The organism is uncultured Tessaracoccus sp. (assembly GCF_947255005.1).
GTDB lineage: Bacteria > Actinomycetota > Actinomycetes > Propionibacteriales > Propionibacteriaceae > Arachnia.
Genome location: NZ_CAMYFI010000001.1, coordinates 1 through 114,537 on the forward strand (window position 1 = coordinate 1; position 114,537 = coordinate 114,537).

General features: G+C 64.8%; 99 protein-coding genes, 4 tRNA genes and 1 pseudogene (1 of these 104 only partly in view). 72 read left to right on the forward strand and 32 right to left on the reverse strand.

Features of this window, described 5'->3' with window-relative positions; translation table 11 throughout:
- Nucleotides 1-15: 15 nt before the first annotated feature.
- The gene (pcrA, locus tag Q0X61_RS00005) at nt 16-2,424 is read left to right on the forward strand and encodes a DNA helicase PcrA (protein ID WP_297739344.1); all 2,409 of its coding nucleotides are present in this window, start codon (nt 16-18) and stop codon (nt 2,422-2,424) included.
- 481 nt (nt 2,425-2,905) lie between these two features.
- On the opposite strand, the gene Q0X61_RS00010 is transcribed toward pcrA, so the two are convergent.
- The gene (locus tag Q0X61_RS00010; protein WP_297738898.1) at nt 2,906-3,913 is read right to left on the reverse strand and encodes a M23 family metallopeptidase; all 1,008 of its coding nucleotides are present in this window, start codon (nt 3,911-3,913) and stop codon (nt 2,906-2,908) included.
- Between the two features lie 170 nt (nt 3,914-4,083).
- Between Q0X61_RS00010 and sucC the strand changes: the two genes are divergently transcribed.
- The gene (sucC, locus tag Q0X61_RS00015; RefSeq protein ID WP_297738901.1) at nt 4,084-5,259 is read left to right on the forward strand and encodes an ADP-forming succinate--CoA ligase subunit beta; all 1,176 of its coding nucleotides are present in this window, start codon (nt 4,084-4,086) and stop codon (nt 5,257-5,259) included.
- A 5-nt stretch (nt 5,260-5,264) separates the two neighbouring features.
- Complete coding sequence (gene sucD, locus Q0X61_RS00020; protein WP_297738904.1) at nt 5,265-6,155, forward strand: succinate--CoA ligase subunit alpha; 891 nt, start codon at nt 5,265-5,267, stop codon at nt 6,153-6,155.
- Nucleotides 6,156-6,220: 65 nt separating this feature from the next.
- Here sucD and Q0X61_RS00025 read toward each other — a convergent pair whose 3' ends face one another.
- Complete coding sequence (locus tag Q0X61_RS00025; protein ID WP_297738906.1) at nt 6,221-7,849, reverse strand: hypothetical protein; 1,629 nt, start codon at nt 7,847-7,849, stop codon at nt 6,221-6,223.
- An 86-nt stretch (nt 7,850-7,935) separates the two neighbouring features.
- Between Q0X61_RS00025 and Q0X61_RS00030 the strand changes: the two genes are divergently transcribed.
- The 8 genes from Q0X61_RS00030 (at nt 7,936) to Q0X61_RS00065 (ending at nt 15,377) form a co-directional block, all read left to right on the forward strand.
- The gene (locus Q0X61_RS00030) at nt 7,936-9,234 is read left to right on the forward strand and encodes a DUF6350 family protein (protein ID WP_297738909.1); all 1,299 of its coding nucleotides are present in this window, start codon (nt 7,936-7,938) and stop codon (nt 9,232-9,234) included.
- Nucleotides 9,231-9,794: a phosphoribosylglycinamide formyltransferase gene (gene purN / locus Q0X61_RS00035; protein WP_297738912.1), complete on the forward strand. Its 564-nt coding sequence runs from the start codon at nt 9,231-9,233 to the stop codon at nt 9,792-9,794. The genes Q0X61_RS00030 and purN overlap by 4 nt, the downstream gene beginning before the upstream one ends.
- A complete protein-coding gene (gene purH, locus Q0X61_RS00040) occupies nt 9,794-11,338 on the forward strand; it encodes a bifunctional phosphoribosylaminoimidazolecarboxamide formyltransferase/IMP cyclohydrolase (RefSeq protein WP_297738915.1) in 1,545 nt (514 codons plus the stop codon). Before purN ends, purH begins: the two co-directional genes overlap by 1 nt.
- A gap of 10 nt (nt 11,339-11,348) precedes the next feature.
- On the forward strand, nt 11,349-12,200 hold the full coding sequence (locus Q0X61_RS00045; RefSeq protein WP_297738918.1) for a bifunctional methylenetetrahydrofolate dehydrogenase/methenyltetrahydrofolate cyclohydrolase: 852 nt from the start codon (nt 11,349-11,351) through the stop codon (nt 12,198-12,200).
- Complete coding sequence (locus tag Q0X61_RS00050; protein ID WP_297738920.1) at nt 12,193-12,504, forward strand: DUF3017 domain-containing protein; 312 nt, start codon at nt 12,193-12,195, stop codon at nt 12,502-12,504. The genes Q0X61_RS00045 and Q0X61_RS00050 overlap by 8 nt, the downstream gene beginning before the upstream one ends.
- A gap of 39 nt (nt 12,505-12,543) precedes the next feature.
- Nucleotides 12,544-13,188, forward strand: coding sequence for a vitamin K epoxide reductase family protein (locus Q0X61_RS00055; protein ID WP_297738923.1), 645 nt, complete (start codon nt 12,544-12,546; stop codon nt 13,186-13,188).
- 76 nt (nt 13,189-13,264) lie between these two features.
- Complete coding sequence (locus tag Q0X61_RS00060) at nt 13,265-14,254, forward strand: malate dehydrogenase (RefSeq protein WP_297738926.1); 990 nt, start codon at nt 13,265-13,267, stop codon at nt 14,252-14,254.
- A gap of 214 nt (nt 14,255-14,468) precedes the next feature.
- Entirely contained in the window at nt 14,469-15,377 is a 909-nt protein-coding gene (locus Q0X61_RS00065; RefSeq protein WP_297738929.1) for a hypothetical protein, read from the forward strand.
- Between the two features lie 130 nt (nt 15,378-15,507).
- Here Q0X61_RS00065 and Q0X61_RS00070 read toward each other — a convergent pair whose 3' ends face one another.
- On the reverse strand, nt 15,508-17,127 hold the full coding sequence (locus Q0X61_RS00070; RefSeq protein WP_297738932.1) for a cation acetate symporter: 1,620 nt from the start codon (nt 17,125-17,127) through the stop codon (nt 15,508-15,510).
- Nucleotides 17,124-17,483: a DUF485 domain-containing protein gene (locus Q0X61_RS00075; protein ID WP_297738935.1), complete on the reverse strand. Its 360-nt coding sequence runs from the start codon at nt 17,481-17,483 to the stop codon at nt 17,124-17,126. Before Q0X61_RS00075 ends, Q0X61_RS00070 begins: the two co-directional genes overlap by 4 nt.
- A gap of 145 nt (nt 17,484-17,628) precedes the next feature.
- Here Q0X61_RS00075 and Q0X61_RS00080 point away from each other — a divergent pair, with 145 nt between their 5' ends.
- The 14 genes from Q0X61_RS00080 to Q0X61_RS00145 all read left to right on the forward strand — a co-directional run bounded on the left by Q0X61_RS00080 (nt 17,629) and on the right by Q0X61_RS00145 (nt 32,245).
- Nucleotides 17,629-18,468, forward strand: a complete 840-nt coding sequence (locus Q0X61_RS00080) for a formyltetrahydrofolate deformylase (protein WP_297738938.1) — start codon at nt 17,629-17,631, stop codon at nt 18,466-18,468.
- Between the two features lie 7 nt (nt 18,469-18,475).
- On the forward strand, nt 18,476-19,783 hold the full coding sequence (locus tag Q0X61_RS00085) for a hemolysin family protein (RefSeq protein WP_297738941.1): 1,308 nt from the start codon (nt 18,476-18,478) through the stop codon (nt 19,781-19,783).
- Nucleotides 19,776-20,984 carry a phosphotransferase gene (locus Q0X61_RS00090; protein ID WP_297738945.1) on the forward strand — a complete coding sequence of 403 codons (1,209 nt, stop codon included), beginning with the start codon at nt 19,776-19,778 and terminating at the stop codon, nt 20,982-20,984. Before Q0X61_RS00085 ends, Q0X61_RS00090 begins: the two co-directional genes overlap by 8 nt.
- Nucleotides 20,985-21,263: 279 nt before the next feature.
- Nucleotides 21,264-22,400, forward strand: a complete 1,137-nt coding sequence (locus tag Q0X61_RS00095; protein ID WP_297738948.1) for a BMP family protein — start codon at nt 21,264-21,266, stop codon at nt 22,398-22,400.
- Nucleotides 22,401-22,527: 127 nt separating this feature from the next.
- A complete protein-coding gene (locus tag Q0X61_RS00100) occupies nt 22,528-24,108 on the forward strand; it encodes an ABC transporter ATP-binding protein (RefSeq protein ID WP_297738951.1) in 1,581 nt (526 codons plus the stop codon).
- The gene (locus tag Q0X61_RS00105) at nt 24,101-25,312 is read left to right on the forward strand and encodes an ABC transporter permease (RefSeq protein WP_297738954.1); all 1,212 of its coding nucleotides are present in this window, start codon (nt 24,101-24,103) and stop codon (nt 25,310-25,312) included. The genes Q0X61_RS00100 and Q0X61_RS00105 overlap by 8 nt, the downstream gene beginning before the upstream one ends.
- Entirely contained in the window at nt 25,309-26,604 is a 1,296-nt protein-coding gene (locus tag Q0X61_RS00110) for an ABC transporter permease (protein WP_297738957.1), read from the forward strand. Before Q0X61_RS00105 ends, Q0X61_RS00110 begins: the two co-directional genes overlap by 4 nt.
- Nucleotides 26,601-26,999 (forward strand): cytidine deaminase, encoded by a 399-nt coding sequence (locus Q0X61_RS00115; RefSeq protein ID WP_297739347.1) that lies wholly within the window; start codon nt 26,601-26,603, stop codon nt 26,997-26,999. The genes Q0X61_RS00110 and Q0X61_RS00115 overlap by 4 nt, the downstream gene beginning before the upstream one ends.
- Before the next feature lie 56 nt (nt 27,000-27,055).
- Nucleotides 27,056-27,355: a hypothetical protein gene (locus Q0X61_RS00120; RefSeq protein ID WP_297738960.1), complete on the forward strand. Its 300-nt coding sequence runs from the start codon at nt 27,056-27,058 to the stop codon at nt 27,353-27,355.
- Nucleotides 27,355-28,992 (forward strand): putative T7SS-secreted protein, encoded by a 1,638-nt coding sequence (locus Q0X61_RS00125; RefSeq protein WP_297738962.1) that lies wholly within the window; start codon nt 27,355-27,357, stop codon nt 28,990-28,992. The genes Q0X61_RS00120 and Q0X61_RS00125 overlap by 1 nt, the downstream gene beginning before the upstream one ends.
- Nucleotides 28,992-29,774 carry a hypothetical protein gene (locus Q0X61_RS00130; protein ID WP_108870394.1) on the forward strand — a complete coding sequence of 261 codons (783 nt, stop codon included), beginning with the start codon at nt 28,992-28,994 and terminating at the stop codon, nt 29,772-29,774. The genes Q0X61_RS00125 and Q0X61_RS00130 overlap by 1 nt, the downstream gene beginning before the upstream one ends.
- A gap of 53 nt (nt 29,775-29,827) precedes the next feature.
- Nucleotides 29,828-30,223, forward strand: a complete 396-nt coding sequence (locus Q0X61_RS00135; RefSeq protein WP_297738968.1) for a hypothetical protein — start codon at nt 29,828-29,830, stop codon at nt 30,221-30,223.
- 68 nt (nt 30,224-30,291) lie between these two features.
- Nucleotides 30,292-31,353, forward strand: coding sequence for an adenosine deaminase (locus Q0X61_RS00140; RefSeq protein ID WP_297738971.1), 1,062 nt, complete (start codon nt 30,292-30,294; stop codon nt 31,351-31,353).
- Nucleotides 31,343-32,245 carry an RNase H family protein gene (locus Q0X61_RS00145; protein ID WP_297738974.1) on the forward strand — a complete coding sequence of 301 codons (903 nt, stop codon included), beginning with the start codon at nt 31,343-31,345 and terminating at the stop codon, nt 32,243-32,245. The genes Q0X61_RS00140 and Q0X61_RS00145 overlap by 11 nt, the downstream gene beginning before the upstream one ends.
- 7 nt (nt 32,246-32,252) lie before the next feature.
- On the opposite strand, the gene Q0X61_RS00150 is transcribed toward Q0X61_RS00145, so the two are convergent.
- Entirely contained in the window at nt 32,253-32,705 is a 453-nt protein-coding gene (locus tag Q0X61_RS00150; RefSeq protein WP_297738977.1) for a hypothetical protein, read from the reverse strand.
- 116 nt (nt 32,706-32,821) lie between these two features.
- Between Q0X61_RS00150 and Q0X61_RS00155 the strand changes: the two are divergent.
- Nucleotides 32,822-33,673, forward strand: a pseudogene (locus Q0X61_RS00155) (phosphoribosylaminoimidazolesuccinocarboxamide synthase); the annotation flags it as partial.
- Between the two features lie 21 nt (nt 33,674-33,694).
- Here the strand turns inward: Q0X61_RS00155 and Q0X61_RS00160 are convergent.
- From Q0X61_RS00160 to Q0X61_RS00175, 4 genes are read right to left on the reverse strand one after another with little or no spacing between them, the layout of a single operon-like run.
- The gene (locus Q0X61_RS00160; protein WP_297738984.1) at nt 33,695-34,822 is read right to left on the reverse strand and encodes a carbohydrate kinase family protein; all 1,128 of its coding nucleotides are present in this window, start codon (nt 34,820-34,822) and stop codon (nt 33,695-33,697) included.
- A complete protein-coding gene (locus tag Q0X61_RS00165) occupies nt 34,819-35,628 on the reverse strand; it encodes a carbohydrate ABC transporter permease (protein WP_297738987.1) in 810 nt (269 codons plus the stop codon). The genes Q0X61_RS00160 and Q0X61_RS00165 overlap by 4 nt, the downstream gene beginning before the upstream one ends.
- Nucleotides 35,625-36,527 carry a carbohydrate ABC transporter permease gene (locus Q0X61_RS00170; protein ID WP_297738990.1) on the reverse strand — a complete coding sequence of 301 codons (903 nt, stop codon included), beginning with the start codon at nt 36,525-36,527 and terminating at the stop codon, nt 35,625-35,627. Before Q0X61_RS00170 ends, Q0X61_RS00165 begins: the two co-directional genes overlap by 4 nt.
- A gap of 3 nt (nt 36,528-36,530) precedes the next feature.
- The gene (locus tag Q0X61_RS00175; protein ID WP_297738993.1) at nt 36,531-37,892 is read right to left on the reverse strand and encodes an ABC transporter substrate-binding protein; all 1,362 of its coding nucleotides are present in this window, start codon (nt 37,890-37,892) and stop codon (nt 36,531-36,533) included.
- Between the two features lie 159 nt (nt 37,893-38,051).
- On the opposite strand from Q0X61_RS00175, the gene Q0X61_RS00180 reads away from it, so the two are divergent.
- The 8 genes from Q0X61_RS00180 to purL all read left to right on the forward strand — a co-directional run bounded on the left by Q0X61_RS00180 (nt 38,052) and on the right by purL (nt 48,542).
- The gene (locus Q0X61_RS00180) at nt 38,052-38,831 is read left to right on the forward strand and encodes a DeoR/GlpR family DNA-binding transcription regulator (protein WP_297738996.1); all 780 of its coding nucleotides are present in this window, start codon (nt 38,052-38,054) and stop codon (nt 38,829-38,831) included.
- Entirely contained in the window at nt 38,828-40,183 is a 1,356-nt protein-coding gene (locus Q0X61_RS00185) for a 6-phospho-beta-glucosidase (protein WP_297738999.1), read from the forward strand. The genes Q0X61_RS00180 and Q0X61_RS00185 overlap by 4 nt, the downstream gene beginning before the upstream one ends.
- 225 nt (nt 40,184-40,408) lie before the next feature.
- Nucleotides 40,409-43,537 carry a sugar-binding protein gene (locus Q0X61_RS00190; RefSeq protein WP_297739005.1) on the forward strand — a complete coding sequence of 1,043 codons (3,129 nt, stop codon included), beginning with the start codon at nt 40,409-40,411 and terminating at the stop codon, nt 43,535-43,537.
- Between the two features lie 128 nt (nt 43,538-43,665).
- Nucleotides 43,666-43,905: a phosphoribosylformylglycinamidine synthase subunit PurS gene (gene purS / locus Q0X61_RS00195; RefSeq protein ID WP_297739008.1), complete on the forward strand. Its 240-nt coding sequence runs from the start codon at nt 43,666-43,668 to the stop codon at nt 43,903-43,905.
- Nucleotides 43,902-44,570 carry a phosphoribosylformylglycinamidine synthase subunit PurQ gene (gene purQ / locus Q0X61_RS00200; RefSeq protein WP_297739015.1) on the forward strand — a complete coding sequence of 223 codons (669 nt, stop codon included), beginning with the start codon at nt 43,902-43,904 and terminating at the stop codon, nt 44,568-44,570. Before purS ends, purQ begins: the two co-directional genes overlap by 4 nt.
- Nucleotides 44,571-44,632: 62 nt before the next feature.
- Nucleotides 44,633-45,106 (forward strand): SigE family RNA polymerase sigma factor, encoded by a 474-nt coding sequence (locus Q0X61_RS00205; protein ID WP_297739016.1) that lies wholly within the window; start codon nt 44,633-44,635, stop codon nt 45,104-45,106.
- Nucleotides 45,103-46,107 (forward strand): hypothetical protein, encoded by a 1,005-nt coding sequence (locus tag Q0X61_RS00210; RefSeq protein ID WP_297739017.1) that lies wholly within the window; start codon nt 45,103-45,105, stop codon nt 46,105-46,107. Before Q0X61_RS00205 ends, Q0X61_RS00210 begins: the two co-directional genes overlap by 4 nt.
- A gap of 179 nt (nt 46,108-46,286) precedes the next feature.
- The gene (purL, locus tag Q0X61_RS00215; protein WP_297739043.1) at nt 46,287-48,542 is read left to right on the forward strand and encodes a phosphoribosylformylglycinamidine synthase subunit PurL; all 2,256 of its coding nucleotides are present in this window, start codon (nt 46,287-46,289) and stop codon (nt 48,540-48,542) included.
- A gap of 10 nt (nt 48,543-48,552) precedes the next feature.
- Here the strand turns inward: purL and Q0X61_RS00220 are convergent, their stop codons facing one another.
- From Q0X61_RS00220 to phoA, 3 genes are all read right to left on the reverse strand, one after another.
- The gene (locus tag Q0X61_RS00220; RefSeq protein ID WP_297739045.1) at nt 48,553-49,527 is read right to left on the reverse strand and encodes a permease; all 975 of its coding nucleotides are present in this window, start codon (nt 49,525-49,527) and stop codon (nt 48,553-48,555) included.
- Nucleotides 49,524-50,312 (reverse strand): TIGR03943 family putative permease subunit, encoded by a 789-nt coding sequence (locus tag Q0X61_RS00225; RefSeq protein WP_297739047.1) that lies wholly within the window; start codon nt 50,310-50,312, stop codon nt 49,524-49,526. Before Q0X61_RS00225 ends, Q0X61_RS00220 begins: the two co-directional genes overlap by 4 nt.
- 75 nt (nt 50,313-50,387) lie before the next feature.
- Nucleotides 50,388-53,630, reverse strand: a complete 3,243-nt coding sequence (gene phoA, locus Q0X61_RS00230) for an alkaline phosphatase (RefSeq protein ID WP_297739049.1) — start codon at nt 53,628-53,630, stop codon at nt 50,388-50,390.
- Between the two features lie 299 nt (nt 53,631-53,929).
- Between phoA and Q0X61_RS00235 the strand changes: the two genes are divergently transcribed.
- The gene (locus tag Q0X61_RS00235; RefSeq protein WP_297739051.1) at nt 53,930-55,264 is read left to right on the forward strand and encodes a dipeptidase; all 1,335 of its coding nucleotides are present in this window, start codon (nt 53,930-53,932) and stop codon (nt 55,262-55,264) included.
- Nucleotides 55,261-56,742 carry an aspartate ammonia-lyase gene (locus tag Q0X61_RS00240; RefSeq protein WP_297739052.1) on the forward strand — a complete coding sequence of 494 codons (1,482 nt, stop codon included), beginning with the start codon at nt 55,261-55,263 and terminating at the stop codon, nt 56,740-56,742. Before Q0X61_RS00235 ends, Q0X61_RS00240 begins: the two co-directional genes overlap by 4 nt.
- On the opposite strand, the gene Q0X61_RS00245 is transcribed toward Q0X61_RS00240, so the two are convergent.
- Nucleotides 56,736-57,029, reverse strand: coding sequence for an HPr family phosphocarrier protein (locus Q0X61_RS00245; RefSeq protein ID WP_297739054.1), 294 nt, complete (start codon nt 57,027-57,029; stop codon nt 56,736-56,738). The genes Q0X61_RS00240 and Q0X61_RS00245 overlap by 7 nt on opposite strands.
- A gap of 241 nt (nt 57,030-57,270) precedes the next feature.
- Here Q0X61_RS00245 and Q0X61_RS00250 point away from each other — a divergent pair, with 241 nt between their 5' ends.
- The 4 genes from Q0X61_RS00250 (at nt 57,271) to Q0X61_RS00265 (ending at nt 61,877) form a co-directional block, all read left to right on the forward strand.
- Nucleotides 57,271-57,873: a TetR/AcrR family transcriptional regulator gene (locus Q0X61_RS00250; RefSeq protein WP_297739056.1), complete on the forward strand. Its 603-nt coding sequence runs from the start codon at nt 57,271-57,273 to the stop codon at nt 57,871-57,873.
- Nucleotides 57,870-58,700: an ATP-binding cassette domain-containing protein gene (locus Q0X61_RS00255; RefSeq protein WP_297739059.1), complete on the forward strand. Its 831-nt coding sequence runs from the start codon at nt 57,870-57,872 to the stop codon at nt 58,698-58,700. The genes Q0X61_RS00250 and Q0X61_RS00255 overlap by 4 nt, the downstream gene beginning before the upstream one ends.
- Nucleotides 58,697-60,877 (forward strand): YhgE/Pip domain-containing protein, encoded by a 2,181-nt coding sequence (locus Q0X61_RS00260; RefSeq protein WP_297739061.1) that lies wholly within the window; start codon nt 58,697-58,699, stop codon nt 60,875-60,877. Before Q0X61_RS00255 ends, Q0X61_RS00260 begins: the two co-directional genes overlap by 4 nt.
- A gap of 166 nt (nt 60,878-61,043) precedes the next feature.
- Nucleotides 61,044-61,877 (forward strand): endonuclease domain-containing protein, encoded by an 834-nt coding sequence (locus tag Q0X61_RS00265; protein WP_297739064.1) that lies wholly within the window; start codon nt 61,044-61,046, stop codon nt 61,875-61,877.
- Between the two features lie 84 nt (nt 61,878-61,961).
- On the opposite strand, the gene Q0X61_RS00270 is transcribed toward Q0X61_RS00265, so the two are convergent.
- On the reverse strand, nt 61,962-63,578 hold the full coding sequence (locus Q0X61_RS00270; RefSeq protein WP_297739067.1) for a glycoside hydrolase family 13 protein: 1,617 nt from the start codon (nt 63,576-63,578) through the stop codon (nt 61,962-61,964).
- A complete protein-coding gene (locus Q0X61_RS00275) occupies nt 63,575-64,546 on the reverse strand; it encodes a LacI family DNA-binding transcriptional regulator (protein ID WP_297739070.1) in 972 nt (323 codons plus the stop codon). Before Q0X61_RS00275 ends, Q0X61_RS00270 begins: the two co-directional genes overlap by 4 nt.
- A 192-nt stretch (nt 64,547-64,738) precedes the next feature.
- On the opposite strand from Q0X61_RS00275, the gene Q0X61_RS00280 reads away from it, so the two are divergent.
- The 7 genes from Q0X61_RS00280 (at nt 64,739) to Q0X61_RS00310 (ending at nt 73,040) form a co-directional block, all read left to right on the forward strand.
- Nucleotides 64,739-65,962: a maltose ABC transporter substrate-binding protein gene (locus Q0X61_RS00280; protein WP_297739073.1), complete on the forward strand. Its 1,224-nt coding sequence runs from the start codon at nt 64,739-64,741 to the stop codon at nt 65,960-65,962.
- Nucleotides 65,963-66,038: 76 nt separating this feature from the next.
- Entirely contained in the window at nt 66,039-67,604 is a 1,566-nt protein-coding gene (locus Q0X61_RS00285) for an ABC transporter permease subunit (protein WP_297739075.1), read from the forward strand.
- Nucleotides 67,604-68,524 (forward strand): sugar ABC transporter permease, encoded by a 921-nt coding sequence (locus Q0X61_RS00290; protein ID WP_297739078.1) that lies wholly within the window; start codon nt 67,604-67,606, stop codon nt 68,522-68,524. The genes Q0X61_RS00285 and Q0X61_RS00290 overlap by 1 nt, the downstream gene beginning before the upstream one ends.
- Nucleotides 68,525-68,668: 144 nt before the next feature.
- A complete protein-coding gene (gene purF / locus Q0X61_RS00295) occupies nt 68,669-70,147 on the forward strand; it encodes an amidophosphoribosyltransferase (RefSeq protein WP_297739082.1) in 1,479 nt (492 codons plus the stop codon).
- Nucleotides 70,144-71,181, forward strand: coding sequence for a phosphoribosylformylglycinamidine cyclo-ligase (gene purM / locus Q0X61_RS00300; protein WP_297739086.1), 1,038 nt, complete (start codon nt 70,144-70,146; stop codon nt 71,179-71,181). Before purF ends, purM begins: the two co-directional genes overlap by 4 nt.
- Before the next feature lie 143 nt (nt 71,182-71,324).
- Entirely contained in the window at nt 71,325-72,635 is a 1,311-nt protein-coding gene (locus Q0X61_RS00305) for a hypothetical protein (RefSeq protein WP_297739089.1), read from the forward strand.
- 75 nt (nt 72,636-72,710) lie between these two features.
- Nucleotides 72,711-73,040 carry a DUF2568 domain-containing protein gene (locus tag Q0X61_RS00310; RefSeq protein ID WP_297739092.1) on the forward strand — a complete coding sequence of 110 codons (330 nt, stop codon included), beginning with the start codon at nt 72,711-72,713 and terminating at the stop codon, nt 73,038-73,040.
- An 88-nt stretch (nt 73,041-73,128) separates the two neighbouring features.
- On the opposite strand, the gene Q0X61_RS00315 is transcribed toward Q0X61_RS00310, so the two are convergent.
- Entirely contained in the window at nt 73,129-75,684 is a 2,556-nt protein-coding gene (locus Q0X61_RS00315; protein ID WP_297739095.1) for a glycogen/starch/alpha-glucan phosphorylase, read from the reverse strand.
- A gap of 346 nt (nt 75,685-76,030) precedes the next feature.
- On the opposite strand from Q0X61_RS00315, the gene Q0X61_RS13325 reads away from it, so the two are divergent.
- Nucleotides 76,031-76,276, forward strand: a complete 246-nt coding sequence (locus Q0X61_RS13325) for a DUF3800 domain-containing protein (protein WP_367270685.1) — start codon at nt 76,031-76,033, stop codon at nt 76,274-76,276.
- A 198-nt stretch (nt 76,277-76,474) separates the two neighbouring features.
- Here the strand turns inward: Q0X61_RS13325 and Q0X61_RS00320 are convergent, their stop codons facing one another.
- The 3 genes from Q0X61_RS00320 to Q0X61_RS00330 form a co-directional block, all read right to left on the reverse strand.
- The gene (locus Q0X61_RS00320; RefSeq protein WP_297739098.1) at nt 76,475-77,392 is read right to left on the reverse strand and encodes a cation diffusion facilitator family transporter; all 918 of its coding nucleotides are present in this window, start codon (nt 77,390-77,392) and stop codon (nt 76,475-76,477) included.
- A 5-nt stretch (nt 77,393-77,397) separates the two neighbouring features.
- Nucleotides 77,398-77,778, reverse strand: a complete 381-nt coding sequence (locus Q0X61_RS00325; protein WP_297739100.1) for a helix-turn-helix transcriptional regulator — start codon at nt 77,776-77,778, stop codon at nt 77,398-77,400.
- A gap of 116 nt (nt 77,779-77,894) precedes the next feature.
- Nucleotides 77,895-80,084: an NADP-dependent isocitrate dehydrogenase gene (locus Q0X61_RS00330; protein ID WP_297739103.1), complete on the reverse strand. Its 2,190-nt coding sequence runs from the start codon at nt 80,082-80,084 to the stop codon at nt 77,895-77,897.
- Between the two features lie 172 nt (nt 80,085-80,256).
- On the opposite strand from Q0X61_RS00330, the gene Q0X61_RS00335 reads away from it, so the two are divergent.
- From Q0X61_RS00335 to Q0X61_RS00360, 6 genes are all read left to right on the forward strand, one after another.
- Entirely contained in the window at nt 80,257-80,475 is a 219-nt protein-coding gene (locus tag Q0X61_RS00335; protein WP_297739106.1) for a DUF3073 domain-containing protein, read from the forward strand.
- Nucleotides 80,472-81,446: an alpha/beta hydrolase gene (locus Q0X61_RS00340; protein ID WP_297739108.1), complete on the forward strand. Its 975-nt coding sequence runs from the start codon at nt 80,472-80,474 to the stop codon at nt 81,444-81,446. The genes Q0X61_RS00335 and Q0X61_RS00340 overlap by 4 nt, the downstream gene beginning before the upstream one ends.
- Nucleotides 81,443-82,366: an AEC family transporter gene (locus Q0X61_RS00345; RefSeq protein ID WP_297739111.1), complete on the forward strand. Its 924-nt coding sequence runs from the start codon at nt 81,443-81,445 to the stop codon at nt 82,364-82,366. The genes Q0X61_RS00340 and Q0X61_RS00345 overlap by 4 nt, the downstream gene beginning before the upstream one ends.
- 116 nt (nt 82,367-82,482) lie before the next feature.
- A complete protein-coding gene (locus Q0X61_RS00350) occupies nt 82,483-82,965 on the forward strand; it encodes a hypothetical protein (protein WP_297739114.1) in 483 nt (160 codons plus the stop codon).
- Between the two features lie 174 nt (nt 82,966-83,139).
- Nucleotides 83,140-84,492, forward strand: coding sequence for a DUF222 domain-containing protein (locus Q0X61_RS00355; RefSeq protein WP_297739117.1), 1,353 nt, complete (start codon nt 83,140-83,142; stop codon nt 84,490-84,492).
- Nucleotides 84,493-84,911: 419 nt separating this feature from the next.
- Nucleotides 84,912-85,049, forward strand: a complete 138-nt coding sequence (locus Q0X61_RS00360) for a hypothetical protein (protein WP_297739120.1) — start codon at nt 84,912-84,914, stop codon at nt 85,047-85,049.
- Between the two features lie 363 nt (nt 85,050-85,412).
- Here Q0X61_RS00360 and Q0X61_RS00365 read toward each other — a convergent pair.
- From Q0X61_RS00365 to Q0X61_RS00375, 3 genes are all read right to left on the reverse strand, one after another.
- A tRNA-Phe gene (locus Q0X61_RS00365) sits at nt 85,413-85,489 on the reverse strand.
- Between the two features lie 23 nt (nt 85,490-85,512).
- Nucleotides 85,513-85,586, reverse strand: a tRNA-Asp gene (locus tag Q0X61_RS00370).
- Nucleotides 85,587-85,700: 114 nt separating this feature from the next.
- Nucleotides 85,701-85,773: transfer RNA gene (locus Q0X61_RS00375), tRNA-Glu, on the reverse strand.
- 172 nt (nt 85,774-85,945) lie between these two features.
- On the opposite strand from Q0X61_RS00375, the gene Q0X61_RS00380 reads away from it, so the two are divergent.
- Nucleotides 85,946-86,773, forward strand: coding sequence for a hypothetical protein (locus tag Q0X61_RS00380; protein ID WP_297739123.1), 828 nt, complete (start codon nt 85,946-85,948; stop codon nt 86,771-86,773).
- A gap of 56 nt (nt 86,774-86,829) precedes the next feature.
- On the opposite strand, the gene Q0X61_RS00385 is transcribed toward Q0X61_RS00380, so the two are convergent.
- Nucleotides 86,830-88,251 (reverse strand): SH3 domain-containing protein, encoded by a 1,422-nt coding sequence (locus Q0X61_RS00385; protein WP_297739126.1) that lies wholly within the window; start codon nt 88,249-88,251, stop codon nt 86,830-86,832.
- Nucleotides 88,252-88,653: 402 nt separating this feature from the next.
- Nucleotides 88,654-88,729: transfer RNA gene (locus tag Q0X61_RS00390), tRNA-Lys, on the reverse strand.
- A gap of 67 nt (nt 88,730-88,796) precedes the next feature.
- On the opposite strand from Q0X61_RS00390, the gene Q0X61_RS00395 reads away from it, so the two are divergent.
- A complete protein-coding gene (locus Q0X61_RS00395) occupies nt 88,797-89,411 on the forward strand; it encodes a hypothetical protein (protein WP_297739129.1) in 615 nt (204 codons plus the stop codon).
- 4 nt (nt 89,412-89,415) lie between these two features.
- Here the strand turns inward: Q0X61_RS00395 and Q0X61_RS00400 are convergent, their stop codons facing one another.
- Nucleotides 89,416-90,879, reverse strand: coding sequence for a patatin-like phospholipase family protein (locus tag Q0X61_RS00400; RefSeq protein WP_297739132.1), 1,464 nt, complete (start codon nt 90,877-90,879; stop codon nt 89,416-89,418).
- Nucleotides 90,880-90,901: 22 nt separating this feature from the next.
- Between Q0X61_RS00400 and Q0X61_RS00405 the strand changes: the two genes are divergently transcribed.
- Nucleotides 90,902-91,852: a cation diffusion facilitator family transporter gene (locus Q0X61_RS00405; protein WP_297739135.1), complete on the forward strand. Its 951-nt coding sequence runs from the start codon at nt 90,902-90,904 to the stop codon at nt 91,850-91,852.
- 13 nt (nt 91,853-91,865) lie between these two features.
- Here Q0X61_RS00405 and Q0X61_RS00410 read toward each other — a convergent pair whose 3' ends face one another.
- Genes Q0X61_RS00410 through Q0X61_RS00420 form a run of 3 tightly spaced genes read right to left on the reverse strand, consistent with a single transcriptional unit; the run spans nt 91,866 to nt 93,991 of the window.
- Nucleotides 91,866-93,050, reverse strand: a complete 1,185-nt coding sequence (locus Q0X61_RS00410) for a galactokinase family protein (protein ID WP_297739138.1) — start codon at nt 93,048-93,050, stop codon at nt 91,866-91,868.
- Complete coding sequence (gene dhaL / locus Q0X61_RS00415; protein WP_297739141.1) at nt 93,047-93,712, reverse strand: dihydroxyacetone kinase subunit DhaL; 666 nt, start codon at nt 93,710-93,712, stop codon at nt 93,047-93,049. The genes Q0X61_RS00410 and dhaL overlap by 4 nt, the downstream gene beginning before the upstream one ends.
- Before the next feature lie 30 nt (nt 93,713-93,742).
- A complete protein-coding gene (locus Q0X61_RS00420) occupies nt 93,743-93,991 on the reverse strand; it encodes a PLD nuclease N-terminal domain-containing protein (protein WP_297739144.1) in 249 nt (82 codons plus the stop codon).
- Between the two features lie 81 nt (nt 93,992-94,072).
- Here Q0X61_RS00420 and Q0X61_RS00425 point away from each other — a divergent pair, with 81 nt between their 5' ends.
- The 5 genes from Q0X61_RS00425 (at nt 94,073) to Q0X61_RS00445 (ending at nt 99,104) form a co-directional block, all read left to right on the forward strand.
- Nucleotides 94,073-95,032, forward strand: a complete 960-nt coding sequence (locus Q0X61_RS00425; protein ID WP_297739146.1) for an AMP-binding protein — start codon at nt 94,073-94,075, stop codon at nt 95,030-95,032.
- Nucleotides 95,029-95,904, forward strand: coding sequence for a 1,4-dihydroxy-2-naphthoate polyprenyltransferase (locus Q0X61_RS00430; RefSeq protein ID WP_297739149.1), 876 nt, complete (start codon nt 95,029-95,031; stop codon nt 95,902-95,904). Before Q0X61_RS00425 ends, Q0X61_RS00430 begins: the two co-directional genes overlap by 4 nt.
- A complete protein-coding gene (locus tag Q0X61_RS00435; RefSeq protein WP_297739152.1) occupies nt 95,901-96,845 on the forward strand; it encodes an o-succinylbenzoate synthase in 945 nt (314 codons plus the stop codon). The genes Q0X61_RS00430 and Q0X61_RS00435 overlap by 4 nt, the downstream gene beginning before the upstream one ends.
- Nucleotides 96,846-96,870: 25 nt before the next feature.
- Nucleotides 96,871-98,409, forward strand: coding sequence for a 2-succinyl-5-enolpyruvyl-6-hydroxy-3-cyclohexene-1-carboxylic-acid synthase (gene menD, locus Q0X61_RS00440; RefSeq protein WP_297739155.1), 1,539 nt, complete (start codon nt 96,871-96,873; stop codon nt 98,407-98,409).
- Nucleotides 98,410-98,525: 116 nt separating this feature from the next.
- Entirely contained in the window at nt 98,526-99,104 is a 579-nt protein-coding gene (locus tag Q0X61_RS00445; RefSeq protein WP_297739158.1) for a hypothetical protein, read from the forward strand.
- Here Q0X61_RS00445 and Q0X61_RS00450 read toward each other — a convergent pair.
- From Q0X61_RS00450 to Q0X61_RS00460, 3 genes are all read right to left on the reverse strand, one after another.
- Complete coding sequence (locus Q0X61_RS00450; RefSeq protein ID WP_297739161.1) at nt 99,099-99,539, reverse strand: nuclear transport factor 2 family protein; 441 nt, start codon at nt 99,537-99,539, stop codon at nt 99,099-99,101. The two genes, Q0X61_RS00445 and Q0X61_RS00450, sit on opposite strands and share 6 nt — an antisense overlap.
- A 153-nt stretch (nt 99,540-99,692) precedes the next feature.
- The gene (locus Q0X61_RS00455) at nt 99,693-101,348 is read right to left on the reverse strand and encodes a TM0106 family RecB-like putative nuclease (protein WP_297739164.1); all 1,656 of its coding nucleotides are present in this window, start codon (nt 101,346-101,348) and stop codon (nt 99,693-99,695) included.
- The gene (locus tag Q0X61_RS00460; protein WP_297739166.1) at nt 101,345-102,061 is read right to left on the reverse strand and encodes a demethylmenaquinone methyltransferase; all 717 of its coding nucleotides are present in this window, start codon (nt 102,059-102,061) and stop codon (nt 101,345-101,347) included. Before Q0X61_RS00460 ends, Q0X61_RS00455 begins: the two co-directional genes overlap by 4 nt.
- A gap of 37 nt (nt 102,062-102,098) precedes the next feature.
- On the opposite strand from Q0X61_RS00460, the gene Q0X61_RS00465 reads away from it, so the two are divergent.
- Nucleotides 102,099-102,749, forward strand: coding sequence for an ABC transporter ATP-binding protein (locus tag Q0X61_RS00465; protein WP_297739169.1), 651 nt, complete (start codon nt 102,099-102,101; stop codon nt 102,747-102,749).
- The gene (locus Q0X61_RS00470; RefSeq protein WP_297739172.1) at nt 102,746-104,371 is read left to right on the forward strand and encodes a DUF6297 family protein; all 1,626 of its coding nucleotides are present in this window, start codon (nt 102,746-102,748) and stop codon (nt 104,369-104,371) included. Before Q0X61_RS00465 ends, Q0X61_RS00470 begins: the two co-directional genes overlap by 4 nt.
- 6 nt (nt 104,372-104,377) lie before the next feature.
- Here the strand turns inward: Q0X61_RS00470 and Q0X61_RS00475 are convergent, their stop codons facing one another.
- Nucleotides 104,378-105,622, reverse strand: coding sequence for an isochorismate synthase MenF (locus tag Q0X61_RS00475; protein WP_297739174.1), 1,245 nt, complete (start codon nt 105,620-105,622; stop codon nt 104,378-104,380).
- A gap of 305 nt (nt 105,623-105,927) precedes the next feature.
- On the opposite strand from Q0X61_RS00475, the gene Q0X61_RS00480 reads away from it, so the two are divergent.
- The 8 genes in view from Q0X61_RS00480 to Q0X61_RS00515 are tightly spaced (at most 28 nt apart) and all read left to right on the forward strand, a layout consistent with a single transcriptional unit that may run on beyond the window.
- On the forward strand, nt 105,928-107,196 hold the full coding sequence (locus Q0X61_RS00480) for a geranylgeranyl reductase family protein (protein WP_297739176.1): 1,269 nt from the start codon (nt 105,928-105,930) through the stop codon (nt 107,194-107,196).
- A 28-nt stretch (nt 107,197-107,224) separates the two neighbouring features.
- Nucleotides 107,225-107,584 carry an NADH-quinone oxidoreductase subunit A gene (locus Q0X61_RS00485; RefSeq protein WP_108870274.1) on the forward strand — a complete coding sequence of 120 codons (360 nt, stop codon included), beginning with the start codon at nt 107,225-107,227 and terminating at the stop codon, nt 107,582-107,584.
- 21 nt (nt 107,585-107,605) lie between these two features.
- Nucleotides 107,606-108,160: an NADH-quinone oxidoreductase subunit B gene (locus Q0X61_RS00490; RefSeq protein WP_297739182.1), complete on the forward strand. Its 555-nt coding sequence runs from the start codon at nt 107,606-107,608 to the stop codon at nt 108,158-108,160.
- Nucleotides 108,157-108,846 (forward strand): NADH-quinone oxidoreductase subunit C, encoded by a 690-nt coding sequence (locus Q0X61_RS00495; RefSeq protein ID WP_297739185.1) that lies wholly within the window; start codon nt 108,157-108,159, stop codon nt 108,844-108,846. Before Q0X61_RS00490 ends, Q0X61_RS00495 begins: the two co-directional genes overlap by 4 nt.
- Nucleotides 108,843-110,177: an NADH-quinone oxidoreductase subunit D gene (locus Q0X61_RS00500; protein WP_297739188.1), complete on the forward strand. Its 1,335-nt coding sequence runs from the start codon at nt 108,843-108,845 to the stop codon at nt 110,175-110,177. The genes Q0X61_RS00495 and Q0X61_RS00500 overlap by 4 nt, the downstream gene beginning before the upstream one ends.
- The gene (nuoE, locus tag Q0X61_RS00505) at nt 110,174-110,920 is read left to right on the forward strand and encodes an NADH-quinone oxidoreductase subunit NuoE (protein WP_297739190.1); all 747 of its coding nucleotides are present in this window, start codon (nt 110,174-110,176) and stop codon (nt 110,918-110,920) included. The genes Q0X61_RS00500 and nuoE overlap by 4 nt, the downstream gene beginning before the upstream one ends.
- The gene (gene nuoF, locus Q0X61_RS00510) at nt 110,917-112,230 is read left to right on the forward strand and encodes an NADH-quinone oxidoreductase subunit NuoF (RefSeq protein WP_297739193.1); all 1,314 of its coding nucleotides are present in this window, start codon (nt 110,917-110,919) and stop codon (nt 112,228-112,230) included. Before nuoE ends, nuoF begins: the two co-directional genes overlap by 4 nt.
- Nucleotides 112,227-114,537 carry the 5' portion of an NADH-quinone oxidoreductase subunit G gene (locus Q0X61_RS00515; protein ID WP_297739196.1) on the forward strand. 80 nt of this gene lie beyond the right edge of the window, so only the first 2,311 of its 2,391 coding nucleotides appear in the window; its start codon is at nt 112,227-112,229; the stop codon falls past the right edge of the window. Before nuoF ends, Q0X61_RS00515 begins: the two co-directional genes overlap by 4 nt.

Below are 114,537 nucleotides of genomic sequence, written 5' to 3' on the forward strand. Positions count from 1 at the left end.
AGGCTTGGCAACGCCATGTCTGAATCGTTATTTCCCGATCTCGCTGCCGTATTCCAGCCGGAGCCATACTCCGGCGCGGAGCCACCGCGTGAACGCACCGGAAGTGTGCGCCAGGCCTCCGCCGAGGAGCTGCTCGACGGCCTGAACGAGCCCCAGCGTCGCGCGGTCACGCATGCCGGGGGGCCGGTGCTTGTTGTGGCTGGAGCCGGGTCGGGTAAAACGCGGGTACTCACCAGGCGGATCGCCTACCTCGTTGGGCATAACCACGTTCACCCCGGCTCAATTCTGGCCATCACCTTCACCAACAAGGCAGCCGCTGAGATGCGCGAGCGCGTGATCGAGCTCGTCGGCAACCGGGCGAAACTGATGTGGGTGTCCACCTTTCACTCGGCGTGCGTGCGCATTTTGCGCTCTGACATCGACCGCTTTGGCCTGCCCAAGAGCTTTTCGATCTACGACGACGCTGACGCCAAGCGCCTCATGTCGCTCGTGCTTCGTGACTTGGAAGCCGATCCGAAGCGGTTTCCTGTGCGCAGCGTGCTCAACGCGGTGAGCAACTACAAAAACGAACTCGTCGACCACGAAACGGCGCAGGCGCAGGCCGTTACGCCGCAGCAGAGGATGTACGCGGAGGCCTACGCTGCCTATCAGGCGCGGCTGCAGGCAGCCGGCGCGCTGGATTTCGATGACCTCATCATGACGACGGTCAACCTCTTGCAGGCGTTCCCCGACGTGCGAGAGCGGTACCGTCGCCGCTTCCGCCACGTCCTCGTCGATGAGTACCAAGACACCAACCACGCCCAATACGTGCTAGTGCGGGAGCTGTGCGGCGAGCCCACCGTCGGTCTCGCAGATAGCACGCCGACAGTAGAGCCCGCGGAGCTGATGGTGGTGGGCGATTCCGATCAGTCCATCTACGCGTTCCGGGGCGCCACCATCCGGAACATTCTCGATTTCGAGGCCGATTTCCCGGGTGCCGAGACCATTGTGCTGGACCAGAATTACCGCTCGACAGGCAACGTGCTCACTGCTGCCAACGCCGTCATCGCCCGCAACAAGGGGCGGCGCGACAAGCAGCTATGGAGCGATCTCGGCGAGGGTGAGCCCATCGTCGGGTGGGTTGCCGACTCGGAGCACGACGAGGCGCAGTTCATCGCGACGGAGATCGACCGCCTGCGCGACGAGAAGCTCAGTAACTACGGCGACACCGCGGTGTTTTACCGTACGAACGCGCAGTCTCGAGCGTTGGAGGAGGTGTTCATCCGCGTCGGCCTGCCATACAAGGTGGTGGGCGGTGTGCGCTTCTACGAGCGCAAAGAGATCAAGGACGCCATCGCGTACCTGCGGGCTGTGGTGAACCCCGCCGACGACGTGTCGGTGCGGCGCATTCTGAATGTGCCGAAGCGCGGCATCGGCGACCGAGCGGAATCGGCCGTCGCGAATCTGGCGGCGAGGCAACGCATCACGTTTTTCGAGGCGCTCAGGCGAGCCGACGAGGCCCAGCTCGCTACGCGAAGCCTCAACCAGATCAAGGCGTTCGTCGACATCATCGACCAGGCACGCGCCAATGCCGACGCAGGGGAGAGCGCCGACGAGGTGCTGCTTGGGTTGTTGAAAGAGTCGAAGTACGTGCCGGAGCTGCAGGCCTCTACCGATCCCCAAGATGCCACCCGGCTTGAGAACCTGGAAGAGCTTGTGAACGTTGCGGCAGAGTTCGTCGCTGCGGCGAACACCGTCGATCTCGATGAAGAGGAAGGCTCCAGCCTGATCGCGGGCATGCCCGAGCCCGATGATTCGATCGAGGCATTTTTGGAGCGGGTGGCGCTCGTCGCGGATTCCGACCAGGTGCCCGACGACGACTCCGGTGTGGTGACGCTCATGACGCTGCACACCGCGAAGGGGCTCGAGTTCGACACCGTCTTCCTCACTGGCCTGGAAGAGGGAATCTTCCCGCACCAGCGCGCGATGACCTCCAACGACGAGCTCGAGGAAGAGCGACGGCTCGCCTACGTGGGCATCACGCGTGCGCGCAAGCGGCTCTACCTCACGCGGGCTACGGTGCGGATGGTGTTTGGGCAGCCAATGTACAACCCGCCGTCGAGATTCCTCGACGAGATCCCCGCTCCTGTGCTGGATTGGCAGCGCACTGGCGAGTCCTCGACGACGTGGGCGGCGTCGGCGGCGACCCGCACGAAGCAATCGCGATCGCGCATGCAGGAACAGCCCGCGGGGTTTGGGAAGAGCAGCACCTCGCGTCCAGTGCTCGAAGTGCGTTCTGGCGACAAGGTGCTGCACGCCAAGTTCGGCCTCGGCACCGTGCTGGCCGTGATTGGCTTCGGCGCCGACGCCAAGGCCGACATCGACTTCGGCTCCGCAGGTATGAAACGCATGAGCCTCAAACACTCCCCGATGGAGAAGCTCTGAGCCTGGGCGCTCGCTGCCCGTCACCACGTCTCGATACAGCGGCTGTGCCGTCTACTCGTCGGTCAGGGGAGGGCAGTGCCTGCCTGACTCCGCGGTTGAGTAGCCGCCGGAGGCGGCGTATCGAAACCCCGTCTGCTAGGTGGCAGATTGTGGTCCGTGTTTGGGCGCAGATCTGCCACTGAAGGTTTTCTTGGATGATTTCGACTCGCGGGCTGCGCCCGCGGCTCAATCATCGGGGGATGGGGCGAGCCAGGCGGTTGAGTAGCGCCCGTAGGGCGCGTATCGAAACCCGCCGTTCACCGCTCAGCTAACCCGATATCCACATTCGTTTGTCGAAATGGGGCAGAAACGGCTTGCGCAGTAAACGAATGTGGATATCGGGTTAGCTTTCCGTCCGTCTGCGTCTCGATACGGCGCTTCGCGCCTACCCGACGGTCGGAGAGGAGCAGGCAGGCCGGCACCACGGCCGGGCCAGCCAGGCTCAGCGCGCGCCCACGCTGCGCAGGAAGGTCATCGGGTTGGTGGCGGAGTAGACGTCACCCGGGGTGGTGCCGTTGGGGTAGTACTCGAAGTGCAGGTGGGGGCCGAAGGCTCGACCAGTGGCACCCACATACCCGATGATCTGGCCGGGCTTTACCGCGTCTCCGGGAGACACGACTCGGCGTGAGAGGTGCGCGGAGAGCGTGGCACCAGTCTTGTGCTGAATGACCACGTTGGTGCCTGCCCACGAGCCCGCAGTGGAGCTGAGAACCACACCTGAGGCGACGGCGTACACCGGTGTGCCGACCGGAGCCGGGAAGTCCTGGCCAGTGTGGTAGCGCGCCCAGAGGCCGCGCTGACCGAAGCCTGCGCCCACCCGGAAGTTCTGCTTCACCGGCATCGAGCTGCCGCTGGCGGTGAGTGCTGCGACGTCTTCGGTGCTCATGCCCTTCACGCCATTGCCGTTGGCGCTACGCGCCGCCTCGAGTGCCTTCTCGGCCTCTTCGGCTTCCTTCTTCAGCTTGGCGGCCTGCTTGCTGACCAGCTTCAAATCTTCATCCATGAGACGCTCGCGCTCCTGCGCGCTGTCTTTCGTCTCTGTGGCGAGCGCGTCGTTGGCAGCTTCGTCGATCGACGCCGTGCGCTTACGGGCGTGCTCATTCGCGGCCGCACCGCTGATGCTCTCACGCAGTGCGCTGCGCGACGCGTCCTTCGAGCGGTCCGCAAAGCCGACCCGTGCGGCTTCGACTGCAGCCGCGGGCACAGCGGCGTCGGCCTCGAGGGATTCGAGCGATGGATCCTGGCCACCGCGAGAGACGAATGCGAACGTGAAGAGGGATCCAACAGCGAGGGTGCTGGCGACGATGCCGGCAATGGCACCCTTGCCCAGCTTGCGTGCTCGTCGGCCGCGCTTCGCACGAACGGGTGTCGACGTGATGTCCTCGATGTCGTTGTCGAGGACGGTATCGGCGATACCGCGACGCGGTGCGCTTCCGGGAACTGCGCTCACTTTTCTCCTCAAAAATCTCGAACCAAGGGGAACCTTAGCATTTCTCAGGTTGTTCTCAAACATCGGGCCCCGAGGTTGCCACTGGCGTGAAGAATCGGACCTCCTGTCAGCGTATACCCACCACCTAGTAACCTGGTGGCGCAAGAATTCATCCCCCCTGAGGAGTCATAGTGGATCTCCTGGAATACCAGGCGCGTGCCCTGTTTGAACGCTTCGGCGTTCCAGTACTACCAGGTCGCACAGCTACTAACGTTAATGAAGCACTCGAAGCCCATGAAACCCTCGGCGGCGGCACCGTCGTCGTGAAGGCTCAGGTCCGCACTGGCGGACGCGGCAAAGCCGGTGGCGTCAAGCTTGCCAAGTCCAAGGACGATGTCGCGCAGGTCGCTGAGCAGATCCTCGGTTTGGACATCAAGGGCCACACCGTCGAAACCATCATGCTGAGCCCAGGCGCAACGATCGCGGAAGAATTCTACTTCTCGATCCTGCTCGACCGCGCCCAGCGTCGCTTCCTGGCTATGTGCAGCCTCGAAGGCGGCATGGACATCGAGACCCTCGCGAAGGAACGCCCCGAAGCTCTCGCGAAGGTGGAGCTCGACCCCACCGTCGGCATCGACGAAGCCAAGGCCACCGAAATCCTCAAGGAAGCCGGCTTCCCAGAAAGCGACTACGAGCGCATCGGAGGCGTCCTCCAGAAGCTGTGGGTAGTCTTCAAAGAAACCGACGCCACTCTCGTCGAAGTGAACCCCCTCGTGCGCACCGAATCTGGCCTGGTGCTCGCCCTCGACGGCAAGGTTACCCTCGACGACAACGCCGACTTCCGTCATCCCGAACGTGCTGAATACCAGCACTCCTCTGGCGCGACAGACCTCGAAAAGCAGGCCAAGGAATACGGCCTCCAGTACGTGAAGCTCGACGGCACCGTCGGCATCATTGGCAACGGCGCGGGTCTTGTCATGAGCACCCTCGACGTCGTGGCCGGCGCTGGTGAAGATCTCCCCGGCCAGCCGAAGCCCGCCAACTTCCTCGACATCGGCGGCGGTGCGTCGGCTGAGGTGATGGCCAACGGTCTGCGCATCATCATGTCCGACCCCCAGGTGAAGTCGGTGTTCGTCAACGTCTTCGGTGGCATCACCGCCTGTAACGACGTGGCCAACGGCATCGTGAACGCCCTCGACATCCTGGGCGACGAAGCCAAGCTGCCCATCGTCGTGCGTCTCGACGGCAACGCAGTCGACGTCGGCCTCCAGATCCTCGCTGATCGGAACCACCCGCTGATTACCGTCGTCGACACCATGGACGGCGCTGCCCGCAAGGCAGCCGAACTCGCGAGCGAAGGGAACTGAAACCCATGTCCATCTTTATCGACAAGAACAGCCGCGTCATCGTCCAGGGCATGACGGGCAAAGAAGGTCGCAAGCACACGCAGCGCATGATCATGTCCGGCACCCGCATCGTTGGTGGCGTGACCCCGGGCAAGGGCGGCGAGTCGGTGCTCTTCGAAGAAGACCCGGTACCCGTGTTCAACACCGTCGGCGAGGCGAGGGAAGCCACCGGCGCCAATGTTTCCGTCGTGTTCGTGCCGCCGAGGTTCGCCAAGGGCGCGGTGCTCGAGGCCATCGAGGCGGAGATGGAACTCGTCGTCGTGATCACCGAAGGCATCCCGGTGCACGACACCGTCGAGTTCTACACCGCCGCCAAGAGGTCGGGTAAGACGCGTCTCATCGGCCCGAACTGCCCCGGCCTTATCTCTCCCGGGCAGTCGAACGCCGGCATCATCCCCGCCTCGATCACCGGCCCGGGCCGTCTCGGCCTCGTGTCCAAGTCGGGCACGCTCACGTACCAGATGATGTATGAGCTGCGTGACCTCGGCTTCACCACCGCCGTCGGCATCGGCGGCGACCCGGTCGTCGGCACCATGCACATCGACTGCCTCCAGGCTTTCGAGGACGATCCGGAAACGGACGCCATCGTGATGATTGGTGAGATCGGTGGCGACGCGGAGGAGCGCGCAGCTGCCTACATCAAGGAGAACATCACGAAGCCAGTCGTTGGCTACATCGCCGGCTTCACCGCGCCTCCCGGCAAGACGATGGGCCACGCTGGCGCCATCATCACCGGATCGGCAGGCACCGCCCGCGCGAAGAAGGAAGCCCTTGAAGCTGCCGGCGTGCGCGTGGGTGAGACGCCGTCACAGGCCGCCGACCTCGTCCGCGAGGCAGTGGCGAAGCTCGGCAAGTAAGATTCGAGCACCTCAACGAACGCGAGCGGCGGCCCCCTGAGGAGGGGCCGCCGCTTCGTTGTTCATCACTCGCCTTGGCCGACGCGCACGCCCGCGCGCTCGATGACCTTGGCGAAGTTCTCTTCGGTGAACCGGAACTCCTTAGTGACCGTAGTCATCAGATACACCACCTTGTTCTTCCGCTGCGAGATGGCGACCTCGTAGAACACGGCGCCCTTCTCGCTCTCGCGCTCAATCAGCAACGCCTTCGCGCCCGACGGTGCCCTCAGCGGCGTCGTCTTCGTTCCCATGACGCGGGACTTGCACTGGTCGATGCCCTCGCCGAGTTTCTTGGCGAAGTTTGCCGCCCCGTTCTCGTTTGGGAACGTGAACACGAACTCGTCGAGGCCGAACTGCTCAGGCGTGTTGTCGTCTTGCGTGATGAGGTAGGTGGCCTGCTGGCGTTTCGTCGGTCCGGCCTCGGAGGCCAGCGTCATGTTCTCGCAGCCAGTTCCCTTGCTGGTGAGCCCGGTGGGTGGCTGTGTGGTCCACAGCCCGGCGCCTGCCCGGATGCGGGGCAGGTCGGAGGGGATGAGCCATCCTCGTGGCTCCACGGGTGGAACGCTGGCAGGCTCGACGGTGGCCTTGGCCGCGTCACATGTGCCGGCCTTCGCGCACAACAGGGTGGCGGAGCGTTGCATCGCGTCCACCAAGTGCTGGGCCGTGACGCTGCCGTCGGTGGAGACCACGTCGACGATGCTCACGAGGTTGCCGCTTCTCGTCAGCAGCAGGTCGTGGTGTTTGCGCGGTGCAGATTCTTCAACAACGGAAATTTGCATTGCCTCGTCGCTGATCCCGGTGACCTTCGTCGAAGAGAGCAACAGGGTGGGTACCTCGTCGCACTTCGCCAGTGCTGCGGCGCGTTCCTTGAACACTTTCTCCGCGTTGGCTTGCGTCGGGAATGCGTCGAGCTGATGCAGCAAGGCGAGCTGGTTGTCCTGTGTGGTGCCCAGCGTGCGCTGGAGTGAATCGAGGCGCTCCGTGTCAGAAGCCTCCGTGCTGAGGCAAGCAGGCCGCGCCGCATGCGTCTCGATGGAATCCGTCGTGCCGGTGATGGCCCAGTTGGCGTTGGCCGACACTTTCTTCGCATCCGCGACGCTCACGAGATCGTCCTGCATCGCGCGCGGCACCTGAGGTGAGGGGCTGCTCGTCGTGGTTGGGCTGGACGGTGCTGGCGCCGTGGGCTTCGCCTGGTTGAACCCGACGAACCCTGCAGCAACCGTGAGCACCGCGACGGCAACCCCCGCAGCAATCATGCCCAGCAGGTGAGCCCGATACCACGGTACACTCTCGCCAGGTTCCACACGTTCTTCGACGGCGGTGCTGGGCGATTCTGGAACCCATTCGGTAGTTTCGGGTGGGGTGATGGAGCTGATGGCCGAGCGCTTGGGTCGTGGCCCCGGGCCCTTGACGTAGCCCGCGTCGTACTCCGGCAGCACTGGCCCTGGAACGGGGGAAGGCGTGGATGCGGGCTCGTCCAGTGACTCGTTGGGCCCATCGAGCGGCAACGAGCGCCGTGCCCGGGCCGGGGCAGCGCTCGGCTCGCCGCTGGGGCGCGCGAAGGGGTTCTCGTCGAGTCTTTCGGCATCGAAGGGTCGGTCCGCGCTATCGTCAGGTGCGAGCGCCCGGCGCGGACGCACGTTGTCGTCAGACATGTGCTTGACCATCCTTCCTGGATTCCTCCATGAAATCCTAGGTTACCGGGCGTGAAGCAAGTGACCACATCTGCAGGAGGTGACCCGTGGCCGACGTGACGCGCACGGTAGCAGTCGACGTCGACGATCGGGGGGAGCCTCCGGCGCGTGGCTTCTCGTGGCCGTGGCCGGTGCTGGCCGCGGTGGGCGCGGCAGGCGTTGCCTTGATGGGGTGGGTCATCCTCGCCGGGGCAAGCACCATCGCCTGGCTGGGCGACGGGGACGCCGGATTTGTGGAGATGCTTCGCCTCGCCACATCGGTGTTCGCGCTCGCCCACGGGGTGCCGACGGATATCGCCGGCCAGCACGTCTCACTCGTTCCGCTCGGTCTCACCGGCGTGCTGATGTTCCTCTCGCTGCCTGTAGTGAGCGCGTCGGCGCGACGAGCCGCCGTCGTTGAAGGGAAAGAAGGCGCCGATGGAGCGGTGCACGTCGACGTCGAAACCATGCTGTGGAAGGTGGCTGGCCTCCACGCCGTCATCTACGCGGTTACCGTCGCGATACTCGACGGCGCCCTGCTCGGCGGGTCTGTGGGGGCCCGGTCGCTGCTGGGTGGCCTCGTTATCGGACTCATCGCCGGACTGTGGGGCGCGGCAAACGGGCTCAACCACGACCCGACGATGCACTGGCCCGAATGGCTGCAAGCGGTGCCCAGGGCGATGGGCGCAACCCTCATCGTGGTGATGACGGGCGGCCTCGTCGCCGTCGGCATCGCGGTATTTGCTGGACGTGCGCGCATCGTCGACGTGGCCTCCGGGCTCGGCATCGACGCGTCCGGCGTGATCGCGCTGTCGGTGCTGCACCTGCTCTACTTGCCGAACCTGATGTTGTGGGCGTGCTCCTGGATTCTGGGCGCGGGCATCACGTTCGGTGACGGCTCGCTCGTCTCGCTGCACATTACCGACGTCGGGTTGCTCCCGGCGCTCCCCGTGCTCGGAGCCGTTCCTCAGCCGGGGCTGATGCCGAAGGCGATGCTGTGGTGGCTGGTGGTTGGCGTCGTCGCTGGTGCCCTGGCCGGACTGGTGGTCGCGTGGGCGCGGCCACGCGCGCGGTTCGACGAGACCGCGGTCGCCGGGGGGCTCGCGGGCATCGTCGCAGGGTTATTGCTGACGCTGCTCGCGTCGCTGGCCAGCGGAGGAATCGGCGTCGACCGTCTCGCGCACATCGGCGCTCGCGTCGACCAGCTGATCATCTTCGCGCCGGTGCTGCTTGGCCTCTCCGGCCTCGCTGCGGGGCTCATCCTTGGTCTGATCCGCCGTCCGGGCGGCGCCACCGGCGACGTGCGGCCCCGCACGCGGCTCACGCTTGTCGAAGAGACCACCGGCATCGTGAAGGGGGACGCATGATCGAGGTCGTCGTGCTGGCCTCGGGCTCCGGCACGCTCACGCAGGCGCTCATCGACGCCGTCGAAGCAGGCGAGCTGGAGGCGCGCATCGTCGCTGTCATCTCCGATCAGCTGACCGCGGGCGTGCTGGATCGCGCACGCAACCACGGCATTGACGCCATCGCCCACCCTCTGCCCAAAGGCGCCGACCGCGAAGCATGGGATCAAGAGCTCGCGGACATCGTCGCCCACTACGAGCCCGACCTCGTTGCATCCGCCGGCTTCATGAAGCTGCTCGGCCCTCATTTCCTCGCCCGGTTCGAAGGATCAACCATCAACACACACCCGGCGCTGCTGCCGAGCTTCCCGGGCATGCACGGCCCCCGCGACGCGCTGCGTGCCGGGGTGAAGGTAACGGGGGCGACGGTGTTCGTCGTCGACGCCGGAGTGGACACCGGTAGAATCTTGGCACAGGGCGCCGTCGACGTACTCGACGACGACTCGGTCGAGTCGCTCCACGAGCGCATCAAGGTTGTGGAGCGACGGTTGCTGGTCGAAGTCGTTCGCAATTGGAGGAAGTAATGGCTGGACGTACACCCCTGCAGCGCGCTCTCGTGAGCGTCTACAACAAGGATGGGCTCGTCGAGATCGGGCAAGAGCTCGCCGCCGCGGGCGTGGAGATCGTCTCCACTGGATCCACCGCGCGAGTATTGGCGGAGGCAGGTGTGCCGGTGGTGCCCGTCGAAACGGTCACCGGATTCCCGGAGTGTCTGGACGGCCGTGTGAAGACCCTCCACCCGAAGATCCACGCTGGCATCCTCGCAGACCTTCGGCTCGACTCCCATCGCGCCCAACTCGACGAGCTCGACGTGCGCCCGTTCGACGTTGTCATCACCAACTTGTATCCCTTCGTGGAGACGGTGGCCTCTGGCGCATCCTTCGACGAGGTCATCGAGCAGATCGACATCGGCGGCCCGACGATGGTGCGCGCCGCCGCCAAGAACCACGCATCTGTCGCGGTCATCACCGACGCGTCGCAGTACGCCGGGCTTCGCGAGGCGCTCGCGCACGGCGGCTACACCGCCGAAGAGCGACGTCAGCTCGCCGTCGAAGCGTTCCGCCACACCGCCAACTATGACGTTGCTGTCGCCACCTGGCTCGGCGAGCAGTCGGGGAGCGACGAGGCCCCCGCCTGGTACGGCGCCACGTACGTGAAGACCGCCGACCTGCGCTACGGCGAGAACGCGCACCAGCGCGCGGCTCTCTACCGTGACGCGCGCGGCGGTGGCTTGGCCGGTGCGCAACAGCTGCACGGCAAGGCTATGAGCTACAACAACTACGTCGACGCCGATGCCGCCCACCGCGCCGCGTACGACCACGCCAGTCCCTGCGTCGCCATCATCAAGCACGCAAACCCCTGCGGGATTGCCGTCGGGGCTGACGTTGCCGAGGCGCACCGCAAGGCCCACGCCTGCGATTCCGTGTCCGCATTCGGCGGCGTCATCGCCTGCAACCGCCCCGTCTCGCTCGCCATGGCAGAGCAGGTGGCGGAGATCTTCACCGAGGTCATCGTCGCGCCCGGCTACGAGCAGGGGGCCGTGGAGGCGCTCAGCAAGAAGAAGAACATCCGCATCCTAGTGGCCGAGGCTCCCCAGCGCACCGGGCAGGCGTCGCGCGAAATCAGCGGCGGGTTGCTTCGCCAAGACATCGACGCCATCGACGCCGACGGCGACAACCCGGCGAACTGGACGCTGGCCTGCGGGGACGCCGTCGACGACACCACGCTCCGCGACCTCGAGTTCGCTTGGCGTGCCGTGCGCTCGGTGAAGTCGAACGCAATCCTGCTCGCCTCCGACGGTGCCTCCGTCGGCGTGGGCATGGGGCAGGTCAACCGCGTCGACTCCTGCCACCTCGCCGTGAACCGGGCGGGCGAGCGCGCGGCGGGCTCCGTCGCCGCCTCCGATGCCTTCTTCCCGTTCGCGGACGGGCCGCAGGCGCTCATCGACGCCGGCGTGCGCGCTATCGTGCAGCCTGGTGGTTCTGTGCGCGACCAAGAGGTGATCGACGCCGTCACCCAGTCCGGCATCACCATGTACTTCACCGGAACCCGCCACTTCTTCCACTGAGCGAGGAGCTATGACTGCCCAGATTCTCGACGGTAAAGCCACCGCGAAGGCCATCAAAGCCGACCTCATGCAGCGGGTCGACGCGCTGCGCGCCCGCGGCTGCACTCCCGGGCTCGCCACCGTGCTCGTTGGGGACGACCCGGCCAGCCACAACTATGTGCGGATGAAGCACCGCGACTGCGAGCAGGTGGGCATCGAATCTATCCAGGTGCGGCTCCCTGCCGACGCCACCGCAGCACAGCTCCAAGTGGCCATCCAGGAGCTGAACGACAACCCCGCCTGCACGGGCTACATCGTGCAGCTGCCGATTCCGAAGCACCTCGACGAGAACTGGGCGCTCTCGCTCATCGACCCCGACAAGGACGCCGACGGCCTGCACCCGGTGAACCTCGGGCGCCTGGTGCTGGGCGAACCCGCGACGCTGCCCTGCACGCCGCGTGGCATCGTCGAGCTCGTGCGGCACCACGGCATCGACTGGCGCGGTAAGGAGGTGTGCATCGTCGGGCGCGGCATCACCGTCGGGCGTCCGCTCGGACTGATCCTCACCCGCCGCAGCGAGAATGCGACGGTGACGCTCTGCCACACAGCAACACGCGACGTGGCAAGCCACACGCGCCGCGCGGACATCGTCGTTGCAGCCGCAGGCGTGCCGGGCATGGTGAGCGCGGACATGATCAAAGAGGGCGCCATCTGCATCGATGTCGGCGTGAGCCGCGTCGACGGCAAGACCACCGGCGATCTCGCGCCCGACGTGTGGAGCAAAGCGGCATGGGTCACGCCCAACCCCGGCGGCGTGGGGCCGATGACGCGAGCAATGTTGCTCAGCAACGTGGTCGACCGCGCAGAACTGCTCCATGGCTGACAACGACCCGCTCCGCGACAAACCTGACAAGCCGGCGGAAGACGCGCCCAACAACTTCTGGCCGCTCGGCATCTGCCTACTCATCGTTGGGGTGGGCATCGTGTTCGGGTTCCTGGGGCACTGGCGGAAAGCGTCGATGTCGGTTGCGCTGGCCATGGGTGTTGCTGGCGCGCTGCGAAGCGTGCTGCCCCGACGCGTCGCGGGGCTCCTCGTCGTGCGTCGAAGGGTGTTCGACGTTCTGACGTACTTTGGGCTGGCCGCGGCGATCGCCGTCGTAGCGTTCGTCGTTCCGCCCGCCAGGTGAGGCTGAAGGCGCAGGGGTGGCGCCGGTAGCATGTGCGCTATGGCCACAGCGCAGACGGAACTCGACGGAGCAGACATTGAGCTGAACGACGAGCCGACACTGAAAGATCGTTACGTTCTCTTCAGCGAGATGCTGGTGTTCGCGATCATCTCACTGATCGCGAGCGTGGTGCTCTCCTACGACGCCATCGTCTTGGCGGAAAATCCCGACGCGCAGCTCAACTGCTCCATCAACTCCGTGCTCGACTGCGCTGCCGTCGGGAAATCGTGGCAGGCGTCGGTGTTCGGTTTCCCGAACGCGTTTCTCGGCATGATCGCGGAACCCGTCGTGATGACCATCGCCGTCGCATCGCTGTGCAAAGTCAAGTTCCCGCGATGGTTCATGCTCACCGCCAACGGTGTGTACTTCCTCGGCTTGGTGTTCGCCTACTGGCTGCTGTTCCAATCCACCTTCGTGATCGGCGCGCTGTGCCCGTGGTGCCTCACCGTCACCATCTCCACCACCTTCGTGTTCTACTCGATGACGCAGTGGAACATCTTGGAAGGGCGACTATTCCCGACGGGGAAGTGGCACCGTCGTGCGCTCGGCTGGGTGCGCGGCGGTTGGTTCACCATCGCGTTGATTGCTTGGTTGGGGCTCGTCCTTGCCATCGAATTGGTGCACTGGCTGCCCCGCTATCTCTAGTGGGTGATCGGTACACCAAGGGGGCGCGGTAGAGTCGTCGTTGTAGGCCGAACCCAACGTTTGAGAGGACATCGAAGTGAGCACTGCAGCTCCCGTCAAGATTGCCGTGACCGGCGCAGCCGGACAGATTTGTTACAGCCTCCTTTTCCGTATTGCCAGCGGCTCGCTGCTTGGTGATCGCCCCATCGAGCTACGACTGCTCGAAATCACCCCCGCGCTCAAGGCGCTCGAAGGTGTCGTGATGGAACTCGACGACTGCGCCTTCCCGAACCTCGTCAACATTGAGATTGGCGACGACCCGGAGAAGGTCTTCGACGGCGTCAACATGGCCATGCTCGTGGGCGCCATGCCGCGCAAGCAGGGCATGGAGCGTTCCGATCTGCTCTCCGCCAACGGCGCCATCTTCACCGCGCAGGGCAAGGCCCTCAACAAGGTTGCCGCCGACGACGTCCGCGTGCTCGTCACAGGCAACCCCGCCAACACGAATGCGCTCATCGCCATGACGAACGCGCCCGACATCCCGAATGATCGCTTCAACGCGCTCACCCGCCTCGACCACAACCGCGCCATCTCGCAGCTCGCCGCGAAGCTCGACGTGCCCGTCACCGAGATCACGAACATGACCATCTGGGGCAACCATTCCGCCACCCAGTACCCGGACCTGTTCAACGCCAAGGTTGGCGGCAAGTGCGCAGCCGACGCCGTGAACGACCAGGACTGGCTCGAGAACACCTTCATCCCGACGGTCGCCAAGCGCGGCGCTGCCATCATCGAGGCGCGCGGGTTGTCGTCGGCTGCCTCCGCCGCGAACGCCACCGTCGAGCACATGCACGACTGGGCGCTCGGCACGCCTGAGGGCGACTGGGTGTCCATGTCGGTCCCGTCCGACGGCTCCTACGGCGTGCCCGAGGGCCTCATCTCGTCGTTCCCCTGCACAGTGACCGACGGCAAGGTGGAGATCGTCCAGGGCATCGAGATCAACGAGTTCTCTCGCGCCAAGATCGACGCCTCCGTCGCCGAGCTGGAAGGCGAACGTCAGGCCGTGAAGGAACTGGGCCTCATCTGAGCGTTCCCCGACGGTAAGCGCCCCCGCAGCCAGTTGGTTGCGGGGGCGCTTGGCGTTTTGGGGTTCCGGGCCTGGCCATGCGTGCCCTTAGGTGGCAGTTTGTCGCCCAATGATGGGCCGGAAAGTGCCATCTAAGGGCGGCTCGTCGGAAATGGTGTTGTCCGTTTCGACGAGACCCTGGCACGAAGCATTACAGCGCTTCGACGATGGATGCATGTTGCCACGCACACCCATACCTCAAGCCCTACTCGACCTCCTCGCCGCGCAACGTGGCGCCATCTCGACCGCCCAGGCGATCAGCTGCGGACTCACACCGAAAGCGCTACGTCGCATCGCGCGTGAATGGACGACGCTCGCGCCGGGCTTACACATCGTCGGATCAGTCACCTGGCTGCCGTTCGCCCGGGCCGCGCTGTTGCGTGGCGGGTCGGATGCGGCCCTCGGCGGGGCGGCCGCGGCCCACGTGCTTGGCTTCGTCCAGGAGCCGCCGTCGACGATCACCGTGTGGAGCCAGCGCAGGCGTTCGCCCTTGACACATGGCAAGCTGCGGGCGGTGTACCGCAGGGGAGAGCGGCACGCATGGGGGCAACTACGGCGCACGTCGGCGGAAGCGACGCTGCTGGATCTCGCCGGTGAAGCCGACGAGTTCACGCTCGTCGAAGGCGTCACGCGCGCGTGTGCGCGTCGGGCAACCACTCCGTCGCGCTTACGCACGGCGCTTGAGGCGCGGGAGCGGCAGGTGCGTCGAGCGCTCATCGAGCAACTGTGCGACGCGGCCGAGGACGGCGTCGACAGTGTGCTCGAGTGGCTCTTTCACGAGCGAGTGCTGGTCGCGCACGGCTTCGATCTGCCCAGCAGGCAGGGGCGCAGCCCGCAGGGATATCGCGTCGATGTGTGGTTTGAGGATGTCGGGGTGCTCGCCGAGCTCGACGGGAGCAAGTTCCACGACGGCGACGCCGACGCCGTGCGCGACAACCGGCATGCCATAGAGCTGGGTGTGGTCACCCTTCGTTTCACGTGGCGACAAGTGCTGCGTGAGGCTTGTGCTGTGGCGCGAGCGCTGACGCAGGCGTTGCGTACACGCGGCTGGCAGGGATCTTGCCGGGCATGCCCGCGCTGTTAGGTGGCAGATCCGCGCCCGTCATCGGGCGACAAACTGCCACCTAATGCGCTGTTTAACCGGGAACGCACGTGTTGCCTGGTCCCCGTCGACGGGGACCAGGCAACACGTAGCGATGAGGATGGGTCTAGTGCTAGTGCTCCAGCGCACCCTCGGCCCCGGCCCCGGTCATGGAGCGCACCTCCATCTCGGCGCTCTGCGCCGCGAACGCGTCGCCGTCGGGCTTCACGACGGAGCCAAGCCAGCCGAGGAAGAATCCCAACGGCACCGACACGAGGGCGGGGTTATCCAGCGGGAACCACGCAAAGTCCATGTCGGGAAGCATCGCTGTGGGCGCGCCGGACACGGCGGGGGAGAAGATGATCAGCACCAACGCGCTGATGAGCCCGCCGTAGATAGACCACAGCGAGCCCGCCGTCGAGAACTTCTTCCAGTACAGCGAGTACAAGATGGATGGCAGGTTCGCCGACGCGGCGATGGCGAACGCGAGCGCCACCAGGAACGCGACGTTCATCTCCTTCGCCGCGATACCGCCGACGATGGCCAGCACGCCACTCGCCACCGACGTGATCCGCGCCACCTTCACTTCTTGCCCAGGATCAGCCTTGCCGTCCTTCATCACAGAGTTGTAAATGTCGTGCGCGAACGACGCGGACGCAGTGATGGTGAGACCCGCGACGACGGCGAGGATCGTCGCGAATGCCACCCCTGCGATCACCGCCATGAGGATCTCGCCACCGAGGTGGAAGGCCAGTGCCGGGGCAGCCGCGTTGGCGCCACCAGGCATGCTCTTGATGGCGTCGGGGCCGACGAGCCACGCTGCACCGTAGCCGAGCACCATCGTCATCAGGTAGAAGGCGCCAATGAGGATGATGGCCCAGGTCACCGACTTGCGGGCTTCCTTCGCCGTCGGCACGGTGTAGAAGCGCATCAGCACGTGCGGCAGGCCCGAGGCACCGAGCACGAGTGCCAGCGAGAGCGAAATGAAGCCGGGGATGTTCGAGCCGTACTTGCCCATCGGATCCAGGATCTTCTCGCCGATCCCGCTCTCCGATGCGTTGTGCGTCTCGACGGCCTTCGACAGCAACTCAGAGATGTTGAATCCGGTGCTGACGAGAATCCAGAGGGTCATGATGAGCACGCCGGCGATGAGGAGTACCGCCTTGATCATCTGCACCCAGGTGGTTCCCTTCATGCCGCCGATGAGCACGTAGGCCACCATCAAAACACCGACGATGGCGATCACCAGGCTCTGCTGCATCCCGCCTTCAATGCCGAGCAAGAGCGACACGAGGCCACCCGCCCCCGCCATCTGGGCCAGTAGGTAAAAGAATGACACGGCGAGTGTGGACAGTGCCGCCGCCATACGCACCGGCTTTTGACGCATGCGGAAGCTGAGTACGTCGGCCATGGTGTAGCGGCCAGTGTTGCGCAGTGGCTCAGCGACGAGCAGCAGCGCCACCAGCCAAGCCACGAAGAAGCCGATGGAATACAGGAAGCCGTCGTAGCCGGTCAGCGCGACGGCGCCGACGATGCCCAGGAACGATGCGGCGGAGAGGTAGTCACCCGCGATGGCGAAACCGTTTTGCGTGCCGGAGAACTGCGCGCCGCCGGTGTAGAAATCTCCTGACTTCTTCTTGTGGCTCCCGCTCGTGACACGCACCACGACGAACAATGTGACGACGACGAAAGCAACGAAGATGGAGATATTAATGACGGGGTTGCCCACCTGGGATTCAAGCAGAGGCATCATCGCGCGCTCCTCTCCAGCTGCTCACGAAGCTCTTCCGCCAGGGGATCCACCTTGTGGTTCATATGGCGGATGTAGAGCCACGTGATGAGGAAGGTGGTGACGAACTGTAGGAAGCCCATGATGAATCCGATGTTGATGGAACCCACGACGCGGATGGACATGAAGTCTTGCGCCAGAGTGGACAGCAACACGTAGAGCGCGTACCAAATGAAGAAGGCAGCGGTCATGGGGAACGCGAACCCGCGGAACACCTTCTTGAGGTGGGCGAACTCGGCTGAGTTCTGGACGCGTTGGAACTCCTCAGTCGGAATGGTTCCCCTCGGTTCACCGTGGGGAGACGGTTGTTGGTCGGTCATGCGGTGACTCCTTTGTGCCGCTCGTGGCCGGTTGATTGCAACGAGGATGCACGAAGATCGGTCACATGACAAGGGCTCCGGTAGAAATCGTGTCAGTCATCAGTGAGCAGGGGGCGTCGATTGCGGAATGCAATAGGCTAAGCGCATGTCTGACTTGGTTCTCTCGCTGTGGTGCCCTGACAGGTCTGGGCTAATCCACGCCATGACTGCTGGCGTTGTCTCGGTGGGCGGCAACATCGTCGAGATGCAGCAGTTCGCGTCGCCGGATTCCGGGCAGTTCTTCGCCCGCGTGGAAGTGCAGGGGGCGGCTGCGCCCGAGCTGGAGAGCGCCATTCATGAAGAGATGGAGCGGTATCAGGCAACATTTCGGGTCGACGTGGTTGGGCGGGAGGTGCGAACGCTCATCCTCGCATCGAAGGCAGGGCACGCCGTCAACGACCTCCTGTTCCGCTCACACTCCGGCGCGCTGCCCATCGACGTGTTGGCGGTGATGGCGAACCACGACGTGCTCGCGCCCTTGGCGGAGTTCTACGACGTGCCCTTCACTCACCGATATGTGTCACCGGAAACGAAGGCGCAGTTTGAGGCTGAGGTGCGCCAGTTCGTCATCGAGCACGACGTTGAGCTGGTGGTGCTGGCGCGCTACATGCAGATTCTCAGCCCCGAATTGTGTGAGTTCCTCGCTGGGCGCGCCATCAATATTCACCATTCGTTCCTGCCCGGCTTCAAGGGGGCGAATCCCTACCGGCAGGCGCATAATCGTGGGGTGAAATTGATTGGGGCGACGGCGCACTTCGTCACCAGTGACCTCGATGAGGGCCCGATCATCGAACAAAATGTCACCAGGGTTGACCACTCGATGAATGTGTCCAAACTTGTCAGTAAAGGGCAGACGCAGGAATCCCAGACGTTGGCTGAGGCGGTGCGGCTGTTTGCAGAACACCGGGTATTGTTAGACGGTGACCGGACCGTGATTTTCCGGTAATGATTGCATGGCATTAGATATCGCGCTCATCGCGCTCTTCATCCTCATTGGTGGCACCTTCGCGGCCGCCGAAATGGCACTCGTCTCTCTTCGCGACTCTCAGGTTCGTCAGCTCAGCACGCGCGGACAACGTGGACAGGCCATCGAGAAACTCACCGCTAATCCAAACAACTTCCTCTCTGCTGTACAAATTGGGGTTACCGTCTCGGGCTTCCTGTCGGCATCCTTCGGTGCCTCGGCGATTGCCCCACGCGTCGCTCCGTGGCTGGTGTCGTGGGGTGTTCCCTCCAGGCTCGCGGACACGCTGGCCCTCGTCGGGTTGACGCTCGTGATCGCCTACTTCTCCATCGTCGTTGGCGAATTGACGGCCAAGCGCCTCGCCATGCAGCGTGCCGAGTCGTTTTCCTTGATGCTGGCACCCATGGTTGCCGGCATTGCGACGCTGATGCGTCCGGTGATCTGGCTCCTCGATGTGTCAACGAACGCGCTGGTGCGCGTGCTCGGCGGCGACCCCCAACAGGCGAGGGAAGTCGTCACCGACGAGGAGTTGCGGCAGATGGTGTCGAGCTCCGAAACTCTCGGCGACGAGGAACGTCGCATCGTCGATGAGGTGTTCCAGGCCGGTGAGTTGAGTCTCCGCGAGGTGATGGTGCCTCGCACCGAGGTCGACTTTCTGCCCGCCGATATGCCCATCCAAAAGGCCTACCGAGAGGTGCGTGGGGCACCGCGTTCTCGCTACCCGGTGACGGACGGATCGGCCGACAAGGTGATCGGATTCTTGCATGTGCGCGACCTGATGGACGTGGAGGGAACCGCGCGGGGTGGCGACGTGCGCAGCATCGTGCGCCCCATCCTGCACCTGCCAGAAACCATGCGCATTCTCCCCGCAATGACTGCCATGCGGAAGGGAAGCATGCACATTGCCGTCGTACGCGACGAGTACGGCGGCACGGCGGGTATCGTCACCATGGAAGATCTCATGGAGGAATTGATCGGCGACATCACCGACGAATACGACGTGCCGGAGCCGCGGGCACATCTGCAGGTGAACCAATTCGACGGACTCGCCACCATCGAGGAGTTCGCCGACGCCACGGGTTTCGTGATCCCTGAGGGGCCGTACGATACCGTCGCTGGTTACTTCATGTCGGTGTTGGGTGCGCTGCCTCAGGTGGGCTCGCGTATTTGCGTCGGGCTCCAGCCGAGCCAGATGCCTGCGGAGCCAATCACCGTCAATTTCACATTCGAGGTGACGGAGATGGATGGCAGGCGGGCCGCTTGGTTCTCTGTGCGCAGGGAAGATTCCCATGCTTGACGACGGTTCAGAGCTGCTGACGGGTCCGAACGTGGGTGATCTGCTCAAAGCGGCGGTGCGTCATGCGGGCGGTGAGCTGGTGAGCTGGAGCCTGGATCACGTCGATCAAGCCCCGGAGCAGTACACCACCGCTACCTATATGGCGAAGGTCCTCTGGCCGCACGGTGAGCGGGACGAGCTACTCGGTGTGTCGGCGCGCTCGGGCGGGCAGACCACGCCGTCGGACGCGAACGCGCAGATTTTCAACGACGGTAACCGCCGCGTCGCGGTGTGGCTCTACCCCAACGACCCCGATCTGCCGGGCCTTGCTCGGGCGGCCTTCCCCGATCGAATGGCGGAGGTGTTGAACCAGGGGAAGGTATTCGCACGCCCTATCACCGGCGAGCAGCTTTCGCTGTCCATGATTGGCTACCGACCGCGGCGTCGGGCCGTAGTCAAAGTAGTGGCGGAGTCGCAGGTGTTCTATGTGAAGGTGCTGCGGGAGCGGCTCTTCCCCGACGTGCACCACAAGCACGCACTGCTCCTCGACGCAGGCCTACCCGCCCCTGAAGTGGCGATGACCACGCCCGACTACCTGCTCGTGACTCGCGAGTTGCCGGGCACGTCGCTGGCGCGAGCGATCTTCGAGCCGGGCGACCCGTGCCAGGCGGAAGAGCTCATCGCCATGCTCGACGCCATGCCGCCTGCCGTCTCGCAACTGCACCGTCGCCCGCCGTGGTCGGACGCGGTGGAGCATTACGGGCGCCTCGTCGTCGCGCCGCTGCCAGCCCTCACCGATGAGGTGCGGTGGACGGTGCGCCACATTGAGCGTGGGCTTGAGCATTGTCCTCTGGGCGACGAGCCCACGCACGGTGACTTTCATGAAGGCCAGGTGCGCGTCGACGGCGGGCGGGTCGTCGGCATTCTCGACGTGGACACCGTCGGGCCCGGGCGGAGGGCTGATGACCTCGCGTGTCTCGTTGGGCACCTCATGACGATTCAGCGCATGAATGCGCAGCAAACAGCCAAGCTGCAGGACATTTTGACGCGCTGGGTAGGGGTGTTTGATAAGCGCGTCGACCCGGTGGAGCTACGCCTGCGTGCGGCGGCGGTGATTCTGTCGCTCGCGACGGGCCCGTATCGCAGCCAGGAACCCGACTGGGAGCACCAGACCCGCCAGATGGTGCGCTCCGCCTCCGACCTGGTCCGCCAGGTGGTGTAGACCGTGCCGCCGGGCGTGCCGCAGGCGGTTGAGTAGCCGCCAGAGGCGGCGTATCGAAACCGGAGCGAGATGAGTTCGACTCGCGGGCTGCGCCCGCGGCTCAATCATCGGGGAGGGCCACCCAGGTGGTTGAGTAGCCCGCGTAGCGGGCGTATCGAAACCAGGTCAAGACATCGTCGACGTTACGCTTAGGTAACGATTCGATGTCGATGGGTGCGCGCGGGCGTGCAAAGTACTACGCTCGGGGCGCCCTTTGACACGCCCCTCAGGAGGAAACCAGTGAAGAAGATCACTCAGTTGGGCGCACTTGCAGCAGCGTCGCTCCTTGCACTCAGCGCATGTGCCCAGCCCCCGGCCGAAACCACGAACGCCAGCCAGACCCCCGCCGCTTCCGGCGACGCTAGCGCCTCGTCGGGTGGTTCCGACGGCAAGGGCAGCGCCGAGAAGTTCAAGGCCTGCATGGTCTCTGACTTCGGAGGATTCGACGATAAGTCCTTCAACGAAACCTCGTACAACGGGCTCATGAGGGCCAAGGATGAGCTTGGCATCGAGACCGGACAGATCGAGTCGAATGCCGAGAGCGAGTACGCCGGCAACATCCAGTCGCAGATCAGCGCTGGCTGCAACATGATCATCACCGTCGGTTTCGCGCTGTCGAAGGCGACGGAAGCCGCGGCCAAGCAGAACCCGGACATCGACTTCGCCATCGTCGACTTCGGCTCCTTCGAGGGAGTCAAGAACGCCAAGGGACTCCTGTTCGACGCGGCCCAGCCCGGCTTCCTCGCCGGATACTCCGCAGCAGCAATGACCAAGTCTGGCAAGGTTGGCACCTTCGGCGGCGCACCGTATCCCACGGTTACCATCTTCATGACCGGCTTCGCGCAGGGTGTGAAGTACCACAACGAACAGAAGGGCACCAACGTCCAGGTGCTCGGCTGGCAGGATGACAAGCAGGACGGCACGTTCATCGGTGGCAACGATCCGTTCGGCGACATCCCCGCCGGCAAGAACACCGCGAATACCCTCATTTCGCAGGGCGCCGACATCATCATGCCGGTTGCAGGCCCCGCGGGCCAGGGCGCGCTGCAGGCCGCCCAGGAGACCAAGGGCAAGGTCAACGTGGTCTGGGTTGACACCGACGGCTACATCTCGGCACCCGAGTACAAGGACGTCGTCATCACCTCGGTGGAGAAGGCGATGGACGTGGCTGTGTTCGATGTGATTCAGCAGTCGATGAAGGGTGAGTTCAGCTCCGACGAATACATCGGCACGCTCGAAAACGAGGGTGCGAAGCTCGCACCGTTCCACGACTTCGAGTCGAAGATGCCCGACGGCCTCGCCGACGAGCTGAAGGAACTCCAGACGAAGATTGTCGCTGGCGAGATCAAGGTTGCATCTCCGCTCAACAACCAGTGACAATGCAGTAATAACTTGGGAGGGGTACCTGCCTCGGGTGCCCTTCCCAAGTCATGTAGGCGCTCAGGCGCCACGTGCGGCCATCCGCTACGATCATCGACGGCGCCAACGACGGCCAGGAGGAACCTTGAGCACTGCCGCAACCGACACCGCCCCGGTGCTGCACCTCGACGGCATCACGAAACGATTCGGTAATTTCGTCGCAAACGACTCCATCACCCTCGACATCGTTCCTGGGCGAATCCACTGCTTGCTGGGGGAGAATGGCGCCGGCAAATCGACACTGATGAACGTGCTCTTCGGGCTCCTCGAAGCCGACGGCGGCGAGGTCCGCGTCGGTGACGAAGCCCTGCGCGTCCACGGCCCTAGACAGGCGATGGACGCTGGCATCGGCATGGTGCACCAGCACTTCATGCTCATCCCGGTGTTCACCGTCGCGGAGAACATGGTGCTGGGGCGCGAAACCGGGTCGGCCGGCATGCTGGACCTCAAACGCGCACGTCAGCAGGTCAAGGAACTCTCCGAGCGATACCGACTACACGTCGACCCGGACGCCCTGGTTGAAGACCTTCCCGTCGGCATCCAGCAGCGCGTCGAAATCCTCAAAGCGCTCGCGGGGGGAGCTCAGTACCTCATCTTCGACGAACCCACCGCGGTGCTGACACCGCAGGAAATCGACGAGCTCATGGACGTGATGCGGGCGCTGCGCGACGAAGGCCGCGCCATCGTCTTCATCACCCACAAGCTGCGCGAGGTGCGGGAGGTGGCCGACGACATCACCGTCATCCGTCGAGGCAAAGTGGTGGGCTCGGCCGATCCCAGCGCCTCCGAAGCGGAGTTGGCGTCGATGATGGTCGGCCGCCCCGTCACACTCCAAGTGGAGAAGGAACCGGCCCAGCCAGGGGAGGACCGCCTCGTCCTCGAACACGTCTCGATCGCCGCACCGTCGGGTGCCGTCGCCGTCGATGATTTGTCGCTCACCGTGCGCGGCGGAGAGATCGTCTGCCTCGCAGGCGTGCAAGGCAACGGCCAGTCTGAACTCGCCGCCGGCCTGCTCGGCACCCTGCCCATCGCGACGGGAACCGTCACCCTCGACGGGGTGGACATCACGCACGCGAAGCCTCGCAGAACGATCGATGCGGGCCTGGGCTTCGTGCCGGAAGACCGACGCCGCGACGGTTTCGTCGGGGAATTCTCCGTTGCACAGAACCTCGTCATTAATAATCTGGACGCGTTCTCCAAGCACGGCAACCTCGAATTGGGGAAGATCGCCGACAACGCCATCCAGCGCGTCGAAGAGTTCGATATCCGCACGACGTCGACGTCGTCGCCGCTCAACTCACTGTCGGGTGGTAACCAGCAGAAGGTGGTGCTCGCCCGCGAGCTGTCGCGCGACCTCAGTCTGCTGCTGGCAAGCCAACCCACCCGTGGCGTCGATGTCGGTGCCATCGAATTCCTACACAAGCGCATCGTCGAGGAGCGCGACAAGGGCACCGCGGTGCTGATCGTCTCCACCGAGTTAGAAGAGGTGGAGTCGCTCGCCGACCGAATCGCGGTAATGTACCGCGGCAAGATCGTCGGCGTAGTGCCTTCCAACACATCCAGAGAGGTGCTCGGCTTGATGATGGCCGGTGTCAGCTACGACGATGCCATCGCCGGACAAGGCGACGACGCCACTGCGGCGAGAGGGGTGGAAACCGGTGAGTGACAACGAAACTCGCGAGCCGCGCGCTGCAAAGAGTTCCAAACCGAGAGCGCCGTGGGCCGCGTGGCTCAATTCCGCCGCGGTCACGTTCTGGGCCTTGGTGCTGGCGTTCCTCGTCGGTTCCATCGTGATGATTGTGCTCGACCCGGAGGTTGCCTCCAAGTGGGCGTACTTCTTCGCCCGCCCCGGCGACGCGCTCGGCGCGTCGTGGGAGAAAATGGCGACGACGTACTCGGCGCTCGTGCAAGGCGCATTCGGGTCGTGGGTGGCCTTCACGAAAACGACGGCGCAAGCCACGCCGCTGATCTTCGCGGGCCTGGGCGTCGCGTTGGCGTTTCGCGCGGGGCTGTTCAACATCGGTGGCCAGGGCCAGGCCATCATGGGTGCGGTTTGGGGAGCGTTTATCGGCTTCACGGTGAAGGGCCTTCCGCTGATCCTGCACCTGCCGCTCGTCATCCTCGTGGGCGTCACGTGCGGCATGCTGTGGGGCGGCATCGTCGGCTTCTTGAAAGCCAAAACCGGTAGCCACGAGGTGATCGTCACGATCATGCTCAACTACGTCGCGGTGTTCATGATGCAGTACCTCATGCAGCAGCGCGCCTTCATGGATCCGGGGCGAAACGACCCAATCGGCCCGCAGTTGCCCTGGTCGGCCACCCTTCCCCGCATCGACGGCACCCGCCTCCACCTGGGCTTTTTGTTGGCTTTGATCTGCGTTGGGCTCATCTGGTGGCTCCTCGAACGCACCACGCTCGGGCTGCGGATTCAGGCCGTCGGCCTCAACCCCCATGCCGCCGCGACGGCCGGCATGAATGTGTCGCAAGTGACCATCGTCACGATGGCGCTCGCCGGCGCGCTCGCAGGCATGGCGGGCGTGAACGCGGTCACCGCCCCAGAGATGCTCACCAGTTACCCCACCCAGCTGTCGGCGGGCATCGTCGGGGCCATCGGTTTCGACGCCATCACCGTCGCACTGCTCGGGCGCTCGCGCCCGCTGGGTGTGCTGTTCGCCGGGCTGCTGTTCGGTGCGCTCAAGGAAGGTAGCGTGCACATGCAGATCCACGCCAACACGCCGTCGGACTTGGTGAATCTCATCCAGGCGCTCATCGTGCTGTTCGTGGCGGCTCCCGCATTCGTGAAATGGCTCCTGCCGTTCCTGCGTGAGCGCAAAGTGAAGGTCGTGAAAGAGGAGGCGGTGACGGCATGACCACCACGTCGGTTTCCCCCAACGCGGTCAGCGCAGACACCAACGTCGAATCGGCGGAGAAGCGCCGCCACCGGTTGTCCTCCGGTGCGCTGATCGCCATCGTCGGGTTGCTTCTGCTGATCGGCGGCGTGACTTCCCGCGGCGTCTCGCAGATCGCGCTATCCGATGTGCTCGACGAGGTGCAGCTGCCGACGCTGTCCGTCCCGGCCGTGCCGGTGACGGTGTTTTGCGCCGTGGTGATGCTGTTTGTCGGCGCTTTTTTCCTGACGCGGAAGGTCCCTAAGCCCTGGTCGACGCTGCTCGGCACGCTGGCCGGCATCGCGCTGTTCGTCGGGTTTATCGTCTGGTCGGCTGCGGACGCGCCGCTGCCGTTCACGCTCACGAACCAGCTCAACGGCACGCTGCAGTACGCCACCCCCATCGTGCTCGGCGCGTTGTGCGGTGTGTTGTCCGAGCGCGCAGGTGTGGTGAACGTCGCCATCGAAGGGCAGATGCTGACGGCCGCGTTCACCGCGAGTGTCATTGCCGGGCTCACGCAGAATCTGTGGGCGGCCATGTTCGCCGCGGTGCTTGCAGGCGTGCTTTCTGCGCTGCTACTGGCCCTGTTCACGCTCAAATACCTGGTTGACCACGTGGTGCTCGGCGTGGTGGTGAACCTACTCGCGACGGGCTTCACCGGGTTTATGTACGAGCAGCTAGTGAAGGGCTCGTCGAACCTGAACTCCGTCTCCGTCATGATGCCGGTCGAGATCCCGGTGGTCAGCAAGATCCCGTTCCTCGGCCCTATCCTGTTCGTCCAACGCCCGCTCACGTACATCGCGGTGATCGCGGTGGTGTTCGTGTGGTTCATGCTCTACAAAACGAAGTGGGGGCTGCGTGTGCGTGCGGTGGGTGAACACCCGCACGCAGCGGACACTGTCGGCATCGACGTCATCCGCACCAAGTTCCAATCCGTGGTGCTCGGCGGCGTCTTTGCGGGCTTTGGCGGTGCGTTCTTCACGATTGGTAGCTCGGGCGCGTTCCAGACGACGGGCGTCACCGCTGGCAACGGTTTCATCGCGCTCGCAGCGGTGATTATGGGGCGATGGCACCCGGTGCTGGCGGCCTGCATGGCGTTGTTCTTCGGCTTCTCGAGGCAGCTCGCGCAGACGCTGAGCCCGTTGAATACCCCCATGCCGGGCGACTTCCTCTCCGCACTGCCGTACCTCATCACGATCGTCGCCGTTGCCGGGCTGATCGGCCGGGTGCGGCCTCCTGCCGCCGACGGCGAGCACTATGAGAAGAGCCACTGATGATCGACTGGGATACCCTTCTCGCCGAGGCCAAACGCATGACGAAATTCTCGTACGTGCCCTATTCCGAGTACCCAGTGGGAGCGGCGGCGTTCGTCGACGATGGCCGCATGGTCTCGGGGTGCAACGTGGAAAACGCTAGCCTGGGCATGACGCTTTGCGCTGAGTGTGGTTTGATCTCTGAGCTGTGGAAGTCGGGTGGCGGCAAGCTCGTCGCGTTCCTCTGCGTCAACAAGCTGGGCGAACTCATCATGCCGTGCGGCCGTTGTCGTCAGCTGCTCCACGAGCATGCGGGGGAGGGCCTCGTCGTGCGCACGCCAGAAGGCGATCTCCCTTGGGTGCAGGTGCTGCCGCAGGGGTTTGGGCCGAACGACCTCGAGCGAGTGCGTAGCTAGGAGACCCTGCCGCTCGACATATCGGTTTGACCTCCTGGCGTCGTATAATGCCCCCTATGGATTTCCGAGTGGATTGGTCGGTGCTGAGTGAGGCCAGGGGACGCCTTGAAACGATTTCCAACGTCGCGTCGTCGGCATCTCAGACGATGCGCATCCACCGTGTCTCGGATGCTCTCCCCGGTTCTATGAGCGCGGGACGTGCCGCGTCCCTCGACTCGGAGTTCCAGACTTCTTCCCGACAGATCGTCAGTCAGCTCGAGACGCACGCCCAAGCAATGGGGGAGACCGCCAGCGCGTATGAGCAGTGTGAGCAGCGGGCGTGTCAAGAGGTTGAGTCATTCTTTGGGGGCATCTGATGCAGTGGGGTGACGGACTCCGGGCGCAACCCAGCGAGCTGTCGGCGCAAGCTGCCGACCTCCGCTCCACATCGAGAACGCTCGGTGAGGTGAGCGACGGGCTACGTTCCCTCGACGTAGGTCAATGGCAGGGCCGTGCCGCGGAGGCTGAACATAAGCGACGAGAACGCCAATGCGAAGCGATCGACAGACAGATCAAACAACTGGATCCGATCGCCGAGGCACTGGAGACAGCAGCATCGTCGTTGAGCGATATCCAGGATGCTCAACGCCGCACAGTCGACAAAGCCCACCGGTGGCAGTTCGAGATCGGAGACTGGGGGTGGATCACCGACGTCGCAGGGTTCAATATCGATCCCCGGCGCCCGTTCGTGCGTGCTGGTCTCGCCGCGTCAGTAGTGTCGCTCACGTTCCGGCTGAATACGACCGATGGCAAGTTGGCGGCCAAGCTGTTGTGGCAGGACGGGCTGGGTGATCTCCGCGAACTGGGTGCGGGGATTCGCGATGGCGTGGAAGACGCCATCGACTGGACGGGGGATCGCATTGAAGACGGGCTCTCCTGGGCATCCGATCAGTGGGATGAGCACGTCCAGCCACGTATCGATGCTGCTGGCGCGGCTTGGGACCGGCTGAAGGATGGCATCGACAATCCTCCCCAGTGGTTTACGGATTGGGTTGAGGACGGAAAGCCCCCGTACATCTCGCAGGTGGGTGGCGAAGCCATCACCGTAGCGGCACGCGGAATTGGTGTCATCGCTAACGCGATTACGGGTGAAGACCAGCACATTGCCGACGACGGACTGCCATGGACAGGTGATACGCGAGTGGCCGGAAAGGGCGAAATCGCCGGCATCAATGACCTCATGGACATCACTATGGATGCCTATAACCGGGGGGACGCTGATCGCAACTCGGTGACCGTGACGGCCGTGGTCGGCGCGGATGGCCAGGTTCGATACATTGCATCGATTCCAGGCACCGCGGAAAAGATGTTTACCAAGGCTGGTTGGGGAGGCGCGCCGTCGGGCCTGGACTGGTCCGCCAACTTCGCCCACATTGGGGAAGGACCGACTGCTGCGACGCAGGGTGCCGCCGACGCGGTCCAGCAAGCCATCCAGCAAGACATCGAGTACCGCCGCCAGCGCGGCTTGCCGGTGCCCGAGGGCAAGCCGGAACTCCTGCTCACTGGCCACTCGCAGGGCGGCATCATCGCTGGTCAGATGATCACTTCGTCGCATTATCTGGATGGCTATGACGTGAAAGGCATCGTGAGTGCTGGATCGCCCACGGAGACCCTCAACATGGACCGCAGCGTGCCCGTCACTAATTTCCAGACGCAGTACGATCCGATCCCGAGAGCCGATCTCGACGGCAGGCGCGTCAACGGCTCGGTCGATCCCACATCGAACGTTACGAACATCACCATGCCCCATTCGGGCCAGAATGGGCCGGGCGACTACTTGCCGACGTACACTCACCAACAGACCACCTATCAGCAAGATATTGCGACTCTCAGCAGCGGCCAGGGAAGTCCTGAGAATGTGGCGGCAGTGCGTCAACTCGATGAGCAATACCGCCACTTTCTGCACGGGGACACGACGACCTACAAGACGCAGTTCGGACGGGAGTACCGTTGATGACCTCCACGATGCACACCGAGGGGCCGCTGCGCGTCGGGTTGGTCGGTCAGCAGGCTTGGGCAAGCGCAACCGAACTCATCACGGGCCCAGAGCTGCCGCATGTCGACGAGGACCTGCGCGATGATTGGGCGGCCGCCGGCATAGAAACCCCAGCCGGCCTCGACCCCCAGTGGGGGATCGCTCTGGAACTCACCCGCACCGCGAAGATCGCTCTCCAGCTGGTGTCGCAGTACGCAGATGTCGTGTTCGAATCATCCCTGCTCGTTGGCAACCAGGACTGCGTCGCTATCACTCAGCGGTGCAAAGTTGAGGATGGGCCGGATGGGCCGGAGGTTGTCGGCGCGCATCCCATGATCGAGGTCGCCTTGGCCCCCACCGCCCAGATATGGAGCCTCATTCGTCGCGTACTGCCGCCGCTCGACGACGCCCGTGCGACGCCGATCCGTCCCGGTGCGGGATATGAGCCCATCGTTGTTGTGCTCGAGAATGTCCCGGATTCCCTACGAGACGATCCTTCGGCCTTGCTTCGCAGGGTTCCTGATATGCCGGATCTTCCCGACGATGCTCGTGATGCACTGCACCCCGAGGCGAGTGTATTTGCGATTGGTATGGCAGAGTTCCCCGACGGCACCCATCACTTCAACGACGCGTGGTCCATTGGAGCACGCGGCCTTTACCATATGGTGCCCGGCCAGCCGGGAATCGTTCGCGTACCTGCTGGCCATCTTGGCGGGAGCCTCATCCATCAGTTGGCTGATTTGACGAATGGACGGGCATGAACGCCGTCGCGCGACGTTGGGTCATACTGGCTGCGACAGGAGGTGTACTCACCATGGGACTCTCTGGCTGTAGTGGCAGCCGCGAAACGGAACCTGACGAGACCGACTTGAATCAGCAACTCGTCGACGCTATCGAGCGAATCAACGGAGTTACTGCAACGAGCGAGTTCACCTACACGCTCGTGGGAATGTTTTTCTCGAAGAACGGATGGATCTCGGGCCGCGTCGATACCGACGCTACGTCTCGCGATGAGCTCCGCAGCATACTCGACGAGGTGGGGCGAGCTATCGTCGAGGTGCACCGAGGCAACTACCGCAACATTGAGCGGGTGACGATTGACGTCGTGGCAGCAGATCAGAAGCAGTCTCTCCGGTTTAAGGACGTCATTGACAAAGCCGTTGTGAGCGTGGATGACATCGCCGATTTCTACGGCATTCCCCGGCATTGATGCGTTGCAGGCTCACCCGCAGGTAACGCGTGTCGACGTTGTCGGAGCGCAGGGCTAGGCTGACGCGTATGGACATGGAACAGTTGAAGGCCTTGCCGAAGGTGGCCCTGCACGAGCACCTCGACGGTGGGCTGCGAGGGCAGACCGTCATTGATCACCTCGGCGACATCGGTCACGAGGTGCCCTGCCTGGATGCCGACACCCTGGAAGGTTGGTTCTTCGAGCAAGCCGACTCGGGCTCGCTCACGTCCTACCTGCAAACGTTCGACTACACCGTCGCGGCCATGCGCAACCGCGAGCACCTCATGCGTGTTGCGAAGGAGGCCGTCGAAGACCTGGCCGCCGACGGCGTCGCCTACGCAGAGCTACGGTGGGCGCCCGAGCAGCACGTCACACGCGGTCTCACGGTCGAGCAGGCGGTCGAAGCCGTGCGCGACGGCATCGCCGACGGCGTCGCAGCGGCGCAGGCCGACGGGCGCCCGATCACCGCGCGACAGATCCTCACCTCGATGCGCCACGGTGAACCGACGTGCGACATCGCGCAGCTCGCCCTCGACTTCCGCGACGATTCCGTCGCTGGCTTCGACATCGCAGGCGCGGAGGACGGCTTCCCCTGCACTCGCTTCGCAAAGGCCTTCGAGCACCTGCGTCGCAACAACTTTCCGTTCACGATTCACGCCGGTGAGGCGGTCGGCTCGAAGTCTGTGTTCGAGGCGATTCAGGTGTGCGGGGCGCGCCGGATCGGCCACGGTGTGCGCATCGTCGAAGACATCGACCTCACCGGCGAGCAGCCCGCGCTGGGGCGCCTCGCGCAGTACGTGCTCGACCAGCAAATCATGCTCGAGGTGTGCCCGACGTCGAACCTGCAAACAGGTATCGCAGATTCCATCGAACAGCACCCCGTCGGGCTGCTGTTCGACCTGGGCTTCAACATCTCCATCAACTGCGACAACCGCCTGATGTCCGGCACCTCCATGAGCCGCGAGTTCGCCCGCGTCTCCGAGGCCTTCGGCTGGGGCGTGGATGACTTCGAGCGCATCACCGTCGATGCGCTTCAGGCGTCGTTCCTGCACCACGACGAGAAGCTCGACCTGCTCGAGCGCGTCATCCTGCCTGGCTATGGCCACTGACGAACTGGTGGCGGCGGCCGACGGGTCGTCGCTCAGCAATCCGGGACCGGCCGGCTGGGCCTGGTACATCGATGACACCTGCTGGGCGGCTGGTGGCTGGGAGCGCGGCACGAACAACATGGGTGAGCTCATGGCGGTGCTGCAATTGCTGCAATCCACCGCGAACAGCCCGCGCCCACTGAAGGTGCTGTGCGACTCGCAGTACGTCATCAACTCGATCACGAAATGGATGGCAGGTTGGAAGCGTAAAGGGTGGAAGAAAGCCGACGGCAAACCCGTCCAAAACGTTGAGCTCATGAAGGCCATCGACGAGGCCATGCGAGGCCGCAGCGTGTCGTTCGAGTGGGTGAAGGGGCACGCGGGGCATCGCCTCAACGAGGCCGCCGACGCCCGAGCTCGTGCCGTTGCCGAAGCGTTCCAATCCGGCCGTCGCCCAGACGTCGGGCCAGGCTTCGACGGCGCTCCCGCCTGCAGCTCGGAGTCGGCCTTCGAAGTTGGGCAGTGTGAGGAAGAACCCGACTTGCTCACCGTCGCGGCGGAAACGGCGCCCACGAACCGCACGCCTGGCACGGCATCGTCCAGAATCAAGGGCGAGCTGTTAGCGCTCACCAAGAAGCTCGTCTCCGACGAAGTGCGCACCGACGAGACCAAACTGAGCAAGTTGCTGCACCCCGACGTGATCTCGCACTCGGCAGATGGACAGGTCGTCGACGCAACGTATGGCGCCTGGAAACCGCTCGATGACAAGGGCTTCGAGGTGCTCGGCATCGATCAGTACGCCGACGGCGTGGTGGGCATGCGCTGGCAGCAGCGCACCAAACTGCGATTCAACCTGTGGCAGCGCACGGGCGGCGGCTGGAAGCTGCGCTTCGCGCAGGTCACGAAGCGCTGACAGCGGCTCAGCGGTGCGTCCACCGCTGAGCGGCTGAGATGGGCCGAGCAGGCCCGGCGCGCGTCACGAGCGTGAGATAGACCGTCGCAACGACGGCGATCCACCCCGCCATGACGGCCGGAATCAGGAAGATCCCGGCCATGTCGGCCAGCGTGTAGTGCTCCTGCTGTTCCGGGGCACCGAGAAAGTACGTCACCTGATAGGCGACAATCCCGCCGATGATGCCGATCACGAACATCGTGATCGTCCATATTGTGCCGAAGCGCGGATCACGCTTCGGGTGCTCGAGAGAAATCAACAGCCCAGCCAACCAGATGACACCGCCGGCGATCCCTGCTCCGAGGAGATGACCTTTCGCCAGGAGCTGTTGCAGCCCCCACTCAACGCCGAACAGCAACGTGAACGCCAGGCCCACCCACACAGCGACGAGCAACACCAGCAGTCGAACGATGTGTCGCATACCTTCGAGCATATGGGCAACCTGGGTTCAGGAGCCGCATCCCCGTCTTCCGCGCCTGGCAACGCGAGCTGCCCTTTCCCGCACCCCAAGCGCCTGCAGCGACTAGCATCACGAGTGTGAACCAGTTCCAGGAAACACTTGGCTTGCCCCTTCGCCACGCGGGAAAGGTTCGTGAGCTGTACGACATCCATGTCGACGGGCGCCCCTGCGTGCTGATGGTAGCCACCGACAACATCTCGGCCTTCGATCACATCCTGCCCACCCTCATCCCCAACAAAGGCGCCGTGCTGACGAAGCTCAGCTCGTGGTGGTTCAAGCAGCTCCCCGACGTTGCAAACCACCTTGTCACCGATGAGGTTCCCGACGAAGTTGCGGGCCGAGCGGTGATCGTCGAGCGCCTCGACATGGTGCCGGTCGAGTGTGTTGCCCGCGGCTACCTGACTGGATCTGGCTGGGCGGAGTACCAGGCGTCTGGCACCGTGTGCGGCATCCAGCTGCCCGACGGTCTGCGCGACGGCGACAAGCTGCCGGCCCCCATCTTCACGCCCGCGATCAAAGCCGAACTGGGTGACCACGACGAGAACGTCGACTTCGCCACCATCGCCCGTCTGCACGGGGAAGAGCTCGCCAACTCGCTGCGCGAGGCCACCTTGGACATCTATGCACGCGCAGCCGACATCGCCGCTCAGCGCGGTATCATCCTCGCCGACACGAAGCTTGAGTTCGGGCTCCGCGACGGCCAACTCGTGCTCGCCGACGAGGTGCTCACCCCGGATTCATCGCGTTTCTGGGACGCGCATGCCTGGAAGCCTGGCGCGTCGCTGCCCAACTTTGACAAGCAGTTCGTTCGTGACTGGCTGACGCACGAATCCGACTGGGACCGCGTCTCCGAGCCTCCGGCTCTGCCCGACGACGTGGTCGACGCCACGCGTGAACGCTACTTGGAGGCCTACCGGAGGATCACGGGAAGCGAGTTCGTCTGAACCCGTTCAGTCGTGGAGGTCGGAGTGCAGCGCGAAGGTTCCCTCAGCTCTCCGCACGCCAGCCACCTGATGGCTCGGAATGACATCGGCGAGGAAGGCGTAGTCGTGGCGGATGTACTCGGCTTTGAGGTCGCCACCCTCAGCGCGGGCGAGTAGGCAGCGCCACCAGTCGGAAATGTCGCCCCAGCCCGGTGCCGCCAGCGAGCCACCAAACTGCTGCACTGCCAGCGACGAGCATAGAGCCGCGAACCGCAGCCGGTGCTCGAGCGTCCAACCCGCCAGCGTCCCCAGCACGAGCGCGGACGCAAACACGTCGCCCGCGCCAGTGGCGTCGATGGCTTCGGTGGCCACCGCGGGGCAATAGGCCTCCTCGCCGGTGGTCTGGTCGATGGCGTACGCCCCGGCAACGCCGTCGGTGACGACGGCGAACGGCACGAGCTCGGCGATCTTCCGCACCGCCTGGGTGGGGGAGTCCGTGCGCGTGTACTGCATGGCCTCTACCGCGTTGGGGGTAAACGCGTGGCAGTGGCGCAACGGCCCGAGCACCGCCGGGTCCCACTTGTCCGTGTCGTCGTAGCCGATATCAGCGAACAGCAAGGTGCCGCGGGATGCCAGGGTCGGCCACCACGACGTTTCGCCAGCCAGGTCCAGCACCGCGGCCCGCGACTGCGGTGCACCTAAGATGTAGGGCTCGAGCGGGGTTGGAGGCTCGTGCATGTGCGTCACCATGGCGCGGTCGCCGTCGACGGTCATCGCCACCGTCGTCGCGGTGTGGAAGTGTTTGAACCGTGGTGACGACGTCAGGTCGATGCCTTCCCTGTCAGCCAGGGTCTCCCACAGCCAATCGGCGTAGGCATCGTCGCCGAATCCCGCGACGAGCCCGGTGCGCAGACCGAGGCGCGCGAGCGCGGTGGAGAGGTTCGCAATGCCGCCTGGGCAAGAGCCCATTCCCGACGTGTACAGTTCCTCGCCCGGCTTCGGCAGCCGGCTCAAGCCGGTGAAGATGAGGTCGAAGAAGACGGTGCCGGTGCTGAGCACGTCGAGTGGGGGATCGTCGGGGGATCGGGTGGTCCGCAGCGGGTCCCATTTCCAGCAATACTCGCAGAAGTCGTCGAGATGCTCGTGGTCGGTCATTCTTTCGCAGATCCTTCCAACATGCCGTCAATGAAGTACCGCTGCAGCATCAGGAATACCATGACGATGGGAGCGGCAATGATGAGCCCGGCGGCAGCCATGAGGGCGCCGTCGGCGGTGTATTGGCCCTTGAAGACGGACAAGCCGAGCGGGGCCGTGCGCCACTCAGCACCCGGCGACATGACCAGTGGAATCATGAACTCGTTCCACGTCCACATGAACATGAGCACCGTGACCGTGGCGATCGAGCCCGTGGCGGGAGGGATGAACACCTTGCGCAGCGCGGTGAAGCCGTTGCAGTGGTCGAGCGCGGCGGCTTCGAGCAGGCTCGGTGGCATGGCGCGGAACTGGGCGCGCATCCAGAACGTGCCGAACGCGATGGACTGGGCAACCTGCGGCATGGCCACGGCCCAGAGCGTGTCGGTGAGCTGCATCGAGCGCAGGTCGTAGAACAGGGGGATGATGATGGCCTCGGCGGGCACCATCATGCCGAACAGGAAGAGGTAGAACAGTATCGTCGAGCCCCGGAAGCGCATGGTGCCGAAGGCGTACCCCGCCAGTATCGAAAGCACGAGCGCGACGGGCACCACGAACCCTGCGACAGCGAGCGAGCGCAGCAGCGCCGGCCCGAACGCGCCCTGGTTCCAGGCGTCCACGATGTTGTGCCAGTGGGGGCCAGGTTCTGAAACACCAAGCTGTGGCGACAGCGCCGTCAGCACGATGGTGATGATCGGGAAGATGGCGAAGAGGCTGAAGAGCGTCAAAATGACGTAGTTGAGGGCTTTCTCACCGGCGGACACCTTCATCGCGACACCTTCTTTTCCTCGCCGATGCGGTTCACCACGATGTTGATGCAGAACACCATCACGGTGAGGAACACAGCCACGGCCGACGCGGAACCCACCTGCTTCAGCTGGAAGGCCCGGTTGTATACCTCGTAGCTCGGCACCGTCGTCGCAGTGCCCGGCCCGCCGCTGGTGGTCATGTACACCAGATCGAAGGTCTTGAGCGCGGCAATGATGGTGAGTACGAGCGACGTGGCGATCTCCGGGCGGACCGCGGGCAGCGTGATGCCGAAGAACTCACTGATCGGCCCGGCGCCATCGATGCGGGCAGCCTCGTAGAGTTCGCCGGGGATGCGGTTCATGCCCGCCAGCAGCAGCAACATCACGAGGCCAGTTTCGAGCCAGAATCCGATGATGCCGACGGCGGTGAGCGCAAGCTTCGGGTCACCCAGCCAGCCGATGTCTGACTGGATACCGATCCAGCCGAGCATGGAGTTGAGCGTGCCGTTGGGGGTGTAGATCTGGCGCCACGCGACGGCGACCACGACGAGCGCAATCACCTGCGGCACGAAGATGAGCACCCGGTACACACCCATCCCGCGCACGTTGCCCCGTCGAAGAATGGCAGCCAGCACCAGGCCGACGATGAGCGGCAGGATGGCGTAGAACAAGATCAGGTAGAACGCGTGGCTGATGGCGGCGAGGAACCGCTGATCAGTCACGAGCGAGGAGTAGTTGCCGAGCCCGACGAAGGTCGCGGGGCCGAACCCGCTCCACTCATACAGCGAGAACTGGGCGGTTCGCGCCACCGGGTAGAGCAGGAATCCTCCGTAAATGAGGAGGGCCGGGAGCAGGTACAGGTACGGCGTCCACCGCCCCCGTACCACTGCCGACGGCCGCTCCCGACCCTTCTTCGACATCAGTTACTCACCCACGAACTTCGAATAGTCATCCTGGAAAGACTGGAGTACGTCTTCAGGAGACTTCTGTCCGCCCAGCGCCTCCTGGAGGCCCTGGCCAGCGGTGTCCGCGAAGCTCGGTGTCGCGTAATCGAGGTAGGGCAGCAGGGTGCCTTCGGAAGAAACCTTGTCGAAGGCGACGAAGATGTCGTGCTGCACGCCCGAGTCTGGTGCGAGTTCGGCCGTGTTGTTCACCGGCATGCCGCCCTTCTCGGCGATGATCTTCATGGCCTCGTCGCTGGTGATGAAGTCGATGTAGGCCGCGGCCGCGTCGACGTTCTTCGCCTTGGCCGGAATTGCGAAGGGGATGCCGGTGCCGCCGGTGGTGGCGAGCTTGCCGTCGACCCCGGGTGGCGGAGCCATGAATCCGAGATCGTCCTTCATGGTGCCTTCCAAGTCGGTGCCCACCCAGCTACCGGCGGGCAGGAACACGCCGGTGCCCTTGCCGAAGCTCGCCCATGCCGGGTCGTAGTCGGTGCCGTTCGGTGAGGAGCCGAAGTAGCCGTCCTTCGCCCACTTGGCGAACTGCGTCATGGCCTCTTTGTTGGCATCCGACGTCCAGTCGGCACCCGCATTGCCCATGCCGAGCTTCACGATCTCTTCCGAGGGCACGTAGTTGGCCTGCAACGGGCCGAAGACGTGGAGCGCGGGCCACTGCTCGAGGTTGCCCAGCACCATGGGCTGCTCGCCCGCTTCCTTCGCCTTGTCGAGTGCGGCGAAGTACTCGTCCCACGTCGTCGGGGCCTCGATGCCAAGCTGCTCGAGCTTCTTCTTGGAGTAGAAGAGGCCGACGATCTCACCGGTCTGCGGCACGCCGTACAAGTTGCCTTCACCGAAGGTCTTGGCGTCGTCGGAGTAACGCACCTTGCTGAGGACAGACTCAGAGAAGCGGTCGCCCCAGCCGTAGGCCTTGGCGTACGGCTCGAGGTTGACGAGCTGGTTAGCAGCCACGTATTGGCCCATGTCGCCGCGGGCGTTGTTGACCTGCGCGACATCGGGCACGTCGTTGCCGGACAGTGCGAGCGCGATCTGCTGCTGCAGGTCGTCGTTCGACTGGCTGGTGCGCTTGATCTTGATGTTGGGATACTTCTCTTGGAAGGCCTTGTTCAGGGCCTCCAGCGCGTCGTTTTGGGAGCCACGAACTTCCTGGTCCCACACCTTCAGCTCGACATTGCCCAAACTCGCAGGATCGGTGCTGATTTCGCTGGGCGCCTTCGACGGTGTTTCGCCCGAGGCGTTGTCGCCGCTACCGGGCGCGCACGCCGAGAGCGTGCCGATTGCAAGTGCCGGGGCGAGGCCCAGCACGAGGAACTTGCGACGTCGCATGTTGCTCCTTCACTGATGTAGCTTCACTGGTACTTCGGCCGCTAACGCGCAGGTGTGCGAAATCGGTCGTACAGCCCCAGCATGTCAGAACATGAGCGAATCAGCCACCTTTTTCGTAAAAATGACTGAAGTTGCTTGATTGGGTGCTACGTTTATGTCGTGCTCACCGAAGACCGACATCTCCGCATCGTGTCCGCCGTGCGCGACCGTGGGTTCGTGACGGTGCAGGAGCTTTGTGATGCCTTGGGCGTCTCCGAAGCTACGGTGCGCCGCGACCTCGACGCGCTCTCGAAAGCCGGCAAGCTGCGTCGCCTTCGCGGGGGCGCAGGCGACGCGTTGGGTACCATCCGACCCGAGCGCGACTTGCGTAGTTTCAGCGAGGTGGCCGAGTCGGCCTCCGACGCCAAGCGCGCCATCGGGCAGGCGGCCGCGCACCTCGTCGAAGATGGAGACGTCATCGCCCTCGACAGCGGCACGACGGTCGCCGCGATGTGCCCGGTGTTGGCGACGAAGTCGCTCACGGTGGTCACCGCGTCACTCGCGGTGGTCGATGCCTTGGCGCAGGCGCCGGCGGTGGATCTCGTCGTGGTAGGTGGCCTACTGCGTGCCAACTACTGCTCCATGGTGGGCACCTGGGCCGAGCAAATGCTCAGCCAAATGCGTGTCGACAAGGCGTTCCTCGGTACTGCGGGCGTCGCCCGTGACGGATCGGTCCTGGATTCGACGCCGAGCGAGGTGCCCATCAAACGTGCACTGATGCACTGTGCAGGCTCGTCGTACTTGCTCGCTGACGCAGAGAAATTCCCCGGTTCCGGCTTCCTCAAGGTGAGCGGGCTGGACGCCTTCAGTCACTTGATAACCGACGCGGAGCCGCAAGGTTTTGCGATTCCCGACGAAACCGCGCTCGTCGTGGCGCACAGTGAGGAGCAGACGAAATGAGACTGGCGATCCTTGGCGGTGGCGGATTCCGCACGCCGCTGGTGTACGAAGCAGTCGCACAGGAAGTCACCGGGATGCACGTTGACGAGGTCGTACTCTTTGACGTCGACCCCGCCCGCCTGCGCGTGATCGAACGCATCACTGCTGAGATGGCGGCGCGGATCGGCGACGGTGCCACGTCCGTGCGCGTCGCAAGCGACCTCACCGACGCCGTGCGCGGCGCCGACTTCGTCTTTTCCGCCATCCGCGTGGGGGGCACCGCGGCGCGCACCGTCGACGAGCGCGTAGCCCTGAACCTGGGGCTACTCGGCCAGGAAACGATCGGCCCCGGCGGGTTGGCCTACGCGCTGCGCACCATCCCCGTGATGCGCCAGGTTGCAGAAACGATCACCCGCGAAGCCCCGGACGCCTGGGTGATCAACTTCACCAACCCGGCAGGCATCGTCACCGAGGCCATGCAACAGGTGCTCGGCCACCGCGTCGTCGGCATCTGTGACACCCCCATCGGCTTGGTGCGCCGCGTGGCTCGGGCGTTTGACAAGAATGTCGCCGACGTCGAGTACGACTACCTCGGCATCAACCACCTCGGCTGGCTGCGCGAGGTGCGCATCGACGGCAACAACCTGCTGCCCACGCTGCTCGCCGACGACGCGCTCATCGAAGGCATCGAAGAAGCGCGCATCATCGGCATCGACTACGTGCGCCAGATGGCCGCCCTGCCGAACGAGTACCTCTACTACTACCTGCACACCGATGAAGCCATCCGCCGCATTCTCGACGCCGGGCAAACCCGTGGCGAGTTCCTGCAAGCCCAGCAGCGGAAGTTTTACGACGAGGCTAGCGCCGAGTGCTGCGGGTCGCCGCTGAAGGTGTGGCGCGACGCGCTGCACACCCGCGAGGCCACGTACATGGCGGAGGGGCGCGACGAGGAGCGTCGCGAGGAAGACATCGCCGGCGGCGGGTACCAGGAAGTGGCGCTGCGGCTCATGACAGCCATCGCTACGAACACGTCGGAGAAGATGATCCTCAACGTGGCCAACGGCGCAGGTTCGCACGGGCGCATCGTCAAGGAGTTGCCGGATGATCTCGTGATCGAGGTGGGCTGCATAGTGGACGCCGACGGGGTACACCCGAAGCATGTGGCTGCGCCGTCGCTCGAGCAACTCGGGCGAATGTCCAGACTGCGCGGTGCCGAGCGCTGCATCCTCGAGGCCGCCATCACTGGCGACACCGGTGCGGCCTGGGAAGGATTCGCCACGCATCCGCTGGTGGATTCCCCCACGAAGGGCCAGCAGCTGCTTGACGGCTACCTCGAACAGTCTGCCGATATCGCCGCCATCCTTGAGCGGTAACGCATACATAGCAATCAACTTCGATCACAGGAGGGCTCATCTCGAGCCCTCCTGTTTGTTATTGCGTGAAATAAAGAAGAAGATGCAGAGAATTGCCTGCGGGTGAGCGTTTCCTCCGGTAGCGTGCCATGCAACGTCGGGCATGGAGGCTCGACACGAGGGCATTCGCGCTGACTACGCGGTTAGCGAGTGCTTAGAAGTACCGGATCAATCAATGGAGGATTGATGAAACGTCTACGCTTGCTCACCGCGGGCATGGCGGCAGTAGCGCTCAGCGTCCCCACGCTGGCCGCCGCAGACCCCGCGCCCGATCTCGCCTTCGGGCCGCCCGCGATCTCCACCACGAGCGAGGCGTCGAAGATTGACGTCATGGCGCTGTGGTCACACCCCGACGATGACGCCTCCTTCACGACACCGTGTGGCGTGTGGGGAGACCGCTACGACATCAAGTGCGGCATCATCATGGTCACCCGCGGGGAAGGCGGGTCGAACTCTGTGGGTAACGAGTCGGGCCCTGACCTGGGGCTTCGCCGCGAGAATGAGGACCGTGCCTCGCACGTGCGCACGGGCACCGTCGATATCTTCAACATCGACAAGGTGGATTTCTTCTACAACACATCGGCGCCGCTCACTCAGCGCGCCTGGGACGGGGAAGACACGCTGCGCCGCATCGTGCGCGTGATTCGCGAGACACGCCCGTCGGTGATGATTGGCTGGCCTCTCAACTTCGACTACGGCCACGGTAACCACCAGTACTCCGGCCGGCTGGTGTGGGAGGCCGTCGCGGCTGCCGCCGACCCGAATCGCTTCCCCGAGCAGTTCGAGGGCGTCGGAGCGGTGCAGCCCTGGCAGGTGAAGAAGGTAATCCAGCGCACCGGTTGGGGTTTCCAGTACGACGGCGAGGGCGCGCAGGATGCGCCCAACTGCAACGTCGGCTACACGCCGAACCCCGATAACCCCTTCACGATGGTGGGAACCTGGTCTGGCTACGAATCGCCCTACAAGTGGGTGCCAGGCAACACGGCGGGCATCGCCGCGGGAACCCCGAAGACGTGGGCGCAGGTAGGCCGCGAGGGCGGGCGGGCACACCCCACGCAGGCGAGGGTCATGCAGAAGGACCCATGGAAGTCAGAGTGCCTCCAGTTCGCGGTGCTGGACTCCGTCGTGCCCATGCAGCCCAACGGCACCGACGCCGGCGACAAGGACGACGCCCTCTTCCAAGGCGCTGCCGTGCCGGATGCAGGCGGATTCCCACTCGAGACCATCTTCCGCATCACTCCCGAGCAATTCCACGTGGCGGCAGGTGAACCGTTCAAGGTTGACGTCGCGCTAGAAGTGCCGGAAGGTGCCGTTCCGACGGGCTCCCTCACCCTCGACGTGCCGAAAGGCTGGAAGGTGAGCGACCCGGTGCAGGTGGGCGGCAAGGCCCAGGCGAAGGCGACGTTCACCGTCACTCCGGCGGCGGACGCGCCGGTGGCTCTGCAGCAGCTCGCGGCGTCGTTTACCGGGGGCGGGAAGACAGCGTGGAACAACACGCGGGTGCAGGCGGTGCCGAAGGTGCAGGGCCTGTTCGAGCGTTCCGGTAACTCGGCGGAACTCGACCAATGGAACGAGAAGAACGGCGTGCACCTCTACGGACGCTCGCCGGCTATCGACAACATCGGCGCTGGTGAGACGAAGACCGTGAGCGTCGAGGTGTCGAACCGCACCAATCAGACGCAGTCCGGCGAGGTTGTGCTCAGCGTTCCGGAAGGATTCGTCGTCCAAGAGGCGAGGAAACCGTTCAGCAACGTCAAGCCCGACGGCACCACCCAGGTGAGCTTCACCGTGACGCACACCGATCCGCGGGCAGCGGGCAGCGAGGTGGTGGAGTTCAAAGCCACGACCACCACGGCATCCAGCGCATCGGAAGAGACGCTGCAGATGTACCTCGTGCCGTCCACAGTGATTCAGCAGCTCGGCGAGGCTCCAGCGATCGACGGCAAGGCCGACGACGCCTACGCGGGCGACGCGATCCCCGTCGGGAAAAAATGGGAGGGCGACGATTGTGATCCCGACGGCACCGACTGCGGCGAGGGCTCTAAGGCCAAGCTCGGTTGGTACGACGATGCGCTCTACGCGCACATCACCGTGGTCGACGACACCGCGAGCGCAGCGGCCACGCCCGACCGCTGCTTCGGGCACTGGCTGGTGGACTCCGTGGAATTGCTCGCTGATCCGCGCGGCGACTCCGCGGATACCTCGAGCACCTTCAAGCTCGGCATGTTCCCCTTCACCGACGACCCAGAGGGCAAGAACGGTAACGGCAAGAATGGCCCCTGCTGGTCGCGCGACGCGGACAACCACCAGGGCTTCTCCTCCGGACCGCTGGCGAAGACCATCGCCAACGGTCCGAACGCCCCCGGCGTCAAGGTAGCCGTGCAGGTGAAGCGTGACGCCAACGGCAAGTACGTGGGCGGCACCTACGAGGTGGAGGTGAAGGTTCCGCTCGACGTGCTCCCGGCTGCGGTGGGCCAAACGAGCACCCCGCCAACCGGTGACGCCGCCACGAACGAGATCGACCCGCAGTACATGGGCTTCAACCTCACGCCCTACGACTCGGACAACCGCGATTTCATTGGCGAAACCCGCACCGCGTGGTCGGCCTTTGGTAGCCAGCAGTCCGAGCCCTACCGCTGGGGCCACGCGTACCTCGAGGGTTACCAGCCGCCGGCGGATCGCTCGACGAAAGCGAAAGATCCCGTCATCCCGGACACCGCGCTACGCGGCGTCTTGTCGCCGCAGACCATCCACCAGTCCGCGAAGCGCGGCGTGACGATGTCTGGCGTGCAGCCGACGGATTCCCTCACCGTGACGGACGTGAGCTTCGAAGGCGACGGCATCGTCGTGAGCTACGAGGCGTTGGCCGCCGGCACGCTGCGCGGATTCGTCTGGAAGGGCGACCCTCGCTTCGTGCCAGTGTGGACGTCCAGCTGTGCAGGTGACACCGACGGGTTCGACGCCTGCTCCGAGGAAGACGGCAAGGCACCCAAGTGGGCCCCTGACATGGGCGGCAGGCTGAAGGCCGACGGTTCGTTCGAGGTGAAGGCCGGGAAGGGCAAGTTCACGATCCCCGTGTCCAGCAACGTACTGGCGGAGCTCGCATCCGAGAGCGAATTGCTGCTCTCATGGGAAGAGCAGGGTCGGGATAACGGCGACGGTGTGACCGCCTGGTCGTACCCGATCCAGCCCGCCGGGGACGAGTCGAAGCCAGGCACTCCGGACGGCCCAGGCGTCCCGGGTGACCGTGGAGATGCCGGCGGTGGCGCCGTCGACAAGCCGCTTCGGCCCGGCCTCCCGAAGACGGGATGCTGACGCAATAGCCGGCGGTGGATGAGAGAGGGGATTGAGGTGCAAGCCTCGGTCCCCTCTCGCCCCATGTTTCCTCCCACATTTGCCTAACAGGCGGGAATCTCTCCTGGGGAACAGGTAGGCTGCTGGCTATGCCACGCGTCGTCGTCAACGTTATGCCGAAGCCGGAGATTCTCGACCCCCAGGGGAAGGCCGTCACCGGCGCATTGCAGCGTCTCGGGTTTCAGGGCCTCACCGTGCGTCAGGGAAAGCGATTCGAGATCGACGTCGAGGGAGAGCTCACCGACGAGGTGCTCGCCCAGATTCGCAGCGCGGCAGAGACGCTGCTGGCGAACACCGTCATCGAGTCATTCGACGTGGTGAGCGAATGACCAAGATCGGTGTCGTCACTTTCCCCGGATCGCTCGACGATCATGACGCGCTGCGCGCGGTGCGTCTGAGTGGTGCGGAGGCAGTGTCGTTGTGGCACGCCTCGGACTCCCTCCAAGGCGTTGACGCCATCGTGCTGCCCGGCGGGTTCTCATATGGCGACTACCTGCGCTGTGGCGCCATCGCCAGGCTGAGCCCTGTGATGACGACCGTCATCGGAGCCGCACACAAGGGCATGCCGATTCTCGGCATCTGTAATGGGTTCCAGATTCTCTGCGAGGCGCATCTCCTCGAAGGCGCGATGATTCGCAATGCCGGCCAGCAGTTCGTTTGCCGCGACGAGCGGCTGCGCGTCGAAACGAAAGACACCGTGTGGACGTGCCTCTTCGACAACGGCGAAGAGATCACCATCGCGTTGAAGAACGGCGAGGGCAACTTCCAGGCGGCACCCGAGGTGCTGCGTAAGCTGGAAGAGAACGACCAGGTGGTGTTCCGCTACCTCGACAACCCCAACGGCTCCGCCAACGACATCGCCGGCATCACGAACGAGAGCGGCAACGTCGTCGGCCTCATGCCACACCCCGAACACAACGTTGAGGAACTCACCGCGACGTCCGTCGATGGCCGCCGCTTTTTCGAATCCGCGCTGGCGTTCCTCCAGCGCTAATTTTCTGTGCCGCCTGCAACGGTTCACGTACACGAAAGCGTGTAACTGGTTGGAGGTAACACATGGGATTCGAGCAGTTCATTCTCGACCGCGGCGAGCGGCTGCTACGCGCTGCATGGCTGCTCACCGGGGATCAGCAGTACGCCGAGGATCTGCTCCAGACCGCCCTCGTGAAGTGCTGGAGCAAATACGACGAGGATGATGATCGCTTCGAGGGCTACGTGCGAACGACCCTGCACCGCACGTACATCTCGTGGTGGCGTCGGAGGAGCTGGCATGAACAGCCAGTCGATCACACGCCAGATCGCTACGAGGCTGACACCAGTGTCGAAGTGCGGCTCGACCTTGCGCGTGCCCTGTGCACGCTCAGCCGTCCACAACGAGCGGCCATCACGCTCAGGTACTTCGACGATCTCACCGTGCCACAAGTGGCCAAAACGCTCGGCATGCCGGAAGGGACGGTCAAGGCCCACCTCCACCGAGGAATCCAGGTCCTGCGCAACAGCGGGCTTGTCGAACAGGAGGAACTCGCATGAACCTGCACGATCAACTTGAAGAACTCGCGCCCAGCATGTCCACGCGTGGCCTCGCGAGCGGTGTGCGCAAGCGGCGGCGTCGGCGCCAAACACTCGCCGCAGGAACGGCAACGGCGGCAGTTGCGCTCGTGGTGGTCGGTGGAGTGTTCCTACAGACCGGGACACGCCCAGTGCCCTCGACGTATGTGGACGCCGTTCCGGGAACGATGCACGGTGAGGAAGTGCTCTCCGAGCATCCTGCATCGCCGAGTGCCGAGCCAGCCCAGCAACTCGTCGCAGGACACGTGACGTTGCTGCGCAAAGATGCGAACTCCCCGGCGGTGATGTGCACTGCGGTGATGGAGAGCGCGCCGCCGCAGTGTGAAGGGCCAACCGTGATCGGCGAGATCGATTGGGACAAGATCGATGCCAGCACGTACGCCGGGGCGCCAGGGTTCCGCGATGCGGACGCGTGGGTCGTCGGGTACTTCGACAGCAAGAAGCGAACTTTCACGCTGGCTCAGCCGCCGACGCTGGAGCAGCCCAAGGGAGCAATGGCGGACAAGGAAGACCCCGTCGACTTCCCGCAGTTGTGCGACGACCCTCTGGCCGGCGCTCAGAAGGGTGGAAGAAACGATCGCGATGCGCTCATCCGCAAAGCTGAGGCGCTGCCTGGCTACGTCGACTCGTGGGTGAGCGATGGTTCTAACGCCTTGAACGTGGTGGTCAGGCACGATGCGAAGGGTGCGTTCAAGAGCCTTCGAGAGGTGTGGCAAGGCGAGCTGTGCGTGGAAGCACGAGATGTTCCCAATACCGAGCAGATCCGCGCCGCGCACGACGCGCTGGTTCCCTTGCGCAAGGACGTCCCGGATCTGAGCGTGTCCAAAGATAACCAAGGGGTCGTGGTGTCCGCCTGGTTCATCGATGAAGCCACGAAGATGCGCATTCACGAACTCGCTGAGGCGCATGTGCCTGCCGATGCGGTGACGATCCAATCAACCCTCAAACCGCTCGCCAAGTAGCGACGCGCTGAGGCTCGACGCCACCCAGCTGACCGGTATCCTCCACGCCTGCAACAAATCCCCGAAAACCGGGGTTCGCAAGCAACAGGTGGAGGATAACGGTCAACTTTTTCGAGTGCCCAGGCGCCTGGTTCTGAGGCGGCGCCCGCAACCGAGGCGTACCAGGTAGATTGTGGTGCGTGGTAGACACAGTTTCGAACGCGATCAGCACTCCCGACCTGGAACAGCCCTACGCTGCCCTGGGCGTCAAGGATGACGAGTACGCGCGCATCCGTGAGATTCTTGGCCGCCGCCCCACCTCGGGTGAGCTCGCCATGTATTCGGTGATGTGGTCGGAACACTGCTCCTACAAGTCCTCCAAGGTGCACCTCAAGAAGTTTGGCGAGCTGAGCCAGGAGACGCCGCGCGGCCCGCTGCTCGCCGGCATCGGCGAGCAGGCAGGCGTCGTTGATGTGGGTCAGGGCTGGGCGGTCACCTTCAAGGCGGAGTCGCACAACCACCCCAGCTTCGTTGAGCCCTACCAAGGCGCCGCCACCGGCGTCGGCGGCATCGTGCGCGACATCCTCGCTATGGGTGCCCGCCCCATCGCGGTGATGGACTCGCTGCGCTTCGGCCCCCTCGACGACGATGACACCAAGCGCGTCCTGCCCGGCGTCGTCGCCGGCGTGGGCGGCTACGGGAACTGCCTCGGTCTGCCCAACATCGGGGGAGAGGTGCAATTCCACGACACCTACCGGGCAAATCCGCTGGTCAACGCGTTCTGCGTCGGTGTGCTGCGCCACGAAGACCTGCACCTCGCGTTCGCGCGCGGCGTCGGCAACAAAGTGATCCTGTTCGGCTCGGCCACCGGCGGCGACGGCATTGGCGGCGCGTCGATCCTCGCGTCGGAGGCCTTCGACGAGGACGGCCCGACGAAGCGCCCCAGCGTGCAGGTGGGCGATCCGTTCATGGAGAAGCTGCTCATCGAGTGCACGCTCGAGCTGTTCGCCGAGGGCCTTATCTCCGGCATTCAAGACCTCGGCGCCGCCGGTATCTCGTGCGGCACGTCGGAGCTCGCGTCGGCCGGCGACGGCGGCATGCACATCGAGCTCGACACGGTGCCGCTACGCGACCCGTCGCTGCTGCCCGAAGAGATTCTCATGAGCGAATCGCAGGAGCGCATGATGGCCGTCGTCGAGCCTGACAAGGTTGCACGGTTCATGGAGATCTGCGCGAAGTGGGATGTGCAGGCCACCGTCATCGGTGAGGTCACCGACGGTGACCGCCTCGTGATCGACTGGCACGGCGAGACCATCGTCGACGTCGACCCCACGACCGTCGCACACGATGGCCCCGTCTACGAGCGCCCCTACTGGCGCCCGGGATGGCTCGACGAAGTCAACGGCAACCGAGCCGAAGAGCTTCCGCGCGACAACTCATCCGAAGGGCTCAAGCGCGCCTTCCTCGACGTTCTCGCTCACCCCAATATCGCCGACAAAACGTGGATCACAAGGCAATACGACCGCTTCGTGCGCGGCAATTCCGTGATGGCGCAGCCAGATGACGCGGGCATGATCCGCATCGATGAGGAGACTGGCCTCGGCATCGCGATGGCGATGGATGCCAACTCCCGCTTCACGTTCCTCAACCCCTACTTGGGCGCGCAGCTTTCGCTTGCCGAGGCCTACCGCAACGTCGCCGTCTCCGGCGCCGAACCCGTCGCGATCACCGACTGCCTCAACTACGGCAACCCGGAAAACCCTGAGATCATGTGGCAATTCGCCGAGACAGTGCTCGGGCTCGTCGACGGCTGCAGCGAGCTCGGCACTCCGGTCACCGGCGGTAACGTCTCGCTCTACAACTCCACAGGCGACACCGCTATCCTCCCGACGCCGACCATCGGCGTGGTTGGTGTCATCGACGACGTCGCCACCCGCATCAAGTCCGGTTTCCAGCACACCGGCGACGCCATCTGCCTGCTCGGCATCACCGACGAGGAACTCTCGGGTTCCATTTGGGAGACGCAGCTCCACGACGGGCACCTCGGCGGCATGCCACCCAAGGTGCGGTTGGCGGAAGAAAAGGCGCTCGCTGCGGTGTTCCAGTTGGCGGCCAAGGAGGGGCTGCTCACCTCGTCGCACGATCTGTCCGAGGGCGGGCTCGCCGTCGCGCTCGCGGAGTCCGCGTTCCGTTACGGCGCTGGCTTCGCTGTGACTCTGCCTGGGGAGGACGCCACCGTCGAGCTCTTCAGCGAATCCGCGGCACGCGCGCTCGCGTCGCTCTCCGGCGCCGACCTACCCCGCTTCGAAGAACTCTGCGCTGCCCACGGCGTACCCATCACGCGCATCGGCGAAGTGACCGGCGACAACCAGCTCGAGTTTGTCGGCCAGTTCTCCCTTCCCCTCGACGAGGCCCGCGCGGCCTGGGAAGCGCCGCTGCCCGCAACCTTCGGCTAACGCGCGCGGTTCAGAACGTCCCGAACATCAGTCTGCCCACCAGGGCAGCCGAGAGGATGCACACCACGAGCGTGAGCGGCATGAAGCGCATCGCGAACTTCGTGCCGAACGCGCCGCTTTGCATCGCGAACAGTTTGATGTCCACCATCGGGCCCACGACGAGAAACGCCAGCTGGGCGGTGGGGGAGACCGTCGTGAGTGACGAGACGACGAACGCGTCGGCCTCGGAACACAGCGAGAGCGCGACGGCCAACGCCGCCATGACGAGAATGGCGAGCCACGGGTTCTCCGTCAGCGTCGCGAGCACGCCCGCGGGCACGAACACCTTCAGCGCGGCCGCGGCGGCGGCACCCACGACGAGAAAACCGCCGGCCTGCAGCAGGTCGTGCATCGCGGTCTCGCGGAAGATGTCCGCCTTGGACTGCCTTTCGTGCCCGTGCCCTGATTGCGGTTTCATCCATTCCTGCTTTCCGACAGCGATCCACACCCAGCCGATCACCACGACGGCGAGCAGCGATGCCGCGAGTCGCGCCCAGACCATCATGGGGTTGCCCTGGAAGGCCACTGCGGTGGCCACCAGCACGATGGGGTTCACGGCAGGGGCGGCCAGCAGAAACGCCAACGCTGCCGCCTGCGAGAGTCCGCGGCGCATGAGCGACTGCGAGACGGGCACCGACGCGCACTCGCACCCCGGCAGCACCATGCCTGCGGCACCGGCGGTGGGGACGGCGAGCCACGGCGAGCGGGGCGTCACCTTCGCGAGCACGTCCTTCGGCATCCACGCCGCGATGGCGCCGGAGACGACGACGCCCAGCACGAGGAACGGCAAGGCTTGCACGACGATGGCAAGCAGCAGCGTGCCGAATGTCGAGGCGGCGCCAGTCAGTTCGATCATCGGGCCGGTGGCGTCGAGCGTGCGAAGCATCGCCAGGAGCGCGAGGACGGCGACGAAGGGCGCGAGCCAAATGCGTAGGAAACTGCTCATAGGTACGGCTCCGCGGGCTCGTCGACGATCTTGACGTCTACGGCGCTCAGCACGGGATAATCTTTGCTGGCCTGCTCGTCGAGGAAGCCTTCCACCTCGACCCACACGTTCTCGCCTTCGGGCATGTCCGCGCCCGTGACCGCCACGCTGAACAGGTTGGCGTCGGCGGCGCAGCAGTAGATGCGGAAGCGGTTGACCGTCCACTGATCGTCCGCAAGTTCGCTGGGCTTGGAGACGAATCCGAGCATCCGCACACGCTTGTCGACGAGGTCTTCGGGACGTCCCCAGACGAATCGGTCGGAGTAGTCCTGCACGGTGAGGTCGGTGAGCCCCTGCGTCGGAAGCGGCTCAAAGTCGATGGTGTCGTGTTTGGCCACCTGGGCGCTCTCTAATGCGGGCCGCTTGGCGGCGGCGTCGGTGCCGAGCGCGGCAGGAGCAGCCAGCGCGAAGACGAGTGCGGGCACGAGCAAGAATCCGGCCACCCGCGGGGTGCCGTGGTGGTGGGGCTCAGCCACGTCGGCCTGTTCGCAGGCTTCCGCGTTCGCGGTGTCCTCGACCTCGGCGAGGGCGTCGCTGGCGCCCAGCAGCGTCCAGATGCCGAGCGCGACCATCGCGATGACCGCAGCGAGGAGATAGGGCTTGAACCACGGCTGGAGGTAGTTGGTGTAGCTGCCGGAGGTGAGCATTCCGAACACGACGGTGGCAAGGGCTAACACGCACGTTGCGCCGAGCGATTGTGCCGTCGCGGACTTGCGGGTCGCGGCAAGAGCAGAGGGTGAAGACATGACGTTTCCAATACTGGCACGTGGCCCGGCCCCGGCGCGATGAAGCTTGCCGGAGCCGGGCCACGCGGGGGTGGGTTACTTGTTGCGACGGCCGATCAGCACGGCACCTGCCATCAGCGCGAGCATGAAGATCGCGCCGGTGGAGGCATCCGCACCAGTCTTCGGCATGCCGGGCTTCGGCTTATCCTTGCCTCGACTGCCCTGGTCACCTTGACCATCCTGGTCATCCTGACCGTCCTTGTTGCCTTGGTCGTCAGGAGTCGGGGCCTGCTGATCCCCGCTGGGCACGAACGGGATACCCGCCGGCACGTTGGTGTCGAGGCTCAGAGCGTTGACGATCGTGTAGTGGAGGTCGGTCTGGTCGGTGAAACCGAGGACATTCTCCGCCGACGGGCCCTGTGCTGCGATGCGCAGTTGAGCGCCGGTGTGCGTCGAAGCCGAGTTCTTCACCGCAGCCTCGTTGGTGGGAGCAGAAGCGTAGTTCACGCTCATCTCGTGGCCGTCAGCCGTGCGAAGCTTCGTCACGAGGCCCGAGGTGAGGACGCTGTTCTGCACGATCTGCGAGGTGTGTGCGTGGTCGGCGGTCACGACGATGAGCGTGGGCTCCTGGTTCTCAGCCACCCACTTGCGGGCCACCTGCACGGCCTGGTCGAGGTCGTCGAGCTCGCCGATCTGGCCACAGATGTCGGAATCGTGGTCGGCCTTGTCGATCGACGCGCCCTCCACCTGCAGGAAGAAGCCCTTGTCGTTCTTCAGCAGGTCGAGCGCCTTACCGGTCATGTCAGCCATGGTGGGCACATTGTCGGAGCGCTCGGGGTTGAGCTTGCACTCCTCGGGGCCCTTTTTAGCGCCGTCCTCAGTCGGCACGCTGCGCAGGAAGTGGCGCGGCATGCTGCCCGATGAGAAGAGGCCGAGCACCGGAGTGCTCTGGTCGGCAGCGGTGACGGCGTCGAGCTCAGCCTTGCTGGTGACCACCTTGTAGCCGTTGGCCTTGGCGTTCTCGACGACGCTCTTGCCAGCCATCCACTCGGTGGAGCCGGCCTTGCCGCTCACCTGCACGGTCTGGTCGAAGGCCTTGGCGCCGCCACCCAGGGTGACGTCGGCGCGGGTGTCAACGAGCTGCTCGGAGATGGAGCCGAGACCGCCGTTCTCGCGGTACTGACCCTCGGTCGCGCCGGTCTGGCAGGAGCTGGAGTTCTTCTCCTTCTCCGGGCCGTAGCATTTGCGGTTCAGCGCGTGCGAGCCCATGACGGCCGGGGTGGCGTCTTGGATCTCGGAGGTGGTCACGTTGCCGGTTTTCATACCCTTCGCCTTCGCCATCTCCAGCAGGTTGGCGTGCGGGGTGCCGTCGAGGCCGACGCTCACGCCACCGTTGTAGGTCTTGGTGCCGGTGGCCCAGCCGGTGCCCGACGCGGCGGAGTCCGTCACGTAGGAGGGCTTGCCGGTCTTCGGATCCAGCGCCCAGTGGGTGTAGGAGCCGGTGTAGTCGAGCGCGTCGACGCCGGGAAGACGGCCGTTGGCGCCGTAGAGGTAGTTACGGGCGGAGGTGATCTCCTGGTCGCCCATGCCGTCGCCGATGAACAAGATGACGTTCTTGGCCTGCTCCTTGGAGCGCTGCTGGCCCTCGGCGCCGTACTGGCCACACTCGCCCGGCTCGGGAGCGACGACATTACCGTTCCCGTCCACTTTGAAGCAGGTCTCGTTCGGGTTCGAAGCGGCGACGGGCTTCTTCAGCGTCGCGTCGGTAGCGCTCTGTTTCTTGTTGGGGTTGAGGTCCAGTGCGCTCAGCAGGGTGTAGAAGAGGTCGGTCTGGTCGGTCTGGCCGATGACGTTTTCTTCACCCGGGCCGAAGGCAGCCACACGGAGCTGGGCGCCGGTGTGTTGGGTGGAGCCGTTGGCGATCTGGTCGGTGGGGATGGTTCCGTACGAGACGGTCATCGGAGCGCCGTCAGCGGTCATCACGCGAGCGGTGGCGGACACGTTGTCAGCCTCGTCGTAGACGATCTGCGTGGTGTGTGAGTGGTCGGCAGTCACGACGACGAGCGTGTTGCCGTCCTTCTTCGCAAAGTCGAGCGCAGCCTTGGTCACCTCGTCGAGACGCTCGGTCTCGCCGATCTGGCCGCAGATGTCGGAGCCATGGGCGCGCTTATCAATAGAAGCGGACTCAATCTGGAGGAAGAAGCCTTTCTCGGCCTTGGGGTCGTCGAGGAGCTCGATGGCCTTGTTCGCCATGAGAGGGAGCTCAGGCTGGGTGCCGATGTCCTGTTTCTCACAGGTATGCGGAGCCTTCTTCGCACCGCCCACTTCCGCCTGGTACGGGGCGAAGCGGGTGGTCATGTTGCCGTCGTGGAACAGGCCGAGAACGGGGTTGTCCCGATCGGCCTTCGTCACAGCGGAGAGCTCGTCGGCGGTGGTGACCACCTGGAAGCCATTGTCCTTGGCGTTCTCGAGCACCGACTTGCCGGCGGTCCACTCGGTCTGCTTGATGCCATCCACGCCGGTGAGGAACGGGTTGCGGCCGGGGCCGCTCTCCTGCACGATCTGGTTGAAGGCCTTGGCGCCGCCACCGAGAGTGACGTCGGCCCGAGTTTCGACGAGCTGCTCGGAGATGGAGCCGAGGCCGCCGTTCTCGCGGTACTGCTGGTTGTAGAAGTCGCCGAAGCAACCCTTATTGCCTTCCTTCGTGTTCTCCGGGCCGTAGCACTTGCGGCCGACTGCGTGGGAGCCCATGCCCGCCGGGGTAGCGTCCTGAATCTCAGACGTGGAGACGTTGCCGGTGCGCATGCCGGCCTTCTTGGCGATCTCGATCAAGTTCTCGACGGGTTTGCCGTCGATCTGGATGCCGAGCGCGCCATTGTACGTCTTGGTGCCGGTCGACCATGCGGTGGCGGAAGCGGCGGAGTCCGTCACGTAGTTGAACTTGCCGCTGGCGTCGATGGAGTGGTGGGTGTACATGCCCTCCGAGGTGAGCTCGTCGATGCCCTCGAAGCGGCCTGCCGCACCCTTGAGGTAGTTGCGGGCAGCGGTGATTTCCTGCTGGCCCATGCCGTCGCCGATGATGAGGATCACGTTGCGAGCGGTGGCGTCGGTGCGGCCCTGGCCGGCCTTGCCGAATTGGGCGCAGTCGCCAGGCCCAGGAGCCGTGACGTTGCCGTCCGCGTCGATGGTGACACAGTTTTCAGGACCGTTGTAGGAGCGGGTCGTGGGCGCACTGGCCGCGTCGCCGGGGGACGCAGTCATCGCCAGCGAACCGATCATGCCGGTCAGCGTGAGCGCGGCCAGCGAAGCCGTGCGACGCTTGGATGAACGATGAGACATGGGTCGCCTTTCTTGCAGCTCGGATGTTGGGAACAACATCTCGTTGAGGTCCCCTCCATCCCATCGCCCGCAATCAACCAATGCCCGCACAACAGATGACCATTTGGTGAACAATTGGAAACTTGGGAACACAGGGATGACAAGTGCAAACGGGTGTCCAGCAGCGATGTGTACTTCCGTTGTTCACCTAGCGTGGGCTTGTTGCGAATCGATGTCAGTACCTCTCGCGGAGGGCCGGTCTGCGCGCAGATTGCACGTCGGAGCCCCGTTGTTCGGCTGAGGGCACTAGGCTGCGAGAGGTGAACATCTCCGAAGCATCTGCACGTGTCCTGCCCGGCGTTCTTGACGACCTCAAGCGTCTCGTCGCTATCCCTTCCATCTCTTCCCTGCCCGAGCATCACGACGACGTGGTAGCCGCTAGTGAAGAAGTGGCTCGACTCATCCGTGAGGCCGGAGCCGCTGAGGTTCGCTTCCTGGAAGCGGGTGGCAAACCCGCCGTCTACGCGCACTTCCCGGCCCCCGAAGGCCAGCCCACGGTGCTGCTCTACTCCCACTACGACGTCCAGCCCACCGGCGATGTCGCGCAGTGGAGCTCGAACCCGTTCGAGGCCACCGAGCGCGACGGGCGATTGTTTGGCCGAGGCACCGCCGACGACAAGGGCGGCGTGGCCGTGCACCTGGCCGCGCTGCGCGCCTTCGACGGCAAGCCGCCGGTGGGAGTCAAGCTGCTCATCGAGGGAGAGGAGGAGCAGGGCTCCCCGACGATGTCCGCCATCCTCGATAAGTACCCCGACGAAACCAGCGCCGACGTGTTCGTGATCGCGGACGCCACCAACTGGGAGGTGGGAACGCCGTCGCTCACCACCATGCTGCGCGGCCTCGTCGACGCCACCGTCACGGTGAAGACACTCGAGACCCCGATGCACTCCGGCGCCTACGGCGGTGTGGTTCCCGACGCGCTCACCGCGCTGTGCCGCCTCATGGCAACGCTCCACGACGAGCGAGGCAACGTCGCGATTGAGGGTCTGGTGAGCTCCGACGACGTGGCCGTCGACTACTCCGACGAACGCCTGCGCGAGGAGACCGGCCTGCTCGACGGCGTCGAACTCATCGGCGACGGGCCTGCCGCCGCGCGCCTGTGGACCAAGCCGACGGCCTCCGTGCTCGCCATCGACGCCACCCCGGTCAAAGACGTGTCGAACGTGCTTGTTGCGAGCGCGCGCGCCGTCGTGAGCGTGCGGATTGCGCCCACCGACGACCCGGAACACGCCAGCGAAGCGCTGAAGAAACACCTCCTCGAGCACGCGCCGTGGGGCGCGCACGTGGAGGTGGAAGCCGGGCGCGGCGGTTCCGGCAGCTTCCTCGAACTCACCGACGATCGCGCCCAGGCTGCCGTCGCGGCCTTCCGGGAAGCCTTCGGCAAGGAGCCCGTCGAAATGGGCTGCGGCGGATCCATCCCGATCGTTGCCGACTTCTCCAGCCGCAACCCGGACGCGCTCGTGCTCGTCACCGCAGTCGTCGACCCGTACTCACGGATGCACGGCATCAACGAGTCGCTCGGCCTCGACGACTTCGGCAAAGCCTGCCACGCTGAGGCGCAGCTCCTGGCCAACCTCGCGGAGGTCCAGGCATGAGCCGCATCGAACGCGACTCGCTCGGCGAGCTGGAGATTCCTTCCGACGTCTACTGGGGCGTGCACACCGCCAGGGCCGTCGAAAATTTCCCCATCAGCAAGCGCGCGATCGGCGTGTATCCCGACCTCATCCGTGCCTTCGCGCAGGTGAAACAGGCCGCGGCACGCGCCAACGCCGACCTCGGTGAACTCGACGACGAACGCGCCGGCTACATCGACCAAGCCTGCCAAGACATCATCGACGGACGCCTGCAAGACCAGTTCGTCGTCGGGGTCATTCAGGGTGGGGCCGGCACCAGCACGAATATGAACGTGAACGAGGTGATCGCAAACCGGGCGTTGGAGATCGCTGGCCACCCCAAGGGTGACTACGCGTTCATCCATCCCATCGATCACGTGAACCGCGCGCAGTCCACCAACGACTCGTACCCGTCGGCGGTGAAGCTCGCCATCGCGGCGGCCATCAAGAAACTCATCGCGGAAGTGCAGCTGCTGCAGTACTCGTTCCATCTGAAGGGCCGCGAGTTTCGCCATGTGCTGAAGGTGGGGCGCACCCAGCTGCAAGACGCCGTGCCCATGACTCTCGGGCAGGAATTTCACGGGTTTTCCACCACCCTCGCCCAGGACATCGAGCGTCTCCAAGGTCTCCTTCCGCTGCTGTTCAGCCTTAATCTCGGCGCGACGGCGATTGGCACCGGCATCAACGCGCACGTCGATTACGCCCCCGCGGTGATGCAACACCTGCGCGCCATCACGGGCGAAGCTGGCCTGTCCACCGCGCGTGACCTCATTGAGGCGACGAGCGACACCGGCGTGTTCATGTCCACGTCGGCGGTGGTGAAGCGCGCCGCCATGAAGGTCAGCAAGATCTGCAACGACCTCCGTCTGCTCTCTTCCGGCCCGCAGGCAGGCTTGGGTGAGATCAATCTACCCGCCCGTCAGGCTGGTTCGTCGATCATGCCAGGCAAGGTCAACCCGGTGATCCCGGAGGCGGTATCGCAGGTGGCGTACGTCGTCGCGGGCTCGGATGTGACGGTGGCGATGGCCTCCGAGGCTGGGCAGCTGCAGCTCAACGCCTTCGAACCCGTGATGGCGCACGTCATTTTGCAGAACACGACGTGGCTGCGCCGGGCTATCCGGACGCTACGCATCAATTGCGTCGACGGCATCACCGCCAACGAGGAGCACCTGGCGGAGATGGTCAAGAACTCCGTGGGCGTCGTGACTGCGCTGTCGCCCGCCATCGGCTACCAAGCCGCTGCCGACGTCGCGAAGGCCGCGCTACGGGGCGAAGGTACCGTGAGGGAACTCGTCGTGCAGCGCGGGCTGCTCGACGAAGCGCAGGTGGACGCCATGATGAACCCGGCCCAGCTGTCGAATCAGGGGCCGGAAACTCAGACGATGCCCAAGCTCACGCCCGAACTCATCGCCGCGATTGAAAGCGACCTCGACTCCGCGGATCGCTTCGAACACTACTGAGCCAGTGGCGACTTGGACGCGAGCGGGCGTTGCCTCGTGTCCAAGTCTTGCTCAATGAGTTCGGCGATTGCCCTCGCCGCAGACTCGTCCTCGCTCATGACCGTCACCGCTGCACCGTGCTCTGCGCCGAGCGACATGATCATGAGCGGGGAACTCGCAACGACGGACTGGCCGTTGTGGGTCAAGATGACGGAAGCGTCGAGTGTCTGGGCAGCCTGGGCAATGATGCGAGCCGGGCGTGCGTGCAGCCCAATGGTCGATCCGACGGTGACGATCATCTCAGTCATTGCCTTCTCCCTTCTGCTGTGAATTGTGTGTCGTTCTCTGCCGCGCTGCGTGAACGAGACGTTAGGCCAATGTGTACACCACCGATGCAAATGGGGTGTGCGGCGATCATTGCCAATCCCAATTATCCCCCAAAGAGATGTGTCTGGGTAATCGGGGTGGTCCAGGCTCCATTTGGCGGTTTGGAAGAGAGCCGAGAAGTCAATACCCTGGGTATGTAAAACCGACGGTATTGGAGTGCTCATGGTCACCAGGCCTACCCGCAGCGAGGTGCAGCATGAGCTGCTGCGCTCCGCAGAAGCAGTATTCTCCGAACAGGGCTATCAGCGGGCGAGCCTCAACCAAATTGCGGAGCGCGCCGGATTCACCAAGGGCGCGGTGTACTCGAACTTCAAATCCAAACCCGAACTGTACGTCGCCACCTGTGAGCGGTGGATTATGGCGTCGGTGCAGAACCTGCAGCCCCGCCTCAGCGCTGCTATCGAGGGCGTCGACGAGTTGGAGCTCATCGCGGAACGCCTGGCGGAAGTATTAGTGGAACAGATCCCCGATGCCGTGATCCACCAGCGCACGCTTGCCGAATTTCGTCTGCTTGCTGTTCATGCTGACGGGGTGCGCGAGGGATACGCCACACTGCTGGAGCGGCGCATGGCTATGGTTGAGGATGTGCTCGCAGGCCATCCCCTGACGAGCGGATACAGTGAGGAGCGGCGTCGAAACATCGCCTTCGGCGCACTCACCATGCTCACTTCGTTGACGATGGAATGTGTGGCGGCGCCCGCCGTCGTATCGTTTTCCCTGGCGCGCGAAGCGTTGGCCCGATGCCTGAAAGGACTGCTCGCATGAACGCCGTGCTCGAAGCCAAGAACCTGGAAGCCGAAGGCCCTCGTGGGCGCATTTTCGGCCCACTCGACCTCACCCTCGACGCTCGCCAGATCTGTGTGGTGCACGGTGAGCAGGGCAGCGGCAAATCGTCGCTGCTACTCGCGTTGGCGGCCAGGCTGCGCGCCGCCACCGGCAGCCTCACCATCGACGGGATCGACGCCATCGCCAACCCCCGTCGTGCTATGGCCCTCACCGGCGTCGCACGGCTGGGCGACTACGTCGCGCCAGAAGACCGCCTGACGCTGCGCGAGTCCCTGTTTGAGCGCTGCTTTCTCGAAGGCATTTCCGTCCACGACGGGGTCGCCCGCGCAGATCAGTTGGAGCGGCTCGTCGGGTTCCGACTCGACCGCACCACCGAGATGGCCGACTTCACCCCGCTCGAGCGCACCATCGCGTCGGTGGGGCTCGTCATGCTCCGGCCGTCGAAGGTCGTGGTGCTCGACGATGCGGACGTGCTGGTGCCGCACGAACAGCAGCCGCTGATGTTCGAGCTCATTTCGAGGATGCTGTCCCTCGACGACGCGGTGCTGATCGCCGCCACCCTCGACCGAGGCACAGCGCCCGCGGGCGCCGTCGAGGTGACACTGCCGTCGCAGAAGAAGAAATCGTCGAGGCCTATCGACGAGGGGCTCGCCATCGTCGGTTTGTCGAAGGCCGAGCCCTTCGAGATTGATCCCGACGTGGTGGTGGCAAGCATTCGCAACGCGGGCCCCATCGAAGATTCGGTGCCCGATGACAATGACACGCCAACCGAAGACGACGGCGATGACGAGGAGGCTGAGGTATGAGGTCGATCACCCACTTCGTGCGCTATGAATTCCGACGCTTCAAGGGCGTTCCCCGCCTCGCGCTCATCTTCGTGCTGCTGCTGCCGCTGCTCTATGGCGTCATCTATCTGGGTGCCAACTGGAACCTCTACGACAACATCGACGAGATCAAGGTTGCCGTAGTCAACAACGACAAACCCACGAAATTCGAGGGCATGGAAATCGACGGCGGCGGCCAATTCGTCGAGGCGCTGCGCGACCGTCCTGTATTCGACTGGCAGTTCTTAGACTCCGAGGAGGAGGCGCGAGAAGGGCTGCGCGAAGGCGAGTACTACATGGTCATCACGGTGCCCGAGGATTTCTCGTCGAACCTCGTGAGCGCCGGCAACTACGATCCGAAACGTGCCGTGATCACCATGCATCGCGACGACGCCAACGGGTTCATCATCGGCTCGCTCACAGGTAAAGCCGAGGACACGCTCGCGAAGACCCTCGACTCCACCGTCTCCGACGCCTATTTCCGGGCACTGTTCGGTTCGCTGGAGGAGATCCGGCAGGGAATGCTGGACGCCGCAGACGGGGCAGGGCAGCTCGACGACGGGCTCAGCCAGGTGAAGGATGGCGTCGCCCAGATGCACGAGAAACTCCTCGAAGCCTCCAGCAAAACCGACGGCCTTGTCGACACCGCCAATGCCATAGAGCAGGGGCTCGACGGTGTGAGCGCGTCGGTGGACGAGATGGCCAAGGGAGCCGCGCAGATGCGCTCGGGGGCGAGCACCGTCGCGGATGCGGGGGTGGCGGTGTCCGGGAGCCTCCAGGCCGCTGCTGCGCAGGTCGACCCGCTCATCAACCACGCGCTCGGGCAATTGCCGAAGGTGCGGGATCAGGCGGGCCAGCTGGTCAACGTGCAGGGCGAGATCAACAGCGACGGCGGCGGGCTCGTCGTCGACCTGAACCGTCACGTCGACCGGGCGCGCACGCACTCCAGCAGCCTCGGCGCGAAATACCCCGAACTCGCCAAGGACAAGGATTTCATCGCGCTCACGCGCGAGCTCGATGGGGCGCGGAACTCGCACGTGACGCTCACATCGAAGCTCGACCAGGCTGCCACGCTCACGGCAGGTATCAACCTCCAGCTCGACACAAGCGGCCTGGAGAATGCGGCCCGCAACGCAAAAACGTCGCTCGACAACGCGCGGAAGCAGGCGGGCAGTGTCGATGATGGGGTCGCGGCCATGCGGGCCGGTGCGGGCACCGTCGATAAGGGCCTCCAAGACGGCCGCGACGCCCTGCGCAGCGTCGGTGCACAGGCGCGTTCGATCACTGACTCGATCCCCGAAGTCGTCGACGGCGTGGTGCGACTCACTGACGGTGTGGGTCAGCTCAACACCGCGGTCCCGCAGCTCTCCGATGGCGCTCACAAGCTTCGTACCGGGCTTGATGACGGCGCCCGGCGCCTGCCGCAACTGAGCGATTCCGAGCAAGAGAACCTGGCCGTCGTGATGAGCTCCCCAGTGGATCTGAAACAAATCGTCGATCACGACGCCGAGAACTACGGACGCGGCCTGGCGCCTCTGTTCGCCTCGATCGGTCTGTGGATTTTGTGCATCTCCGGATTCCTCGTCGTGCGCACGATCTCCGGCCGCGCGCTCACCGGGCGAGGCAACCCGCTGCGCATCGCGGCAACTGGGCTCGGGCCGATCGCAGCCATCGGCCTCGCGGCTTCCTGGCTCATGGGATTCGGCTTGTGGTTCTTCCTCGGCCTGAACCCCGTGCACCCGCTGCTGTTCTTCCTGCTGTTGACGGTCTCGTCGTTGTCATTCCTGTCGCTGGCATACATGTTCCGGGTGATCTTGGGGTCACCCCAGACCGCGCTGTTCCTGGTGTGGCTCATCATCCAGATTCCGTCCAGCGGCGGCACCTTCCCGGTGCAGATGTTGCCGCCGCTGTTCCAATACCTGGCTCCCATCTCGCCCATGTGGTACAGCGTGACGGCCTTTAGAGTGACGATCTCCGGGGGGTCGATGGCCACGTATTGGACGTGCGTCGGAGTGTTGGCCGGGGTGCTGGCGCTGGCGGTGACCGCGTCGGTGCTGCTCATCCGGCGCAGGCAGCGATTCCGCATGCGCGACCTGCACCCGCCGATGATCACGTCGGAAACGACCGCGGACTACGCCTTCTCGATCCGCCCGCGCTGATCGTCGCCAGAGCAGTTGACCGTTATCCTCCACGCCTGCAGAAAATCCCCGAAATGAGGGGGCCAGAAGCTTCTCGCGGAGGATAACGGTCAACTTTTCGGCCTTCCCCCGAAATTTCCCCTGTGGAAAACGGGCGTGGAGGGGTGCTGGTTACCAATCCTGTTGCATGGACTTTTTCGCAAACCAGCCCATCATCGCTGTCAGAGACCACCCGCACCTCGCCAACGCCCTGCGCTCCATGCGGCGCCGCGGCAAAGCGTGGTCGCCGCTACCTGGCGTCTACGCCCACCCCAACGTGCCCGACACGTGGGAGACCCGCGTGCTCGCCGCGATGGCATGGGCGCCCGACCACGCTCTCGTCGGTGCCTCCGCCGCTCGCGTGACGTGGTGGGACGACCTGCCCATCGACGACATCGAGCTGTGGGGCGCGCGTAAAGAATCTCCGGTGCCGTGGCTCACGGTGCGGCGCGCGTCGCTCGACCCCGACGTCATGATCTGGCACGACGACTACAAGGTCGCGGCCCCTGCGCTGTCGGCGGTGCAGCTGGTGAAGAGCATGGGTGGCAACGCCGTCGACGAGGCACTGCGGCGCGGCGTGGCCACCGTCGCTGACATGCACCTGGCACTGAGCCATGTGCCGGGGCACGCGGGAAATCGCCTTGCCAGGCGCATCTTGTGGGAATCCAGGGACGTGCCGTGGTCGGAGTTCGAGCGGCTCGCCCACACGATGCTGCGACGTGCCCGCATCACGGGTTGGAAAGCGAACGCTACCGTGCAGGTGGGCGGCATGGTCTTTCCCGCCGACCTGCTGTTCGGCGGCAGCAAGCTCGTCGCGGAGCTCGACGGCTATGAATTCCACAAAGAGCGCGCAACATTCGTGCGCGATCGAGTGAAGCAGAACCTGCTCACCCTGGCCGGATGGCAGGTGCTGCGGTTCACGTGGGAGACGATCGACGACCTCGTGCCGCAAATCCGCCAGGCGCTCAGTCAGAAGAGATGACCGTTATCCTCCACGAGGAGCGGTTGGCCCCCTAATTTCGGTAGAAATCGTCAGGTGTGGAGGATAACGGTCAACATCGACGGGTCAGCGCAGCCAAGCCGTGGTGTTGGCCGGGATCTCGCCTTCGACGGGGTGGCTTGCGACGAGGACCTCCCGCCCAGCAGGCACGGGCACGGGGCGACCCGAGACGTTGACGATCACCTGCACACCAGCGTTGTCGAACATCAGCACGCCCTCGGGGGCTTCGAGCCATGTCAGGGTGCCTGCGCCGAGCCCTAGCTCCTTGCGCAGGCGCAGAAGCCGACGGTACAACTCCAGCGTGGAGCCCGCGACCCCGCGCTGCTGGGCCACCGCATAGTGCGCGTAATGCTCGGGCTGGGGCAGCCACGTCTTGCCGGTGGGGGAGAAACCCATGCCCGGCGCCTCGGCGTTCCAGGGCAGCGGGATGCGGCACCCGTCGCGGCCGAGCTCCTCGTGGTTGGACTGGAACCAGGCAGGGTCCTGGCGGTACTCGTGGGGAAGGGTCGTGTGGTCGGGCAGGCCCAGCTCCTCACCCTGGTAGAGGTAGGCCGAACCGGGCAGCGCCAGCTCGAGCATCGTCGCCGCGCGGGCGCGGCGAAGGCCGAGCTCCTCGTCGGGTTGCGGATCGCCGGGTCCGAGAAACTCCTTGTGGACGCCCGGTTCGTCCTCGCGTCCGAGCCGGGAGGTGTGCCGCATGGTGTCGTGGTTCGACAGCACCCACGTCGTGGGTGCGCCCACCTTGGCATCCGCGGCCAGCGATGTCTCGATCTGCTCGCGATAGTGCTCAGCATCCCACTCGCAGGTGAGGAACCCGAAGTTGAACGCGGTGTGCATCTCGTCGTCGCGCAGGTATAGCGCCAGCCGGTCGGGGTCATCCACCCAAGCTTCTGCGACGAGGATGCGCTCGCCCTCGTACGAGTTGAGGATCGCCCGCCATCGCCGATACACCTCGTGCACGCCGTCTTGATCCCACATGGGGCCCTGGCCGCCTGAGATCATCCGGTAGTCGGCGTCGTCGTCGGGAAGTCCGGGGGCCTTCACCAGGGAGTGCGCCACGTCGACGCGGAACCCGTCGACGCCGAGGTCGAGCCAGAACCGCAGGATGTGATCGAAGCCCTCGCGCACGCGCTCGTTGTCCCAGTCGAGGTCGGGTTGTGTGGTGTCGAATAGGTGGAGGTACCACTGTTCGGGGTTGCCGTTGGCGTCGTGGAGGCGTGTCCAGGCGTTGCCGCCGAAGATGGAGGTCCAGTTGTTCGGCGGCTGCTCCCCATTCTCTCCGCGGCCATCTGCGAAGTGGTACATCGCCCGTTCTGGCGAACCTGGGGCGGAGGCGAGCGCCGCCTGGAACCATTCGTGGTCGGCGCTGGTGTGGTTGGGAACGAGGTCGACGATCAGCCGCAGCCCGCGCTGGTGGCACTCGTCGATCAGCCGGCGGGCGTCGTCGAGATCACCGAACATCGGGTCGATCGTCAGGTAGTCGGCGACATCGTAGCCGGCGTCTTTCATGGGGGAGCGGTAGAACGGCGAGCACCAGATGGCGTCGACGCCGAGGTCGCGGATGTGGTCGAGTCGCGAGATGATGCCCGCGAGATCGCCGTACCCGTCGCCGTTCGCGTCGGCGAACGAGCGGGGGTAGATCTGGTAGATGACGGCGTCGCGCCACCACGAAGTGGTTGTCATGGTGCTCCTGTCGTGTCTCGAATGGTCAGATCTGGTGCGAACAGCTGCTCGTCGGCGGCCACGTGTTCGCCGCGCAGCATCGTGAGGAGCGCCCCGACGGCGGCCTCGCTGATGGTGTTCACAGGTTGGCGCACGGTGGTGAGGTTGGTGAGGTGCATGACGGGTGAATCATCGTAGCCAATGACGCTGTAATCGGCGGGAACGTGGAGGCCCTGGCGGGATGCTTCCCGGACGAGGCCGAGCGCCATCACGTCGGAGCCACAGATGATGGCCGTGTGGTCGCTGGCTAGCAGACGTCTGCCGGCGCGGCCACCGCCGTCCGCGGTGTACTCGGTGTACTCGATGTCGACTTCCTCGAATCCGAGCGCCAAGAAGGCCTCTGCCTTGCGGGTGGTAGGCATGTAGCGGGGCTGGCCGACGGCGAGCCCGATGCGTTCATGACCAAGCCCACGTAGGTGTTCGACGGCGAGCTCGATGCCGGCGTGATCGTCGGCGCAAAAGAAGGGCGCGGCGATGTCGTCGTTCGAGCCGTTGATGTAGACGGCAGGGACGTGATCGTCGGTGAGCATGTGGTAGGGCGCCTTCGATGCGAGGGAGTCGGCCGAAGCGCCGGAGACGGAGATGATGCCTGAGATCTCGGAGGTGCGTAGCGTGTCGAGGTACTGCATCTCGCTGTATCCACCCTGGCTCACGGGGCACACGATGGCCGAGTATCCGGCGTCGTAGAGGACGAGGCTCAGTTCTTGCGCGTACTGCGGAAAGACGGGGTTGGAGAGCTCGGGTACAAGAATGGCGACGACGCGAGAGGCAACCTTGGTGGGGGCTTCATAGCCCGCAGCTTCGAGTGCGCGCAGCACCACGTCACGGGTGGTGTCTTTCACACCGGGTTTTTGGTTCATGACGCGCGAGACTGTCGCTGTGGATACTCCAGCGGCCGCAGCGATGTCGGCCAGGGTCGTCGTGATCATCGTTGTACCTCCGGGACCATTGATTCAGGTCACGTTACTGCCCTCAAGATACCTTTGCAACAGGATGTAAAGGTTTCGTAACATTTCCAAAAGGGCTTGCAATTGGCTCGCGGCAGTGCTTGAATGTCCTCCAACTGAGGATTGCAGCGAGTGCAGTTCTCGGAAATGTCGGAATCAAAGGAGATTGATCTCATGCACAAGCGCTTGATCACTATCGCCGCAGCCGCCGCTCTCGCCTTGACGGCATGTGGGGGCTCGGGTGGTGGCGAAGCCAAACCCTCGGAAAACGCGAAGAGCGAACAGCCCAAGCAGGCCGGTTCCCTCACGATCTGGGCAGACGAAACGCGCATCGACGCCTTCAAGGAGCTGGGTGCCCAGTTCAAGGAAAGCTCCGGCGTGACACTCGACGTCGTTCAGAAGCCGACGGGTGATATCGCCAACGACTTCATTGCTCAGGCGGGCTCGGGTCAGGGCCCAGACCTCATCGTTACCGCCCACGATGGGCTCGGCAACCTCGTGCAAAACGGCGTGATCTCGCCCATCGAATTCGCATCGAAGGCAGCCGCGTTCAACCCGGTCGCTGTGCAGGCCGTCACCCAGGACGGCAAGGTGTGGGGCATGCCCTACGCGCTCGAGAACATCGCGCTGGTGCGCAACAACAAGCTGGCGAAGGACACCCCAGACACGCTCGACAAGCTCATCGAGCAGGGCAAGAGCAACGGCTCGAAGTACCCGCTGCTGGTGCAGCAGGGCGAGCAGGGTGACCCGTACCACATGTACCCCATCCAGACCTCGTTTGGTGCCCCTGTGTTCCAGATGAAGGACAACGAATACACCACTGAGTTGGGCATGGCCGGCCCTGAAGGTGAGGCCTTCGCCGAATACATCCAGATACTTGGCAAGGAAGGCATCCTGTCCGGCGACATCGGCGGCGAGCAGGCCAAGCAGCTCTTCCTCGATGGCAAGAGCCCGTACATGATCACCGGTCCGTGGAACACCGCGGAGTTCACGAAGGCTGGCATGGACATCTCCGTGCTCCCCGTGCCGTCGGCCGGAGGCAAGCCGTCGGCTCCGTTCGTCGGTGTGCAGGTGGTCTACGTCTCTGCGAAGAGCAAGAATGCCCTCGTCGCGAACCAATTCATCGATTTCCTCGGTTCCAAGCAGGCCCAGGACAAGCTCTACGAGCTCGGCGGACGTGTGCCCGCACTCAAGGAATCCGCGGACGCTATCGACGATGAACTGATGTCTGGCTTCAACGACGCCGCCAAGGATGGCCAGCCCATGCCGACCATCCCTGAGATGAACGCCGTGTGGGAGTTCTGGGGCAACACCCAGATTCAGATCATCGATCAGAAGTCGCCCGACGCTAAGGCCGCGTGGCAGACGATGGTCAAGAACATCCAGTCGAAGTTCTGATTTATCCTCGCTATCGGATAGGGGCGGGCTACGGTAATGCCAAGCCCGCCCCTACTGAGTATCGAAGGGCAGCAAGTTGAGCACAGCAACGAAGGTGGAGCGCCCACCACTCTCACACGCTCGGGATCTCTCGCGCCCGGGCTTCTACGTCAAGCTCCTACTCATGGGGCTCGTCAACGCATTCGGCATCTACGGGATTCTCGCCTGTTACGGTCAGCAGCGCTGGGGCATCCTCGTGTTCCTCGTCGCCTCGTTGGCGATTGCCGATGTCATCTACTTCTCCAAGCGTGCCATTCCCGCAAAGTATCTGTTCCCCGGCCTGATCTTTTTGATCATCTACCAGGTCTACGTCATGGGAATGACGGGCTACGTCGCGTTCACGAACTATGGCGACGGGCACTCCGACACCAAGCAGCACGCAGTCGGGCAAATCCTCGCCACCTCCGAGGCTGAGGGCGACGTGCAGCTGCCCCTCACGGTCATGGAGCGCGATGGCGAGCTTGGGTTTGCCGTCGTGCGTGACGGCAAGGCCATGTTCGGCACCGCAGAGCAGGCGCTGGAACCGCTCGAGGGAGCCACCGTCGAAGGCGACAGGGTGACGGGAGCTGACGGCGCCAGCGTGCTGTCGACGCAGGACATCATCACCCGTCAAGACGAGGTGCTGAACCTGCGCGTTGCCTTGAGTGACGACCCTAATGAGGGCTCGCTGCGCACCCGCAACGGTTCGACGGCCACGCAGGCCACGCCGTCACTGCGCTACGACGAAGCCAAGGACACCTTCACCAACACGGCAGGCACCGTGTTCAAGGCCGACGAATCCAAGGGCAACTACATCTCTGACCAGGGTGAGAAACTCGAGCCAGGGTGGCGGGTGAACGTCGGGTTGAAGAACTTCACGTTCCTATTCACCAACCCCGAGGTGTCGAAGTTCTTCCTCGGGTCGCTCGGCTGGACGTTCGCGTTCGCGTTCCTCTCGGTGTTCACGACGTTCGCGTTGGGTCTGCTCATCGCCGTGATCTTCAACGATCCCAGGGTGAAGGGGCGGGTCATCTACCGTTCGCTGTTCATCCTGCCCTACGCCTTCCCCGGCTTCCTGGCCGCGCTGGTGTGGAAGGGCATGCTGAACAGGCAGTTCGGGTTCATCAACCAGACGTTGCTGGGCGGTGCCACCATCGATTGGTTGGGCGACGGGAACCTCGCGAAGCTGTCGATCCTCATGGTGAACCTATGGTTGGGTTTCCCCTACATGTTCCTGATCTGCACCGGCGCGCTCCAGTCGATTCCCGGCGAGCTCACCGAGGCCGGCATCATGGACGGTGCGGGTCCGGTGAAGCGATTCTTCAACGTGACGCTGCCGATGCTGATGGTCTCCGTGGCGCCGCTGCTGATTTCGAGCTTCGCATTTAACTTCAACAACTTCTCACTGATCTACATGCTCACCGGCGGTGGCCCCAACTATCCGGGCGCGCCGTTCAATGTCGGTGAAACGGACATCTTGATCTCGATGGTGTACGCCATCTCGTTCGAGGGTGAGAAGCAATACGGCGTGGCCAGCGCACTGTCGATCATCATCTTCGTGGTGGTGGGCATCATCGCCTGGCTTGGTTTCCGTCAGACTCGCAAGCTTGAGGAGATCATGTGATGAGTACGCAATCGGTAACCTCTAAGCAAACGTCCGGCGCGCAGTCCGCACCGGAGCAGCGCAAAGTCAAGGGCGCGGGGTGGCGGTGGTTCAAGTCAGTGGGCTGGAAGCACGTGTTCGCCATCGTGTTCATCGTCTACTGCATCCTGCCGCTGCTGTACGTCGTCTCTGCCTCGGTAAACCCGAGGGGCACCCTCACGGGCTCGAATAACCTGTTCCAGGCGTTCACCGGAGCGCACTACCAGAGGTTGCTGGAGACGGACTTCCCGAAGTGGGCGCTGCACTCACTGTTCGTGTCGAGCGTCACCGCCGTCGCTACCGTCCTCATGGCGGCCTGCGCGGCGTACGCGTTCAGCCGGTTCCGGTTCAAGGGCCGCCACGGTGGGCTGACGTTCCTGCTCATCATCCAGATGTTCCCGCAGATGCTGGCCTTCGTCGCCATCTTCCTGCTGCTGCTCACCATTCAAGAGATCTACCCACCGCTGGGGCTCGGGCAGCACCTCGGGCTGATCGCCGTCTATCTGGGCGGCGCGCTGGGGGCGAACACCTTCCTCATGTACGGCTTCTTCAACACCATCCCGAAGGAGCTCGACGAGGCAGCGAAGATCGACGGCGCCACGCACGCCCAGATTTTCTGGGGCATCATCATGCGCTTGGTGTCGCCCATCCTCGCGGTGGTCGGCCTGCTGAGCTTCGTCGGCACCTACGGCGAGTTCATCCTTGCGCGCGTGGTGCTGCAGCGTCCTGAGCAGTACACGCTCGCCGTCGGCCTCTATGTGTGGGCCTCCGACGAGCGCAACGCCCCGTGGTCGCTGTTCGCCGCAGGTGCGGTGCTCGCCGCAATCCCCGTTATCCTGCTGTTCATGTTCCTGCAGAAATACATCGTGAGCGGGCTCACCGCTGGCGGTGTGAAGGGATAACGATGTTCCGAAGCTAGTGATGGGCAAGGGACGGAAGGCCGGGCTCAGGTGCGTACTGCATCGGCCCGGCCTCCTTGTCTCTATTGGGTGAACGAAACCACGTCGAACCATGCACGCCCTGCGACGGATGGATACGATGAACGGGTGCTCCACCCAGACGGCAAGCTCACCCTTGAGCTCGATCCCATCGACACCCCACCTCGCGACGAGTGTGGCGTGTTCGGCGTCTGGGCCCCCGACGAGGACGTCGCTCAACTCACCTACTTCGGGCTGTTCGCCCTACAACACCGCGGCCAAGAGTCCGCAGGCCTAGCGGTGTCGTCCGGCGAGCGCATCACGGTGTTCAAAGACATGGGGCTGGTGGCGCAAGTATTCGACGAGTCGACGCTGAAGTCGCTGCCGGGCGACATTGCCATCGGGCATACGCGGTATTCGACGGGCGGTTCGTCGACGTGGAACAACGCCCAGCCCACCTTCCGCTCGCGCCCCGACGGCACGGGGTTGGCGCTCGCCCACAACGGCAACCTCACGAACACCGACGAGCTCGAGGCGTGGCTGCACGAACTCGCGCCGGAAACGAAGGTCGCATCCAAGCATGCCGCGATGGATTCAACGTCGGACACGGCCCTCATCTCGGCGCTCATGGTGTCGATGGGGGAGAAACCCCTGGAGGACATCGCTCATGAGGTGCTGCCACGCCTCAAGGGTGCATTCTCGCTGGTGTTCATGACCCCGACGACGCTGTACGCCGCGCGCGACCCGCAGGGCGTGCGCCCGCTCGTACTCGGACGGTTGCGCACAGGCTGGGTGGTGGCGAGCGAGACGGCGGCGCTGGACATCGTCGGCGCATCGTTCATCCGTGAAATCGAGCCGGGGGAATTCGTCGCTATCGACGCGGCCGGGCTTCGTACCCAGCGTTTCGCTGAAGCGCGGCCGAAGGGCTGCATCTTCGAGTACGTGTACCTGGCGCGTCCGGATACGAAGATTGCCGGGCGGGGCGTGTACGAAACTCGCGTCGAGATTGGTAGACGTCTCGCGCGCGAGCATCCCGTCGACGCCGACCTGGTGATCCCCACGCCCGATTCCGGCACGCCGTCGGCAATCGGGTTTGCGAAGGAATCGGGCATCGAGTTCGGGCTCGGGCTCGTGAAGAACTCTTACGTCGGACGCACCTTCATTCAGCCGTCCGACACCATCCGGCAGCTCGGCATTCGTTTGAAGCTGAACCCGCTGCGCGCGGTGATCGAGGGCAAGCGGCTCGTGGTCGTCGACGATTCCATCGTGCGCGGCAACACCCAGCGCGCCCTCGTGCGGATGCTGCGCGAGGCGGGCGCCAGCGAGGTGCATGTGCGCGTCGCGTCGCCGCCGGTGTTGTGGCCGTGCTTCTACGGCATCGACTTCGCCACGCGCGCGCAGCTGATCGCGCCCGGACTCACCGTCGATGACATCTGCCGTTCCATCGGGGCTGATTCCCTCGGATATGTTTCGATGGAGGCCATGACCGAGGCGACGACGGTGCCGGCCTCACAACTGTGTCGTGCCTGTTTCGACGGCCACTATCCAATCAGTATCCCCAAGGAGCAGGGCAGGCTGCTCGGTATCACGAACGAGGAGGAGCTGTGAGCAACGCGTACGCGCGGGCGGGCGTCGACATTGAGGCGGGGGATCGTGCCGTCGAGCTGATGAAGGCTTCGGTGGCGCGCAGCCGCCGCCCCGAGGTGCTGGGTGGGCTGGGCGGCTTCGCCGGATTCTTCGATGCCAGCGCGCTGAGGACCATGAAGCAGCCGGTCCTGGTGAGTTCCACCGACGGTGTGGGCACCAAGGTGGCCATCGCGCAAGCTCTCGACAAGCACGACACGATCGGCTTCGACCTGATCGGCATGCTCGTCGACGATCTCGTCGTCACCGGCGCCGAGCCGCTGTTCGTCACCGACTACATCGCCTGTGGCAAGGTGGTTCCCGAACGCATCGCTGCCATCGTCGGTGGCATCGCCGACGCATGCGTCGCCGCGGGCTGCGCGCTCGTCGGTGGCGAAACCGCGGAGCATCCTGGCCTGCTCGGGCCGGATGAGTACGACGTCGCCGGCGCCACGACGGGTGTGGTGGAGCGCGCCAAGATTCTCGGCCCCGAACGGGTGCGAGCGGGCGATGTCGTCGTCGCATTGGCCTCCTCGGGATTGCATTCCAACGGCTATTCGCTCGTGCGGCACGTGCTGTTGCAGGAAGCTCGCTGGCGGCTCGACCGTCACGTCGACGAGCTCGGACGCACGCTGGGTGAGGAGCTGCTGGAGCCCACGAAGGTGTATGCCCTCGACGTGCTGGCGCTCATCGACGAGGTGGAGACGCATGCGTTTTCGCACATCACCGGCGGCGGGCTCGAAGCGAACCTCGCCCGTGTGATCCCTGACGGGCTCAGCGCGCGGCTGCAACGCTCGTCGTGGACGCCCGCGCCTATTTTCCAGCTCGTGCAGCAGGTGGGCGGTCTCACGCAGGCCGACCTTGACGCCACCTTGAACATGGGGGTGGGCATGGCAGCCATCCTGCCTGCGGAATCCGTCGATGGCGCGCTCGCGCTGCTTGAACGGCGCGGCATCAGCTCCTGGGTGCTGGGTGAGATTACGGACGGCGAAGGCTCGGGCACAGCGGCACTCATCTGAGGGTGAGCCTGCACACCTTTATGATTGCCCGCATGCGGCGTGTGTGGCTCAGTGGGTTGTTGGTGCTACTGGTGGGCTGTGCGCCCTCGTCTCCCAGCGGGCCGGGCTCTCCGACGCCGTCAGCGACTCCTCCGACGCCCACGATGCCGTCCCCAACGCCCAGGACGCCGTCGCTGGAGCCGTCCGCCGCGCTTGAGCAGATCGGCGCGACGGAATGCGTCACACAGTTCCGCCATGATGCTGAGCCGTGGACTATCGAGATTGACCCGCAGTGTGACGACCTCTTGGCGCTCGGCGAGACGCTGTTCTCAGTCGTGAACGACGCCGGCCGCGAGGGCGAGCCGGAAGCGATGATCGTGCACGGGCCGTGGCGGGTGCCGGTGGAATACGAGCACGATGGTGGTGGCCCGCCGCCGGGGCCGGCCGACCTGCGGTGGATCCGTTGGCTTGCGGACGTGCCCGTCGCGCAGGGATCGATCACACATGCAATAGCACGCGTAAAGCTCTCCGACGACGCGCGCGCCGTCGACGTGATGCATGATCTCATCGCAAAGAACGTTGTCGATGATGAGCGCGCGTCCCTGCAGCTCGAAGGCGGCGGCTCGACGATCAACCTCGCCCCTGGCAACGCGGCCCAGGCGGAGCAGTTCGCTGCGTACGAACGGGTGCTCGCGCAGGCGTCGTCGAACGTTGGCGAGTTCACGGCGTTGCCGCCGAGGATGAAGGTGAGTGTGCGCGACTCGACGCACGCGATGAGCGTCGTTGATGCGATTGGCAAGGAGTCCGCTGCGCTCACCAGCCACCAGGTGAGCCTCGTGTTTCCCGATGGGCGACGGGTGCAAGGCAAGGTGTCTGAGCTTCGTGAGGGACTTTCAGGGGAGTCGGAGGTGGCAAAGCAGGTGGCGACGACCGGCGCGCGCTTGACGTTCACGGACTTCCGCGACCATTACTCCCTCGACGTGCCGGATGTCGATTCGTTCGCCAAGTTTGTGGCATTGGTCTCGTCTGATCAGTGGAAGGGCCGGCCGGAGCTGAGCGTGGAAGTCATCCCGCGGTATGCGGACAATCCGTTCACGTTGAAGCTGGAGTTATGGCGCGTCGTGGGGCCCATCATCGTCGATGCGCACAAGGCAGGTATGACCGAGACTCGCGCCAACGAGGGTAGATCAGGGACGGCTAAGCGCACGTTCGACATCGAGTTCAAAACTCCCCTAAACGGCCCGGACCTCACCTCTTCGGAAGGGTATCGGCGCATCGTCGAGATACTCCGGGCGCACCAGTGGGAAGGCCGGGCCCAGATTGAGCTGGCCTACGACGAGCATCTCCTCTTCTGGAGCACCGCCGAAGGCAGGGCCGAGGGCGCACACAACTCGCGGCCGGGCGCGAAACAGCGCGAACCATACGGGTGGGGCAAGGACTTTCTTGCGCTGTGGGACTCGACGGCAAAGCGTTGAGGGGCCCTGCCTGTGCTGAGCCGTGCGTCCGATACAGTGTGAGGAAACGATTTCATTGAGTGATCGGAGGGTGCTGTGACAGCGATCCTCTCTATGCTCATGTTCCTCGTGGAGCTGCTCACCTGGGTGTCGATTGGCATCGTGTTTCACGCCCGAGCAGGCGGTGGCCTCGTCGGATGGATCGTGGCCGTGGTGGCGGTGTGTGTGGTGCTGGCCGGCTGGGTTCGATGGGCCGCACCGTCGTCGAGAAGCCGCACCCCGGCCAAGGCCGCCATGACCAAGATCGTCGTGTACGGCATTGCAATCGTGGGCATGGCCTCCATCGGGCACCTCGTGTTTGCCCTGGTACTCGCGGTGTCCGCTATCGTGCTTGCCCGCGCGCTGGCTTCCGCCACCAGACGCTGAGCCTACGGCTTCGCCCCACAAAATGACGAAGCGTGAGCCGACGATGATCGTCAGCCCACGCTTCGTGCCGCGATGTTAGGAGCCTCGGCTAGAACCTCGGCGTGATGTTCCAAATGCGCTGCATGTAGTCGCGCATGGAGCGATCAGAGGTGAAGTAGCCGCAGCGGGCGACGTTCAAGATCGCGGAGCGCGTCCACGCCTCAGGGTCGGCGTACTTCGCTTCAACCTCGGCCTGCTTGTCCATGTAGGAAGCGAAGTCGGCGAACAGCATGAAGCGATCGTGGTAGAGCCAGCTGGAGACCAGCGACTCGAAGGTGGTGCGGTCGCCGTCGGAGAAGACCCCCGAGGAGATCAAGTCAACGGCCGCCTTGAGCTGCGGGTCCTTCGAGTAGTACTCGCCCGGCTCGTAGCCCTGCTGCTGCAGCTCGGCCACTTCCGGTTCGGTCATGCCGAACAGGAAGAAGTTGTCGTCGCCCACGAACCTGCGGATTTCGACGTTGGCGCCGTCGTCCGTGCCGATCGTGAGCGCGCCGTTCAGCGCGAACTTCATGTTGCCCGTACCGGAGGCCTCCATGCCCGCGAGCGAGATCTGCTCCGAGAGGTCGGCCGCAGGGATGAGCTTCTCGGCGAGAGTGACGTTGTAGTTCGCCGGGAAGGCTACCTTCAAACGTCCCTCGAGGCGCTCGTCGGCGTTGATAACCTCTGCCACCTTGTTGATGAGGTGGATGGTGTCTTTCGCCAGGCGGTAGCCAGGGGCGGCCTTCGCGCCGAACACGACGGTGCGCGGCGTGATGTCGGAAGCCGGGAGCTTGCCGGAGACCACCTGCTCGTACAACGAAACGATGTGCATGAGCTTCAACGACTGACGTTTGTACTCGTGCAGGCGCTTCACCATCACGTCGAGGAGGTGCCCGTCGGGCAGCTTGATGCCGTCGCGCTCAGCAAGAAGGTTGGTCAAGCGCGTCTTATTGAACGCCTTTGCCTCGCGGAAGCGGGCCCGGAACTCGTCGTCCTCCGCGAAGGGTTCCAGCTCTCGCAGGCGTTCGAGATCGTTCACCCAGCCCTTGCCGATGGTGTCGCTAATCAGATCCGAGAGCTTGTAGTTGGCCATGCGGATGAAACGACGGGGGGTGATGCCGTTCGTGACGTTCGTGAACTTGTCGGGCCACAGGTCGGCAAAGTCCTTGAGCACCTTGTCGCGCAGCAGCTGGGAGTGGAGTTCCGCGACGCCGTTGATCTTGATGCCTGCGGTCGCCGCGAGGTGCGCCATGCGAACGGAACGCTCGGGGTACTCCGCGATGATGGACATGCGCCCGACGCGCACCTCGTCGCCTGGGAACGCGGAACGCACCTCGTTGAGGAACTCCTCGTTGATGCGGTAGATGATTTCCAGGTGGCGGGGGAGCAGGCGGCCCAGAAGCTCCGTCGGCCATACTTCGAGGGCCTCCGGCAGCAGCGTGTGGCAGGTGTAGGCAAAGCACTTCGACGTGACCTCCCAGGCCTCGTCCCACTCGAAGCCCTCTTCGTCCATGAGCACACGCATGAGCTCGGGGACGCCGATGACGGGGTGGGTGTCGTTGAGCTGGAAGACGATGCGCTCGTGGAGGTTGTGTAGGTCGAAGTCGTCCTCGAGGCTGCGGATGAAGTCGCGGATCGACGCGGCGACGAAGAAGTACTGCTGCTGCAGGCGGAGTTCCTTGCCCTGCGGGGTGGAGTCCTCGGGGTAGAGCACCTTCGAGATGTTCTCTGCGAAGGTCTGGGCGCGCACTGCCTGCGCGTAGTCGCCGGCATTGAAGATCTGAAGGTCGAACGCGCGCGTTGCCTCAGCCGACCACAGGCGTAGGGTGTTCACGCAGCCATTCTTGAAGCCCGGCACCATGTAGTTGTAGGGCACAGCCTGCACATCCCAGTCCGGAACCCAGCGGGTGCGCTCGCGGCCGTCGTCATCGGTGTAACGCTCGGTGTGGCCACCGAAGTTCACCTTGACGGAGGCCTCGGGGTGCGGGAATTCCCACGGGGAGCCGAGCGCAAGCCAGGTATCGGGCTGCTCGACCTGGCGTCCGTCGACGAAGGTCTGGCGGAAGATGCCGTACTCGTAGCGGATGCCGTAGCCAATGCAGGAGACGTTCATCGTCGCGAGCGAATCGATGAAGCAGGCGGCAAGCCGGCCGAGGCCACCGTTGCCGAGGCCTGGTTCGACTTCCTGTGCGCGCAGACGCCACAGCTCAATGCCGCACTGCTTGAGGCCTTCCTCTGCGATCTCGCTGAGATCGGAAGCCTGCAGCGCGTTACCGAGCTGGCGGCCGAGGAGGTACTCGGCGGACAGGTAACCGACGGTCTTGCTGTGATTTCGCTGGTTGTCTTTGGTGGTCTCTAGCCAGCGGGCCATCAAATAGTTGCGGACGGTGAGCGCCAGCGCCATGTATTGGTCGTTGATGCTGGACGACTCGAGGGTGACGCCCTGCGTGGTGTTGAGCTCGTGCAGGAACTCCTTCACGAAGCCGTCGACGGTGTGCGGGGGAGTAGCGACAGGGGCGATTGCCAACGGGTGGGTTGGCTTGTCTGACGGGCCAAATACCCGATGATCAACGTTGGGGGTCTCGTCGGCTTGGAAGGTGCCGTTCGAATGCGCAGTTTCAGCCATGCCTGCATGGTACCGACCGATGCGGAGACTGTCGACGTGTGATGTATTCGTTTCGCAACGTTGCGAAACGTTTTGCATGAAGTGGGAGGAATCGCGTCGGGCCAGTGTCTGCGAACAGGCCCGGCACAGTCGGCATGAACTAGCTTCCAGTAGGGGGGGGCAGTCCGATGGGCGGCTTGTCGGGCCTGGACGGCGCTGGTAGTGAAGGGTCAGCTCGGATCCGAGTGCCGCCTCGGCAGCCAGTAGCGTGCCAGCAGATGGTTGGACAGAGTGAGTTATCCACAGCGGCTACCCGGCTCAGCGCTGTCATAGGCTGCTAAGCCAGGGTGAGACCTTGGCCCTGTTCGTGGACGAGAGCCCGAAGCAAAGTGATATCCGAGCTCTGATCCGCCAGTTCAAGTTCATCGGTACCGGGTCTCAGTACAGCGGCCATCCTTTGAAAAACATCCTTGACACGGTGTACTTCGCTCCGTCCCACGAGCGCCGCCTGCTTCAAGCCGCCGATCTTGTCTCGTACGCTCACTTCCGCGCTCGGATGACACCGAGACTTCTAAGAGCCACGCGGCGGGGCGGCAGGCCTGGGGGATTGTGAAGGGCCTGTGTGCTTGCTACTTCTGGATTCCCTAGATGCAACATCAGCCCCGGACGGAGCCGGGGCTGTGGCGGATGGGACTCGTTCGAGAACCCGTGAACCTCATTCTACGTGGCTGCGCCCCGTCCACCACAAGACAAAACTGCATACCCGTAGACAGCTGAGGGCAAAAGTGGGGTCTCGCGTAATCACACCCGCTCAACCCTGTAGGCACACGTGTCCGGGGTGCGCGGCGGCTGATGCTGGCTCCACCTGGAAGGTTGCGTGGCGGATGTTGAAGTGGCTCGCGGTGCAGTCCTGTGCTGCTTGCACGACGTCGGCGGCGTGGCCGTCGTGGAAGCACTCGTCGTTGACGACGATGTGCCCGGTGACGATGGGCAGGCCGGTGGCGATGGTGGAGGCGTGCAGATCATGCACCCCCTCGACCTGCTCGAGCGCTAGGAGGTGGGCGCGCACCTCGGCGAGGTCGAGAGACTCCGGGGTCTGCTCCATCAGTACCCGCAGGGTGCCGCGCAGGATGATCATCGCGCGCGGCACGATGAGTGCTGCGATGAGCAGGCTCGCGATCGCGTCGGCCTGCTGGAATCCCGTCGTGGCAATCAGGATACCTGCGACGATCACGCCCAGCGAGCCGAGGGCGTCGTTGAATACCTCCAGGAAGGCGGCACGCATGTTGAAGTTGGCGTCGCGGCTCGAATGCAGCACCGCGATGGAGGCGAGATTGGCGATCAGCCCGACGACGCCGAAGGCCGTCACCGCGGTGCCGTGCAGCTGTGGGGGATCGAAAAGCCTTCGCATTCCCTCGATAGCTGCATAGCAGCCGACGACGATCAGCACCGTGGCCTGGGCGAGGGCGGCGAGCACCTCGGCGCGGCGGAAACCCCACGTCCGGCTCGCATCGGCGGGCCTGCGCATGAGGGTCGCGGCGCTGAGCGCGAGCAGGAGCCCCGACGCATCTACCACGACGTGCACGGTGTCGGTGAGCAGCGCGAGGCTGCCTGTGATGATCGACCCCACCAACTGCGCGACGACGACCGTCGACGTGATCGCCAACGCGATCCACAGCTTCCGACGATGCACGTCGGCACCGTGAGTGTGTGCGTGCCCGGCGCCCATGCGATTCAACTCCTCGTGGTGGCGGAATCGTCGTCCAGGGAGCTGTGCAGGTGGCTGCACAACTGGGCGGCATGGCCTGTGGAGTGGAGCATCTGCTCGGCGGCCGCGACGAGGATTCTCAGCAGTGCAGGCTCCGCGAGCGCGTACCAGGTGGCGCGCCCTTCCGGGCGTGCCGTGGGGAGGCCGCACTCCATGAGAAATGAGACGTGTTTACTCACCGTGGACTGCGCGAGCCCCATGTGGTCAACGAGGTCGCGCACCCGGTGCTCACCGGATGCGAGGTGCTGCAGGATCGCCAGCCGCGCGGGCTCCGCGAGCGCCTGGAACAGGTGCGCGTAAGCCTTGGTCGCGTGGTCGTCGACGACAACCTCAGAATCGATCGTCACAGGGCGATGATAGCACTGAGGGTCGATGTGACAAGCTGGGCGCGGGCCTTCGCTCAACAAGCGGCGCCCGCCCCTTGCATGGGCAGGGGACGGGCGCCGGCGTCAGGCTAGGGCAGTCAGAGCGCGTCGATGACGGCGTTCATCGTCGTGGACGGACGCATCACCTGCGCCGCCTTGTCCGGGTCAGGGCGATAGTAGCCGCCGATATCCGCCGGGCTACCCTGCACGCCCACGAGCTCGTCGATGATCTGCGACTCGCCATCGACAAGCGCCTTCGCCACGGGGGCGAACTTCTCGGCGAGGGCCGAATCATCGCTTTGCTTCGCGAGCTCCTCGGCCCAGTACCGGGCGAGCCAGTAGTGCGAGCCGCGGTTGTCGATGCCGCCGAGGCGACGCGTCGGCGACTTGTCGTTGAGGAGGAACGACGTATTCGCCGCGTCGAGCGCCTTCGCGAGCACGCGGGCGCCGGCGTTGTCGTTGGCCTCGCCGAACTGCTCGAGTGACGCAGCCAGCGCTAGGAACTCGCCCAGCGAATCCCAACGGAGGTAGTTCTCCTCGACGAGCTGCTGCACGTGCTTCGGCGCGGAGCCGCCAGCCCCGGTCTCGAACAGGCCGCCACCCGCCATGAGCGGGACGATGGAGAGCATCTTCGCCGAGGTGCCCAGCTCGAGAATGGGGAAGAGGTCGGTCAGGTAGTCGCGCAGCACGTTGCCGGTGACGCTGATGGTGTTCTCGCCGCGACGGATGCGCTCGACGGAGAACTTCGTCGCGTCGACAGGTGACATGATGCGGATGTCGAGCCCGTCGGTGTCGTGGTCTTGCAGGTAGCGCTCTACCTTTTCCTTGACGTTGCGGTCGTGAGCGCGGGCGTCGTCGAGCCAGAAGACGGCGGGCCAGCCGGTGGCGCGGGCGCGGGTGACGGCGAGCTTCACCCAGTCCTGCAGGGGGAGGTCCTTCGTCTGGCAGGCGCGCCAGATGTCGCCGGCCTCAACATCGTGCGAGAGCAGCACATCCCCGGCGGCGTTCACCACTTCGACGCGGCCGTCCGAGGTGATCTCGAAGGTCTTGTCGTGTGAGCCGTACTCCTCAGCCTTCTGCGCCATGAGCCCGACGTTCGGGACGGTGCCCATCGTCGTCGGGTCGAACGCGCCGTTGGCCTGGCAGTCCTCAATCACTGCCTGGTACACGCCGGCGTACGAGGAATCGGGCAGCACCGCGAGCGTGTCGTGCTCCTCGCCGTCGGCGCCCCACATGTGACCCGAGGTGCGAATCATCGCCGGCATCGAGGCGTCGACGATCACGTCGGAGGGCACGTGCAGGTTAGTGATGCCCTTGTCGGAGTTCACCATCGCCAGGGCGGGGCCGTTCGCCATCGCCTCATCGAAGGCGGCGCGGATCTCTGCCCCATTCTCGAGCTGCTCCAGGCCAGCGAAGATCGAGCCGAGCCCGTCGTTCGCGCTCAGTCCGGCGGCGGCCAGCAGGTCGCCGTACTTGGCGAACACATCAGCGAAGTAAGCGCGGATCACGTGACCGAAGAGGATCGGGTCGGAAACCTTCATCATGGTGGCCTTGAGGTGGGTCGAGAACAGGACGCCCTGCTCCTTCGCCTTGGCAACCTGCTCCAACAAGAACGCGTCGAGTGCCTTCGCGCTCATCACCGTGCCGTCGACGATCTCATTGGCGAGCACCTTGAGGCCGTTCTTCAAGACGGTCTCGGTGCCGTCGGCGGCAATGTGCTTGATGGTGAGGACATCGTCGGCAGGAAGCACGACAGACTGCTCGTTCGAGCGGAAATCGCCGCCGGACATGGTGGCGACGGAGGTCTTCGAATCTTTGCTCCACTCGCCCATGCGGTGTGGGTTGTTGCGGGCGTACATCTTCACCGACTCAGGAGCCCGGCGGTCCGAGTTGCCTTCACGCAGCACCGGGTTCACCGCCGAGCCCTTGACCTTGTCGTACTTGGCGCGAATTTCGCGCTCCTCGTCGGTCTGCGGATCCTCGGGGTAGTTGGGCACGTCGTAGCCCTGCGCCTGCAGCTCAGCGATCGCGGCCTTCAGCTGCGGCACTGATGCGGAGATGTTCGGAAGTTTGATGATGTTCGCCTCGGGCTGTTGGGCCAGCTCTCCCAGCTCGGTCAGCGCGTCATGCTCGTCGGTGAACTGGCTAAGGATGCGGGAGGCGACCGAGATGTCACGCGTATCGACATCGACGCCAGCCTGCGCGGCGAACGCCTTCACAATCGGAAGGAAGGAGTACGTGGCGAGCAGCGGCGCCTCGTCGGTGAGGGTGTAAATGATCTTGGCCATGGCCTTGCGGCGCTCCTATCTCGTGGAATGCAATACGGGTTCAGCTTAGCTTTGCCACACTGAACTCGTGTCACCTTTGGTCTTGTGCGGAAACTTGGGTAGCCTTATCGCCACGAGAAACTGAAAGATTCCGCGGTAACCCGCGAGGGACAGAGCAAGGGGGTCGACCCATATGGGGCGCGGCCGTGCAAAGGCAAAGCAGACGAGGGTCGCACGCGACCTGAAGTACCGTTCCGTCGAAACCGATTTCGCATCATTGGAGCGCGAACTCCAGGGGAAGCCCCCCGTCGACGAGCATGACGACATCCCCGACCAGTACGCAGACCTCGCGGCACAGTACGACGACTACGTTGACGACTACGACGAAGACGAGGAAGAGCGTCGGGCATGAGCTCCCCCTGGGTGGCAGACGCGCTGCTGCCCGGATACGTCTCGTGCACCATCGCGTTGCCCGACGAGAGCACCTACGCCCTCGAGCCAGCGGGTTCGCTGGTGGCCACGCTCGTCCGACGAGGTGAGCCGACGCGTAAGCGTGCGGTGCTGTACATCCACGGGTGGTCTGACTACTTCTTCCAGGCACACCTTGGGGAGGTCTTCGATGCGCTCGGCATCGACTTCTACGCCATCGACCTGCGCCGCTACGGTCGGTCGCTGCGCAACGGGCAGCTCGCCGGGTACATCCCCGATATGCGCGATTACTGGACGGAACTCGACGAGGCCGTGCAGCGTATCCGCGACGACGGCCACGACGTGATCGACCTGTGTGGGCACTCCACAGGTGGGTTGATCGCAGCGCTATACGCCGACGAGCGCCCCGGCACGTTCTCGACGGTGCTGCTGAACTCCCCTTGGATTGAGATTCAAAGCTCGCCCGTCGTGCGGTACTCGCTGCACCCCATCATGCGCAGCTTCTCCGCACTGGCCCCCACCACGGTGCTGCCCATGGCCGACAACGGCTTCTACCTGCGCTCCATCAGTGCCGACCAGGACGGCGAGTGGGAGTTTGACCGACATCTCAAGGGCGACGAAGCGTTTTGGATTCGTGTCGGCTGGGTGAAGGCCGTGCTCTCCGGCCAGTCGCGCGTGGAGAAGGGGCTCGACATCGATGTCCCCATCCTGGTGCTCACATCCAGCCGCAGCGTGGGTGGCCTCGTCGGGGGCCAATGGAGCGACGACTACCATCACGCCGACGGTGTGCTCGATGTTCGCCGCATCGCCGAGCGCTCGCACTACCTCGGCAAGCACGTCACCCTGGTGCGTCTGGACGGGGCGCTCCATGACGTCGCGTTGTCGGCTGAGCCAGTGCGACGCCGCGCCTTCGACGAGCTGCGGCGCTTCCTGAGCGCGTACGGGGCCGCATGACGCCAGTCATCACTGGCTTCGGCATAATCGCGTTCGCGATCTTCGTCGGGTGGTTGTTGGGGCGACGGGGCATCGTCAAGCCAGAGGATCGCTTCGCGCTCAACAAGGTGGCGTTTTTTGCGGCCAGCCCCGCGCTGCTGTTCACGGTGTTGGCGAAGGCCGATCTCGCTCAGATTTTCTCGATCTCCCTCGCGACGCACGTTGTCGGGGTGATTGTCGTGTGCGCCGGGTGCTTCGTGTTGATGCGCGCATTGGGTACCAGCGACGTTCGTCAGCTCATGGTGGCTTCCTACTGCGGGGTGTATTCCAACGCCAATAACATCGGGCTGCCCATCGCCGTGTACGTGATTGGCGACGGCAGCCAGGTGGCGCCGCTTCTGGTGCTGCAGATGGTTGTGCTGGCGCCGATTCTCATGGGCGTGCTCGATGCGATGGGGAAGGACGGGCTCGACCTTCGCAGGCTCCTGTTGCAGCCCGTGATCAACCCCATCGTGCTGGGTTCCGCACTGGGGATGGTGTTCTCTGCGTTTTCTCTTCCGCAACCGCAATGGCTCATGCGGCCACTCGAACTCGTCGGTGGTGCAGCGGTGCCGCTGATGCTGATCGCGTTTGGCATTTCTCTCGTCGGTCAGAAGCCGCTCCAGCCCGGCACGGGGCGTCGCGACGTGCTCATTGCCACGGTGGCGAAGACGGTGGTGCTGCCGCTCGTCGTGTACGGGCTTGGGCGTTGGGTATTTGGGCTCGACACGCAGCACCTGTTCGCGGCGACGGTGCTCGCCGCGCTCCCGACCGCGCAGAACATGTATCAGTACGCGTTGCGCTACGAGTGCGGGGAAGTGGTTGCCCGCGACACCGTCGCAGTTACGACGGGGCTCGCCCTGCCGATCTCGCTCGTCGTTTCCATCCTGTTGCGCCCTTGAGTTCCCCGGATGTGCCTCTCATCAAGAGGGTGCGCTACCGTACAAGATTGGCTGTGTAGGCAGCTGAACGATGCATGCGCCCGGGAGCGGGCCGACGAAGCAAGGAGATGTTGCTGATGCGCAAGGCCAGCAAGTTTGGCATTGCAATGCTGGGAACCGTGGTGATGGGGCTGTCGATGACCGGCTGCGGGTCCCAGAACGGGGCCTCAAGCGGCGGAGCGAATACGGGCAGCGACGCGAAGTCGTCAGCGCCCACAGCGTCGGCTGAGAAGCCGAAGGCTGAGGAAACTGGCAGCGAGAAGGAAGCGGAGTCGGTCGATTCCATCGACATGATGGTCGAGAAGCTGCGGAAGAAGAACTACGCTTGCCAGGGCTGGAAGCAAACCGACGATATCGACGGCGCCGACGCGTCGGGCACGTGCAATGGCGAAGACCAGGTCATGTGGTTTGCGGAGGCATCGAAGGTGGACGCCAAGGTCAAGGAACTCGACGACGCGGGCACCAAGTATGTCGTGGGCGAGAACTGGATTGTCGCGAACACCGTCACCCCGACCCTCGTGCGCAACGCTCTGGGCGGCACCGCCGTCTCCGGAAAGTGATTCGCCGGTGTTCGGTGGTTGAGTAGCATGCCATTGCACTCGGTGGTTGAGTAGCGAGCGGAGCTCGCGTATCGAAACCACAACCCCAAGAATGTTTTCGAAATAACTCCCCAAACCCCTTGGGTATGGAACAGATGTTCGATATAATGGGGGTGTCTCGGGGAGGAGATGCCAATGGGTGATCGGGCGGCGTTATCGTTCGCGGCTATGGTGCATGCTCGGCGATCCGCGCATGCTGCAGAGATCGCCGAGGTCGTGGCGCTACTCGAAGCCTCTGATGCCTATGAGATCGACGATGATCCGCAGCTCCCTGAACCCCTGCGCGTGAAGCGGGTGAGCTCTGGCCGTGATGGCGTGCTTGGCCCCACCGAAGCCTTTCTTCTGGAAGCTGCCGCAGCGACAGGCATGAGTTTCGGGGGAATGCGGGAGCGCACGTCGCAGGCACTCAGCGTTCGAGTTCGGCATCCTCGTGTGTGGGGGCTGTTCATCTCAGGTGGCGTCCAGTGGTGGGTAGTCCGCAACATCGAGGAGGCGTGCCAAGAGCTGTCGTTCGAGGCGGCGCTGGAGGTAGATCGCCGAGCCTCGCATTGGGTGAGCATGCACCCGGTGTGGAGCGTGCTGGATCAGCTCTCTCGGTGGGTGATGGAAGCAGATCCCGATGAAGCTAAGCGTAAAGCTGCCTTGTCGAGAAACGGCCGGTTCGTGCACGTCGGGCGTTTTGAAGACAATCACGTCCGGCTATTCGGGCGCGTCGACGCCGCTGACGGGGTGCTCTTCGACCAAGCGTTAGACCAGATCGCCGCCTCGCTGCCAACACCCGAAGTTCCGGAGGAGCTCGAGCCCGAAGAACGGTCGTGGTTTATCCGTGGGCAGCGGCGCGCTGCTGCGTTCGGGGTGTTTGCGCGCCAAGCCATTGGTCAAGACAGCCTGATGGACGTCGAGATGGTGGTCCATGTTCCCGCTGAGCCTGCGTCAGCAGATGGCCATTCCCAGGAAGCTGGAGCGCCGCTGGGTTCTGTCGCTTACGTTGAAGGCTGGGGCAACTTGCTCACCGCCACGATGCCTGAGTTCTTGAAGGGCGCGAACGTCACGGTTCGGCCAGTCCTTGATCCGAATATGATCCCCAGCCCTGGGGGGAAAGAACCCACCGCTGATCAACGACGAGCCCTCATGGTGAGGAACCCCCGTTCGGTGTTCCCGTTTGCGACCACGAAGGTAAAGGACTGCGACGTCGACCACACGGTGAGCTTCTGTCTAACTGGCGGAGGCGGGGCCACGTCGATGGCGAATATGGGCCCGCTTGATCGAAGGGCACACCGAGCGAAGACAGCCGGCTACTGGCGGCTCGCTCAGCCCGAGCCAGGGGTGTTCCATTGGATCTCGCCGCTGGGGTATGAATACCAGGTCACCGGGCAAGGCACCGTTATGACGCGCTTGCCCGACGTGCCCGTTGCGCCCATCGCAGAAGTGCCGCCTCAACCCCCTCCCGAATACGAGCCACCTCCCGACTACGCACGAGCTGCGTAGTTCTACCCGACGATGGCCCTGTCGCCCCGTATACCGTCCTGGTTGCGGGGTAGCAGGGGATATTTGAGGTGAGGGCGTGGTTTCGATACGCGGCCTGCGGCCGCTACTCAACCACCGAAGGCTCCGATCATCGAGTAGGCGGCGTAGCCGCCGTTTCGAGGCGTATCGGCCGCCAATACTCAGCCCCGCCGGCATAAGGAATGAGGGATTCCACCGAAAACGGTGGAATCCCTCATTCCTTATCGCCAACGCCATCACTCAAGTTCGTCTTGATGCGCCGGATCCGGCGGCTACTGAATTGTTGAGCGGGCAGCGTCGCCCTATCGTCGAGTAGTGCAGTCGGCGTGGGGAGGGGCGAGCACTCCTATAGTTGGCGGTGTGGTGAGAGCCGAGTGCGGGCTCCCAGGCCTACCTAGGAAATGCTCGTCAACTCTGAGGAACTGGCCGTAGCACGGTCGTTGCCTGATGTCTCCTTGAGCTGGAAGCACTTGGCGGCTGGTGCGGAGGCACTGCTCTTCGATGACGTGGCTGAGGAACTGTGGGAGGATCGGGCCTAGCCCCATCCCGGCCATCTAGCAGGTGACGTAGCCGCCGTATCGAGGCGCACCGAGTGAGAAACTTCAAAATCCGTACGCAGATTCGCTTACTCCCCTAAAACCGGAGGGTTTGGTCAATCTGCGTACGGATATTGAAGTTTGGCGCTGGGTTTCGATACACAGACTTCGCCTGCCGCTCAACCACCGGGGGCGCTTGTCTCGATGATTGAGTAGCGGCCGCAGGCCGCGTATCGACATCATCCCGGGCGTGTTTTCGATACGCCCGCTCCGCGGACTACTCAACCACCGAAAGGGGAAGAACACCCGACCATCGGGTAGCGCCGCAGGCGCCTATCGAGATGCAGTAAGGAAGGGAGAACGAACTGGTGGCCAGGGCCGGGGTCGAACCGGCGACCTTTCACTTTTCAGGCGAACGCTGCTACCAACTGAGCTACCTGGCCGTGCGGCCTGAATTCAGACCTAGCGACCCCGACGGGACTCGAACCCGCGACCTCCGCCGTGACAGGGCGGCGCGCTAACCAACTGCGCTACGGGGCCAATTTCTTGACCTGCTGGCGTGAGCCAACTCGGCAACTATAGCCAGGCCTGCGTCGTTATGGGAAATCGACGTGGCGGGGCACTTCGTCGCCACTTCCCTCGCGGGAAGCTTCGCATCCCCAACGGGATTCGAACCCGTGTTGCCGCCGTGAAAGGGCGGAGTCCTAGGCCGCTAGACGATGGGGACCAGCTCGGAGAACTGTACCGGATACCGGCCCGATCACACAAAGCGACGCCGACGTGCCTCGTCGAACCCCACGGGCACGGCTCACGGCTCAGGTGACCTTCGTTGACGTTACAGTGCTGAGCAGTCGCCGAATCCCGCGACTGGACGCCTCCGCAATGGACAAGGGACATCCATGACACTGCACCGACGCCGCGCGCGCGGCCTTCTCGTGCTTCTCGCCGTAGCGCTCACGCTGGGGGCCTGCTCATCCGGTGAAGAGCCAAGCCCGACGCAGAGCCCCGCTCCAACCGCCTCGAGCGCGTCCGAGGCCGAACAGCCAACGGGAGCGCCGAGCGAACCGTCGTCGAAAACTTCCGCCGCGGAAATGCAACAACCGCAAGGGCCGACGACGCCAGCCGCGTCGGGGGAGAGGGTGTCGCAGGAGCAGATCCAGGCGGCCATCGACGCGTTCGTGAAGAAGCACGAGGGGGCCCAGCAGATCCCGGGCAGCGAGATCGACCCCGGCGAACTCGCCGATGATTCGGAAGATATGAAGATCGAACCCCAACAGTGCCGGGACTTCTACCACGATCTGCAGGATGGGGACTTGCCGGAGGGAGGCAGGACGCACGTCGCCATACACCGCAATACCGGCTTGGGGAACGTGGTCTGGCTGAGCATCCAGGAATATCAGACCGCTGAGGATGCGCGGCAGATGGCAATCGACAGGGGTGAGCCGGTTCCGCATCAGTGCAATGAGGCAAAGACCGAAACCAATGGCGTCATGATGACCCTGCACTACACGCAGCTCGAGGCGCCGACGTTCGACAACGTCGACATGACAAGCGCCATGCACATGGTTCAGACCATCCCCGGGGGTGCGTCTACCACCACCAACTCCGTGAGCGCGTTGAAGGGCAACGTGGTGGTCTCCTCGTCGCTGCATTCGGTGGACGGCTCACTCACCCCGCAGGAGGCGGTGGCCATCGTCCGGGACGCTTTGGAGGCGATGGAGCAGTAGCGCAAGCGCAGGGCGCATCCTTGCATCGGTGTGCACCTGGCGCTGTACGACCGGCATCAGTTCGAACTGATGTGCACGTGGTCGTAGTGGTTCGCGGTGTCGCTTCCGCGATTCGACATCGGGCGCCACCCCTCCCTGCTGCGCGCAACGCTCCAGATCTTCTGATCCCAGATGATGTACTTGATGTTCAGCTCGCGCGCGTACTTCTGGTAGTAGCGGGCAACTTGCCACCCAAGCTGATTGTTCTTCTTGTAGTTGGGGATCATGAGGTCGACGGCGCGCCCAGCCGGGTGATCCGGGGTCACGTCGCGACGCCACCCGTAGTGGGTCTTGATCTGCGGGAAGCGCGCCCATGCGTCGGCGGAGATGCGCTGGATATACGGGTTCGTCCGGTGCATGCCCGACGAGTACCCCTTGTTGAGGGCTTTGCCGCGAGGGCCGCCGGTGATGGGTGTGGTCGGGAGGGTACCCGAGCTGCTCCAAGCATCGGGCGCGGGCGTCGACGGTGCGGTCGAGGTGGTGTAGCGAGAGGTCACCCAGCGCAGCGCGCCCTTATGCACAATCTCGGCGCGTCCGTTGGCGACCTTGCCGGTAATGGCGATCTCAGAGCCCTTGGGGATCTCGTGGTTGTAGCGTGATCCGCTGCTGGCGTACCAGATGTTGAGGTCTGCGGTGGCCCAGCGTTTCGTCGTTGACGGCAGCTTGGCGTTGTTGCCCGGGTTCGTGGACGACGCATCGACACTGCGGAGCCACTTCGACGCCGCCCAGCGTTTGCTCCCCTGGTAGATCACCTCGGTGAATTCACCATGCGTGCGGCCCGTCACGGGCAGCAGGCTACCCTTCTTAGCCGTCGCTATGCGGCGGTGCTTCGTGCCAGGCCCCATGCGCACATTCAGGTTTTCGGTGGTTTGTGCCATGCGCGTTCCGCGGGTGGATGCCGACGGTGCCGGTGCGGCACCCGTCGTTGGGGACGTCAAATATCTGGTGGCCACCCAGCGAGGTGCGCCCTTCCAGCTGATCTGCGTGTACTCGCCGGAACGCTTTCCGGTGAGGCTCACGACGGTGCCCTTCGTAGCCAGGGCGACGCGTTGGTGTTTGATGGACGGGCCAGATCGGACGATGAGGTTCGCTGTTGTGCGGGATCGTCCGGATGCCGATGCCGAGGTCACCGGGGCTGCCGGCTGACGCGTCGTGGTGAGGTATTTCGAATAGACGTAGGCCACGCGCCCGTTCCAGGTGACCTTCGTCCAGCCGTTCGCGGTGCCGGAGGCATGCACCTTCGCTCCGGGGTTCAGAATCGTGAGGGACTTGCTGTTCGTCGTGGGTTGCGTGCGGACGTGCACCCGTGTAGTTGCCTGCACAGTGCCAGAATGTGCGTCCGCGCCTGGCCCGGTGGCCAGGGATCCGAACAGTTGAACTCCGAGCGCCAAGGAGGCAGCAGCCGCAGTCACGCGCAGCCCTTGGATAGCCCTCACCATGTCTCCTCACGTTGTGGACAGAACTCCCGGATGCACCGCTTCCCCGGAATCATGAGACTCCCGGCACATCCGGTCCCGAGGACACTAGGGCCCCCAAAGTGGCAGGGACAAGGCAGGTTGATGGTTGGTTGAGGTTTGAACGCACGGAGCCACGCCGGTACGTCGCTACGAATCACACACATGTAATTCTTACGGCTAGGCGTCTCTGACTAGGGGTTATGTTGACTACTGCGGCACATCCTGGCGTGGCAGTAGAGCTGAATAAAGCCTGAGTGTAACTCTCAGCGAATCACTTGAAGTACAGCTTGAGGTTCAGGTTGTAGCAGGTTGAGGTTTGAATCCATCGCACCAGTGTGTGCAGCGCAGTGGAAGCGAGCGATGCCGCACGTTGCATCGTCGTGGTGGTGCCCCCAGCGGGGATCGAACCCGCGACCCATGGATTAAAAGTCCACTGCTCTGCCAACTGAGCTATAGGGGCCATCACAGTCTAGAGCATCGACGCCAAACTGCCACTTCGGGCTTGGCCCCTCTGGCACAGTGAAGGCATGGAATGGCTGTGGCTCGTCGGGGCGGTGGTGCTTGGCCTGGCCTTGCTGTGCGTGGCTACGGTGACCGATCGCCGCGAGCTCCGACGTGCTCAGCGCGAGGCGGTCGTCGTGCCGCCCAGGGGCAACGACACCGTCGACGCCCACGTGCCCACCTACATCACCCAAGCCGAGATCGACGCCCTCCCCGACATCGAGGGGCAGCGGGAGTCTCCCGTAGGGCAACGGTTCGACGCCCGGGTCGCGCACCGCACGCTCCTGCCAGCCCGCGGACGCGCTCACCTCGACTCCCCCCGCGTGCTAGTCGTCGACGGGCCGATCACCAGCATCCGGCAGCTCCTCCCTGCCCTCGCTGCCAGCAACCCGTTGGCGATCATCGCGGACACCGTGCACGACGAGGTGGCGCGCACGGTGCAGGCCAACCGCAAATACTCCGCGATGCCGCTACTGGTGCTCACTGCGGCGGCGAAGGAGCGCGCACGCATCGCAAAACATGTGCACGCCCAGCCGCTCACCGACGACGACCTGCGGGCAGGTTATGTGCCCGACGAAGCGTATGGCGGCGCGGCGTCACTGGATGCTGACGCCCACCACGTCTGGATCGACGTCGGTTAACCACTCACCACCAGGGGCGCGACTCGACCGGCTGGGGGTGCTCTTCGAACGTGCGCGCCCACGAACTGGCGTCCGGTGGCAGCGCGTCGGGGCGCGCCTCCTCCACCATCGCTCGCAGAGCCCGCTTCGCGCTGACGATGTCGTCGCGGCGCTCCTGTGGTTCCGGCTCCTCCAGCCACGCCTGTTCCAACCGCAGGCATTGGAGGCGCTGCTCGATGATCCGACGGTGTCTGCGGCGATGCTGGGCATCAAGCTCGAGGTGCGCTTCGGCCGCCCTTAGCCAACCGTGTGCGGCGTTGATGCGCGTCAGGCCAGGGTGCACCGTCATCGCATCATGCACTGGCACGTTTGGGTAGATGTTGATGGCCTTCGCGGAGATCGCGTACTCGAGCTCGTCGCGCCCGGCCTCGTCAATGAGGATATCCGTGGCGCGCATCACCACATCGAAGATGGATGCGTCGGCCATGTTCGCCCGCGGCGTGACGCCGCCGGTGTGGCTCGACAGCACGTAGTTGCGCGACGCGCCCATGAGTCCGATGGCAAGCTCAGCCGGCAGATTCTCCCTGGTTCCACCGTCGACGTACGTCTCATCGTCGATGGGCACGGCGCGGAACACGCCGGGGATGGAACACGAAGCGAGCAAGCCGTGGACGAGATCATGCTCGGCGTCATCCCACGGCTCGTTGTTGCGGTCGACGAGCTTGCCTTCCTCGGTCATGTAGCGCAGCTCGCCCGATTCGAGCGCGACGAGCGCAATCCTGAGGCGCATACCCGACGACGCCACTCGCGCAGGCTGGAAGAAGGCAGGCTCCAGGAGGTCTTGCAGCACCGGGCCTGGGCGGTACATCGACTGGGTCTGCTCCAAGCCCGACCAGATGGCCGACATGTCCGTGCCGATACGCGGAATTTGCCCGATGTGGCTGGCGATGGCCGAGAGGTGCTCCAGCGACCACTGTGGCCGGATCTCACCGTCGGGCGTGAGCGCCATCTCCACGGGGTCGAGCGGCGAATCTGGCGAGCTCGGGGTGGCGGGCGAATCTTGGTCGCGTCGGGTAAAGAAATTGGGCAGCGCGAGGCGCGACGGTGCCTTCTTCGGCTTGGGCGGCGCGGGCGGGGGCTGCACGATTTCCATCCACGACGGCCCCTCATCGCGAAGCTTGCGGAACCAGTTGCGGGGTGTGAACATCTCCTCAGAGCTACGCATGCCGAACCACAGCTCGCCCAGACGGTCGATCCACTCAGACTGCTCGTGGCGGCTCGCGTATTGGGCGAGCCCAGAAGCCAGGATTGCGCCCGCGGAGGCGCCGACGAACACCGTCGGGGTGAATTGTTCGTCGTGGCGGTACAGGTATTGCAGAGCGCCGATCTGGAAACTCGCGCGCGACCCGCCACCCGAAATCGTGCATGACACCACCGCCGGCTCCGGGTGTTTACCGAACAGCGGGAGACCAAACCATCCGCTTCGCATATCAACCAGCATACGTTGACCTATGAGCACGAAAGGGGGACACTCGTGGGTTGTGCAACGTGCCGATCTTTCCAAATTCGCATGGCTGTCCATCGCTGCCGCGCTCGCCACGCTCCTGCTGAAAACCGGGGCGTGGTGGATCACCGGGTCGGTGGGTTTGCTGTCGGACGCAGCCGAATCGACGGTGAACCTCGTCGCGGCCATCGTGGCGCTCATCGCGCTGAAGCTCGCCGCTAAACCCGCCGACGATGCCTTCCACTTCGGGCGAAGCAAGGCTGAGTATTTCTCCGCCGCCACCGAAGGCGTGATGATCTTCATCGCGGCCATGGCCATCATCGGTTTCTCGGTCGAGCGGCTTCTCAACCCGCAGCCGCTCGAAGAGGTGGGTATCGGGCTGCTCATTTCGGTGGTTGCATCGCTCATCAACGGCGCCGTAGCCCTGGTGCTCATTCGCGCCGGCAAGACCCACCGTTCCATCACGCTGCGCGCCGACGGCAAGCACCTCATGACCGACGTGGTCACCTCGGCTGGGGTGCTCGTCGGGGTTGGGCTCGTGTGGCTGACTGGCTGGATCTGGCTCGACCCGGTCGTGGCGCTGCTCGTCGGGCTGAACATCCTCTGGACGGGGTGGAAACTGCTCGCTGAATCCTCGCGCGGTCTGCTCGACGAGGCGCTGCCGGAGGAGGACCGCCGTCAGATCGCAACGATCATGGAACGTTCGGTGGGTGAGGAAGTGGAATTCCACGCGGTGCGCACCCGCGTGTCCGGGGCGAGATCGTTCCTCGAATTCCACATGCTGGTGCCCGGCAAGTGGACCGTGCAGTACGGCCACGACCTCATGGAAGACCTAGTGGACGAGCTCGTCGCCGAGTTCCCTGGCCTGCAGGTGCTCGGCCACCTCGAGCCCATCGAAGACCCGCGCAGCTACGACGACATCGAACTCGACGCCGAGCGCACGCCCCGCAATACGTGACGCGTCGCGCTCGCTACGAGAGCTTGTGGGCCGGCGCGCTGGGCTGGGTGATGATGAACTCCGGGTTCGTATCCGGGAACTCGGCGCGGTAGCGCTCGCCCCAACGCGCAGCGAACTGCTCGGCATCGTCCTTGCGGGCCAGCGCCCACGTCGAGCCGCCGAATCCGGCGCCGAATGCTGAGGCAGCGGGGGCACCGAGTTCGCGAGCCAGCTCCACCAGGCGGTTTGTTTCAGGAATCTGGTTGCCCAGACGTTCATCCGCGTTGCGGTGCGACCTCAACGCAGCCTCCCCGAACGCCTCCACATCGCCTGCTTGGAGCGCCTCGAACGCCTGCGGAATGCACTGCGTCACTTCTTCGACGAACGCCTCCAGGCGGCGGGTGAGGGCCTCGTCATCAGCGACGATCTCGCGCAGGCCAGCAACCCCATCCTCGACACCCAGCACGTCGTTGAGGATGACGTCGTCTCGGCCGGTGGCGTCGTTCCAGCGCTCGAGCAGTTCCTTGGTGCTACTCGAGAGATAGTTGTAGCGCTCTTTCACCGCGCCGGACTTCTCCGCGCGCACTCCTGATACGCCGACGACGAAGCACCAGCCGTCGGGCAGGGCGCACGATCCATAGCGGCGGCTGGGAATGTAGGAAAACTCAGTGATTTCGCCCTCGCGGCAGGCGATCATGGCGGTCTGGTCTTGCGCTCCGGCGAGGGTTCCCACGCCGGCGCTGCCGGGCAGGCCGGGGTAGTCGTAGCCGTTTTCTACGCAGGAGCAGTAGCTCGCCAGCTCGAGCTCGTCGTGAATGTGGTCGGTCCATCTAGGCGACTCGAGGAGGCCAGCGTGGTCAACGAGGGCGAGCACGGCGGCGCACACCAGCGCTGATGAGGAACTCATGCCGCTCGCCGCGGGGAGCGTTGACGAGATCTCGAAGCGCACTGGCTCGAGGGGCCCAAAGTTCAGCGTGAGGCGGTCCAGCACCACCTGCAGGTAATGGCCCCAGTGCCCAGGGCGCGCCTGCAGCGGCTGCCCGGGGATCAGCTCGATGGTTTCGTCGAGGAACGCATCTGAGGTGGCGCGGAACACGTCATCAGATGCGACGGTGACCGTCACCCCGCGGTCGACGGCGGCGAGGAGCGAGTGCCCGCCAGCGTAGTCGGTGTGTTTGCCGAACACCTCGATGCGTCCGGGCACGAACCAGCTAGTCACGAGTGATCTCCTGGGGTCTGAGGGGCGTCGTTGTTCGCCCTGAGGAACGCCGCCTGGCGGGCGGTGATCTCGAACAGCAGGGCTATGGACGCAGCGCCTGGGTCGACGTGGCCGATGCTGCGTTCGCCAAGCAGCGCCGCGCGTCCGCGTCGGGCGAGCATGTCGCGGGTGGCATCGGCAGCAGTCTGGGCGGCGTCTGCGGCGCGGGAGAGCGCTTCGGAGGTGGGCACGTCGGAGGGTTCTGCGCTGAGGCTACGCACTGCGGCATCAAGGGAATCGACCATGGTCTTATCGCCGATCTCGGCCCGGCCTCGGGCCTGCACCGCATCGCGGGCGGAGCCGAACGCCTGCGCCAGCGTTGCCGCGTTCAACTCGGTAGGCCAGGCGGCCGACAAGGTGAGGAAGAATGTGCCGTAGAGGGCGCCTGACGCGCCGCCGATGGTGCCCAACAGATTCATGCCGATCTGCCGCAGCGCCAGCTTGGGAGTGTTGTTCATGACGAAGTCGACGGTGACAGCGGCATCGAAGCCGCGCGACATATTCGTGCCGTGGTCGCCGTCGCCAATCGCAGTATCGAGGTCGTCGAGCAGCTGTGAGTTCGCGTGGAACGTGGTTCTCGCGTCACCGAGCCACGCCTGCATTGCGCCGAGTCCGAATCCCATATGTGCCATTCTTGCGCTTCGGGCGCTGCCCTACCTAATTCCCCGCAGGAAGTCTTCGTCGTCGTCGGGCGCAGAAAACGGCAGAGGCTTGCGCGACACATTCGTGGGGCGCCCCAACGCCAGCCAGCTGATCGGGCCAACCACCGGCACGCAAATCACGGCGAAGGCCCACAGCCACTTCGGAAGGCGCCGCACGCGGGCACTTCGAGCCTGCGCAACTTCTATGACGCAGTAGAGCGTCAACATGATGATGGCGACGATGAGCAGCACCCTAGGCATGCAGGCCAGTCTAGCTTGCGCTACGAAGTGCGCCGCGCAGGGGATTCGGAGGGCACAGGCAGCGGCGATAGCATGACGCGCATGACCAGTCCCACCGTCGACGATGTGCAACGCATGCTTTCCGGGGGCACGGGGCTGTGGCTAGCCTCCGGAGAACCTGCGGAGCTCCCTCCAGACGTCGGCGTGGTGTTGGAAACCTCGGGTTCGACGGGGACACCGCAGCGCGTGGCGCTCACCCGCGCGCAACTCCTCGCTGCCGCCCACGCCAATCGAGAATTCTTCGGCTGGGATGCGACGTGGCACCTCGCCCTGCCCAGCCACTACGTGGCCGGGCTGATGGTGCTCGTCCGAGGCGTCTTGGGCTCAGGGGTGCGGGTGTGTTCGTCGGACCTTACCGACGCTGCCCCCGCGCCTGGCCGCAACTGCCTGTCCATCGTTCCCACCCAGCTCATCCGCGCCCTCGATCAGCGCCTGCCCCTCGACGGCTTCGACGCGGTGCTCGTCGGGGGAGCACCGCTGCGCCAGGACGTGCGGGAGCGGGCTGACGAGGCGTGCGTGCGTGTGGTGGAGACGTACGGCATGAGCGAGACCTGCGGGGGTGTGGTCTACGACGGCGTGCCGTTGCCCGGCGTCGAGGTGACCATCGAGCGCGGCCTCATTCGCCTGAGCGGGCCAATGGTGAGCGGCGGATCGCTGCTGACAAAGGACCGCGGCCGGTGGGCTCACGGGCGTCTGAGCATCCTTGGGCGCGCGGACGACATCGTCATCACCGGCGGCCTCAAAGCCGACCTCGCCGCCGTGCGGGCCGCCGTCACCGCACTGGATACCGACGCCTGGGTACTCGCCGTCGACGATGACGAATGGGGGCAGCGGATCGTGCTGTTCGCCACGGGCGGCACCCTCGACGAATGGCGAGCGCGCCTGCACCCGGCGCTTCCGAAGCACGCCTTGCCGCGCCAGTTGTGCGTCGTCGACCAGCTACCCCGAACGCCGGGCGGCAAGCCGGATCGCGAAAAGCTCCTAAGATGGCTGGCGCAATGACAAGCTTCAACATCTGGGTCGAAGGCGCTCGCCCCCGCACGCTGCCCGCCGCCGTCGCCCCCATCCTCGCCGGCGCTGCCGCCGCCATGCATGCCGGGCGCGTCGACCTCCTCCGCACGGTGCTCGCGCTGTTGGTGGCCGTCGCGCTGCAGGTGGGGGTGAACTACGCCAACGACTACTCCGACGGTGTTCGCGGCACCGACGAAGACCGCGCCGGGCCGCTGCGCCTCACCGCGTCCGGGCTGGCCGAGCCGGCCCAGGTGCGGCGCGCCGCCTTCATGAGCTTCGCGGTGGCCGCGCTGTTTGGCCTCGTCATCGTGTGGTTGACCGCCCAGTGGTGGCTGATCCTCCTCGGTGCGGTCTCCATTCTCGCCGGCTGGTACTACACCGGCGGCAAACACCCGTACGGCTACATCGGGCTTGGTGAGGTGTTCGTCTTCATCTTCTTCGGGCTGGTCGCCACCGTCGGCACCACCTATATCAATGTGCTCGCCGCGCCCTGGTACGCCTGGTGCGCTGGCGCCGCCGTCGGCGCGACGGCGTGCGGGGTGCTCGTCGGCAACAACCTGCGCGACATCCCCACCGACAAAGAGGTGGGCAAACACACCCTGGCCGTGCGCCTCGGCGACCAGGGCACCCGGTGGTTCTACGCTGCCCTGATGCTGCTCGCTGTCGTATCCGTGGTGGCCTTCGCGGCGGGCACCACGTGGTGGGCGCTCATCGCCCTCCTGGGGCTGGGCGTGGTCGTCGCCCCGCTGAAACTCGTGCTCGGCGGGGCCACCGGCAGGACGCTCATCCCCGTGATCCAGGGCACCGGCATGGCAGGCATCGGAATTGGGTTCGGGCTCGTCGTGGGGGTGTTCCTCACGTGATCGTCTACGACATCGCCATGCGCGTGCCGTTCCGCGGGCTGCGCAGACGCCAAGGTGTACTGCTCGAAGGCAAGGCCGGTTGGGCCGAGTGGAGCCCGTTCCCCGAATACGGCGACGAGGAGGCCGCGACGTGGCTACTCGCGGCGCTCGACATCGCGGAGCACGGCTTCCCGAGCCCGTTCCGCGACCAGGTTCCCGTCAACGGCATCGTGCCCGCGCTCGCACCCGACGATGCGGTGCGGCGCGCAATCGAAACAGGCTGCCGCACCATCAAAATCAAGGTGGCCGGCGAAACCTCCCTCGACGCCGACCTCGCCCGCGTGCGCGCCGTGCGCGAGGCGCTCCCAGAGGTGCAGCTGCGCGTCGACGCCAACGGCGGCTGGAGCCTCGACGAGGCCACCCGCGCGCTGAGCGCGCTGGCGCCCTTGCAGCTGCAGTACGCAGAACAGCCGTGCGCCAGCGTCGACGACCTCGCCCGCCTGCGTTCCCTGGGGCTGGGCGTGCCCATCGTCGCCGACGAGTCCATCCGCAAAGCCGACGACCCGTACCGCGTGGCGGAACTGGATGCCGCCGACGGCATCGTGCTCAAGGTGCAGCCACTCGGCGGCATCCGCCCCTGCCTGGCGCTCGCCAAGGAACTGAGGATGCCGTGCGTGGTGTCGTCGGCGGTGGAGACCTCCGTCGGTATCGCTGCGGGCGTGGCCCTGGCCGCGGCCTTGCCGGAGCTGCCGTGGGCGTGTGGGCTGGAGACCGTGCGGCTATTGGAGGGGGACGTCGTCGAGCGCCCGCTGCTGCCTCAGGATGGCTGGCTGACGCCGCCGATCGTCGGCTTGGAGCCGACGCTGGCGTCGCGGCACCTTGCCGACGAGGACACGACGAACCGGTGGCAGGCGCGTTTCGAGCGCGCGCAGCGCGTGCTCGAGGAATCGGGGCAACTGTGATGCGGCAGCACGACAAGGAGCGGGCATGAGCAGTGTGGAGCTGGGTGCGGTGGTTGCGCACACGCTGGTGCGGATGGGTGTCGCTGGCGTGGTCAGCGGCGCGGGGTCGCGCAACGCCCCGCTGTCGATGGCGTTCCATCGTCTCGATAGCGACGGTGCGCTCTCGCTGCACGTCGTCGTCGACGAGAGGTCGGCCGCCTTCCGTGCGCTCGGCCTGGCCAAAGCGACGGGGCAGCTCGCCGTGGTGGCCGTCACCAGTGGGTCTGCCGTCGCGAACCTGCACCCTGCTGTCCTGGAAGCCCGGCACGCCGGGGTGCCGATGCTCGTGCTCACCGCCGACCGCCCGATGGAGCTCGTCGGCTCCTGCGCCAGCCAGACCGCCGACCAGGTAGGCATCTTCGGCCCATCCGTGCTGGGCACGGTGCGGCTCTCGTCGCAATCCGGCGGCCCGACAGCTTGGAGCGCCGCTGTGCAGCGCGCCGCCCACCTCGCGCTCGGCACCCGCACCCGCGAGCCAGGGCCCGTGCAGCTCAACCTCGAGTTCACGCCGCCGCTCGTGGGGCAAGCGCCCACCCCCGACGTGCACGTCGCGCAAGTTGCGGCGAGCCGGGGCGGCGATGTCGTCGAGCTCGTTGGAACCAAGCGCACCGTTGTGGTGGCGGGCGAGGCTCTGCCCGCCGTCGGCGCGGAGGCGCGGGCGCTCGCCGAGCACGCCGGCGTGCCGCTACTGGCCGAACCCGCGTCGAACGCCCGCGCTGGCCGCTGCGCCATTGCGAACTACCGCCGGCTGCTGAACCAGGAACTCGCCCGTGACGTGGAGCGAGCCATCGTCTTCGGGCATCCCACCTTGTCAAGGCCACAACTGGCGCTGCTCGCACGCAGCGACGTCGAGGTCGTCGTCGTGACGCCACGCGCCACCTGGCCGGACACCGGGCACCGCGCGAGCATCGTCGCAGACCGAGTCACCCTCGGACAGCAAGACCCGGCGTGGCTCGAACGCTGGCGCGAAGCCGACGCCGCCATCGAGGGCAACGCCGCGTGGAACGGACGGGCAGTCGCCGACGCGGTGCTCGCCGCCACCGGGCCGGACGAGAACCTCGTCTTCGGCGCCAGCAACCTCATCCGCGACGCCGACCTCGCACCCATTCACGCCGCGCCGCCCACCACCTGGGCCAGTCGAGGGCAGGCCGGCATCGATGGCACCATCGCCACCGCAGCCGGCATCGCGCTCGGCACCGGACGCTCAACCACCGTCCTCCTGGGCGACCTCACCGCCCAGCACGACATCGGCTCGCTCGCCCGCCCAAGCCAGGAACCGCGCGCCCGCTTGCGCATCGTGATCGGCGACGACAACGGCGGCTCACTCTTTCACAAGCTCGAACAGGGCCAGCCGGAATACGCCGACGCGTTCGAGCGCGTCTTCGGCACGCCGCAAGACGTGGACCTCGCTGCGGTCGCTCGGGCCTTCGGCTGGAACACGACGGTGGCTACCTCCCGCGCCGAACTGGAGGCCGCGCTCGCGAGCGACGCCGAGTGCATCGTCGCGAGATACTCGAGGCCGTAGCCGTACTGGCCGGCGACATTGATCGACCTAACTGGTGGCACTCCGGTGCCCGCCCGCTTCCGTTCCTATCTGTTGACACATATGCTAGGTGTGTATACGGATAGGAGGTGAGTGGGGTGACGGTGATAGATCTCAGATCGGTGTTCACACTCGAGGAGGCCCGCGCGGCGGGTTTGCGCAAGGACGAGGTCTACGGCCTGCTCGCGGCTGAGGAAATCGAGCGCGTGGGGCGTGGCGTGTACTTGCGACCCGGCGTGATCGATGAGCGCTTTGTTTCTCTCGCCGCCGCGACCGCTGTTCGATCGGACGCGACGTTATGTCTGACCAGCGCGCTCGCGCATCACGACCTCACCGATGCGATCCCGTTCGGCACCGACATCGCCCTGCCGCGCGGCACCAGGCACCCGGCTGGGTTCGACCACGTGGCCTGGCACAGCTTCGCCACCGACACCTTCACCCTCGGGCGCGAGATACACCAGGTCGCTCCTGGTGTGACGATAGCGGTCTACTCGCCCGAGCGGACCATCATCGACTGCTTCCGGCTCGTGCATCAGGAGGGGCGTGAGACCGCTCACGAGGCGCTCCGGCGATGGCTGCGCCGCAAAGGTTCAACGCCTGCGAGATTGCTGCGCATGGCCGATGCCTTCCCCAAGGCGAAGCCGCGGCTGCGTCTGGCGTTGGAGGTGTTGCTATGACTCCGGCACCGCGCCGTGATACCCGTGCCGGTCAGGCGTTGAACGATTGCGTTCAGCGTCGGATGCGTGTGTCGCTGTCGTCTGGGTGTAGAGCGCGAGCCGAGGGCCATCGGTCGATTTGACATACACGCTGGTCATGATCGCTTCGAAGGGCTCTTCGCCCGCGCGCTGAGCGGTGGCCCGGTACACCAATGCTGTCGCTTCCGCTCCTACGCGAACGATCCGTTCGTCGCTGATTGTGTAGCTGTCCCATGCCGGCGCTTGGTCGAGGGATGCGACCACGGTGTCCCTGTCCATCGTGAAACCGTTCACGAGGACCATGACGGCGTCCTCGGTCATCAATGATCCATAGAACGACGAGCCGGTCTGGTTGCACAGTGCATCCCATCCCTGACGTTCGAGCGTACTCAGGGCAGGCAGAGTCATTATGTCCATGTACCCGACTTTATTGCGCACTGCACCTATCGCGTCGATCGGATTGAACACATCGACGTGTTGTTGGAAGGCTTCGAGCTACTCGACGCGACCAGCATGATCCCTGCGAGACGCGGCCTGCTCGCTAGCTGTACTAGCCGGAGACGCCACGCGCTAGCAGCCGGGCGACCCCTCGTCGGCATCCAAGCGCGCGAGCCAGCGGCGCAACTGCAGCGTGGCGCGCACGTCGTCCTCGTTGTACTCCAGCACCCGCACCCGCGAGGCGTCGTCGTGCTCGTCGACGGCGTTCGCGAACCACGTTTGCGACTGCAGACCGCCCGGCTCCTCGTCGCGCCATGCAAAGCCCGCCCCTCGTGTGGCGACCACTTTCAGTCCCAGCCCGTCGACGCCGACGAAATTGTCTTTCACATAGGGATAGAGGTCGACGAAGTGGTCGCCCGCGAGCGCCAGCGCCGCCTTGAGCGCCGGATGGTCGGTGCATTCGGCGAGGCGCCGAATGTGCACCACCTCGTAGTCGGAGTAGTGGTACACGCGCATGCCGGGATGGCGTTTCGCCATGTGCATCAGCCACTGGCAAAACTCCACCGCGAGCGTGAGCTCGGCGTCGGCGTCGAGATGCTCGAACCGCACGAACGGCACGTACTCGGGCTCGTCGCTCACGCCACTCACCAGGCAACCCCACAGGTACACCGACCCGTCGCCCGCCGTCTCGATGTCAAAATCGATCTCCACCTCGGCGCGTGGCACGCCGATCGGGTCGACGCTCACCCGCTCCAGCGCCACGCCGCGTGCCATCATCTGCGCCCGACGATGCGCCTGCCGCAGGCGGGCTTCCGAGCGGTCGCGGTGCTGGGTCAGCGGCAGATACCGCGGCAAGACCTCCTCGATATCGGCCTCCGCGAGCTGCGCGACCGTCTTGATCCCGAGCCCCAGCAGGGTCTGCAGCTCCCGCACATCCAGCGGCGCCTTGGCGATGCGCAGTGAGAGATCGTCGTCGTCCATCTTGGTGCGACAGTGCTCCCACCAGGCGCAATACTCACACTCCTTCACCCGGATGGGACGCACCAGCGGCTCGGGATCGTTACCGCCGGTGCGGGTGCTGGCAGCCTCCGCGACGTGCAGGCGAAAACCGTGCTCATGGTCGTAGCGCTCCAGCGGGCTGCGTAACTTGTAGCCACTCGTGCGCGAGAACGTGCGGATGAACTTGCGCTCTAGATCAACCCACACGATCACCGGCTCGGTGTCGTCGCCAGCATCACCGACGACGCCTACTCGCCGCGCATCGCTGGCCCAGCCAGCGGCATCGAGGGTGCGCCACGCGTGTGCAAGTTCCAGCAGCGCGCCTTCGCGATGCGTGCGGTAGCGACGGTCCGCGAGCACAGCGCGAAATGTGGGGGAGTGCAGCGACGAAACCTCCAGATCCCGTGCTCGCAGTTGCTTCTCGACGATGCGGTACGGCTTAGTGGTCAGCGGCCAGTAGCGTGGCTCGCTCGCCTCGGTGTCGCGGACGAGCGCGTCGGGGGAGCCGCGACGGTGGCCCTCCTCGTCGTGGGGGAGCCGGGGGCCGACGATCACCGTCGCGCCCGATTCGACCGCGGCCCGCGTCGCCTCAACCCCTGGGCGCTCCCGCAGATCCACCGCGTCAGGGGCCGTTGCCAACACGTCGAGCACGGACGTGCGGAAATCCGCGCCGCCTTGGAACGCTTCGTGCAGCGCCTCATCGAGCACGGGTGCTTGCTGCGTGGGATCGAACGCGTTGAACGTCTTCACAGGGCAAGAACGCGCGGCGTAGGGATCGAGCAGGATCACGGGCGGCGCCCTCGGTGCAGCGCGACGATGCCACCGGTGAGATTGCGCCACTCGACGCTTGTCCAGCCCGCCTGTGTCATGAGCTCGGCCAACGCGCCCTGATCCGGCCAATCCATGATGGAATCCGCCAGGTAACTGTAGGCAACGGGATTGGGCGAGATCTTCGCCAACGGGGGCAACGCACGCAGCAGGTAGTCCTTGTACACACGCCGAAACGCCGGCTTGGTGGGGGTGGAGAACTCATTGACGACGATGCGCCCGCCGCGGCGGGTCACCCGCAGCATCTCCTGCAACGCCTCGAGGGTGTGCTCGACGTTGCGCAGGCCGTAGCTGATGGTGACGGCGTCAAAGGTCTCGTCGGAGAAGGGCAGCTGGAGCGCGTCAGCGTTGATGAACGAGAGCGTCGGGTACTGCCTGCGCCCCTGGTTCAGCATCCCGAACGACAGATCGGTGGGCACCACCGTCGCGCCCGACTCGGCCAGCGCCTGCGACGACGTGCCGGTGCCGGCCGCCAGGTCGAGAATCAACTGGCGTGGCTGGGGCTCGACGGCCTTGATGGTCTCGCGCCGCCATCCGCGGTCTTGCCCAAGCGAGAGTACATCGTTCAGGAGGTCATAGCGAGGGGCGATGTTGTCGAACATGCTGGCCACATCGTCGCGACGTTTGTCGAGCGTGGCGCGGATCCCCTCGCGCGGCTGCCGTTGAGCATTCATTGTTCCAGAGTAGCCCCACTTTGACACGCCTGAGACAATGGCGGGCGTGGCTAAGAAAGACGTGGTGTTGAAGGCCGAGGGGCTCAAGAAAGCGTACGGTCCGGTGACGATCGTGGAAGGGTTCAACCTCCAGGTGCGCGAAGGTGAGGCCGTCGCGCTCGTCGGGCGCAACGGCGCCGGAAAATCGACGGTGTTGCGTTGCCTAGTGGGTGCGGATCGTCCCGACGAGGGCACGGTCACCATCTGCGGCAACCGCATGTCGGAGACGAACCCGCAGATCCGCCGCGACCTCGCCACCGTCATTGACGACCTCGACTTCTTCCCCGACCTCGCCGTCGTGGAACACCTCGACCTACTCGCCCGCGCCCACGGCATCGACCATCCCGACGACCTCGTCGACGATGTGCTGGAAGAAGTGCAGCTCGTGCAGCAGGCGGGTCAGCTGCCGGCCACACTCTCGTCGGGACAGCGCCGACGCTTGGCGCTGGCTACGGCATTCGTGCGCCCCAGGCGCGTGCTCGTGCTCGACGAGCCGGAGCAGAGGCTTGACGTCGAGGGCGTCGAGTGGCTAGGCAGACGGCTGAAGGAAGACATGCGCGACGGGTTGGCCGTCGTGCTCGCGAGCCACGAGCCATCCCTCGTGGAGGCCATTGGGGCCCGCGAAGTACTGCTGGGAGAACAGCGTTGAGCGCAGATGCATTGAACGCCCGCTTCGAGCCCATCGGAGTCCCAGACGAGCGCGCCATCAAACAGCTGATGGGGGATTGGCGCAACGGTCGCGCCGACCGCACGTTCTGGGCCGCGGTGGCTGACTCCTACGTGATGGTCTTCTCCGTCGTCGTGCTCGGCGCGATGATCGGATCTGCCATTCTCGACGCGCAGCGCTCCGCGTCGAGCTGTGATTCCGCCGGATGTCTCGCCGGTCGCGGGCTGTTGCCTTGGGCGGCCGCGGCCGGAATCCTCGCGCTTACCTTGGTGTTCAGCCGCATGTTCGGGCCGGTGCTGGCGAGCTCGGCCGAGGGGTTCTGGCTCATGGATTCGCCCATGGATCGTCGGCGCCTGTTGCGCGGGCGATTCGTCGTCGCCATTATCCTCTCGGGGGCGATCAGCGCCGTGGTGGCCGCGCTGGTGTCCGCGCTGAGTGGGCAGACACTGACGAATGTCGGCATCTGGTCGCTGTCGGCGGGCCTCGGTGCTGCCGGGCTCACTGCCTTCGCAGGCCTGGAACAGACCTACGAGCGACGGTGGCTCGTCGTTGCTGTGCAATGGTTCCTTGGGCTCTCAGCCGCAGCGGCCCTGGGTGCCCTCGTCGCTGCCGCGGCGGGGTGGATCGACGTGCCGCCCAGCGTGTCGTCGGATCTGGCGCTCGTCGTGGGTGGCGTCGGCCTCGTGCTGCTCATCGCGTGTGGGGCAAGCGGTTTCCTTCGGCTGCGCAACATCCGGCGTCAGCGGCTCACGTCGGGCGGGTCGCTGTTGAGTGGTTTGCAGGGTGCCGCGTTCGCCTTGGAGTTCGCGCTGATCCGCGACATCCTCGTCGAGAACAAGTGCAAGGAGAAGGGGCAGGTGCGTCCTACCCGCGGCTCCGGATCTGGCACGCTCGCACTGGTGCTGCGTGACGTCCAGCGCCTTGTGCGTAACCCGCTGAATTTGGTGGTGCTGCTCATCACCATCGTCGTGCCCTACGCGGTGCTCGCCCTCGGATTGCAGGCGCTCAACGTCGCGATCTCCGGCATCGTGCTCATGGCCGCGTTAATCCCGTTCATGAACTCCCTGCGCGTGGTCTCGAGAACCAAGGGGCTCGCACGCGCTTTTCCGTTCGCGCCGGCCCAGCTGCGCCGCTCCCTCATGGTGGTGCCTGGCATCCTCGCGTTGGTGTGGGCTGCGGGCGCGCTGCCGGCCTTCGCCGGAGTGACGGCTGACAAGCAGTTCTCCTTGGCCGATGGCATCACTCCGACGCTCGTCGCCGCCGTCGCGGGCTTCCTCGGCGCAGTGCGCTGGGTATCCGCAAAACCAGCGAACTACAACGGCCCGCTGGTTGCTACCGGCACCGGCGCTATGCCGCCGGGGCTGATGTTCTCGATGATCCGCGGCTTCGACATGATCGCGCTGGTCACGTTCCCGCTGCTCTTCGGCTTGCCTGCCTGGGTGTCGATGGTGATCGCCGCCATCGCGTTCTTCTTCCTGAGCTCTGGCCTGGACCAGGAGGGGCTCATGGAGCAGTCGAAGGAGCAGCAGCGGCTCCTCGAGGAGGAGAAGGCGAAGGCGCGCGGCTCGAAGGAGAAAATTCGAGTGCAGCGCGGCAAGCGCTAGCGGGCTTCACTCCAGGCCGAAGGCTTGCAGCATCGGCAGGAACTTCGCCCGGGTTTCTTCAAGCTCCAAGCTCGGGTCTGAGTCGGCGACGATGCCCGCGCCGGCGAAGATGCGGATCTCGTTAGGCGCTTCGGGGCGCACGTGGCCGCCTCGGAGCGCGATGGCCCATTCCCCGTCGCCGTGCATGTCGACCCACCCGACGGGGCCCGCGTAGCGCCCGCGGTCCATGGGTTCCAGATCGGCGATCATGTCGCGGGCGAGGTGCGTGGGCGTGCCGCACACGGCGGCCGAGGGGTGCAGTGCGGCGGCCAGGCGCAAGGAGCTCGATCCTTCCTCAACCACGCCGGTGATGTCGGTGGAGAGATGCAGCACGTTAGGCAACGGGAGTACCGACGGGGTCTCGGGCACGTTCATGGCCTTGCAGAACGACCGGAGCGCTTCGGCGACGGAGTCGACGGCGAACGCGTGCTCGCCCAGGTCTTTCTCGCTGCGTGCCAGCTGCATTGCTTTGGCCAGCGGGTCGGTGTGGTCTGGATCGACGGAAACTGTGCCTGCGAGTACCCGCGAGGTGGCAAGCCCGTCGGATACTCGCACCAGGAGTTCCGGGGTGGCGCCGATCATGCCGTCGACGAGGTACGTCCAGGTCATCGGGTAGCGTTCAGCCAGGCGTGCCAGGAGGGCCCGAAGGTCGATCGTCTCGGCAGATTTCGCGATGAGGTCTCGTGCGAGCACCACCTTGTGCACGTCGCCGCGGCGGATGTGCTCCACGCACTGCGCGACGATCTGGGCCCAAGCATCTTGGGTGATGGTGCCCGTATCGAGCGTGAGTTTGGGGAAATGCAGCGGCTCGCCAGGTTCGGGCAATGACATCTCGCGATGGTCGCCCAATTTCGTGAGCCAGGCGTGCTCGCCGCGCCTGGCGAGGATCACCCGCGGCACGGTCAGCACAGAACGGTAGGCGGAACGATCGGGGTCGAACGCGAACGAACCGAAGGCGAGTGGGCCGACACCGCTTACTCCAGGAAGCTCAGAATCGTGGTCGATCTGGGAAGCAATCTCGCCCCACCACACGTCAGCGGTGTCGATGTAGTCGGTCTCAAACCGGGCCACCTCCCCGATGCCGATGTATCCTTCGCCCCTGCGTAAGAACGCGGCAGCAGGTTCCGATGCTGGAAGAAAGCGTTCCAGCGGCCCCGGGTCGTCAATAGCAACCGTGGTTGCCCGCATCCGGGCGGTCCCAAAATCCAGCATCACCCGACTGAGCATAGCGAGGTTGGTTGGGTTGCTCGACTGGACGTACTGCTAAGCGGGGTCCGCGATAGGCCGATCGACGTTGTTTTCCCTAGTGAGAATCCAATACGGCGGACGCCGGGGTAGCCTGTCACCCTCCCCGTTGGCGCCCGCCGCACGCGCTCCTGGCCCTGGAAAGAGGGCAACATTTCGCAAGCCCGCCATCACCTAATTTGCGACGGTGTGGCCGGCTGGCACCAATCGTCGGGCGGGCCTAGACTGACCCGGGAATGACCAATGCTGGATAGATGTTTGAGGTGGCAGGAATGACTCAACCCGCTTGCGAAGCGGACGTCATCGTCGTCGGTGCCGGTCCCGCCGGGTCCACCGCTGCCACGTACCTGGCTCGCCACGGTTTGCAGGTAACGCTCCTCGAAAAGTCGCAGTTCCCCCGCGACAAGGTCTGCGGCGACGGGCTCACGCCTCGGGCCACGAGGGCGCTCATTCGCCTAGGCGTGGACGTGTCAGAAAGTAACGGCTGGCTCCACAACCACGGCCTGAGGGTGTACGCCGGCCGAAAAGATCCGTACCTCTTCCCCTGGCCTGAGTTGCATGACTTCCCGAGCTTCGGGCTGACCCGCCCACGCGCCGACTTCGATGACATGCTTGCCAAGATCGCGGTGGCCAGCGGCGCCAATCTCGTCGAGGGTGCGAACGTGTCTGCGCCCATCTTGGACGAGCGCACCGGGCGCATCGCCGGCGTGCGCACCAAGGCGGGCGACGAGTACCGGGCGCCGCTCGTCGTCGCAGCCGACGGCAACTCGGCGCGGCTGGCCATTGCGATGGGCATCAATAAACGTGAAGATCGCCCGATGGGCGTTGCCGTGCGCACTTACTACAAGAGCCCGCTGCACGACGACGACCACCTCGAGAGCTGGCTCGAACTCTGGGACGGCGAGCCCGGCAACTCCAACCTGCTCCCCGGCTACGGTTGGGTGTTCCCCATGGGTGACGGCACGGTCAACGTCGGCCTCGGCGTCACCAGCACCTCGAAGGGGTTCGGCAACACCGACTACCGCGCAATGCTGAAACGCTGGCTCGACAACACTCCCGATGAGTGGGGATACCGCGACGAGAACCAGGTGGGCAAGGTGCAGGGCGCCGCACTGCCGATGGCGTTCAACCGTCAGCCGCATTACGGGCGAGGGCTGCTCCTCGTCGGAGACTCTGGCGGCATGGTGAGCCCCTTCAACGGCGAGGGCATCGCGTACGCGATGGAGGCCGCCGAGTGGGCCGCCGACGCCTGTGCCGACGCGTTCGCGCGCGGTATTGGTACGTCTGGCGCGGAGCGCGCACTGCAGGGTTACCCCATCAAACTCAGGGCGGAGCTGGGCGGCTACTACCGACTCGGTACCATCTTTGCCAAGCTCATTGGCAACCCGACGATCATGCGCTTGTGCACGAAGTACGGTCTTCCCCGGAAGCACCTTATGCACCTCGTCATGAAACTACTCGCAGACCTGCGTGACGCCCACGACGGCGACTGGGCTGATCACATCATCAATGTGCTCTCGAAGGCGGCGCCGTCGGCATGAGCAACAACAATCGAGTGAAGGAGTCCGCATGAACCCCTACATCCCCATCGTGGGAATGATGGTGTTGGCCACGGGTTTCGTGGTGGTATCCATGCTGCTCAGCGCAGTGGTAGGCCCGAAGCGCTACAACCGCTCCAAGCATGACGCGTTCGAGTGTGGTATCCAGCCCACTCCGCAGCCTGCTGGTGGCGGCCGCTTTCCGGTGCAGTACTACATCACGGCCATGTTGTTCATCGTGTTCGACATCGAGGTGGTCTTCCTGTATCCCTTCGCGGTGTCGCGCAACCAAATGGACTTCTTCGTCGTCATCCAGATGGTGATCTTCATCGCGCTGGTGTTCGTCGCATTCTTCTACGTCCTGCGCCGCAAGGGCCTGGACTGGGACTGATCAGATAAAGGAAGTTGTGCAATGGGTCTCGAAGACAAGATTCCGGCAGGCGTCCTGCTGACGTCGGTGGAAGCCATCGCAGGGTGGATGCGTAAGACGTCGTGGTGGCCTGCGACGATGGGCCTTGCCTGCTGCGCCATCGAGATGATGGCCTTCGGTACGCCGAGGTTCGATGCCGGCCGTTGGGGGCAGGAAGTGTTTCGCTCGCCGCGCCAGTCTGACCTCCTGATCATCTCTGGTCGCGTGAGTCAGAAGATGGCCCCGGTGCTGCGCCAGATTTACGATCAAATGCCCAACCCCAAGTGGGTCATCTCCATGGGTGCTTGCGCCAGTTCTGGTGGCATGTTCAACAACTACGCCGTCATCCAGGGCGCCGACCACTTCCTCCCCGTGGATATGTACATCCCCGGTTGCCCGCCCCGCCCCGACCAGCTGATCGACGGCATCTTCAAACTGCGTGAAGAGGTGTGGCACAACACGAAGATGGGCGCCCACCGTGCGGCGGAGATTGAAGAACTCGAGCAGGCCGCGCTGGCTGCGCCTGCCAAGGTGGAGCAGAAGGGACTCATGCGATGAGCGAGGAGCACATCCCGAAGCGCGCGCAAGAGCCCGCGCAGGGCGCGCCCGTGTTCGAAACGAAACAGGGCATGTGGTCGCGTGGCTCGGGCGATACGTCGGGCTTCGGCGGCATGGTGCGAGAAATCTCCATGCCGGGCGTCCCCACGCCGCCGTTCGGCGATGTGGACGCCGACGAGATCTACCGTCGTGCCGTCGACGCGCTGCCCGAGGCGGAGAGCTTCCCAATGCTCTACCACAACGGCGAACTCACCATCTACGTCCCGCGTGAGCAGCTCGCCCAGGTGGCCCGAACCTTCCGCGACGACCCGTGGCTGCGCTTCGAGGTCATCATGAGCGTCTCGGGTGTGCACTACCCCCAGCAGACCGGCGCAGAACTGCACGCCGTCTACCACCTGCTCAGCTACACGCACAACCGTCGCGTCCGGCTCGAAGTGAGCTGCCCCGACGGCGACCCCCACATCCCCTCGGTGTGCGCCACCTACCCGATGGCCGACTACGACGAGCGTGAGACGTGGGACATGTTTGGCATCGTCTTCGACGGCCATCCCGGCCTCACGCGCATCCTGATGCCGGACGATTGGGAAGGCCACCCGCAGCGCAAGGACTACCCGCTGGGCGGCATCGACGTCGAGTACAAGGGCGCCAAGGTTCCGGCGCCAGACACGCGAAGGAGCTACTCGTGAGCCAGGACGTTTACGCGGCCCCCGGCGAGAAGCCAGCCGATCACGCCTACTTCCCCCAGGGTGGCGACTGGGAAGAGATTGTCGCAGAACAGGCCGAGCGCAGCGACGAGACCATCGTCATCAACATGGGCCCCTCGCACCCGTCCACCCACGGTGTGTTGCGCCTCCTGCTCGAGATGGAAGGTGAGACCGTCACCTCCATCCGCCCCGGCATCGGCTTCCTGCACACGGGCATCGAGAAGAACGCCGAGTTCAAGACGTGGACCCAGGCCGTCACGTACATGACGCGCATGGACTACGTCGCACCGCTGTTCAACGAAGCCGTGTACTGCATGGCGGTTGAGAAGCTTCTCGACATCACCGACGACATCCCCGAGCGCGCGCAAGTGATTCGAGTGCTCGTGATGGAGCTGTGTCGCATCGCCTCGCACCTGGTTGCCATCGGCACCGGGGGCATGGAGATCGGCTCGACGACGGTCATGTCCATCGGGTTCCGTGAGCGTGAGGTGATCCTCGACTTCTTCGAAGCGCTCACCGGGTTGCGCATGAACCACGCGTTTATCCGCCCCGGCGGTGTCGCCAACGACCTCCCAGAGGGCGGGCTCGACCACCTTCGCAGCGTCATCGACTGGCTGCACAAGCACCTACCCGAGTACGCGGGCTTCTGCAACGAGAACCCCATCTTCATCGGACGCATGAAGGATATCGCCCGCATTGATCTCACCGGGGCGATGATGCTCGGCGTCACAGGGCCGCGTTTGCGCGCCACCGGCTACGAGTGGGACCTGCGCAAGAAGCAGCCCTACTGCGGCTACGAAACCTACGATTTCGACGTTGTCACCTGGACGGGCGACGACTCCTACGGCGCCTTCCGGGTACGTCTCGACGAAACCTGGCAGTCGCTTAAGATCGTCGAGCAGTGCCTCGAGCGTCTGGAGAAGACGCAGGGCCAGCCTGTGATGGTGGAAGATAAGAAGATTGCTTGGCCTGCACAGCTCAGCATCGGAGCCGACGGTCAGGGTAACTCGAACGAGCACATCAAGCACATCATGACGGGCTCGATGGAAGCGCTCATTCACCACTTCAAGATCGTCACCGAGGGTTTCAAGGTGCCCGCCGGTCAGGCGTATATGGCTGTCGAATCTCCCAAGGGCGAGCTCGGCTGTCACGTCGTGTCTGACGGCGGCCCGAAACCCTACCGCGTGCACATGCGCGACCCCGGATTTCACCACCTGCAATCCATCCCCTACATGTGCGAGGGCGGCATGATGTCCGATGTCGTCGTCGCCCTGGCAAGCATCGACCCAGTTCTTGGAGGTGTTGACCGATGAGTGGTGAGTTCAAGACGCACTTCGCGGATTCGGGCACGATTGACTACTCCGACACGTCAACGAACATCGACGATGTCACCATGCACGAGCTGCAAGAGATCGCCGACCGCTACCCCGAGCCGCGCTCGGCCTTGCTACCGATGCTGCACCTGGTGCAGTCGGTCGACGGACGCATCAGTCCCCGCGGCGTCGAAGCGTGCGCAGAGGTGCTCGGCATCTCCGCCGCGCAGGTGTCGGGCGTGGCCACCTTCTACACGATGTACAAGCGCCGGCCGGCCGGTAAGCATCACCTCGGCGTGTGCACCACTTCGCTGTGCGCGGTGATGGGCGGCGACATCCTGCTCGAACAGGTGAAAGACACCCTCGGCATTGACGAGGGTCAGACCACCGAAGACGGCCAGATTTCCCTAGAACGCCTGGAGTGCAACGCGGCATGCGATTACGCGCCGGTCATGATGGTCAACTGGGAGTTCTTCGACAACATGGACCCGGAGAAGACCAAGGAGTTGCTCGACGCACTGAGCAACGACAAGCCCATCTGCTCCTCACGCGGCGCGGCCATCACCTGTTGGAAGGATGCCGAGCGCGTGCTTGCCGGATTCTCTGACGGACGCGCCGACGAAGGCCCTTCAGCCGGGCCAGCGTCGCTGCGCGGCGTCGAGATCGCTCGGGAACGCGGCTGGACCGCTCCCGACCCGAACAATCTGCCTGAGCCGCCCGCAGCTGAGGAGGACGCGAAGTGACCGACACGCTGACCCCGGTACTGTCCGCCCACTGGGGCGAGAAGCAGTCGTGGAAGCTTGCCCAGTACAAGAAGACGGGCGGCTACCAGGCAGCTCGCAAGGCGCTGGGCATGCAGCCCGCCGACATCATCACCTTGGTGAAGGACGCCGGTCTGCGCGGCCGTGGCGGTGCTGGCTTCCCCACAGGCATGAAGTGGAGCTTCGTTCCGCAGGACAACCCGAACCCGAAGTACCTCGTCGTCAACGCTGACGAGTCGGAACCCGGCACCTGCAAGGACATGCCGCTGCTGATGGCCTCCCCGCACACCTTGGTCGAGGGCATCATCATTTCCTGCTTCGCCTTCAACTCGCACCAGGCCTTCATCTACTGCCGCGGCGAGGTGGTGCACATCATCCGCCGCCTGCAAGCCGCCGTACAGGAAGCGTACGACGCGGGCTACCTCGGCGAGAACATCTTCGGTAGCGGCTACGACCTGGACATCATCGTTCACGCCGGAGCCGGAGCCTACATCTGCGGCGAGGAAACTGCGCTGCTGGATTCGCTCGAAGGCAGACGCGGCCAGCCGCGACTTCGCCCGCCGTTCCCTGCCGTCGCGGGCCTGTACGCGTCGCCAACGGTGGTGAACAACGTCGAGTCCATCGCGTCGGTGCCTTCCATCATCACCAACGGCAAGGAATGGTTCCAGGCGATGGGCACCGAGAAGTCGAAGGGCTTCACGCTGTACTCCGTGTCTGGGCACGTCACCAACCCGGGCCAGTACGAGGCACCCATGGGTATCACCATGCGGAAACTCATCGAACTGTCCGGCGGCATCCGTCACGGCCACAAGCTGAAGTTCTTCACCCCCGGCGGTTCTTCTACGCCCATCCTCACCCACGAGCACCTCGACATTCCACTTGACTACGAGGGTATGGCGGGCGCCGGCTCTATGCTGGGAACCAAGGCGCTGCAGGTGTTCGACGACACCGTCTCGATCGTGCGCACCACGCTGCGTTTCGTCGAGTTCTACAAGCACGAAAGCTGCGGCAAATGCACCCCGTGCCGTGAAGGCACCTGGTGGCTGGTGCAGCTGCTGATGGCCTTCGAACGCGGCGAAGCCCAGGAAGGTGACGTCGACAAGCTGCTCGACATTTGCGCGAACATCGGCGGCCGTTCGTTCTGCGCCCTCGCCGACGGTGCCGTGGCAGCCGTGAACAGCGCCGTCAAGCACTTCCGCGAAGAGTTCGAGCAGGGGTACCACACGCCCGCCTGGGAACTCTTCCCCTACGAGAAGAGCGCCATCTTCGCCAAGGAAGGAGCCACGCGATGAGCGTCGACGCCAAGAGCGCAGGCCAGGTTGTGCCGTCGGAGGAACTCACCACGTGCACTATCGACGGTGTGTCCGTCAGCGTGCCGAAGGGCACCCTCATCATCCGTGCGGCGGAGAGCGTCGGCACGAACATCCCTCGCTTCTGTGATCACCCGCTGCTCGACCCCGCCGGCGCCTGCCGCCAGTGCCTCGTCGAGATTCCAGACGCCGGCAACGGGCGCGGCTTCCCGAAGCCCCAGCCCGCCTGCACCATGCCGGTGGCTGAGGGCATGGTGGTGAAGACGCAGGTCACCTCTGCGGTGGCGAAGAAGGCGCAGCAGGGGCAGATGGAGTTCCTGCTCATCAACCACCCGCTCGACTGCCCCATCTGTGACAAGGGCGGTGAATGCCCCCTGCAGAACCAGTCGCTGAGTCACGGCACGGGGGAGTCGCGCTACGGCCTGCCGAAACGCACTTACCCGAAGCCCATCAATCTCTCCGCACAGATCCTGCTGGACCGCGAACGCTGCATTCTCTGCCAGCGCTGCACCCGCTTCGCAGATCAGATTGCAGGCGACCCGCTCATCCACCTCTCAGAGCGCGGCGCGGTCAGCCAGATCGCCATCGACGACACCAAGCCGTTCGATTCATACTTCTCTGGCAACGTCGTCCAGATCTGCCCGGTCGGCGCGCTCACCTCGGCGGCGTACCGCTTCCAGGCTCGCCCGTTCGACCTCGTCTCCACGACGAGCACCTGCGAGCACTGCGCGGCCGGATGTGAGTTGCGCGTTGACCATCGCCACCACCAGGTGAAGCGCCGCCTCGCCGGGGACAATCCGCAGATCAACGAGGAGTGGAGCTGCGACAAGGGCCGCTTCGGCTTCGTCTACGCCCGCGAAGATCGCCTCACCAACCCGCTCGTGCGTGACAACGGCGTGCTGCGTCCCGCCTCATGGCCGGAAGCCATCGACGCTGCGGTGGCGGGCCTCAAGCAGGCTGGCGGTGCCGTTGGCGTGCAAACTGGTGGACGCCTCAGCGTCGAAAACGCGCTTGGCTACTCGCGCTTCGCGCGCGCCGTGCTGGGCACGAATAACATCGATTTCCGCTCCCGCCCGTCCTCCGACGAGGAAGCCATCTTCCTGGCGGCCCGCGTTGCGGGACGCACCCAGGTCGGCTGGTCCGACGTGGAACAGGCGAGCACCGTGATCCTCGTCACGTTCGAGCCCGAAGACGAGATGCCCATCGCCTTCCTGCGCTTGCGCAAGGCGGTACGCAAACACAACCTCAAGGTGCAGGTGATTGCGCCGTTCGCGTCGTTAGGCTCCGAGAAGCTATCCGCGACGCTGATCCCGACGGCGCCTGGCGACGAAGTCGCAGCCCTGGAAGCGCTGGAGAATCTCGACGACAGCACCATCATCATGGTGGGGGAGCGGGCGGCCACCGTGCCCGGCGTGCTGAGCGCCGCCACCCGAATCGCCGACGCAACCGGTGCCCACTTGGCGTGGATGCCGCGGCGCGCAGGCGACCGAGGTGCCCTCGATGCGGGCTGCCTGCCTGGCCTGCTGCCGGGCGGTAGGCAGGTCTCCGACGCCGGTGCTCGCGTCGATGTCGCTGCCGCCTGGGGCGTCGACTCGCTGCCGGACACCGAGGGGCTCAACGCGCAGCAGCAGTTCGACGCTGTGCAGCAGGGCACGCTGAAGGCCCTCATCATGGCTGGCGTCGAGGCCGGCGACATGGCTGATCCGGCCGCCGCGCTGGCCGCGCTGGAGGCTGCGGAGTTCGTCGTGAGTATCGAGCAGCGCCCCTCCGAAGTGACGGAGCGCGCCGACGTCGTGTTCCCCGCCGCGCTGGTGGAGGAGCAAACAGGCCACTTCCTGAACTGGGAAGGCCGCGAGCTGCCCATCGGGTTGGTGACTTCGACGGCGCACTCGCCGATGACCGACCTGCGCATCCTCGCCGCACTTTCGGACGCCTTGGGCTCCGACTTAGGCGTTCGCACGCCTGCAGCCGCCTGGGCGAGCTTCCAGGAGCTGCAGGACTGGGAAGGCGCTCGCGCCTCCGCCCCGCAGTGCGCCGCCGCCGCGAAAGCCGACGGCGTCCTGCTCGCCGGCTGGCGTGAGCTGCTCGACGCCTCGCGCGGCAACGACCACGAGGTCGCACTGCGCAAGACCGCCCGTCCTGCCGTCGCACGCGTCTCCGCTGCCACAGCTGAGCGCCTCGGTCTCGCCACCCACGCCCGCATCGAATGCGACGGGCGCGAGCAGGTGCTGCCCGTCGAGGTGGTGCGCGGCATGGTTGACGACGTCGTCTGGGCGCCGCTGAATCCGG

What these genes read in the sequence shown, in the direction of transcription:
- Q0X61_RS00250 (WP_297739056.1), top strand. Translation starts at nt 57,271, where the DNA reads ATGGTCACCAGGCCTACCCGCAGCGAGGTGCAGCATGAGCTGCTGCGC.
- Q0X61_RS00165 (WP_297738987.1), bottom strand. Translation starts at nt 35,628, where the DNA reads ATGAAGGTGTCCGCCGGTGAGAAAGCCCTCAACTACGTCATTTTGACG.
- Q0X61_RS00315 (WP_297739095.1), bottom strand. Translation starts at nt 75,684, where the DNA reads ATGGCTGAAACTGCGCATTCGAACGGCACCTTCCAAGCCGACGAGACC.
- pcrA (WP_297739344.1), top strand. Translation starts at nt 16, where the DNA reads ATGTCTGAATCGTTATTTCCCGATCTCGCTGCCGTATTCCAGCCGGAG.
- purS (WP_297739008.1), top strand. Translation starts at nt 43,666, where the DNA reads ATGCCACGCGTCGTCGTCAACGTTATGCCGAAGCCGGAGATTCTCGAC.
- Q0X61_RS00280 (WP_297739073.1), top strand. Translation starts at nt 64,739, where the DNA reads ATGCACAAGCGCTTGATCACTATCGCCGCAGCCGCCGCTCTCGCCTTG.
- Q0X61_RS00355 (WP_297739117.1), top strand. Translation starts at nt 83,140, where the DNA reads ATGGGTGATCGGGCGGCGTTATCGTTCGCGGCTATGGTGCATGCTCGG.
- Q0X61_RS00380 (WP_297739123.1), top strand. Translation starts at nt 85,946, where the DNA reads ATGACACTGCACCGACGCCGCGCGCGCGGCCTTCTCGTGCTTCTCGCC.
- Q0X61_RS00240 (WP_297739052.1), top strand. Translation starts at nt 55,261, where the DNA reads ATGAGCCGCATCGAACGCGACTCGCTCGGCGAGCTGGAGATTCCTTCC.
- Q0X61_RS00085 (WP_297738941.1), top strand. Translation starts at nt 18,476, where the DNA reads ATGGCATTAGATATCGCGCTCATCGCGCTCTTCATCCTCATTGGTGGC.
- Q0X61_RS00490 (WP_297739182.1), top strand. Translation starts at nt 107,606, where the DNA reads ATGGGTCTCGAAGACAAGATTCCGGCAGGCGTCCTGCTGACGTCGGTG.
- Q0X61_RS00190 (WP_297739005.1), top strand. Translation starts at nt 40,409, where the DNA reads ATGAAACGTCTACGCTTGCTCACCGCGGGCATGGCGGCAGTAGCGCTC.
- Q0X61_RS00150 (WP_297738977.1), bottom strand. Translation starts at nt 32,705, where the DNA reads ATGCGACACATCGTTCGACTGCTGGTGTTGCTCGTCGCTGTGTGGGTG.
- Q0X61_RS00245 (WP_297739054.1), bottom strand. Translation starts at nt 57,029, where the DNA reads ATGACTGAGATGATCGTCACCGTCGGATCGACCATTGGGCTGCACGCA.
- Q0X61_RS00340 (WP_297739108.1), top strand. Translation starts at nt 80,472, where the DNA reads ATGAGCTCCCCCTGGGTGGCAGACGCGCTGCTGCCCGGATACGTCTCG.
- sucD (WP_297738904.1), top strand. Translation starts at nt 5,265, where the DNA reads ATGTCCATCTTTATCGACAAGAACAGCCGCGTCATCGTCCAGGGCATG.
- Q0X61_RS00465 (WP_297739169.1), top strand. Translation starts at nt 102,099, where the DNA reads ATGGCGGGCGTGGCTAAGAAAGACGTGGTGTTGAAGGCCGAGGGGCTC.
- Q0X61_RS00075 (WP_297738935.1), bottom strand. Translation starts at nt 17,483, where the DNA reads ATGACCGACCAACAACCGTCTCCCCACGGTGAACCGAGGGGAACCATT.
- Q0X61_RS00305 (WP_297739089.1), top strand. Translation starts at nt 71,325, where the DNA reads ATGCCGTCCCCAACGCCCAGGACGCCGTCGCTGGAGCCGTCCGCCGCG.
- Q0X61_RS00090 (WP_297738945.1), top strand. Translation starts at nt 19,776, where the DNA reads ATGCTTGACGACGGTTCAGAGCTGCTGACGGGTCCGAACGTGGGTGAT.
- Q0X61_RS00385 (WP_297739126.1), bottom strand. Translation starts at nt 88,251, where the DNA reads ATGGTGAGGGCTATCCAAGGGCTGCGCGTGACTGCGGCTGCTGCCTCC.
- Q0X61_RS00275 (WP_297739070.1), bottom strand. Translation starts at nt 64,546, where the DNA reads ATGATCACGACGACCCTGGCCGACATCGCTGCGGCCGCTGGAGTATCC.
- Q0X61_RS00480 (WP_297739176.1), top strand. Translation starts at nt 105,928, where the DNA reads ATGACTCAACCCGCTTGCGAAGCGGACGTCATCGTCGTCGGTGCCGGT.
- Q0X61_RS00350 (WP_297739114.1), top strand. Translation starts at nt 82,483, where the DNA reads ATGCGCAAGGCCAGCAAGTTTGGCATTGCAATGCTGGGAACCGTGGTG.
- Q0X61_RS00255 (WP_297739059.1), top strand. Translation starts at nt 57,870, where the DNA reads ATGAACGCCGTGCTCGAAGCCAAGAACCTGGAAGCCGAAGGCCCTCGT.
- Q0X61_RS00220 (WP_297739045.1), bottom strand. Translation starts at nt 49,527, where the DNA reads ATGAGCAGTTTCCTACGCATTTGGCTCGCGCCCTTCGTCGCCGTCCTC.
- Q0X61_RS00405 (WP_297739135.1), top strand. Translation starts at nt 90,902, where the DNA reads ATGAGCACGAAAGGGGGACACTCGTGGGTTGTGCAACGTGCCGATCTT.
- Q0X61_RS00485 (WP_108870274.1), top strand. Translation starts at nt 107,225, where the DNA reads ATGAACCCCTACATCCCCATCGTGGGAATGATGGTGTTGGCCACGGGT.
- Q0X61_RS00025 (WP_297738906.1), bottom strand. Translation starts at nt 7,849, where the DNA reads ATGTCTGACGACAACGTGCGTCCGCGCCGGGCGCTCGCACCTGACGAT.
- Q0X61_RS00120 (WP_297738960.1), top strand. Translation starts at nt 27,056, where the DNA reads ATGGATTTCCGAGTGGATTGGTCGGTGCTGAGTGAGGCCAGGGGACGC.
- Q0X61_RS00160 (WP_297738984.1), bottom strand. Translation starts at nt 34,822, where the DNA reads ATGACCGACCACGAGCATCTCGACGACTTCTGCGAGTATTGCTGGAAA.
- Q0X61_RS00185 (WP_297738999.1), top strand. Translation starts at nt 38,828, where the DNA reads ATGAGACTGGCGATCCTTGGCGGTGGCGGATTCCGCACGCCGCTGGTG.
- Q0X61_RS00045 (WP_297738918.1), top strand. Translation starts at nt 11,349, where the DNA reads ATGACTGCCCAGATTCTCGACGGTAAAGCCACCGCGAAGGCCATCAAA.
- Q0X61_RS00210 (WP_297739017.1), top strand. Translation starts at nt 45,103, where the DNA reads ATGAACCTGCACGATCAACTTGAAGAACTCGCGCCCAGCATGTCCACG.
- Q0X61_RS00330 (WP_297739103.1), bottom strand. Translation starts at nt 80,084, where the DNA reads ATGGCCAAGATCATTTACACCCTCACCGACGAGGCGCCGCTGCTCGCC.
- Q0X61_RS00320 (WP_297739098.1), bottom strand. Translation starts at nt 77,392, where the DNA reads ATGGGCGCCGGGCACGCACACACTCACGGTGCCGACGTGCATCGTCGG.
- Q0X61_RS00335 (WP_297739106.1), top strand. Translation starts at nt 80,257, where the DNA reads ATGGGGCGCGGCCGTGCAAAGGCAAAGCAGACGAGGGTCGCACGCGAC.
- Q0X61_RS00260 (WP_297739061.1), top strand. Translation starts at nt 58,697, where the DNA reads ATGAGGTCGATCACCCACTTCGTGCGCTATGAATTCCGACGCTTCAAG.
- Q0X61_RS00395 (WP_297739129.1), top strand. Translation starts at nt 88,797, where the DNA reads ATGGAATGGCTGTGGCTCGTCGGGGCGGTGGTGCTTGGCCTGGCCTTG.
- Q0X61_RS00175 (WP_297738993.1), bottom strand. Translation starts at nt 37,892, where the DNA reads ATGCGACGTCGCAAGTTCCTCGTGCTGGGCCTCGCCCCGGCACTTGCA.
- Q0X61_RS00475 (WP_297739174.1), bottom strand. Translation starts at nt 105,622, where the DNA reads ATGCTGGATTTTGGGACCGCCCGGATGCGGGCAACCACGGTTGCTATT.
- Q0X61_RS00140 (WP_297738971.1), top strand. Translation starts at nt 30,292, where the DNA reads ATGGACATGGAACAGTTGAAGGCCTTGCCGAAGGTGGCCCTGCACGAG.
- Q0X61_RS00125 (WP_297738962.1), top strand. Translation starts at nt 27,355, where the DNA reads ATGCAGTGGGGTGACGGACTCCGGGCGCAACCCAGCGAGCTGTCGGCG.
- Q0X61_RS00110 (WP_297738957.1), top strand. Translation starts at nt 25,309, where the DNA reads ATGACCACCACGTCGGTTTCCCCCAACGCGGTCAGCGCAGACACCAAC.
- menD (WP_297739155.1), top strand. Translation starts at nt 96,871, where the DNA reads ATGAGCAGTGTGGAGCTGGGTGCGGTGGTTGCGCACACGCTGGTGCGG.
- Q0X61_RS00290 (WP_297739078.1), top strand. Translation starts at nt 67,604, where the DNA reads ATGAGTACGCAATCGGTAACCTCTAAGCAAACGTCCGGCGCGCAGTCC.
- Q0X61_RS00145 (WP_297738974.1), top strand. Translation starts at nt 31,343, where the DNA reads ATGGCCACTGACGAACTGGTGGCGGCGGCCGACGGGTCGTCGCTCAGC.
- Q0X61_RS00070 (WP_297738932.1), bottom strand. Translation starts at nt 17,127, where the DNA reads ATGATGCCTCTGCTTGAATCCCAGGTGGGCAACCCCGTCATTAATATC.
- nuoE (WP_297739190.1), top strand. Translation starts at nt 110,174, where the DNA reads ATGAGTGGTGAGTTCAAGACGCACTTCGCGGATTCGGGCACGATTGAC.
- Q0X61_RS00065 (WP_297738929.1), top strand. Translation starts at nt 14,469, where the DNA reads ATGTTGCCACGCACACCCATACCTCAAGCCCTACTCGACCTCCTCGCC.
- purN (WP_297738912.1), top strand. Translation starts at nt 9,231, where the DNA reads ATGATCGAGGTCGTCGTGCTGGCCTCGGGCTCCGGCACGCTCACGCAG.
- Q0X61_RS00270 (WP_297739067.1), bottom strand. Translation starts at nt 63,578, where the DNA reads ATGACAACCACTTCGTGGTGGCGCGACGCCGTCATCTACCAGATCTAC.
- Q0X61_RS00430 (WP_297739149.1), top strand. Translation starts at nt 95,029, where the DNA reads ATGACAAGCTTCAACATCTGGGTCGAAGGCGCTCGCCCCCGCACGCTG.
- Q0X61_RS00495 (WP_297739185.1), top strand. Translation starts at nt 108,157, where the DNA reads ATGAGCGAGGAGCACATCCCGAAGCGCGCGCAAGAGCCCGCGCAGGGC.
- Q0X61_RS00130 (WP_108870394.1), top strand. Translation starts at nt 28,992, where the DNA reads ATGACCTCCACGATGCACACCGAGGGGCCGCTGCGCGTCGGGTTGGTC.
- Q0X61_RS00345 (WP_297739111.1), top strand. Translation starts at nt 81,443, where the DNA reads ATGACGCCAGTCATCACTGGCTTCGGCATAATCGCGTTCGCGATCTTC.
- phoA (WP_297739049.1), bottom strand. Translation starts at nt 53,630, where the DNA reads ATGTCTCATCGTTCATCCAAGCGTCGCACGGCTTCGCTGGCCGCGCTC.
- Q0X61_RS00225 (WP_297739047.1), bottom strand. Translation starts at nt 50,312, where the DNA reads ATGTCTTCACCCTCTGCTCTTGCCGCGACCCGCAAGTCCGCGACGGCA.
- Q0X61_RS00360 (WP_297739120.1), top strand. Translation starts at nt 84,912, where the DNA reads ATGCTCGTCAACTCTGAGGAACTGGCCGTAGCACGGTCGTTGCCTGAT.
- Q0X61_RS00080 (WP_297738938.1), top strand. Translation starts at nt 17,629, where the DNA reads ATGTCTGACTTGGTTCTCTCGCTGTGGTGCCCTGACAGGTCTGGGCTA.
- purQ (WP_297739015.1), top strand. Translation starts at nt 43,902, where the DNA reads ATGACCAAGATCGGTGTCGTCACTTTCCCCGGATCGCTCGACGATCAT.
- Q0X61_RS00170 (WP_297738990.1), bottom strand. Translation starts at nt 36,527, where the DNA reads ATGTCGAAGAAGGGTCGGGAGCGGCCGTCGGCAGTGGTACGGGGGCGG.
- Q0X61_RS00055 (WP_297738923.1), top strand. Translation starts at nt 12,544, where the DNA reads ATGGCCACAGCGCAGACGGAACTCGACGGAGCAGACATTGAGCTGAAC.
- purH (WP_297738915.1), top strand. Translation starts at nt 9,794, where the DNA reads ATGGCTGGACGTACACCCCTGCAGCGCGCTCTCGTGAGCGTCTACAAC.
- Q0X61_RS00400 (WP_297739132.1), bottom strand. Translation starts at nt 90,879, where the DNA reads ATGCGAAGCGGATGGTTTGGTCTCCCGCTGTTCGGTAAACACCCGGAG.
- Q0X61_RS00460 (WP_297739166.1), bottom strand. Translation starts at nt 102,061, where the DNA reads ATGAATGCTCAACGGCAGCCGCGCGAGGGGATCCGCGCCACGCTCGAC.
- Q0X61_RS00450 (WP_297739161.1), bottom strand. Translation starts at nt 99,539, where the DNA reads ATGGACATAATGACTCTGCCTGCCCTGAGTACGCTCGAACGTCAGGGA.
- Q0X61_RS00135 (WP_297738968.1), top strand. Translation starts at nt 29,828, where the DNA reads ATGGGACTCTCTGGCTGTAGTGGCAGCCGCGAAACGGAACCTGACGAG.
- dhaL (WP_297739141.1), bottom strand. Translation starts at nt 93,712, where the DNA reads ATGGGATTCGGACTCGGCGCAATGCAGGCGTGGCTCGGTGACGCGAGA.
- Q0X61_RS00050 (WP_297738920.1), top strand. Translation starts at nt 12,193, where the DNA reads ATGGCTGACAACGACCCGCTCCGCGACAAACCTGACAAGCCGGCGGAA.
- Q0X61_RS00265 (WP_297739064.1), top strand. Translation starts at nt 61,044, where the DNA reads ATGGACTTTTTCGCAAACCAGCCCATCATCGCTGTCAGAGACCACCCG.
- Q0X61_RS00425 (WP_297739146.1), top strand. Translation starts at nt 94,073, where the DNA reads ATGACCAGTCCCACCGTCGACGATGTGCAACGCATGCTTTCCGGGGGC.
- Q0X61_RS00205 (WP_297739016.1), top strand. Translation starts at nt 44,633, where the DNA reads ATGGGATTCGAGCAGTTCATTCTCGACCGCGGCGAGCGGCTGCTACGC.
- Q0X61_RS00420 (WP_297739144.1), bottom strand. Translation starts at nt 93,991, where the DNA reads ATGCCTAGGGTGCTGCTCATCGTCGCCATCATCATGTTGACGCTCTAC.